At 69.2% G+C, this 114,141-nt stretch carries 94 protein-coding genes and 1 pseudogene (2 of these 95 only partly in view); 39 read left to right on the top strand and 56 right to left on the bottom strand.

Annotated features, from left to right (window positions below; genetic code table 11):
- Both AC1VNM_RS26455 and AC1VNM_RS26450 read right to left on the bottom strand, forming a co-directional pair.
- Window positions 1-276: the beginning of an SIS domain-containing protein gene (locus AC1VNM_RS26455; protein ID WP_483108891.1), read on the bottom strand. 294 nt of this gene lie to the left of the window's left edge; the window shows 276 of its 570 coding nt (coding positions 1-276); the start codon lies at window positions 274-276; the stop codon falls past the left edge of the window.
- A gap of 56 nt (window positions 277-332) precedes the next feature.
- The gene (locus AC1VNM_RS26450) at window positions 333-776 is read right to left on the bottom strand and encodes a YraN family protein (protein WP_483108890.1); all 444 of its coding nucleotides are present in this window, start codon (window positions 774-776) and stop codon (window positions 333-335) included.
- On the opposite strand from AC1VNM_RS26450, the gene rsmI reads away from it, so the two are divergent.
- The gene (gene rsmI / locus AC1VNM_RS26445) at window positions 775-1,734 is read left to right on the top strand and encodes a 16S rRNA (cytidine(1402)-2'-O)-methyltransferase (protein WP_483108889.1); all 960 of its coding nucleotides are present in this window, start codon (window positions 775-777) and stop codon (window positions 1,732-1,734) included. The two genes, AC1VNM_RS26450 and rsmI, sit on opposite strands and share 2 nt — an antisense overlap.
- 155 nt (window positions 1,735-1,889) lie before the next feature.
- On the opposite strand, the gene AC1VNM_RS26440 is transcribed toward rsmI, so the two are convergent.
- Window positions 1,890-2,231, bottom strand: a complete 342-nt coding sequence (locus tag AC1VNM_RS26440) for a hypothetical protein (RefSeq protein WP_431101721.1) — start codon at window positions 2,229-2,231, stop codon at window positions 1,890-1,892.
- A gap of 192 nt (window positions 2,232-2,423) precedes the next feature.
- On the opposite strand from AC1VNM_RS26440, the gene tldD reads away from it, so the two are divergent.
- Both tldD and AC1VNM_RS26430 read left to right on the top strand, forming a co-directional pair.
- On the top strand, window positions 2,424-3,887 hold the full coding sequence (gene tldD, locus AC1VNM_RS26435) for a metalloprotease TldD (RefSeq protein ID WP_431101720.1): 1,464 nt from the start codon (window positions 2,424-2,426) through the stop codon (window positions 3,885-3,887).
- Window positions 3,888-4,207: 320 nt separating this feature from the next.
- Complete coding sequence (locus AC1VNM_RS26430; RefSeq protein WP_483108888.1) at window positions 4,208-5,359, top strand: 3-deoxy-7-phosphoheptulonate synthase; 1,152 nt, start codon at window positions 4,208-4,210, stop codon at window positions 5,357-5,359.
- Here AC1VNM_RS26430 and AC1VNM_RS26425 read toward each other — a convergent pair whose 3' ends face one another.
- Window positions 5,360-6,193 (bottom strand): lectin, encoded by an 834-nt coding sequence (locus tag AC1VNM_RS26425; RefSeq protein ID WP_483108887.1) that lies wholly within the window; start codon window positions 6,191-6,193, stop codon window positions 5,360-5,362. It lies immediately after the preceding gene.
- 68 nt (window positions 6,194-6,261) lie between these two features.
- Window positions 6,262-6,648, bottom strand: coding sequence for a hypothetical protein (locus AC1VNM_RS26420; protein ID WP_483108886.1), 387 nt, complete (start codon window positions 6,646-6,648; stop codon window positions 6,262-6,264).
- 348 nt (window positions 6,649-6,996) lie between these two features.
- On the opposite strand from AC1VNM_RS26420, the gene AC1VNM_RS26415 reads away from it, so the two are divergent.
- On the top strand, window positions 6,997-7,815 hold the full coding sequence (locus AC1VNM_RS26415) for a M90 family metallopeptidase (RefSeq protein ID WP_483108885.1): 819 nt from the start codon (window positions 6,997-6,999) through the stop codon (window positions 7,813-7,815).
- 49 nt (window positions 7,816-7,864) lie between these two features.
- Here the strand turns inward: AC1VNM_RS26415 and AC1VNM_RS26410 are convergent, their stop codons facing one another.
- Complete coding sequence (locus AC1VNM_RS26410; protein ID WP_377157611.1) at window positions 7,865-8,416, bottom strand: protein phosphatase CheZ; 552 nt, start codon at window positions 8,414-8,416, stop codon at window positions 7,865-7,867.
- Window positions 8,417-8,705: 289 nt separating this feature from the next.
- On the opposite strand from AC1VNM_RS26410, the gene AC1VNM_RS26405 reads away from it, so the two are divergent.
- Window positions 8,706-9,158: a hypothetical protein gene (locus tag AC1VNM_RS26405; RefSeq protein ID WP_377157612.1), complete on the top strand. Its 453-nt coding sequence runs from the start codon at window positions 8,706-8,708 to the stop codon at window positions 9,156-9,158.
- A 19-nt stretch (window positions 9,159-9,177) separates the two neighbouring features.
- On the opposite strand, the gene AC1VNM_RS26400 is transcribed toward AC1VNM_RS26405, so the two are convergent.
- Window positions 9,178-9,873 (bottom strand): CBS domain-containing protein, encoded by a 696-nt coding sequence (locus AC1VNM_RS26400; RefSeq protein WP_377157613.1) that lies wholly within the window; start codon window positions 9,871-9,873, stop codon window positions 9,178-9,180.
- Window positions 9,874-10,070: 197 nt separating this feature from the next.
- Window positions 10,071-10,541 carry an Lrp/AsnC family transcriptional regulator gene (locus AC1VNM_RS26395; protein WP_377157615.1) on the bottom strand — a complete coding sequence of 157 codons (471 nt, stop codon included), beginning with the start codon at window positions 10,539-10,541 and terminating at the stop codon, window positions 10,071-10,073.
- A gap of 164 nt (window positions 10,542-10,705) precedes the next feature.
- On the opposite strand from AC1VNM_RS26395, the gene AC1VNM_RS26390 reads away from it, so the two are divergent.
- The 7 genes from AC1VNM_RS26390 (at window position 10,706) to AC1VNM_RS26360 (ending at window position 21,259) form a co-directional block, all read left to right on the top strand.
- Window positions 10,706-14,293 (top strand): indolepyruvate ferredoxin oxidoreductase family protein, encoded by a 3,588-nt coding sequence (locus AC1VNM_RS26390; RefSeq protein WP_483108884.1) that lies wholly within the window; start codon window positions 10,706-10,708, stop codon window positions 14,291-14,293.
- A 76-nt stretch (window positions 14,294-14,369) separates the two neighbouring features.
- Window positions 14,370-15,914, top strand: coding sequence for a DUF1800 domain-containing protein (locus AC1VNM_RS26385; protein ID WP_483108883.1), 1,545 nt, complete (start codon window positions 14,370-14,372; stop codon window positions 15,912-15,914).
- A gap of 2 nt (window positions 15,915-15,916) precedes the next feature.
- The gene (locus AC1VNM_RS26380) at window positions 15,917-17,248 is read left to right on the top strand and encodes a DUF1501 domain-containing protein (RefSeq protein WP_483108882.1); all 1,332 of its coding nucleotides are present in this window, start codon (window positions 15,917-15,919) and stop codon (window positions 17,246-17,248) included.
- Between the two features lie 314 nt (window positions 17,249-17,562).
- Window positions 17,563-18,036: a hypothetical protein gene (locus AC1VNM_RS26375; protein WP_483108881.1), complete on the top strand. Its 474-nt coding sequence runs from the start codon at window positions 17,563-17,565 to the stop codon at window positions 18,034-18,036.
- 19 nt (window positions 18,037-18,055) lie between these two features.
- Entirely contained in the window at window positions 18,056-19,456 is a 1,401-nt protein-coding gene (locus AC1VNM_RS26370; protein ID WP_377157624.1) for a class II fumarate hydratase, read from the top strand.
- The gene (locus AC1VNM_RS26365) at window positions 19,443-20,369 is read left to right on the top strand and encodes a ZIP family metal transporter (RefSeq protein ID WP_483108880.1); all 927 of its coding nucleotides are present in this window, start codon (window positions 19,443-19,445) and stop codon (window positions 20,367-20,369) included. The genes AC1VNM_RS26370 and AC1VNM_RS26365 overlap by 14 nt, the downstream gene beginning before the upstream one ends.
- 182 nt (window positions 20,370-20,551) lie before the next feature.
- A complete protein-coding gene (locus tag AC1VNM_RS26360; protein ID WP_483108879.1) occupies window positions 20,552-21,259 on the top strand; it encodes a hypothetical protein in 708 nt (235 codons plus the stop codon).
- Between the two features lie 45 nt (window positions 21,260-21,304).
- Here the strand turns inward: AC1VNM_RS26360 and AC1VNM_RS26355 are convergent, their stop codons facing one another.
- Window positions 21,305-22,990, bottom strand: a complete 1,686-nt coding sequence (locus tag AC1VNM_RS26355; RefSeq protein ID WP_483108878.1) for a PQQ-binding-like beta-propeller repeat protein — start codon at window positions 22,988-22,990, stop codon at window positions 21,305-21,307.
- Window positions 22,991-23,292: 302 nt separating this feature from the next.
- Here AC1VNM_RS26355 and AC1VNM_RS26350 point away from each other — a divergent pair, with 302 nt between their 5' ends.
- On the top strand, window positions 23,293-24,042 hold the full coding sequence (locus tag AC1VNM_RS26350) for a carbonic anhydrase (RefSeq protein WP_483108877.1): 750 nt from the start codon (window positions 23,293-23,295) through the stop codon (window positions 24,040-24,042).
- 49 nt (window positions 24,043-24,091) lie between these two features.
- Here the strand turns inward: AC1VNM_RS26350 and AC1VNM_RS26345 are convergent, their stop codons facing one another.
- The 9 genes from AC1VNM_RS26345 to AC1VNM_RS26305 form a co-directional block, all read right to left on the bottom strand.
- A complete protein-coding gene (locus tag AC1VNM_RS26345; RefSeq protein WP_483108876.1) occupies window positions 24,092-25,222 on the bottom strand; it encodes an acyl-CoA dehydrogenase family protein in 1,131 nt (376 codons plus the stop codon).
- A 2-nt stretch (window positions 25,223-25,224) separates the two neighbouring features.
- Window positions 25,225-26,649, bottom strand: coding sequence for a hypothetical protein (locus AC1VNM_RS26340; RefSeq protein ID WP_483108875.1), 1,425 nt, complete (start codon window positions 26,647-26,649; stop codon window positions 25,225-25,227).
- A gap of 100 nt (window positions 26,650-26,749) precedes the next feature.
- Complete coding sequence (locus tag AC1VNM_RS26335; RefSeq protein ID WP_377157635.1) at window positions 26,750-27,418, bottom strand: SDR family oxidoreductase; 669 nt, start codon at window positions 27,416-27,418, stop codon at window positions 26,750-26,752.
- An 11-nt stretch (window positions 27,419-27,429) separates the two neighbouring features.
- On the bottom strand, window positions 27,430-28,608 hold the full coding sequence (locus tag AC1VNM_RS26330) for an acetyl-CoA C-acyltransferase (RefSeq protein WP_377157637.1): 1,179 nt from the start codon (window positions 28,606-28,608) through the stop codon (window positions 27,430-27,432).
- Between the two features lie 67 nt (window positions 28,609-28,675).
- The gene (gene aceK, locus AC1VNM_RS26325; protein ID WP_483108874.1) at window positions 28,676-30,511 is read right to left on the bottom strand and encodes a bifunctional isocitrate dehydrogenase kinase/phosphatase; all 1,836 of its coding nucleotides are present in this window, start codon (window positions 30,509-30,511) and stop codon (window positions 28,676-28,678) included.
- 56 nt (window positions 30,512-30,567) lie between these two features.
- Complete coding sequence (gene can / locus AC1VNM_RS26320) at window positions 30,568-31,242, bottom strand: carbonate dehydratase (RefSeq protein WP_377157639.1); 675 nt, start codon at window positions 31,240-31,242, stop codon at window positions 30,568-30,570.
- 133 nt (window positions 31,243-31,375) lie between these two features.
- Window positions 31,376-32,554, bottom strand: a complete 1,179-nt coding sequence (locus AC1VNM_RS26315) for an isovaleryl-CoA dehydrogenase (protein ID WP_483108873.1) — start codon at window positions 32,552-32,554, stop codon at window positions 31,376-31,378.
- Between the two features lie 264 nt (window positions 32,555-32,818).
- Complete coding sequence (locus AC1VNM_RS26310; RefSeq protein WP_377157641.1) at window positions 32,819-33,286, bottom strand: cyanophycin metabolism-associated DUF1854 family protein; 468 nt, start codon at window positions 33,284-33,286, stop codon at window positions 32,819-32,821.
- 18 nt (window positions 33,287-33,304) lie between these two features.
- On the bottom strand, window positions 33,305-35,611 hold the full coding sequence (locus AC1VNM_RS26305) for a cyanophycin metabolism-associated ABC transporter (RefSeq protein ID WP_483108872.1): 2,307 nt from the start codon (window positions 35,609-35,611) through the stop codon (window positions 33,305-33,307).
- Between the two features lie 204 nt (window positions 35,612-35,815).
- Here AC1VNM_RS26305 and AC1VNM_RS26300 point away from each other — a divergent pair, with 204 nt between their 5' ends.
- The 3 genes from AC1VNM_RS26300 (at window position 35,816) to AC1VNM_RS26290 (ending at window position 42,770) form a co-directional block, all read left to right on the top strand.
- Window positions 35,816-37,993, top strand: coding sequence for a cyanophycin synthetase (locus tag AC1VNM_RS26300; RefSeq protein WP_483108871.1), 2,178 nt, complete (start codon window positions 35,816-35,818; stop codon window positions 37,991-37,993).
- 71 nt (window positions 37,994-38,064) lie between these two features.
- Window positions 38,065-40,650, top strand: coding sequence for a cyanophycin synthetase (cphA, locus tag AC1VNM_RS26295; protein ID WP_483108870.1), 2,586 nt, complete (start codon window positions 38,065-38,067; stop codon window positions 40,648-40,650).
- Window positions 40,650-42,770 carry an FUSC family protein gene (locus tag AC1VNM_RS26290; protein ID WP_483108869.1) on the top strand — a complete coding sequence of 707 codons (2,121 nt, stop codon included), beginning with the start codon at window positions 40,650-40,652 and terminating at the stop codon, window positions 42,768-42,770. The genes cphA and AC1VNM_RS26290 overlap by 1 nt, the downstream gene beginning before the upstream one ends.
- 95 nt (window positions 42,771-42,865) lie before the next feature.
- On the opposite strand, the gene AC1VNM_RS26285 is transcribed toward AC1VNM_RS26290, so the two are convergent.
- The 5 genes from AC1VNM_RS26285 to AC1VNM_RS26265 form a co-directional block, all read right to left on the bottom strand.
- Window positions 42,866-43,291, bottom strand: coding sequence for an Hsp20/alpha crystallin family protein (locus tag AC1VNM_RS26285; protein ID WP_431101688.1), 426 nt, complete (start codon window positions 43,289-43,291; stop codon window positions 42,866-42,868).
- A 61-nt stretch (window positions 43,292-43,352) separates the two neighbouring features.
- Complete coding sequence (locus tag AC1VNM_RS26280; RefSeq protein WP_483108868.1) at window positions 43,353-43,856, bottom strand: Hsp20/alpha crystallin family protein; 504 nt, start codon at window positions 43,854-43,856, stop codon at window positions 43,353-43,355.
- Between the two features lie 151 nt (window positions 43,857-44,007).
- A complete protein-coding gene (locus tag AC1VNM_RS26275; RefSeq protein ID WP_483108867.1) occupies window positions 44,008-45,363 on the bottom strand; it encodes a c-type cytochrome in 1,356 nt (451 codons plus the stop codon).
- Window positions 45,364-45,371: 8 nt separating this feature from the next.
- Window positions 45,372-46,142, bottom strand: a complete 771-nt coding sequence (locus AC1VNM_RS26270) for a c-type cytochrome (protein ID WP_483108866.1) — start codon at window positions 46,140-46,142, stop codon at window positions 45,372-45,374.
- A gap of 73 nt (window positions 46,143-46,215) precedes the next feature.
- The gene (locus tag AC1VNM_RS26265) at window positions 46,216-48,132 is read right to left on the bottom strand and encodes a diguanylate cyclase domain-containing protein (protein WP_483108865.1); all 1,917 of its coding nucleotides are present in this window, start codon (window positions 48,130-48,132) and stop codon (window positions 46,216-46,218) included.
- Between the two features lie 237 nt (window positions 48,133-48,369).
- On the opposite strand from AC1VNM_RS26265, the gene AC1VNM_RS26260 reads away from it, so the two are divergent.
- From AC1VNM_RS26260 to AC1VNM_RS26250, 3 genes are all read left to right on the top strand, one after another.
- Entirely contained in the window at window positions 48,370-49,590 is a 1,221-nt protein-coding gene (locus AC1VNM_RS26260; RefSeq protein ID WP_377157656.1) for a low temperature requirement protein A, read from the top strand.
- On the top strand, window positions 49,587-50,564 hold the full coding sequence (locus tag AC1VNM_RS26255; RefSeq protein WP_483108864.1) for an alpha/beta fold hydrolase: 978 nt from the start codon (window positions 49,587-49,589) through the stop codon (window positions 50,562-50,564). Before AC1VNM_RS26260 ends, AC1VNM_RS26255 begins: the two co-directional genes overlap by 4 nt.
- 66 nt (window positions 50,565-50,630) lie before the next feature.
- The gene (locus AC1VNM_RS26250) at window positions 50,631-50,864 is read left to right on the top strand and encodes a hypothetical protein (RefSeq protein ID WP_483108863.1); all 234 of its coding nucleotides are present in this window, start codon (window positions 50,631-50,633) and stop codon (window positions 50,862-50,864) included.
- 42 nt (window positions 50,865-50,906) lie between these two features.
- Here AC1VNM_RS26250 and AC1VNM_RS26245 read toward each other — a convergent pair whose 3' ends face one another.
- Entirely contained in the window at window positions 50,907-52,898 is a 1,992-nt protein-coding gene (locus tag AC1VNM_RS26245) for an ATP-binding protein (protein WP_483108862.1), read from the bottom strand.
- Window positions 52,899-53,214: 316 nt separating this feature from the next.
- Window positions 53,215-53,520 (bottom strand): HigA family addiction module antitoxin, encoded by a 306-nt coding sequence (locus AC1VNM_RS26240; RefSeq protein ID WP_483108861.1) that lies wholly within the window; start codon window positions 53,518-53,520, stop codon window positions 53,215-53,217.
- A 262-nt stretch (window positions 53,521-53,782) separates the two neighbouring features.
- Here AC1VNM_RS26240 and AC1VNM_RS26235 point away from each other — a divergent pair.
- From AC1VNM_RS26235 to tnpC, 4 genes and pseudogenes are all read left to right on the top strand, one after another.
- Window positions 53,783-53,878, top strand: a pseudogene (locus AC1VNM_RS26235) (hypothetical protein); the annotation flags it as partial.
- Between the two features lie 59 nt (window positions 53,879-53,937).
- Window positions 53,938-54,147, top strand: a complete 210-nt coding sequence (locus AC1VNM_RS26230) for a hypothetical protein (protein ID WP_483109357.1) — start codon at window positions 53,938-53,940, stop codon at window positions 54,145-54,147.
- Entirely contained in the window at window positions 54,144-54,479 is a 336-nt protein-coding gene (tnpB, locus tag AC1VNM_RS26225) for an IS66 family insertion sequence element accessory protein TnpB (protein ID WP_483108860.1), read from the top strand. The genes AC1VNM_RS26230 and tnpB overlap by 4 nt, the downstream gene beginning before the upstream one ends.
- A gap of 55 nt (window positions 54,480-54,534) precedes the next feature.
- Window positions 54,535-56,118 carry an IS66 family transposase gene (gene tnpC, locus AC1VNM_RS26220; RefSeq protein ID WP_483108859.1) on the top strand — a complete coding sequence of 528 codons (1,584 nt, stop codon included), beginning with the start codon at window positions 54,535-54,537 and terminating at the stop codon, window positions 56,116-56,118.
- 102 nt (window positions 56,119-56,220) lie between these two features.
- Here the strand turns inward: tnpC and AC1VNM_RS26215 are convergent, their stop codons facing one another.
- From AC1VNM_RS26215 to AC1VNM_RS26190, 6 genes are all read right to left on the bottom strand, one after another.
- Window positions 56,221-56,958 (bottom strand): peptide chain release factor family protein, encoded by a 738-nt coding sequence (locus AC1VNM_RS26215; protein WP_483108858.1) that lies wholly within the window; start codon window positions 56,956-56,958, stop codon window positions 56,221-56,223.
- A 338-nt stretch (window positions 56,959-57,296) separates the two neighbouring features.
- Window positions 57,297-57,830, bottom strand: coding sequence for an NYN domain-containing protein (locus tag AC1VNM_RS26210; protein WP_483108857.1), 534 nt, complete (start codon window positions 57,828-57,830; stop codon window positions 57,297-57,299).
- 163 nt (window positions 57,831-57,993) lie between these two features.
- Complete coding sequence (locus AC1VNM_RS26205; protein ID WP_483108856.1) at window positions 57,994-59,409, bottom strand: efflux transporter outer membrane subunit; 1,416 nt, start codon at window positions 59,407-59,409, stop codon at window positions 57,994-57,996.
- 14 nt (window positions 59,410-59,423) lie between these two features.
- The gene (locus tag AC1VNM_RS26200) at window positions 59,424-62,687 is read right to left on the bottom strand and encodes an efflux RND transporter permease subunit (protein ID WP_431101676.1); all 3,264 of its coding nucleotides are present in this window, start codon (window positions 62,685-62,687) and stop codon (window positions 59,424-59,426) included.
- Between the two features lie 122 nt (window positions 62,688-62,809).
- Entirely contained in the window at window positions 62,810-64,021 is a 1,212-nt protein-coding gene (locus AC1VNM_RS26195; protein WP_431101675.1) for an efflux RND transporter periplasmic adaptor subunit, read from the bottom strand.
- Between the two features lie 56 nt (window positions 64,022-64,077).
- Window positions 64,078-64,926, bottom strand: a complete 849-nt coding sequence (locus AC1VNM_RS26190; protein WP_377157670.1) for an alpha/beta hydrolase fold domain-containing protein — start codon at window positions 64,924-64,926, stop codon at window positions 64,078-64,080.
- A gap of 230 nt (window positions 64,927-65,156) precedes the next feature.
- On the opposite strand from AC1VNM_RS26190, the gene AC1VNM_RS26185 reads away from it, so the two are divergent.
- Window positions 65,157-66,170 (top strand): LysR family transcriptional regulator, encoded by a 1,014-nt coding sequence (locus AC1VNM_RS26185; protein WP_483108855.1) that lies wholly within the window; start codon window positions 65,157-65,159, stop codon window positions 66,168-66,170.
- Window positions 66,171-66,469: 299 nt separating this feature from the next.
- Window positions 66,470-67,855, top strand: coding sequence for a reverse transcriptase family protein (locus AC1VNM_RS26180; RefSeq protein ID WP_483108854.1), 1,386 nt, complete (start codon window positions 66,470-66,472; stop codon window positions 67,853-67,855).
- A 2-nt stretch (window positions 67,856-67,857) separates the two neighbouring features.
- On the opposite strand, the gene AC1VNM_RS26175 is transcribed toward AC1VNM_RS26180, so the two are convergent.
- The 4 genes from AC1VNM_RS26175 to AC1VNM_RS26160 form a co-directional block, all read right to left on the bottom strand.
- Window positions 67,858-68,253: a DUF488 domain-containing protein gene (locus AC1VNM_RS26175; RefSeq protein ID WP_483108853.1), complete on the bottom strand. Its 396-nt coding sequence runs from the start codon at window positions 68,251-68,253 to the stop codon at window positions 67,858-67,860.
- A gap of 246 nt (window positions 68,254-68,499) precedes the next feature.
- Window positions 68,500-70,146, bottom strand: coding sequence for a CehA/McbA family metallohydrolase domain-containing protein (locus tag AC1VNM_RS26170; protein WP_483108852.1), 1,647 nt, complete (start codon window positions 70,144-70,146; stop codon window positions 68,500-68,502).
- A 146-nt stretch (window positions 70,147-70,292) separates the two neighbouring features.
- Entirely contained in the window at window positions 70,293-71,735 is a 1,443-nt protein-coding gene (locus AC1VNM_RS26165) for a sensor histidine kinase (protein WP_483108851.1), read from the bottom strand.
- Window positions 71,736-71,745: 10 nt separating this feature from the next.
- Window positions 71,746-72,435 (bottom strand): response regulator, encoded by a 690-nt coding sequence (locus tag AC1VNM_RS26160; protein ID WP_431101668.1) that lies wholly within the window; start codon window positions 72,433-72,435, stop codon window positions 71,746-71,748.
- 135 nt (window positions 72,436-72,570) lie between these two features.
- Here AC1VNM_RS26160 and AC1VNM_RS26155 point away from each other — a divergent pair, with 135 nt between their 5' ends.
- The 3 genes from AC1VNM_RS26155 to AC1VNM_RS26145 are packed head-to-tail and all read left to right on the top strand — an operon-like array spanning window position 72,571 to window position 74,970.
- A complete protein-coding gene (locus tag AC1VNM_RS26155; RefSeq protein WP_483108850.1) occupies window positions 72,571-73,476 on the top strand; it encodes an alpha/beta hydrolase in 906 nt (301 codons plus the stop codon).
- The gene (locus AC1VNM_RS26150; RefSeq protein ID WP_377157679.1) at window positions 73,460-73,729 is read left to right on the top strand and encodes an acyl carrier protein; all 270 of its coding nucleotides are present in this window, start codon (window positions 73,460-73,462) and stop codon (window positions 73,727-73,729) included. The genes AC1VNM_RS26155 and AC1VNM_RS26150 overlap by 17 nt, the downstream gene beginning before the upstream one ends.
- 14 nt (window positions 73,730-73,743) lie before the next feature.
- Entirely contained in the window at window positions 73,744-74,970 is a 1,227-nt protein-coding gene (locus AC1VNM_RS26145) for a beta-ketoacyl-[acyl-carrier-protein] synthase family protein (RefSeq protein ID WP_483108849.1), read from the top strand.
- Here the strand turns inward: AC1VNM_RS26145 and AC1VNM_RS26140 are convergent.
- On the bottom strand, window positions 74,947-75,594 hold the full coding sequence (locus AC1VNM_RS26140; RefSeq protein ID WP_421037530.1) for a response regulator transcription factor: 648 nt from the start codon (window positions 75,592-75,594) through the stop codon (window positions 74,947-74,949). The two genes, AC1VNM_RS26145 and AC1VNM_RS26140, sit on opposite strands and share 24 nt — an antisense overlap.
- Entirely contained in the window at window positions 75,591-77,588 is a 1,998-nt protein-coding gene (locus AC1VNM_RS26135) for a PAS domain S-box protein (protein ID WP_483108848.1), read from the bottom strand. Before AC1VNM_RS26135 ends, AC1VNM_RS26140 begins: the two co-directional genes overlap by 4 nt.
- 189 nt (window positions 77,589-77,777) lie before the next feature.
- Between AC1VNM_RS26135 and AC1VNM_RS26130 the strand changes: the two genes are divergently transcribed.
- From AC1VNM_RS26130 to AC1VNM_RS26115, 4 genes are all read left to right on the top strand, one after another.
- On the top strand, window positions 77,778-78,812 hold the full coding sequence (locus AC1VNM_RS26130) for a TRAP transporter substrate-binding protein (RefSeq protein WP_483108847.1): 1,035 nt from the start codon (window positions 77,778-77,780) through the stop codon (window positions 78,810-78,812).
- A 175-nt stretch (window positions 78,813-78,987) separates the two neighbouring features.
- Entirely contained in the window at window positions 78,988-79,629 is a 642-nt protein-coding gene (locus tag AC1VNM_RS26125) for a TRAP transporter small permease (protein ID WP_483109335.1), read from the top strand.
- On the top strand, window positions 79,626-80,954 hold the full coding sequence (locus AC1VNM_RS26120; RefSeq protein WP_088404913.1) for a TRAP transporter large permease: 1,329 nt from the start codon (window positions 79,626-79,628) through the stop codon (window positions 80,952-80,954). The genes AC1VNM_RS26125 and AC1VNM_RS26120 overlap by 4 nt, the downstream gene beginning before the upstream one ends.
- A 276-nt stretch (window positions 80,955-81,230) precedes the next feature.
- Window positions 81,231-84,095: a hypothetical protein gene (locus AC1VNM_RS26115; protein WP_483108846.1), complete on the top strand. Its 2,865-nt coding sequence runs from the start codon at window positions 81,231-81,233 to the stop codon at window positions 84,093-84,095.
- A 51-nt stretch (window positions 84,096-84,146) separates the two neighbouring features.
- On the opposite strand, the gene AC1VNM_RS26110 is transcribed toward AC1VNM_RS26115, so the two are convergent.
- Entirely contained in the window at window positions 84,147-84,848 is a 702-nt protein-coding gene (locus AC1VNM_RS26110; RefSeq protein ID WP_483108845.1) for an SDR family oxidoreductase, read from the bottom strand.
- A 73-nt stretch (window positions 84,849-84,921) separates the two neighbouring features.
- The gene (locus tag AC1VNM_RS26105) at window positions 84,922-86,055 is read right to left on the bottom strand and encodes a thiolase family protein (RefSeq protein WP_483108844.1); all 1,134 of its coding nucleotides are present in this window, start codon (window positions 86,053-86,055) and stop codon (window positions 84,922-84,924) included.
- Window positions 86,056-86,282: 227 nt separating this feature from the next.
- Between AC1VNM_RS26105 and AC1VNM_RS26100 the strand changes: the two genes are divergently transcribed.
- Window positions 86,283-86,813 (top strand): hypothetical protein, encoded by a 531-nt coding sequence (locus tag AC1VNM_RS26100; RefSeq protein WP_483108843.1) that lies wholly within the window; start codon window positions 86,283-86,285, stop codon window positions 86,811-86,813.
- Window positions 86,814-86,975: 162 nt separating this feature from the next.
- On the opposite strand, the gene fdhD is transcribed toward AC1VNM_RS26100, so the two are convergent.
- The 4 genes from fdhD to AC1VNM_RS26080 all read right to left on the bottom strand — a co-directional run bounded on the left by fdhD (window position 86,976) and on the right by AC1VNM_RS26080 (window position 92,441).
- On the bottom strand, window positions 86,976-87,887 hold the full coding sequence (gene fdhD / locus AC1VNM_RS26095; protein ID WP_483108842.1) for a formate dehydrogenase accessory sulfurtransferase FdhD: 912 nt from the start codon (window positions 87,885-87,887) through the stop codon (window positions 86,976-86,978).
- Window positions 87,884-88,246, bottom strand: coding sequence for a hypothetical protein (locus AC1VNM_RS26090; RefSeq protein ID WP_483108841.1), 363 nt, complete (start codon window positions 88,244-88,246; stop codon window positions 87,884-87,886). The genes fdhD and AC1VNM_RS26090 overlap by 4 nt, the downstream gene beginning before the upstream one ends.
- Before the next feature lie 10 nt (window positions 88,247-88,256).
- A complete protein-coding gene (locus AC1VNM_RS26085; RefSeq protein WP_483108840.1) occupies window positions 88,257-90,614 on the bottom strand; it encodes an FdhF/YdeP family oxidoreductase in 2,358 nt (785 codons plus the stop codon).
- A 156-nt stretch (window positions 90,615-90,770) separates the two neighbouring features.
- Entirely contained in the window at window positions 90,771-92,441 is a 1,671-nt protein-coding gene (locus tag AC1VNM_RS26080) for an OFA family MFS transporter (protein ID WP_483108839.1), read from the bottom strand.
- Window positions 92,442-93,173: 732 nt separating this feature from the next.
- Here AC1VNM_RS26080 and AC1VNM_RS26075 point away from each other — a divergent pair.
- Genes AC1VNM_RS26075 through AC1VNM_RS26065 form a run of 3 tightly spaced genes read left to right on the top strand, consistent with a single transcriptional unit; the run spans window position 93,174 to window position 97,459 of the window.
- The gene (locus AC1VNM_RS26075; protein WP_377157700.1) at window positions 93,174-93,536 is read left to right on the top strand and encodes a RodZ family helix-turn-helix domain-containing protein; all 363 of its coding nucleotides are present in this window, start codon (window positions 93,174-93,176) and stop codon (window positions 93,534-93,536) included.
- Between the two features lie 55 nt (window positions 93,537-93,591).
- Window positions 93,592-94,449 carry a hypothetical protein gene (locus tag AC1VNM_RS26070; RefSeq protein ID WP_483108838.1) on the top strand — a complete coding sequence of 286 codons (858 nt, stop codon included), beginning with the start codon at window positions 93,592-93,594 and terminating at the stop codon, window positions 94,447-94,449.
- A 10-nt stretch (window positions 94,450-94,459) separates the two neighbouring features.
- The gene (locus AC1VNM_RS26065; RefSeq protein ID WP_483108837.1) at window positions 94,460-97,459 is read left to right on the top strand and encodes a TonB-dependent receptor; all 3,000 of its coding nucleotides are present in this window, start codon (window positions 94,460-94,462) and stop codon (window positions 97,457-97,459) included.
- A 14-nt stretch (window positions 97,460-97,473) separates the two neighbouring features.
- Here AC1VNM_RS26065 and AC1VNM_RS26060 read toward each other — a convergent pair whose 3' ends face one another.
- Window positions 97,474-98,799 (bottom strand): epoxide hydrolase family protein, encoded by a 1,326-nt coding sequence (locus tag AC1VNM_RS26060; RefSeq protein WP_377157704.1) that lies wholly within the window; start codon window positions 98,797-98,799, stop codon window positions 97,474-97,476.
- Between the two features lie 264 nt (window positions 98,800-99,063).
- On the opposite strand from AC1VNM_RS26060, the gene AC1VNM_RS26055 reads away from it, so the two are divergent.
- The gene (locus AC1VNM_RS26055) at window positions 99,064-99,618 is read left to right on the top strand and encodes a cysteine hydrolase family protein (protein ID WP_483108836.1); all 555 of its coding nucleotides are present in this window, start codon (window positions 99,064-99,066) and stop codon (window positions 99,616-99,618) included.
- Here AC1VNM_RS26055 and AC1VNM_RS26050 read toward each other — a convergent pair.
- The 9 genes from AC1VNM_RS26050 to dmeF all read right to left on the bottom strand — a co-directional run bounded on the left by AC1VNM_RS26050 (window position 99,615) and on the right by dmeF (window position 105,079).
- Window positions 99,615-100,040, bottom strand: a complete 426-nt coding sequence (locus tag AC1VNM_RS26050) for a type II toxin-antitoxin system HicB family antitoxin (RefSeq protein ID WP_483109334.1) — start codon at window positions 100,038-100,040, stop codon at window positions 99,615-99,617. The genes AC1VNM_RS26055 and AC1VNM_RS26050 overlap by 4 nt on opposite strands.
- Window positions 100,041-100,238: 198 nt before the next feature.
- Complete coding sequence (locus tag AC1VNM_RS26045) at window positions 100,239-101,009, bottom strand: Crp/Fnr family transcriptional regulator (protein ID WP_377157708.1); 771 nt, start codon at window positions 101,007-101,009, stop codon at window positions 100,239-100,241.
- 202 nt (window positions 101,010-101,211) lie between these two features.
- Complete coding sequence (locus tag AC1VNM_RS26040) at window positions 101,212-101,985, bottom strand: flagellar basal body L-ring protein FlgH (RefSeq protein ID WP_483108835.1); 774 nt, start codon at window positions 101,983-101,985, stop codon at window positions 101,212-101,214.
- A gap of 14 nt (window positions 101,986-101,999) precedes the next feature.
- Window positions 102,000-102,575, bottom strand: coding sequence for a cell division protein FtsI (locus tag AC1VNM_RS26035; RefSeq protein ID WP_483108834.1), 576 nt, complete (start codon window positions 102,573-102,575; stop codon window positions 102,000-102,002).
- A 10-nt stretch (window positions 102,576-102,585) separates the two neighbouring features.
- Window positions 102,586-102,933 (bottom strand): hypothetical protein, encoded by a 348-nt coding sequence (locus AC1VNM_RS26030; protein WP_483108833.1) that lies wholly within the window; start codon window positions 102,931-102,933, stop codon window positions 102,586-102,588.
- A 19-nt stretch (window positions 102,934-102,952) separates the two neighbouring features.
- On the bottom strand, window positions 102,953-103,201 hold the full coding sequence (locus AC1VNM_RS26025; protein WP_483108832.1) for a hypothetical protein: 249 nt from the start codon (window positions 103,199-103,201) through the stop codon (window positions 102,953-102,955).
- 224 nt (window positions 103,202-103,425) lie between these two features.
- Window positions 103,426-103,650: a hypothetical protein gene (locus AC1VNM_RS26020; RefSeq protein WP_377157715.1), complete on the bottom strand. Its 225-nt coding sequence runs from the start codon at window positions 103,648-103,650 to the stop codon at window positions 103,426-103,428.
- 234 nt (window positions 103,651-103,884) lie between these two features.
- Window positions 103,885-104,025, bottom strand: coding sequence for a hypothetical protein (locus AC1VNM_RS26015; RefSeq protein ID WP_157522617.1), 141 nt, complete (start codon window positions 104,023-104,025; stop codon window positions 103,885-103,887).
- A gap of 55 nt (window positions 104,026-104,080) precedes the next feature.
- Window positions 104,081-105,079, bottom strand: coding sequence for a CDF family Co(II)/Ni(II) efflux transporter DmeF (gene dmeF / locus AC1VNM_RS26010; RefSeq protein WP_483108831.1), 999 nt, complete (start codon window positions 105,077-105,079; stop codon window positions 104,081-104,083).
- Window positions 105,080-105,245: 166 nt separating this feature from the next.
- Here dmeF and AC1VNM_RS26005 point away from each other — a divergent pair, with 166 nt between their 5' ends.
- Entirely contained in the window at window positions 105,246-108,953 is a 3,708-nt protein-coding gene (locus AC1VNM_RS26005; RefSeq protein ID WP_483108830.1) for a CheR family methyltransferase, read from the top strand.
- A 30-nt stretch (window positions 108,954-108,983) separates the two neighbouring features.
- On the opposite strand, the gene AC1VNM_RS26000 is transcribed toward AC1VNM_RS26005, so the two are convergent.
- Window positions 108,984-110,060 carry a GGDEF domain-containing protein gene (locus AC1VNM_RS26000; RefSeq protein WP_483108829.1) on the bottom strand — a complete coding sequence of 359 codons (1,077 nt, stop codon included), beginning with the start codon at window positions 110,058-110,060 and terminating at the stop codon, window positions 108,984-108,986.
- A gap of 193 nt (window positions 110,061-110,253) precedes the next feature.
- Here AC1VNM_RS26000 and AC1VNM_RS25995 point away from each other — a divergent pair, with 193 nt between their 5' ends.
- Window positions 110,254-110,658, top strand: coding sequence for a hypothetical protein (locus tag AC1VNM_RS25995; protein WP_483108828.1), 405 nt, complete (start codon window positions 110,254-110,256; stop codon window positions 110,656-110,658).
- A 146-nt stretch (window positions 110,659-110,804) separates the two neighbouring features.
- On the opposite strand, the gene AC1VNM_RS25990 is transcribed toward AC1VNM_RS25995, so the two are convergent.
- Window positions 110,805-113,522: a thiamine pyrophosphate-dependent enzyme gene (locus AC1VNM_RS25990; protein ID WP_483108827.1), complete on the bottom strand. Its 2,718-nt coding sequence runs from the start codon at window positions 113,520-113,522 to the stop codon at window positions 110,805-110,807.
- 123 nt (window positions 113,523-113,645) lie between these two features.
- Window positions 113,646-114,141, bottom strand: partial view of a methyl-accepting chemotaxis protein gene (locus AC1VNM_RS25985; protein ID WP_431101638.1) — the end only. It continues 1,049 nt past the right edge of the window; the window shows 496 of its 1,545 coding nt (coding positions 1,050-1,545); its start codon lies beyond the right edge, outside the window — the gene reads right to left on this strand; its stop codon occupies window positions 113,646-113,648.

Raw genomic sequence — 114,141 nt, 5'->3', positions numbered from 1 at the left:
CGACGCCGGATCGGCATACCCCTGCGCCTGCGCGTCCAGCGCCATCGCGGCCAGGCCGGGCCGTTCCTGCTCGAAGCGGCCGGACAGCAGCGAGGCCATGTAGGTCGCGTCCGCGGCCGAGATGCCCAGGCCCGCGCTCAGCACGCGGCCGCCACCCGTCAGCGCGTCCACCATCATCTGCGCCGCGACCGCCAGCGGGCGCGACAGGCCCTCGGCGATCTGGTACAGCAGGTCCGCGCTTTCGAAGAATTGTTGTTGTATGCGTTGTTCCAACATAGGTGCGGGGATGATAAAGGCGGACGGCGGTGCCACCGGCGCCAGCGCGACCGTCATCAATCGGGCGCCCAGCCGTCCCGCGACCACGGCGATGCCGCGTCGAACGCGCCGCGCAGCCACTCGATGCGGTCGCCATCGATCGCGACGACATCGAACCGGCACGGCGGCACGACGCGCTGCGTGCGAAGGAAACATTCCGCCGCGAAGATCACACGCCGTTGCTTGACCCGGGTCACGCTGGCCGCCGCGCCGCCGTGCGCATCGCTCTCGCGGGCGCGGACCTCGACGAACACCAGCGTGCCGTCGCGGTCGCGCAGGATCAGGTCGACCTCGCCGCCGCGCGCGGACGGTCCGCGCGCCACCCGATAATTGCGCGCCACCAGCCGCAGACCCTGCCGCCGCAGATGGTCGAGGGCGCGCTGCTCGGCCTCGGCACCGCGCGCCTGCTTGTCCACGGCGTCCGTGGCGCCCGTGCTTCCCCTGGAGAATTTCTTGAACATGTCGACGTCCCCGTCCGCTTCGCTGATCGCCGCCGCTTCCGCCGCGGCCGGTCATCAGCAACACCCGGGCGGCACGCTCTACGTCGTCGCGACCCCGATCGGCAACCTCGCCGACCTGAGCCTGCGCGCGATCCACGTGCTGGGCCTGGTCGACGCGGTCGCCTGCGAGGACACGCGCGTCAGCGCTCAGTTGCTGCGCTGGCTCGGTTTGCACAAGCCGCTGGTGGCCCTGCACCAGCACAACGAGCAGCAGGCGGCCGAAGGCCTCGTCGCGCGGCTGCTGGCCGGCGAGCGCATCGCCTACGTCAGCGACGCGGGCACGCCGGCGATCTCGGACCCGGGCGCGGTGCTGGTCGCCGCGGCGGCGAAGGCCGGCGTGCGCGTCATGCCGCTGCCCGGCGCCAGCAGCGCCGCGGCGGCGCTCAGCGTCGCCGGGGACGCGCGGGCGCAAGGCTTCCGCTTTGTGGGTTTCCTGCCGACCAAGGCCGCCGAGCGCCGCACCGCGCTGCAGGCGTTGACCGGCGCGCCGCACAGCCAGGTGCTGTTCGAGGCGCCGCATCGCATCCAGGAGCTGATCGCGCTGCTGGCCGAGCTCGCGCCCGAGCAGACGCTGACGGTGTGCCGCGAGGTCACCAAGCAGTTCGAAACCATCCATACCGCGCCGTGCGCGACGCTGCCCGCGTGGCTGGCCGAGGACAAGCAGCGCGAGCGCGGCGAGTTCGTGCTGGTGCTGCATGCGGCGCCGGCGGCGTCCGCCACCGAGGGTCTGCCCGACGAGGCGCTGCGCACGCTGCGCGTGCTCGTGCGCGACCTGCCGCTGAAGCAGGCCGCGGCGCTGGCCGCCGAGCTGACGGGAGAATCGCGCAAGGCGCTTTACCAGCAGGCGCTCGAATGGAAGCAGGACGCCGAAGGCGACGAGGATCAGGACGTCGAGACTGACCACGACGCGGACCGCTGATCGCTTCAGCGCCGGCATCGCGCCGGCATGGCACGCCGGCATCGCGTCAGCACCGCAAGACAGACCCGACGCCCACAAGCACCGAACGCCCCGAGGGGCGTTCTTGCTTTCCGGCGCCCAGTCGGGGGTGGCGCGCTCGGACACTCAGCCGGCGATCACTTCCCGGCAGTCCGGTTGTTGTGCTTCGCGCGGCGGATGTCGGCACTGGCGACGTCCTGCTTGCGCTGCAGCTGGCGGCGTTCCTTGGCGGTGACCACGCCGTCGGACTTGGCCTTCGCCTCGGCGTTGTTCACGCGGGCCTGTTCCTTCTCCAGATGCTGGGTTTCCTTGGCGGTCAGCTGACCGGAAGCGGCGCCGTTGGCGATGCGCTGCTGCTGGTTCGCTTCGCGCTGGTCGACGCGCGGCGTCGCGGTCGCGGCGGGGGCGGCGGTCTGGGCGAACGCCGAAGCGGCGATCAGGCTGGAGACGAGGGCGATCGACAGGGACATGCGCTTCATCGAGGTTCTCCTTGGGAGGTTGGCTGCGGTTTTCGTTGCCGCTGCGGAGACAACGAGGGTCCTGTCGGAAACGGTGACCGGGTCACCGTAAAGATCGGTGAAGCGATTGCTACCGGCGGTCACCATCCCTCCGGGAGGGTCGGCTGCGCCCGCCCCCGGGCGGGCGTCACGGGCGATGCCTACAATCAGCCGATGATTTCGCGCGAACCCACCCTCGCCCGCCTGGTCACCGCCCGTGCCCAGCTGCTCGAACCCTTCGGCCTGACCGATGCGTCGCTCTCGCAGGCCCTGCGCCTGATCACGGAGCACCGCGTCGACGACGCCGACCTCTACTTCCAGACCACCCGCGCGGAGGGCTGGAGCCTGGAGGAAGGCATCGTCAAGAGCGGCAGCTTCTCGATCGACCAGGGCGTGGGCGTGCGCGCCGTCGCCGGCGAGAAGACGGCGTTCGCGTACTCCGACGACATCTCCGAGGCCGCGCTGCTCGACGCCGCGCGCACCGTGCGCGCGATCGCCTCGGCCGGCCAGAGCCGCCGCGTCAAGGTGCCGAGCGAGCCGATCGTCTCCGGCAGCCGCGCGCTCTATGGCGACGCCGACCCGATCGCCAGCCTGGACAGCGCGCAGAAGGTCGCCCTGCTGGAGCGCACCGAGCGCCTGGCCCGCGCCAAGGACCCGCGCATCGCGCAGGTGATGGCCGGCCTCGCCGCCGAACACGAGGTCGTCCTGATCGCCCGCGCCGACGGCACGCTGGCCGCCGACGTGCGGCCGCTTGTGCGCCTGTCCGTCACCGTCATCGCCGAGAGCAATGGCCGCCGCGAGGTGGGTTCCGGCGGCGGCGGCGGGCGTTTCGGCCTGGCCTACTTCACCGACGAGATGATCGCGTCCTACGTCGAGCAGGCGGTGAGCGCGGCGCTGACCAACCTCGAATCGCGTCCGGCCCCGGCCGGCGAGATGACCGTCGTCCTCGGCCCGGGCTGGCCCGGCGTGCTGCTGCACGAGGCCGTCGGCCACGGCCTGGAAGGCGACTTCAACCGCAAGGGCTCGTCCACCTTCTCCGGCCGCATCGGCGAACGCGTCGCCGCCAAGGGCGTGACGGTGCTGGACGACGGCACCATCCCCGACCGCCGCGGCTCGCTCAACGTCGACGACGAGGGCTGCGCCTCGCAGCGCAACGTGCTGATCGAGGACGGCATCCTCAAGGGCTACATCCAGGACGCGATGAACGCCCGCCTGATGAAGGTCGCCCCGACCGGCAACGGCCGCCGCGAGAGCTACGCCCACATGCCGATGCCGCGCATGACCAACACCTACATGCTGGGTGGCGACAAGGATCCGAAGGAGATCATCGCCAGCATCGACAAGGGCCTGTACGCGACCAACTTCGGCGGCGGCCAGGTGGACATCACCTCGGGCAAGTTCGTGTTCTCCGCCAGCGAGGCCTTCTGGGTCGAGAACGGCAAGATCCAGTACCCGGTCAAGGGCGCGACCATCATCGGCAACGGCCCGGACGCGCTGACGCGCGTGAGCATGATCGGCAACGACATGCAGCTGGACACCGGCGTCGGCGTCTGCGGCAAGGAAGGCCAGAGCGTGCCGGTGGGCGTCGGCCAGCCGACGCTGCGCATCGACGGCCTGACCGTCGGCGGCACGGCCTGACCCCGCTGACCCCGTTGACCCAGGAATTCACGAAGGGTGGCTTGCCCGATGTCGTCGTGCGACACGGGCGGCTGTCACCCCGCGGCGCTTGACGCGCCGCATTGAGCACAGGCACTATTGGCCCCATGCGTTCCGCACCCAAGTTTTACTTTGCTTATTTTTGGTTCTCGCACCGCCCCGGCGGAGGAGAGGCGAACGCATAAGCAGAGCGCCAAAGAATCCTCAAGAAACCGCCGGGCCCACAGCCCGGCGGTTTTTTTTCGGCCGGGCGAAGTGACTACCCAGCAGCAGCCCGTCCACCACGAGAAAGCGTGATTCCCATGAATGCCAAGTCGACCAGTCCTTATCCCAGCGCCACCCAGGCGGAGCGCTGGTATTCGCCGCAGGACAAGACCTCCCAGACCGACGACGAACGCATCCTGGACATCACGCCCTTGCCGCCTCCTGAACACCTCATCCGCTTCTTCCCGATCCGTGGCACGGCCATGGAGCAGCTCGTCGTCGGCACGCGCCAGCGCATCCGCGACATCATGCAGCGCCGGGACGACCGCCTGCTCGTGATCATCGGACCGTGCTCGATCCACGACCCGGCCGCGGCGCTCGACTACGCCAAGCGCCTGGTGACGCTGCGCGAGCAGCACGCCGACACGCTGGAAATCGTGATGCGCGTCTACTTCGAGAAGCCGCGCACGACGGTGGGCTGGAAGGGCCTGATCAACGATCCCTACCTCGACGAGAGCTACCGCATCGACGAGGGCCTGCGCATCGCGCGCCAGCTGCTGCTGGAGATCAACCGGCTGGGCATGCCGGCGGGTTCGGAGTTCCTGGACGTGATCTCGCCGCAGTACATCGGCGACCTGATCAGCTGGGGCGCGATCGGCGCGCGCACCACCGAGAGCCAGGTGCACCGCGAGCTGGCTTCGGGACTGTCGGCGCCGATCGGCTTCAAGAACGGCACCGACGGCAACATCAAGATCGCCACCGATGCGATCCAGGCGGCGGCGCGGCCGCACCACTTCCTGTCGGTCCACAAGAACGGCCAGGTCGCGATCGTCGAGACCAAGGGCAATCGCGATTGCCACGTGATCCTGCGCGGCGGCAAGGCGCCGAACTACGACGCCCAGAGCGTCGCGGCGGCCTGCGCGGACCTGGCGACCTCGAAGCTCGACACGCGGCTGATGGTCGACTGCTCGCATGCCAACAGCAGCAAGAACCATGAGCGGCAGCTGGACGTCGCGCGCGACATCGCCGCGCAGATCCGCGCCGGCGGCACCAGCATCTTCGGCGTGATGGTCGAGAGCCACCTGAAAGGCGGCGCGCAGAAGTTCAGCCCCGGCAAGGACGATCCGTCCAAGCTGGAGTACGGCAAGAGCATCACCGACGCCTGCCTGGCGTGGGACGACTCGACCGAAGTGCTGGACGTGCTCAGCGCGGCGGTCCGTGCCGCGCGCACGGAGACCGTCGCACGCTGATCACCACGACCAGCGCTGGTTCTCGCCGCCGTTGCAGCGGTACATGATGACGGCCGTGCCCGGGCGGGCGCGGCCGTTCTCGATGTCGAGGCACTTGCCGGAGTCCGCGCTGCGGATCTCGCTGCCGCGCGTGCGCCAGCGCTGGTTGGCGCCGCCGTTGCACTCGTAGGCCATGACCCGGGCGCCGTCCGAGGTGTTGCCGTTGGCGACGTCCAGGCACAGGCCCGACACGCGCAGTTCGCCGTTGCGGTTCCACTCGAAGCGCTGGTTCCCGCCGCCGTTGCAGTCGTAGACGATGAGGTTGTGGCCGGGACGCGCGCCGCCCTCGATGTCGAGACAGAGCCCGCCCTTGCCGCGGATCTGGCGGCTGTTCCATCCGGAATCGCCGTGCCAGTCGTCGTCGCGGTCCTTGTCCTTGTCCTTGCTGGCCAGCAGCGCGATGCCGGCGATCACCGCCGCGGCGGCCACGGCCGCGCCGACATTGCTCGAATTGTCCGAGCTGCCCGTGCTGCCGCTGTCGCCCGTGCCGCCCGCCGCCACCGTGACCTTGAACCGGCCACCGCAGCCGCCGTCGACCCACATTTCCTTGCTGGTCAGGTCGAAGCCCCAGGTCCGGCCGAACCGGCAACCACCGGCGGTCTGCTGCAGGAGCTCCACATCGGTCGCGCCGTCCGGCAGCCGGTGGCTTTGATAGCCGCCCCGCGAGTTCAGCTCGATCGTCTGTTCAGCGGCACGTGCCGGCGCACCGCCCAGCACCAGTCCCGCCGCGACCGGCGCCGCGATGACTCGTCGCATCCAGCGCACGCGCTGATCCTGCCGACCTGGTTGACCCATCTTGTCCTCCCCCACGTTGCTCGATCCGCGCGCCAATCGCACACGGCTTCAGGCGATGCTAAAGCGGGTCAGGCGGTGACGTCCAGCACGCGCGGCGTTCCGCCGGCGCGGTCGACGTGGCTGACGAGCATCGGTCCGAGCTCGACCTGCACCCGCAAGTCGGGGAAGTTGGCGGCCGTGTAGGTGCCGTGGGAGTACGGCGGCGTCTCGACACGGCTGACCGGCGGCGCCTCCTGGCCGAGCGGATGCCGACCGTAGGTGACGTCGGCGCTGTTCTGCGCGTACATCTCCTTGAGCGGCCCTTCCGTCCCGATGAACGGGGACAGGCGCAGCACCACGGACGGCGGCGGGCCGTCCAGCATCTCCTGCTGGACTTTCGCGCGGTACTGCTGCAGCGGACTGACGTCGAACGGCGACGTCCTGAGCGACATCGCCTGCACTTCCGAAAACTTCAAATCACCTCGACGGCCACCGCGCCTTCCAGCCGGTTGCCGCCCTCCCTCATGCTCATCGGTTCGTATCAAGGCGACCGTCCGGGGGTGGCGCTTCAATCAGCGCTCAAGTCCGCGGTCGTCCAGGCCGAAATTGTCCGGGCCGCGCGTGACCGGAACGGGCCTCTCCGCCCTCGTGCCGACCGTCAATCGCCCGGGGCGCCGGACTTCGTCGCGCCGATGCCGCAGTCCTGTTCGGTCAGCGGTTTCCGACACGATCACCTGGCCGCAAGACCTGACCCGCACTTGAAAAGCGTTCGATGCGCGCGCATCTTGGAAGTCTTGCAGCGAAGCGCCGATGCGCTCACCGCCATGACCCTGCTGTTGCTCGCGCTGATCGCGGCGCTGATCTGCTTCTGGCTGATGAGCCATTCCTGGCGGCAGGCGCGCCGCCGCGCCGCGCTGCGCGCGAAGGCCTTCCCCGCCGTGTGGCGCGCCATCCTGCGCCGCAACGTGCCGCAGGTCGCGCGGCTGCCGGCCGACCTGCAACTGAAGCTCAAGCGCCAGATGCAGGTCTTCCTCGCGGAGAAGTCCTTCATCGGCTGCGCCGGCCAGGTCATCACCGACGAGGTCCGCGTGACCATCGCCGCGCTGGCCACGCTGCCGCTGCTCGGCCGCAGCCGCGGCTACTACCCGAAGCTGCATACGGTGCTGGTCTATCCCGGCGCATTCATCGTCGACCGGGTGCGGCATCAAGGCCCGCTGCAGATGCAGGACCGCCAGGTGCTGAGCGGCGAATCCTGGGGCGAGGGTCAGGTCGTGCTGTCCTGGGACGACGTGCTGCGGGACGCCGCGCAACCGGAGCGCGGCCACAACGTCGCGGTGCACGAATTCGCGCACCAGCTCGATCAGGTCAAGGGCCTGGCCAACGGCGCGCCGTGGCTGGGGAACCGGGCGCGGCAGGCGCGCTGGGCAGTGGTCATGCAGCAGAGCTTCGACCTGCTGCGGGCGCGGCTCGCCGCGGGCGAGCCCGATCCGCTGGGCGACTACGCGGCCACCGAACCGGCGGAGTTCTTCGCCGTCGCGAGCGAGCGCTTCTTCGGGCAGCCGTGGGCGCTGGCCCAGGCGCATCCGGCGCTGTATGCGGAGCTGCGCCGGTATTACGAGGTGGATCCTATGCTCTGGTCCTGAGCGAGGATCGCGGAGATCGTCGAAGGGCCGGGGACGGCTTCAGAAGCCCTCAGAAGCCCATCTCCGCCAGCAGCGCGTCGACGTCGTCCTGCTGCAGCGCCTTGTCGGGCGTCTGCACGCCGGCGAGCTGCTCTTCCACGGCCGCCTGCGGGGCCGCCTGTTCCTGCGCGGCAAGCAGCTGTTGCAGCGGCTCCTCGGCGGGGCGCAGCATGTTCAGCACCTTGTTGATCACTTGGCCGGACAGATCCTGGAAGTCCTGGGCCATCATGATCTCGGTCTGCAGGCCCTTCACGCGGTCCGCGAACCCGGCGGCGCCGGCCGCATAGGCCGCGCACAGCCGCATCATCGCGCGGGCACGTTCGACGCTCAGGTCCGGCGCGGCGGCCAAACGCTGCAGCGACTCCGACAACTCGTGACCCTGTCGCGCCACCGCCTGCGCGTCCTCCTGCGCCGACTCGACGATCCCCAGCACCTTGTTGGCCGCCTGGTCGGTCATGCGCTTGACGTAGTCCAGGCGCTCGCAGGCATCCGGCAACTCGTGCGACAACTTCTGCAGCGCCTGGTGCGCGGCGGCCGTGAGAGGGGTAGCGGATTGGGACATGGTGATCGAGCTCGCGAAGGTGGTCGCAGGGTCGGCGGGTGGGTTTGCGCGATGTGCGCACAGCGCTGTTTGCGGCGCTTCAGAAGCGCTCGGACGGCGCTCTTTTCAAGTGCGGAAATCTTAGTTCTGCAACTGCTGTAACCAACGGAAAGGGTCGCGGGCGCCCGTGCATTTTTGGTGGGGAGCCCCGCATTTAAGCGGTTGACCCACGCCGTCGCCTGTAGCCTTCATCCCGTCCGTCTTCGGTCCGCCCTTGCTGGTGTCTGTCTTTGGCAAAGCGATCCGTTTCATGAACATGGCCACCACCCGTCCTTCGCCCGGCTTGAATCGCACCAACGCGCGGTCTGGTTCGACGTCCACGTCGCGTTCGCCCTCGAGCGCCTCGCGCGACGACGGACGCAGCTTCGCTGCGGCGCCTCGTGCGCAGGCCGCGCAGCCGGCGCCGCCGTCCGCCTTGCGCGACGTCAGCGACATCGTCGTCGGCGTGGCGCTGATGCTGGGCGTGCTGTTCGCGTTGCTGATGCTGACGCTGTACACCCGGGATTCGATGGTCGTCGGCAAGGCGCTGCAGGAGCAGGGTCAGGCGCGCGGCACCATGATCTGCAAGGACGGGAAGGTCGCCCGCGGCGACGGCTCGCTGCCGGACCGCATCGTCGAGGACGGCGTCTTCGTCTGCACCGACTGGCGCACGCTGCAGGCGATCGAGCAGGAAGAGGCCGAGCGCGGGATGCGCAAGTACTGACCCCCAGGGGGCACAGTCGTCAGGACCAGAGGTCCAGCGGCGGCTCGTGCGTCATGCCGCGCAGCAGGTCGCTGCGCGAGAGGAAGCCGATCAGGTGGCCGTTGTCGTCGCCCACCGGCAGGCCGGGCAGGCCCAGGTCGAGCATCAATTGCGCCGCCTCGCGCAAGGGCGTGTCGGATTGGGCGACCGGCACCGGCGTCCACATCACGTCGTCCACCGGCGCGGCCAACCGCCGCGCGATGACCATGATCTCGGCCATCTCCTCGAGATCCTCCGCCAGACCGCGCGTCAGATCGCCGCGCGACACCAGGCCGCGCACCTCCCCCTGGTCCCCGAGCACCGGCGCCTGCGCGACGCCAGCGCGCGACATCGCCCGCATCGCCTGACGCAGCGACGAGCCCGACATCACGCTGATCAACTTGCGGCTCATCAGCTGATGCACCTGCGTCAACGGCACCCGCGTGGTGTCGCCGGCGTAGGCGGCCAACGCCTCGTGCGCCATGTAGGCCGAGGGGCCGAAGCCCGGCGTACCGCCGACACCGCCGCCGCCCTGCCCGACGCCGGCCAGCACCACCGTCGACGGCGTCAGGTCGCCCTGGCGAGCAATCGGCGCCACCGCGCGCGTGCGCGCCACCGCCTGCACCGGAGCCAGGTCGCGAACCTGCTCCAGGCCGCCGGTGAGGATCTTTCCGGAGGTGCCGTAGACGGAGAACATGGCGTCAGGATCTCACGTCGAAAACGCGATGCCCATTGAGGAGAACGCGCACTGCGGTGGTCGCCCTCCTGCGAGACGCCAGGCGCGGGCACTCCACGACGCAGGGGGCATCCCTCCGGGAACCCCCAGCGTCATTCCGGCCCCACTGCCAGTCTTTGACTGCACGTTGAACGGTCGATGGTGATCGGCGGCGACGCTCACGGGACCGGGTAGGCGGTCTCGTACTTCACCTCGCGCAGCACCACGTTGCTGCGCACGCTCGCGACGCCCGGAACGCGGAAGACCTTGCTCTGCAGGAACTGGTCGTAGGCCTTCATGTCCGGCGCGACGATCTTGATCACGTAGTCCGCCTCGCCGGTGATCGCCTGGCATTCGACGATCTCCGGGCTGCCCGCCACCATCGCCTCGAACGCATCCACCGCGCCTTCCGTGTGCCGCACCAGGCTGACATTCGCCAGGACGCAGATCGACAGGCCCAGTTGCTCCCGGTCCACGAGCGCCACGTGGCGCCGGATCACGCCCCGCTCCTCGAGCTCCTTGACGCGGCGCCACACCGGCGTCGCCGAGAGGCCGACCTTCTCCGCCAGCTGCTGTGTGCTCTGGCGCGCGTCGGCCTGCAGCGCCTCGAGGATCAAGCGCGTCGCTCGATCGAAACGTTCGTTCTCCATATCGGCACTTTCTGAGAATGATCTGGTCGATCCGTGCCACCGCTCTAGTAAACGGAGCAAGAAAGTGCGCATTGTCTGGGAAAGAATCCCTCCATTCATTCTTCTGACCATCCGAGCCGACCGGCGCCCCGCCCGGCCGGCTCGCCCCATTGGGGAGACAAGCCATGACCGAAGCCAGTCTTGCCGCCGCGCCGGCCCTGCGCCCCTACCAGCTGTCCGACAACCTGGCCGCCAGCGCCGGGCCGGTGTTCCTGACCGGCACGCAGGCGCTCGTGCGCCTGCTGCTGATGCAGAAGGCCCAGGACGAACGCCAGGGCCTGAAGACCGCCGGCTTTGTCAGCGGCTACCGCGGCAGCCCGCTGGGCATGGTCGACCAGCAGCTGTGGAAGGCGAAGAAGTTCCTCGACAAGGCCGCCGTCAACTTCCTGCCCGCGATCAACGAGGACCTCGCCGCCACCGCCTGCCTGGGCGTGCAGCGCGTGGCGCTCGATCCGAAGCGCACCGTCGATGGCGTCTTCGCGATGTGGTACGGGAAGGGGCCCGGCGTGGACCGCTCCGGCGACGCGCTCAAGCACGGCAACGTCTACGGCACCGCGCAGCAGGGCGGCGTGCTCGTCGTCTGCGGCGACGACCACGGCTGCGTGTCCTCGTCGACGCCGCATCAGAGCGACCTCGCGCTGCAGGCCTGGTCGATGCCGCTGGTGCATCCGGGCAACGTCGCCGAGTACCTCGAGTTCGGCCTCTACGGCTGGGCGCTGTCGCGCTTCTCCGGCGCCTGGGTCGGCTTCAAGGCGATCTCGGAAGTCGTCGAGTCGGGGATGACGGTCGACCTCGACGCGGTGCCGATGGACTTCGAGCTGCCCGTCGACCACACGCCGCCGACGAACCTGCACATCCGTTCCGTCGACCTGCCGTCACTGGAGCTGGAATCGCGCCTCGCGCACAAGATCGATGCGGTGCTGGCCTTCGCCAAGGTCAACTCGATCGACAAGCACATCGTCGTCAGCCCACGCGCCTCGCTGGGCATCGTCACCGTCGGCAAGGCGCATTACGACTTCATGGAAGTGCTGCGCCGCCTGGACCTCGACCCCAACGCGCTGGCCGCCGCCGGTGTGCGGGTCTACAAGATCGGCCTCGTGTACCCGCTGGAGCCGACGCGCATCCGCGAGTTCGCGCAGGGCCTGACCGACATGCTGGTCATCGAGGAGAAGGCGCCCGTCGTCGAGCGCCAGATCAAGGAACTGCTGTACCACCTGCCCGACGCGCAGCGTCCGCGCGTGGTCGGCAAGTCCGATGAACACGGGGCCGCCGTGCTGAGCGCGCTCGGCGAGCTGCGGCCGTCGCGCATCATGCCGACGGTGGCCGACTGGCTCGCGCGACTGAACCCGGCGTTGGACCGGCGCCATCTGGTCGTCGACTTCCTGACGCCCTGCCTGCTGTCCAACAGCGCCGACGCGGTGCGCCGCCAGCCCTACTTCTGCTCGGGCTGCCCGCACAACACGTCGACCAAGCTGCCGGAAGGGTCGCGCGCGCTGGCCGGCATCGGCTGCCACTTCATGGCGAGCTGGATGGAGCGCGGCACCTCGGGCCTGATCCAGATGGGCGCCGAGGGCGTCGACTGGGCCGCGCATTCGCGCTTCACGACCGAGAAGCATGTCTTCCAGAACCTGGGCGACGGCACCTACTACCACTCGGGCTACCTGGCGATCCGGCAGGCCATCGCGGCCAAGGCCAACATCACCTACAAGATCCTCTACAACGACGCGGTCGCGATGACCGGCGGCCAGCCGGTCGACGGCCAGACCTCGGTCCCGCAGATCGCGCGCCAGGTCGAGGCCGAGGGCGTCAAGCGCCTGGTCGTGGTCTCCGACGACATCGACAAGTACGAGGGCCACCACGGCCTCTTCCCCGCGGGCACGACCTTCCATGACCGGTCCGAGCTCGACGCCGTGCAGCGCGAGTTGCGCGAGATCGCCGGCGTCACCGTGCTGATCTACGACCAGACCTGCGCCGCCGAGAAGCGCCGCCGCCGCAAGAAGGGCGAGTTCCCCGACCCGGACAAGCGCATCTTCATCAACGAGTCCGTCTGCGAGGGCTGCGGGGATTGCGGGCAGGCGAGCAACTGCCTGTCGGTCGTGCCGGTCGAGACCGACTTCGGCCGCAAGCGCGTGATCGAACAGAGCAGCTGCAACAAGGACTTCAGCTGCGTGAACGGCTTCTGCCCGAGCTTCGTGTCGGTGCACGGTGCCAAGCTGAAGAAGCGCGCCGGCGCGGCCTTCGGGCCAGCGGACCTGGCACGCGAGATCGCCGCGATCCAGCCGCCCGCGCCCTGGGCGTGGACAGGCCCCTTCGACATGCTGGTCACCGGCGTCGGCGGCACCGGCGTCGTGACGGTGGGCGCGCTGGTCACGATGGCCGCGCACCTGGAAGGCAAGCAGAGCTCGGTGCTGGACTTCATGGGCTTCGCGCAGAAGGGCGGCGCGGTGCTGTCCTTCGTGCGCGTCGCGCCGACGCAGGACCTGCTCAACCAGGTCCGCATCGACACGCAGCAGGCCGACGTGCTGCTGGCCTGCGACATGGTCGTCGGCGCAAGCGCCGACGCGCTGGCCACGATCAAGGCCGGCCGCACGGTGATCCTGGCCAACACGCATGAACTGCCGACCGCCGCCTTCGTCCGCAACCCGGACGCGAGCCTGCAGGCGGACGCGCTGATCGCCAAGATGCGCCACGCCGTCGGCGAGGGCCAGGACCTGCTCGCCAGCATCGACGCGCAGGACATCGCCAAGCGCCTGATGGGCGACACGATGCCCAGCAACATCATCATGCTGGGCGCCTGCTGGCAGCGTGGCCTGGTGCCGGTGTCCTTCGAGGCGCTGATGCGCGCGATCGAGCTCAACGGCGTCGCGGTCGAGAACAACAAGACCGCCTTCGCGCTGGGCCGCCTCGCGATCGCCGCGCCGGAGGCGCTGCGCCGCCTGGCCGGCGAGCAGAGCGGCTCCGCCGTGCAGTGGTTCAACTTCGACCAGCTCGACGACAAGGACGGCCAGCCGGGTCTGGTCTCGCGCCGCAAGGCCTTCCTGACCGACTACCAGGACGCCGCCTACGCGTCGCGCTACGAGGCGCTGGTGCAGCGCGTGCGCGCCGCCGAGTCCGCGCTCGGCGACGCCGGCAAGGGCCTGCGCCTGACCAAGGCCGTCGCGCGCTACTACGCCAAGCTGCTCGCCATCAAGGACGAGTACGAGGTCGCGCGCCTGTACACCGACGGCAAGTTCGAGGCCGCGCTGAAGGCGCAGTTCGAGGACTGGGACCACCTCAGCTTCCACATGGCACCGCCGCTGCTGTCCAAGCCGGGCGCCGACGGCCGCGCGAAGAAGATCGAGCTCGGCTCATGGACCTTCAAGGCGCTGAAGACGCTGGCGAAGTTCAAGGGCCTGCGCGGCGGCATGCTCGATCTCTTCGGCAAGACCGAGGAGCGCCGCATCGAGCGCCAGCTGGTGCGCGACTACGAAGCGCTCGTCGACGACCTGCTCGCGCACCTGACCGCCGCGAAGCTCGACGTCGCCATCAAGCTCGCGCGCCTGCCCGAAGGCATCCGCGGCTACGGCCACGTGAAGCTGGCGAACGTCGTCACCGTGCGCGCGCAATGGAAGGATCTGCTCGACCGCTTCCATGGTCGCGCGGTGGAGGCGCCCATTGCCGTCGTACCGCTGACGAAGACCCCCGAACGTGTGAAGGGCGTGGCCGAACTCTGAGGACGGACAAGCTACAACTGTGAAGTAGCGCAAAGGCCACTGGACACGGCCGACACGGCGGCGGCATGCTTGCCGCATGTCACGCTCGAACTCCGCGCTCCGTCGTCGCTCGCTGCTGCTGGGCGCAACGGCCTCCGCCGCGCTCGCCGCGTGCGGCGGCCTGCCCTCCACGCCCGACATGCCGATGGACGCGTCGCAGCGCCTGCGCGCGGCCAACCGCGTCGGCTGGGGCGCGACGCAATCGCAGCTGGGCGAGATCGAACGTCTCGGCTGGGGTCGTTATGTCGAACGCCAGCTCAAGGCTGATCCGAAGGCGCCGATGCCCGGGGCTGTCCAGGCCCGCATCGACGCGATGGGCATCAGCCAGGGCGATCTGCCGTCGCGCGTGTGGGCGGCCGAATCCTTCCGGCGCAACGGCGACAACAAGGTCGCGACGGAAGAGGAACGCGTCGCCGCGCGCAAGGCCTACCAGGACGCGCAAGGCCTGGCCGCGCGCGAGACCGGCGAACGCCAGCTGCTGCGCGAGCTCTACGCGGAACAGCAACTGCTCGAACAGCTGTCGTGGTTCTGGTTCAACCACTTCAACGTGCACCAGGGCAAGCGCGACATCCGGCTGCTGCTCGCCGATTACCAGGACCGTGCGCTGCGACCGCACGCGCTGGGATCATTCCGGACGATGCTGGGCGCGGTCGCGCGGCATCCGGCAATGCTGCGCTACCTGGACAACGACCAGAACGCCGTGCGCGCGATCAACGAAAACTACGCGCGCGAGCTGCTGGAGCTCCACACCCTGGGCGTCGACGGCGGCTACACGCAGCGCGACGTGCAGGAGCTGGCGCGCGTGCTGACCGGTTTCGGCGTGCGGGTCGATCCCGAGCCGGCCAAGGTCGCTCCACGTTTCGAAGCGCTCTACCAACGCAACGGACTCTTCGAATTCCACCCGGGCCGGCACGACTTCGGCGACAAGCAGCTGCTGGGCCGCACCATCAAGGGCCGCGGCGCCGATGAACTCGACGAAGTCCTCGACCTGCTGGTGGCACAGCCGGCGACGGCGCGTTTCGTCTGCGGCAAGCTGTCGGTGTTCTTCCTCGGCGAGCAGCCGCCGCGCGAGGTGGTCGACGCGATGTCCGCGGCCTTCCTGAGAACGAAGGGCAACCTGCCCGCCACACTGCGCCCGATGCTCTACGCGCCGCAGTTCGCCTCGGCGGACGCACCGCGTTTCAAGGACCCGCACGTGTATTTGCTCTCGAGCCTGCGCGCCGGCTTCGAGCAGCGTGAGCTGCAGAACGCGCAGCCGCTGCAGAACTGGCTGCGGCGATTGGGCCAGGGCCTCTACGACAAGCAGACGCCGGACGGTTATCCGCTGACGGCGGATGCCTGGAACAGCCCGGGGCAGATGACGCTGCGGTTCGAAGTCGCGCGCCAGATCGGCGGCGGTGCGGCCGCGCTGTATCGACCCGAGGGTACGAACACGCCGGTGCCGCTGCCCGACCTGCAGCCGCTGCGCGCGCGCATCGAGCCGACGCTCGCGCCGGCGACGCGCACCGCGCTGGCGCAGACCACCTCCCCGCAGCAATGGCTGACGCTGTTGCTCTCCAGTCCCGACTTCATGTATCGCTGACCATGGACCGACGACACCTGCTCCGAACGCTTGCGGCCGGATCCCTGACGATCTCGCACGCCCGCCTCTTCGCCACGGGCGCCACCAGCACCGCAGGCCAGGGTCTGGAGAAGCCGGTGACGCCGGTGCCCCTCGGAGCGAATGCCGAGCGTGAGGAGGCGATTGAGCGGAGAGGGGCACCGGCGTCACCGGCTTCGGGCGGTGTCGGACGGCCCCGCTTCCTGCTCGTCTTCCTGCGCGGCGGCTACGACGCCACCCACCTGCTGATCCCCACGAGCAGCAGCTTCTACTACGAGCAAAGACCGCGCATCGCCATCGCCAGACCCTCGCCGACCGACGCTGCCTCCGCGCTGCCGCTCGACGCCGACTGGGGGCTGCACCCTGCCCTGCGCGCGAGCCTGTTCCCGCTGGTGCAGGCGGGCCAGGCGCGCTTCCTCCCGTTCGCCGGCACGGAGGATCTGTCGCGCAGCCATTTCGAGACGCAGGACAGCATCGAGCTGGGCCAGCCGGTGGGCGGTTCGCGCGACTACAACTCGGGCTTCCTGAACCGCCTGGCGGCGGAGCTCGACGCGCAGCAGGCGCTGTCGTTCACGGACCAGTTGCCGATCGCGTTCCGCGGCCCGGTGCGCATCGCCAACGCCGGCCTCCGTGAGACCGCGCGTCCCGCCGTCGACGCGAAGAACCGCGCGCTGATCGCCAGCATGTACCAGGGCCAGAGCCTGGGCGCGTCCGTGGAGGAAGGGCTCGCGCTGCGCGAGGAACTCGCGCGCGACCTGTCGCCGGACCGGATGAAGACGATGACCGATGCCGCCGGTCGCAATGCGATTCCCGCCAAGGGCTTCGAGCTGGAGGCGCGCCGCATCGCGACGCTGATGCGCGGACGCTTCAGCCTGGGTTTCATCGATGTCGGCGGCTGGGACACGCACGTCAACCAGGGCGGCGCGACCGGGCAACTGGCCAATCGTTTCGAGGAGCTCGGCCGCGGCCTCGCGGCCATCGCGGATGAACTGGGACCGGATCTCTGGCGGCAGACCACGGTCATGGTGATCAGCGAATTCGGCCGCACCTTCCGCGAGAACGGCAACCGCGGCACCGACCACGGTCACGGCAGCGTGTATTGGCTGCTGGGCGGCGGCCTCGCGACCGGTGGTCCGGTGGCCGGCGACCAGATCGCGCTGACGGCGACCTCGCTGTTCCAGAACCGCGACTACCCCGTGCTCAACGACTACCGCGCCGTGCTGGGCGGGCTGTGGCAACGCCAGTTCGGGCTGTCCAGCGAGGCCCTGGCCCGTGTCTTCCCAGGTGTCCGCCCCAAGGACCTTCGCCTGATCTGACACGGCTTCGCCCAAAGCCCCCAGGCCTTGCAAGCGCTTGCAGGCGAAGGCTTGCAGATGAGATCAATTCTCATCTAGGATCATCCTCAAACGAGAAGACTCCTGCGGGTTCCGACCCCGCGCGACCAATGCAACTTGCAGAGAGGTTGCGCCGCGATGCGATCGGCATCGTTTCGCGGCTCGACCTCTCTTTTCTTTTTGCGTCGGGAGCCGGCCTTGCCGGACTTCGCTTCCCGTTCCCGCCACAGCAAGCGTTCCTGCCAGCCCGTGTCCGCCGGCCCGACCGGTTCACGCCTTGATCGTCAGGAGTCGCCATGCCCTTGCTTCCCTCCCGCATGCCCGCACCCGAAGGCGCTTCCCTGCCCGCTTCCGGCCCCGGCCTCCCTCCCGCGGGGGAGTCGCGGGCCGCCCCGATGGCGGTCGACGGGGGATGCGCCGCCGCCGATCATCCGGGCGTGGAGTGCCTGCGCTGGATGGCGCTGAAGATCACCTGCGGCCTCGCCCCCGACGAGCCGGCCCTGCTGCGGCAGCACCAGCTGGCGCTGGAGCAACTGGTCGACGCTGGCGTCCTCGCGCCGATCCCCGCTCACGAACAGGCCCTCCGGCTGCTGTACGGCGCCGCTCACAACTCGCTGCTACCCTGGCATTGGCGATGTGCCTGCCTGGATCAGCTCAACCGTCCGCTCGCGGCGTTGCACCGGTTGGCCGACGCCCAGGGCGACGCCGCCCTCGTCGCGCGCCTGCAGCGCTTCCATTGGCGCCTGAGCCGCAGCCCCCTTCAGGAATGACCAGGAAAGAAAAATTCCCATGAGCAAGGCCACCCGCATCGAACGCGATTCCATGGGCGAAGTCGCCGTGCCCGTCGACGCGCTGTACGGCGCGCAGACGCAGCGCGCGATCGAGAACTTCGCCATCAGCCGCCAGCCCATGCCCGAGCGCTTCGTGCGCGCGCTGGTGCTGCAGAAGGCGGCCGCGGCGCGCGCCAACATCGCGCTCGAGCAGGTGCCGGCCGACATCGGCCAGGCGATCGATCGCGCCGCGACGCAGCTGCTGCAGGATCCGGCGCTGATGAGCCACTTCCCGGTGGAGATCTTCCAGACCGGGTCGGGCACCAGCTCGAACATGAATGCCAACGAAGTGATCGCCACCGTGGCCACGCGCCTGATCGGCAGCGGCGCGGCGAATCCGGTGACGGTCAATCCGAACGACCACGTCAACGCGGGCCAGAGCAGCAACGACTCGATCCCGACGGTGCTGCACATCAGCGCCGCGCAGGCGCTCCAGGGCGAGCTGCTGCCGGCGCTGGACCTGCTGGTGCAGACGCTGCAGGAGAAGATCCAGAGCGTCGGCCATCACGTGAAGACCGGCCGCACCCACCTGATGGACGCGATGCCGCTGCGCCTGGGCCAGGAGCTCGGCGGCTGGTGCGCGCAGATCGAGGCGCGCCGCGCGCAGCTGCGCGCGCTGCTGCCGTCGGTGTGCGAGCTCGCGCAGGGCGGCACCGCGGTGGGCACGGGCATCAACGCGCATCCGGACTTCGCGCAGCGCTTTGCCGAGGAGCTGTCCACGCTGACCGGCCTGAGCTTCCGCCCGGCGCCGGACTTCTTCGCCGCGCTGTCGGCGCAGGACACGGCGGTGGCGCTGTCGGGCGCGCTGAAGGGCCTGGCGGTCTCGCTCATGAAGATCGCCAACGACCTGCGCTGGATGAACTCCGGCCCGCTCGCCGGCCTGGCGGAGATCGAGCTGCACGCGCTGCAGCCGGGCTCGTCGATCATGCCGGGCAAGGTCAATCCGGTGATCCCGGAAGCGGTGACGATGGTCTGCGCGCAGGTCATCGGCCATGACGCGGCGATCACGATCGCGGGTCAGTCGGGCAACTTCCAGCTCAACGTGATGCTGCCGCTGATCGCGACCAACCTGCTGGACAGCCTGGCGCTGCTTTCGGCGGCCACCAAGGCGCTGGCGGAACAGGCGATCCGCGACTTCAAGGTCAACACCGACGGGCTGCAGCACGCGCTGGCGCGCAACCCGATCCTGGTCACCGCGCTGAACCGCGAGATCGGCTACCTGAAGGCCGCCGCGATCGCCAAGCGCGCGTATGCGGAGAAGCGGCCCATCCTCGACGTCGCCGAGGAGATGACCGACTTCGACCGCGCCACGCTCCAGCAGATGCTGGATCCCGCAAAGCTGACCGATGGCGGACTCTGACGCGATCCCCCGCGACGACCGCGCGCTGGCGCGCCGGCATCGGCTGCGCCAGGGCTTCGGCTTCGCGATCCTGCTGATCGGGGCGGTCCTGCTGCTGCAGCAGGGCTGGACCTGGATCAGACCGGGCGGCGGCATCGGCCACGGCTCGGTGATCACGATGGCGCTGCAGGCGGGCCTGCTGGCCGCCGCGGCAACGGCCTTCGGCACGCTGCCCGCGCTGGGCACGCGCAGCCTGTCCGCGCGCGGGCAGGACGCCCTGATGGGATTCGGCGCCGGCGTGATGCTGGCGGCCTGTTCGTTCTCCCTGATCATTCCCGGCCTCGAGGCCGCGCGCGCGCATTCGACGCCGACCGGCGCCGCCACGCAGGTCGCGCTGGCGGTGCTGCTGGGTGCGTGGGCGCTGATGGCGCTGGACCGCTGGCTGCCGCACGAGCACTTCATCAAGGGCCGCGAGGGCATGGACCCGACGCGGCTGCGGCGCACGACGCTGTTCGTGATCGCGGTCACGCTGCACAACCTGCCGGAGGGCCTCGCGATCGGCGTGGCCTTCGCGGCCAACGATCCGGTCGCGGCCGCCAGCCTGAGCCTGGCCATCGCGATCCAGGACCTGCCGGAGGGCTTCGTCATCGCGGTGGCGCTGATGACGGTGGGTTACTCGCGGCGCAAGGCGCTGCTGCTGGGCGCGGCGTCGGGGCTGGTCGAACCGGTCGGCGCGGTGCTGGGTGCCTGGATCGTGTCCGCCTGGCCGCTGTTGCTGCCATGGGGACTGGGCTTCGCGGCGGGCGCGATGCTCTTCGTCATCAGCCACGAGATCATTCCCGAGTCGCACCGCAAAGGCCACGAGCGCTGGGCGACGCAGGGGCTGATGCTTGGCTTCGCGCTGATGATGGTGCTGGACACGGCGCTGGGCTGAGCGTCCGGCGCCTGGCCTCCGGCATCCGTAACGCGCCCCTTCCGCCTGGTTTACAACTCGCCGCGTTCAATCGGCAGCCTTTCACGCGGCCCCCGCTCGCGCACGGGACCGGGCGCCCACAAGCCCCGCACGTCCCTTCACCATCGGTGTTCTGCTTTCTTGCCTGCAGGACCCGAGCCGTGATGAAGAAGTTTTTCGCCGCGCTTGCCGCGCTCGCCGCCGCCCTCCCCGTCTTCTCGACGACTGCGCACGCCGCCGGCCTGACGCCGCTGGAACAGCGCTGGATCGCGGGCATGTCGCCGGTCCTGCAACACGCGAAGACCTCGGGCATGCCGGTCGACATCGTCGTGCAGCCGCAGGACGCGCCGGAGGCGGCGCCGCTCGCACTGGGCTTCAAGGATGGCCGCTGCAAGCTGGTGCTCAGCCTGCGCGGCAACCCCGAGGGCGAAGCGACGACGCAGCGCCTGCCGGCGGGCCTGGAGGACAGCGCCCTCGAACTGATGGCGGCGCATGAACTCGGCCATTGCCGCCGCTACCTGGATGGCGCGTGGTTCAACCTGCCGGTGGGTTTCTCGGCCACGCCGGTGCCCGACGGCCTGAGTCCGGACCTGCAGCGCGCCTACCTGTCGATGAAATCCGTGCGCCGCGAGGAAGGCTACGGCGACCTCGTCGCACTGGGCTGGACCGCGCAGCGTCACCCCGACCAGTACGCCGCGTTGCACGCCTGGCTGATGCAGGAACGCAGCCGCGACCTGCTGCCGGGCAGCCACCACGACACGCTCGCGTGGCTCAAGCTGGCCCGTGATGCGAAGGCGCTGGGAAGCGCGCCATCGATGTTCGACGCGGCGCTGCCGGTCTGGCAGTCCGGGCTGAGCATCGATGAGGACTGAATCGCGTGAATGACCCGGCCCGGCGGGCCCGGGTCTACAAGGCGCTCAGCGCAGGTTGAAGGTCTTCAAGGTCGTCAGCGGCTGCGCGCTGGCGGACTGCGCCAGCACCACCAGCACCCCCTCGCGGGTCAGGCCGAGCCAGCCCCCGTTCGGCGTGCGCCAGGCCACCTGACGCGTCGCGAGGTCCAGCGCCAGCGTCTGCTTGTCGGTGGACACGAACAGATGGCTGTCGGTCAGCACCATCTGGCGCTGCCAGTAGCCGTCCGTCGCTTCCATCGGCCAGGACCACAGCAGGGCGCCGTCGCTCAGCTGGCGGGCCTCCACCGACTTCGTCTGCTGGTTGGACGCATAGACGATGCCGTGTGCCGTCACCGGGTGATCCATGAACTGGCCGGCGACATCCCAGCGCTGCGCGCCGGTGGCGCGGTCCACCACGGTCAGATGGTTGTCGACGACCTCGCCCGGTGCCATCTCGCGATGGCTCAGCAGCACGGCGCTCACGCCGTCGTCAGGCAGCACCGGCGCCTGGAAGGTGGCGAACTGGGTGAACTTCTGGTCTTCGCGCGTGGGGACGGGCTGCTCGGCGAGGATGCCGCCGTCGCTCAGCCGGAGCACGCGGTACATGCCGCCCGCATTGATGTACACGAGGCCCGCCGTCGCGTCGACCGTCGGTCCCCATCCGATGTAGTTGACGTTGGCCACCCGGTCGGAGAGCACCGTGCGCCAGACCTGGCTCAGGTCCGCCGTGTTGAACGCGGTCACGTGGTTGACCTCGGGATCGACCGGCAGCAGCAGGCGATCGCCCGACACGGTCCAGCCCGGATCGATCGTGGCGTAGGCCTGGCTGGTGTGATCGCCCAGGAGGTCGCCGCTGGTGGTCGACGTCATCATCACCCGGCTGCGCCGCGTGCTCCAGAACAGCCGGTCGCCCGCGACCATCGCCTGCGTCGGCGCCATCGGCAGCGTCGCCGACCACAGGTCCTTGCCGTCCTGCAGGCCGATCACGGACGCGTTCGTCGTGGCCGCGCTGTCGGCCCGCAGCGTGGGCACCGCAATGCGACCCTGTCCCAGGCCCAGCGCCTCGCCCGGGATCGTCCCGCCGTACAACCACCGTGCCCAGCGCGCGCTGAACTTCGCCGGATCGAGCGTCAGCGGCGCGTAGCCCGTGCGGGATGACGTCCCGCCGTAGCCGGCCCAATCCGACTGGCCCGGGATCGCCGCCGGCAGCGTCGTCAGCGTGGGGGCGCCGCCGGTGCCGATCTCCAGCCGGTAACGCACCTTGTTCGGCACGTAGTTGGTGAGGATCTCGAAGAGCACGACGTTGATCTCGATCGTGCCGGTGTAGACGCCCGGCTGCAGCTGCGTCACGAAACCGACGCTGAGCTGCACGTCGCCGCTGGGCAGCACGTCGCGGTACACATGGTCCACGACACGGAGCGTCGCGTTGTTGTCCGGCACCTCGTTCCAGAGCGGTCGGACCGTGTTGATCCCGTCATGCCGCTTGGAGGCATAGATCTTGACGTCCGGGCACGAGGCGCCCGGCTCCGCGGGCTTGCAATCGGCCGTGTTCTGGCTGAGCGAATACGGGACTTTGGTCTCGTCCAGCAGGTTCCCGATCGCTTTCTCGACCGCGCCGCCGCAGCCGGACAGCATCACCGAGACCATCAGCGCCACGATTGGCGCGCACAGGTTTCCCAGGGCGGGCAGGCGCCGCCGCATCGTCGACAACATGAATCTCTCCCTGATCGAAGGCGGCGCCCGATGCCCTCGTCGAGGGTCAGGTCTTGTCGCCAGCGCGCCGGAATCTACGTCCCCCGTCGCTCCCAGGCAAGCCAGTCCGAAGGGGGATCGGGAAAACGCCAAGGTCCCTGCGGGCGAAACCGCCCCCTCCAAGAAGTTCGGCGATATGAACAGGCGTTCGCAGGCAAGTCGCCACATTCAACGCTTTCATAACGTTTTGCTCACAGGTCGAACGCTACGCTGGCAACTTTTCCACTGAGTGCTGCCGTTCCAGCCCTGCCCCGAGAGTCCTCATGTCCCTACACACCCGCGTCCTGCTCGCCGCCCTGTCGGCCAGTCTCCTGTCGTCCACCTTGCCCGCCACCGCGGCGTCGCACTGGGAATACACCGGCGACAAGGGCGCCGCGCATTGGGGCGAAATCGATCCGTCATTCGCCGCCTGCGCCTTGGGCCATGAGCAGAGTCCGATCAACATCGTCAAGACGGTGAAGGCGGCGCTGCCCGCCCTCGCCTTCCATTACGGCAACGCCGCGCCGACGATCTGGAACAACGGCCACACGGTGCAGGTGAACCTGCCGGCCGGCAACACGCTGGAGGTCGGCGGGCAGAGCTACGAACTGCTGCAGTTCCACTTCCACACGCCCAGCGAGGAGCACATCCAGGGCAAGTCCCTGCCGATGGTGGCGCACTTCGTGCACAGGAACGCGGCGGGCGAACTCGGCGTGGTGGCGGTGCTGATCCGCGCGGGACGTTCGAATGCGGCGTGGGACTCGGTGTTCCAGCACCTGCCGCGCGTGGGCGAGAAGATCACCGTGGATGAGTGGTCGCTGGACCTGGGCGCCCTGCTGCCGAAGTCGCTGGGTTACTACGACTTCGCCGGCTCGCTCACGACGCCGCCCTGTTCGGAGGGGGTGCACTGGATGGTGCTGAAGGAACCGGTGACGTTGTCGTCGCGCCAGATCGCCGCGTTCCGCCAGTTGGTCGGCCGGAATGCGCGGCCGGTGCAGGCGCTGAACGCGCGGGTGGTCCAGGAAAGCGAGTGAGCCGGCGCGCGGCGCCGCACGCACGACGAGGGCGCGAGCGCCGGCCGGCTCAGCCGAGCGCGCGTCCGATCAGGATCTTCTGCACCTCGGACGTGCCTTCGTAGATCTGCGTCACGCGGACGTCGCGGTAGATCCGCTCGACCGGGAAGTCGCTGACGTAGCCGTAGCCGCCGTGGACCTGGATCGCGGCGGAGCAGACGCGTTCCGCCATCTCGCTGGCGAAGAGCTTGGCCATCGCAGCCTCCTTCAGGCAAGGCTGGCCGGCGTCCTTCAGCGCGGCGGCGTGCCAGATCAGCTGGCGCGCGGCCTCGATCTGCGTGGCCATGTCGGCAAGCTTGTGCTGCATGGCCTGGTGCTCGAAGATCGGCACGCCGAAGGCGACGCGCTCCTTGCTGTAGCGCAGCGCCGCCTCGAAGGCCGCGCGCGCCATGCCCACCGACTGCGACGCGATGCCGATGCGGCCGCCTTCCAGCCCCGACAGCGCGATCTTCAGCCCCTGCCCTTCCTCGCCGATCCGGTTGGCGGCGGGCACGCGGCAGTTCTCGAACAGGATCTGCGCCGTGTCGCTGGCGTGCTGGCCCATCTTGTCCTCGATGCGCGCCACGATGTAGCCGGGCGTGCTCGTCGGAACCAGGAAGGCCGAGATGCCCTTCTTCCCCGCGGCCTTGTCGGTCACCGCCATGACGATGGCAACGTCGCCGTTCTTGCCGCTGGTGATGAACTGCTTGACGCCGTTGAGGACGTACTCGCCGCCATCCAGCACGGCGGTCGTCTTCAGGCCGCCGGCTTCGGAGCCCACATGCGGCTCGGTCAGGCAGAACGCGCCCAGCATGTCGCCGCGCGCCAGCGGCTTGAGGAAGCGCTGCTTCTGGTCCTCGTTGCCGAAGGCCATCAGGATGCTGCACACCGGGCAGTTGTTGACGCTCACCACGGTGGAGGTCGCGCCGTCCCCGGCGCCGATCTCTTCCAGGATGATCGCCAGCGCCAGGTAGTCCAGGCCCGCGCCGTCGTACTCGGTCGGCACGGCCACGCCGTAGCAGCCCAGCGCGGCCAGGCCCTTGAGCTCCTCGGCGGGGAACTGGTGGGACTTATCCCACGCGGCCGCCTTCGGTGCGATCTGGTCTTGCACGTAGGCGCGGACAGCGTCCTGCACGGCGCGGTGGTCTTCGGAAAGCAGCATGGTCAGCTCTTGGTCGGAGAGGGATCGAGGGTGGATCCCGTGACGGTGGCGGCGCTCGTGGCGCCGGGGGGAATGCGGTAGCGGAGCGTGTCCTGGTTCGACACCGTCGACCAGGGGCGCGCGACGATGTGGTCGCCGTCGACGGCGAGGCGCTCGCGCAGGCGGGCGTCCATGGGTTGCCGGGCCAGCCAGGCGGGGCGCTTCGCGGGTTCGACAGCTCCAGCCGACAGCGCGAGACGGGCGGCTTCGTTGAGCAGCATCAGGGAGGCCTGCTTGCGGGCGTAGTGCGGATAGCTCGACGCGCTGACCGAGACCAGCATCCCGCCGATCGAGTTGCGCCACGGCACGCCGAGCACCCACTGCGAGGCCAGATCCGGCTGCCAGTCAAGCAGCGTCAGCGGGCCTTCACCGGCTTTCCGCCGCGCTTCTTCCCACTGCGCATCCATCAGGTGCTGCGTCGCGTGGGGCATCGTCCAGAACTGGGGCTCGCAGCGCAAGGTCGTGGTCGACGGCGCGGCATGGGGATTCACGCCCTCGTCGATGCAGGCGATCTCACGGATGGACTCCCGACCGAACTGGGACTCGCTCCGGATCCAGATGGACGCGTCGAGCGCCTGCGCCGGAAGCGGCCGCAGCACCGCGTGCAGATCGGAGCCTGCCTTTGGATAACGTGCGGCCAGATCGGTGATGACGCGCCAGTGGATCCGCGCCATCGCGCCGGAGACACCGATGCCGATCAACGTGCGCGTGCCCGCGAGCATCGCGCCGGACAAGGCCTCGGCCTGCCTGGCGAAGCCCAGCATCGCGGCGGTGTCGCCCGACTCACCCGCGAGAGCGGCGCGCACCTCGAGCCAGCGCAGGCAATTCACCGTCGAGTGCCACTGCAGCCCGGTCGCGCGACGCGAGTAACTGTCGCCGGCCGTCTTGAGTTCCGCGCGCGGCGTGATCATCGGTTCTTCGAGGGTCACGCCCGCACGGGCCACGCCTTCGCAGCGACGGCCGATGTCGGCGTGAGCGTCGATCAGCGCACGCAACCCCGTGGCTTCGCGCGTCCAGACGGCCACGCAATCCTGTGTCTGCGCGTCGCATTGCCACGCGTCGGTGGCCGGACTGCGCTCCGCGGTCGAGGGCCACTGCCGCGGCGCAGGTGGCTCGCGCAGATCGATCTCGCCAGCGTCGATCACGGCCCAGCGCTTGACGCCTTCCGCGTGCGGATCGTCGCCCGCGGCAGTCAGGCCGATCAACGCAAAGAACGCGTTGCGTTCCGGCGGCAGCGTCGGCGCCGGCACGCGCAGCGCCTCCGGCACCGGACGCGGCGCGTCGTCGACCAGCCGGTTGTTGAACGCCGCCCAGGCCGCCGCGAGCGTGACCACGCCCAGCAGGCAGCCGCCCAGGATCTTCAGCGTCACGCGAGCCCACCGCTTCATCGTTCTCTCCCTGAGTCTTGCTCTGTGGTCAGCGAGTATCGGACGACCGCAGCCCTCGCCCCTGCCCTCCCCCGCAAGCGGGAGAGGGAGGACGAGCGCGTCACCAGGGCAGCGGGCTGCCGTCGTAGTTGAAGAACGCGCCGTTGTCGCCCGGCTTCAGTCCGTCGAGCACGCCGCGCAGGCTGGATGCGCTGGTGGCGACGTCGATGTCGGCCTCCTGCCCGCCCATGTCGGTCTTGACCCAGCCCGGGTGCAGGCTGACGCAGATCGCGCGGCCGTCGAGCGTCAGCGCGACGTCCTTCATCACCGAGTTCACCGCCGCCTTCGATGCGCGGTAGACCCAGCCCGCCGAGTTCGCGCGCAGCGTCAGCGATCCCATCCGCGAGGACAGGATGCCGATGCGCGCGTCCGGCGCCAGCGCGTCCAGCAGCTGCGGCAGCACGCGCATCGGGCCCAGCACGTTGGTGTGCATGACGGCGTCGAAGTCCGCCTGGCTCGGCGGCTGCAGGCCGATGGTCTTCGGGCCGTAGAGGCCGGCCACGTACATGACGCGGTTGAACTGGTAGCCGTCGAGCTGCCAGGCCAGGCCGGCGATGCTGACCACGTCGGACACCTCGAGCTTGATCGCCGTCGCGCCGAGCGCGCGCAGCTTCTCCAGGCTGGCGTCGTCTCGCGCCGTCGCGACGACGGTGTCGCCGCGCTCGCGATGCTGCTTCACGAGCTCGAGGCCGATGCCCCGCGAGGCGCCGATGATGAGGACTTGCGTCATCCGGTCCGTCCTCAGATCAGCTCGACGCCGACGGCGGTCGCTTCACCGCCGCCGATGCACAGCGCCGCGACGCCGCGCTTCAGGCCGCGATGCTTCAGCGCGCCCAGCAGCGTCACCAGGATGCGGGCGCCCGACGCGCCGATCGGATGACCCAGCGCCACGGCGCCGCCGTTGACGTTGACGATCTCGTGCGGCAGCTTGAACTCGGCCATCGCGGCCATCGTCACCGCGGCGAAGGCCTCGTTGACTTCCCACAGGTCGACGCTCTTCGCGTCCCACTGGTTCTTGGCCAGCAGCTTCTGGATCGCGCCGACCGGCGCGGTCGTGAACCACTCCGGCGCGTTCGCGTGCACCGCGGTGCCGACGATGCGTGCCACCGGCTTGACGCCCAGCTTGTTGGCGGTGGACTCGCGCATCAGCACCATCGCGGCGGCGCCGTCGGAGATCGACGACGAGGTGGCGGCCGTGATCGAGCCGTCCTTCTTGAACGCCGGCTTCAGCGTCGGGATCTTGTCGAGCTTGGCCTTGAAGGGCTGCTCGTCGCGCGAGATCACCGTGTCGCCGCCCTTGCCGGCGATCGTCACCGGCGCGATCTCCCACGCGAAGCTGCCGTCCTCGTTGGCGCGCTTGGAGCGCTCCGTCGACGCGATGGCGAACTGGTCCTGCGCCTCGCGCGTGAAGGCGTACTTGTCGACGCACTGCTCGGCGAAGACGCCCATGGCCTTGCCGCGCTCGTACGCATCTTCCAGGCCGTCCAGCGCCATGTGGTCGTACATCTGCGCGGCGCCGTACTTCACGCCCTTGCGCGCGAACATCAGGTGCGGCGCGTTGGTCATGGATTCCATGCCGCCGGCGATCAGGATGTCAGCGCTTTCGGCCTTCAGCGTGTCGTGCGCGAACATGGTCGCGCGCATGCCGGCGCCGCACATCTTGGACAGCGTCACCGCGCCGACCGACTGCGGCAGGCCCGCCTTCAGCACGGCCTGGCGCGCCGGGGCCTGGCCCTGGCCGGCCATCAGGCAGTTGCCGAGGAAGGCTTCCTCGATCGAATCGGTCGGGATGCCGGCGCGCTCGACGGCCGCCTTGATGGCGACGGCGCCCAGCTCCCACGCGGCCAGGCCGGCGAAGTCGCCCAGCAGGCCGCCGATCGGCGTGCGGGCGGCGGAAACGATGACGATGGAATCGGACATGGGGGTCTCCTTCAAAGAAATCAGGGAATGCGCCGGCAACGATGGAGGCGAGGTGCGCGGTCGGTGATCAGTGGATCGGAAGCTCGCGGTCCTGCGACTCCGGCACCCTCAGGGCCGGGGCGACGTCGCGGACGTGGAAGCGCTTGTGCGGGTCGTACGGGAACACGTCCTCGACGTGCCCCGCCAGGATGCGTTCCTTGTGGGTCTGCCAGAACGCGGGATCGAGCAGGTCGGCGTGGTGCGCCATGAAGACGTCGCGCACGCCCGGATGGCCGAGCAGGAAAGGCCCGAAGGTCTCCGGGAACACGTCGTGCTTGTTCACCGTGTACCAGACCTCGCCCGACATTTCGTCTTCCTCGTTGCGGGCCTCGGGCACCTTGCGGAAGTTGCAGTCGGTCAGGTATTCGATCTCGTCGTAGTCGTAGAACACGACCTTGCCGTGGCGCGTCACGCCGAAGTTCTTCCACAGCATGTCGCCCGGGAAGATGTTGGCCGCCACCAGGTCCTTGATCGCGTTGCCGTACTCGACCACCGCATGCGCCAGCTGCGCCGGCGACGCCTCCTGCAGGTAGATGTTGAGCGGCACCATGCGGCGCTCGATGTAGAGGTGCTTGAGGACCAGGTCGTCGCCGGTCTCCTCCAGCAGCGAGGGGCAGAAGTGCTTCAGCTCCGCGACCAGCTCGTCCTCGAAGCGGTTGCGCGGGAAGGCGACGCGCGTGTACTCCAGCGTGTCGGCCATGCGCCCGACGCGGTCGTGCTGCTTCACCAGCAGGTACTTGGACTGGATCTGCTCGCGCGTCGTGTCCTTCTGCGGCGGGTAGAAGTCCTTGATGACCTTGAAGACGAAGGGATACGACGGCAGGTCGAAGACCAGCATCACCATGCCCTTGATGCCGGGCGCGATGCGGAACTTGTCGCTGCTGTGGCGCAGGTGGTTGAGGAAGTCCCGGTAGAAGAGGTTCTTGCCCTGCTTCTGCAAACCGAGCGTCGCGTAGATCTCCGAGCGCGGCTTGCGCGGCATCAGCGAGCGCAGGAACTGCACGTAGGCGCTGGGCACTTCCATGTCGACGAGGAAGTAGGCCCGCGCGAAGCTGAACAGCATCTGCAGTTCGTCCTCGCCGAACAGCGCGGCGTCGATGTAGAGCTGACGCTCGCCCGAGGGATCGGTCGTGCCGTCGGCCGACTCCTTGTGCAGGATGGGCAGCGCGAACGGCGTCTCGGTGAAGCCGTTGATGATCTTGCCGACGATGTAGGCGCCCTTGTTGCGGAAGAACAGCGAGGACAGCACCTGCACCTGGAAGTTGGTCCGCCAGCGGAAGGCACCGAGCTCCTGGCCGGCGGCCTTCAGCACCAGGTCGATGTCGCGGCCGAGGTCCTCGAACTCCAGCGCCAGCTGGAAGTTGAAGACGATGCGCATGAAGGTGTCGCGCAGCGTGTCCTGCGAGGGGTAGTAGCAGCGGTAGGTCGGCTGCGCGGCCGGTTCCTCGTTCTCGATGAACTCGGTGGAGATCGCCGGCCGGACGAAGATGAACTCGTTGTGGAAGTAGCTGTGGTGGAGGATGCGCGTCGTGACCGAGTTGAAGAAGGTCTCGGCGAGCTCCGGCCGCAGGTGCTTGGTCAGCAGGCCGATGTAGTGCAGCTTGACCTGCTGCCAGACCTCGCTGGGCAGCTCGCTGGTGCGGAAGCGTTGTTCCAGCTCGATGACGGCCTCGTCGACACGCAGGTCGTAGAACTCGATGCGCTCGCGCTGCGCGCGCTGCTGGCCGTGCCAGTCGGCCTGCTCGAAGCGCTGCTTGGCGGTCGCGGACGCGGCGCGGAACAGGCGGTAGTGCTTGTCGAAGCCCGCGAGCATCGCCTGGGCGATCTCGAACGCGCGCGGATCGTTGAGCTCGTGGGGGAACATGGCGTCTTGCTCCGTCCCGATCGTGTCCGTTGTATCCGCGCGGAGGCCGTCCGGGCTCAGCGGCCCATGGCCGCCTCGTAGCGGCGGTGCAATGCCTCGAGGGCGCTGCGGTAGGCGGGACCGACGTCCTCGGCCTTCCCGACGGTGATGCTCAGGTCCTTCAGCAGGCCGTTGTGCAGGCCGTAGACCCAGCCATGCACGGCGACCGACTGCCCGCGCGCCCAGGCGTCCTGGACCACGGTGGTCTGGCAGGCGTTGCGGGCCTGCTCCAGCACATTGAGCTCGCACAGCGCATTGGCGCGCTGGTCGGCGGCCACCTGGTCCAGCCATTCCTGGTGGTGGTTGCGCACGTCCTGGACGTGACGCAGCCAGTTGTCCACCAGACCGACCCGCAGGTCTTCCAGCGCGGCGCGCACGCCGCCGCAGTTGCTGTGGCCCACGATGATGATGTGCTGGACCTTCAGCTGGTCCACGGCGAACTGCATGACCGACAGGCAGTTCAGGTCCGAATGGACCACGACGTTCGCGACGTTGCGGTGGACGAAGAGCTCGCCCGGCAGCAGGTCCACCAGCTCATTGGCCGGGACCCGGCTGTCCGCGCAGCCGATCCACAGGTATTGCGGCGTCTGCTGCTTCAGCAAGCGCGAGAAGAAGCCGGGCGACTGTTCTTCAGTCGCGGTGGCCCAGCGCTTGTTGTTGTCCAGCAGGTCTTGCAGTTCGTTCGTACTCATGACCAGCATTGTCGCGTCACATGGCGTGACAGTAGCGAATGCGGCTTTCCAACCAAGCGGCACCCATGGAACTGGCTCTGCCAGGCCATCGGGTGCGCCCCCTCGGGGGGCCGGCGAAGCCGGTAGGGGGGGGTCACATTGTCTCGGCGAAGAGCTCGCGACCGATCAGCATGCGCCGGATCTCGGACGTGCCCGCGCCGATTTCGTAGAGCTTCGCGTCACGCCAGAGGCGGCCCAGCGGGTACTCGTTGATGTAGCCGTTGCCGCCGAAGATCTGGATGCCTTCGCCGGCCATCCAGGTGGCCTTCTCGGCGCACCAGAGGATGACGGACGCGCAGTCCTTGCGCACCTGGCGGACATGGGCGCCATCGAGGGCGTCCAGGTTCTTGCCCACGGTGTAGCAGAACGCGCGGGCGGCCTGCAGCACGGTGTACATGTCGGCGACCTTGCCCTGGATCAGCTGGAACTCGCCGATCGACTGGCCGAACTGCTTGCGGTCGTGGATGTAGGGGACGACGTTGTCCATCACCGCCTGCATGATGCCGATCGGACCGGCGGCCAGCACGGCGCGTTCGTAGTCCAGGCCCGACATCAGCACCTTGGTGCCGCCGCCGACCTGGCCCAGCACGTTCTCGGCCGGGACCTCGACGTCCTGGAACACCAGCTCGCCGGTGTGGCTGCCGCGCATGCCGAGCTTGTCCAGCTTCTGCGCGATCGAGAAGCCCTTCATGCCCTTCTCGATCAGGAAAGCGGTCATGCCGCGGGCGCCGAGCTCCGGCTCGGTCTTGGCATAGACGACCAGCGTGTCCGCGTCGGGACCGTTGGTGATCCACATCTTGTTGCCGTTGAGGACGTAGTAGCCGCCCTTGTCCTCCGCGCGGAGCTTCATCGACACGACGTCGGAGCCGGCGCCGGGTTCGCTCATCGCCAACGCGCCGACGTGTTCGCCGGAGATCAGCTTGGGCAGGTACTTCTGCTTCTGGGCCTCGGTGCCGTTGCGCTTGATCTGGTTGACGCACAGGTTGGAGTGGGCGCCGTAGCTCAGGCCGACCGAGGCGCTGGCGCGGCTGATCTCCTCCATCGCCACCATGTGGGCGAGGTAGCCCATCGCGGCGCCGCCGTACTCCTCGGGCACGGTGATGCCCAGGACGCCGACGTCGCCCATCTTGCGCCACAGGTCCATCGGGAACTGGTCGCTGCGATCGATCTCCGCGGCGCGGGGGGCGATCTCGGCTTGCGCGAACTCGCGCACTGCGTCGCGCAGGGCGTCGATGTCCTCGCCGAGGTGGAAGTTCAGACCGGGCAGGCTCATGGGTTTGTCTCCTCGACCGCCTCCGCGGACGCCTCTCCGGGCGGCCGCTGGGCTGTTCGTCTTACGTTTACGTAAACGTCAATTGTAGGGCAGGACTCCCCGCCGGCAAGCTTCGCAGAAATGCGTAAGTAGCGTCCCGCCCTCCGCAGTCGGGCTCGGTGGATCGGGCCTCGGGAAGCCGGGCCGCCCCCGGCGATTTAGCGGAGCCTGCCGAGCGTATGAGCCGGGGGCGGCCCGGCTTCCCGAGGCTGCGCTCGGTAGACGTCAGAGGAAGCGTTCGAGCAACTTGCGCGAATGCCGATCCAGCGCAAACCGGTCCGGCACCAGGAAGTGCAGCCCGTGGGAGCTGGCGATCAGCAGCCGCCCTTCCCCGATGCGCCGGATGTCTTCCTCGCTCTTGAGGATGAACCCGGTCGTGCCGCGGTCGGTCTCGACGGTCCATTGGGACGGCGTCGAGAAGGTGGAGACGTCCAGCAGCTTCAGCACCGTCGGCGTCATCTCGCGATGGGCGAGTTCATCCTGGAGCAGTTCGCGCTGGACCTGCGGCAGATCGGCGATCCGGTCGATCCAGGCGATCTCATGCCCGTCGGTGCCGACCAGCGACAGGCCCTCATCGGGCGCGCTCAGCGGGTGGGCCCGCACGGGCGTGACGTTGTCGTGGGTCTGGCCGGCGGCGTCGACCAGCATCAGCCGGCCGTAGGCATTGCGCGCCAGGGTCTGGATGTTGTTCATGAAGGCACCTCGGCGCGATCAGGCCTGCGTGGCCGTGTGGACGTTGACGTTGGGCGCGACGACAACCACGTTGTCCTGCTCCTCCGCATCGACGCGGCGGGCCTGCGCTTCCCACAGGCGCCAGTAGGCGCCCTGCTTGGCGATCAGCTCGTCGTGCGGCCCGACCTCGACGATCTCGCCGCGGTCCATGACCACCAGCCGGTCGGCCTTGCGCAGCGTCGACAGCCGGTGGGCGATCGCGATCGTCGTGCGGCCGCGCACCAGGTTGTCCAGCGCCTTCTGGATCTCCTTCTCCGTCTCCGTGTCCACGGCCGAGGTGGCCTCGTCCATGATCAGGATGCGCGGGTCGATCAGCAGCGCGCGGGCGATCGAGATCCGCTGGCGCTCGCCGCCGGACAAGCCCTGACCCCGCTCACCGACCAGCGAGTCGTAGCCCTGCGGCAGCCGCAGGATGAATTCATGCGCATGCGCGGCGCGGGCCGCGGCGACGATCTCGTCGCGCGTCGCCTCCGGCTTGCCGTAGGCGATGTTCTCCGCGATCGTGCCGAAGAACAGGAAGGGTTCCTGCAGCACCAGCCCGATGTGACGGCGGAAGTCCGACAGCCTGAAGCGCCGCAGGTCGACGCCGTCGAGCTTGATCGCCCCCTCGGTCACGTCGTAGAAGCGGCAGATCAGGTTGACCATCGTGCTCTTGCCCGAGCCGCTGTGCCCGACCAGACCGATCATCTCGCCCGGCTTGATCACCAGGTTGAGGTCGCGGATCACCGTCCGGTTGCCGTAGCGGAAGCCGATGTCCTGCAGCGACAGCTCGCCCTCGACCTTGTCCAGCACCACCGGCTGCGTCGGCTCCGGCACGTTGGAATGGTGGTCGAGGATGTCGAAGATCCGCTTCGCGCCCGAGGCCGCCTTCTGCGTCACCGACACGATCCGGCTCATCGAATCCAGCCGCCCGTAGAAGCGCCCGATGTAGGCCAGGAAGGCGGTCAAGGTCCCGACGGTGATCTGCGCGTGCGCGATCAGCCAGATGCCGAAGGCCCAGACGACCAGCAGGCCGATCTCGGTCAGCAGCGAGACGCTGGGCGTGAACAGGCTCCAGGTCTTGTTCAGCCGGTCGTTGACGACCAGGTTGTGCTTGTTGGCGTTGCGGAAGCGCTCGGCCTCGCGGCGTTCCTGGGCGAAGGCCTTGACCACGCGGATGCCGGGGATGGTGTCCGCCAGCACCGAGGTCACCTCGCCCCAGACGCGGTCGATCTTCTCGAAACCGGTGCGCAGCTTGTCCCGCACCAGGTGGATCAGCCACGCGATGAAGGGCAGCGGCACCAGCGTGGCCAGCGCCAGCCACGGGTTCGTGTGGAACAGGATCACCGTGATCATCGCCAGCATCAGGCAGTCGGTGATGAAGTCCAGCGCGTGCAGCGACAGGAACACGCTGATCCGGTCCGTCTCCGAGCCGATGCGGCTCATCAGGTCGCCGGTGCGCTTGGAGCCGAAGTACTCCAGCGACAGGCCCAGCAGGTGGTCGAAGGTCGCCGTGCGCAGATCCGCGGCGATGCGCTCGGACACCAGCGCCAGGATGTAGGTCTTGGCCCAGCCCAGGATCCAGGACACGATCGCCGCCCCGAACAGCCCGCCCAGGTACATGACCACCAGGCTGGTGTCGATCTGCTTGCCTTGCTGGAACGGGATCAGGACGTCGTCCATCAGCGGCATCGCCAGGTAGGGCGCCACCAGCGTCGCCCCGGTCGCGCCCAGCATCAGCAGGAAGCCCAGCAACAGCTGACCCCGGTAAGGACCGGCGAAGCGCCACAGCCGCAGCAGCACCCAGGTCGACGGCGGCGTGTGCAGCTCGCGGGCGCAGGAGGGGCACTCCTCGCTGTCCTCCGGCAGGACGGCCTGGCAGCTCGGGCAGAGCTCGGGCTCCTCGTCCAGGCGGGCCTCGACCTCGTCGCGGCGGTTGAACGCGTCCTGGAAGCGCTGGGCCTGCAGGTTGGCCTTCATCGTGAAGCGCCACTGCGCCAGCCGGCCGTCGGTGTCGACCAGCTCCAGCGTGCCCAGCCCGGCGTGGTCGGACAGCACCAGCCGCAGGTCCGGCGTCAGCGGCCACTCCCGCAAGACCGGGGCGCCGGGGTCATCCTCGGACGCGTCCAGGGACAGCAGCCGTTGATCCGTGAGTCGCAGACCGCCCGCCGAGAAGCGCAAACGCCCGTCCAGGTCAACCTCGAGCGAGGCCCGGACGTTCTCGCCACGCCGCAGGCGTGTTTCGAAAGCCTCGGCGGCCGGAACGCCGCCGGCACCGGCCGACGCGACAGGATGTGAATGCTGCATTTGTGATTCTTCTGGCGATCCGCGAAACAGGAGATTCTCGGGAGATTTCCCCGGGACATTTCTGCCACCGCCCCCCAACGGGGCAAGACCCGGACCAGCCGGGTCGTGGCATGTTTCGCACAATTTTCGCTTAAGCGCACAATTGTGCTTCGCATCATTGTCCGGTGGTCCGCCGGACAGCCCCCTTCCACGTTTCCACCCCTCATGAGCCGACACGACGACATCAAGCTCCTGCGCATCAACTACCTGCGCGGCCCCAACATGTGGACCTACCGCCCGGTGCTGGAAACCTGGCTGGACCTGGGTGGCCTGGAAGAACACCCCTCCCACCTGATCCCCGGCTTCACCGAACGCCTGTGCAAGCGCCTGCCGGCGCTGGAAGAGCACCACTGCGGCGTCGGCGAGCGCGGCGGCTTCCTGCAGCGCCTGACCGAGGGCACCTGGATGGGCCATGTGCTGGAGCACATCGTCATCGAGCTGCTCAACCTGGCCGGCATGCCGACCGGTTTCGGCCAGACGCGCTCCACCTCGCGCCACGGCGTGTACCGCATGGTGTTCCGCGCCCGCGACGAGCAGGTCGCCCGCTGCGCGCTGGAGCAGGGCCACGCGCTGCTGATGGCGACGATCAACGGCGACGACTTCAACGTCGACGCCGCCGTCGTGGCGATCCGCGACAAGCTCGACGACTGCTACCTCGGCCCGTCGACCGCCGCCATCGTGGCCGCGGCGACCGACCGCCGCATCCCCCACATCCGCCTGAACGACGGCAACCTGGTGCAGCTCGGCTACGGCGCGCGCCAGCGCCGCATCTGGACGGCCGAGACCGACATGACCAGCGCGATCGCCGAGGGCATCGCGCGCGACAAGGACCTGACCAAGGAACTGCTGAAGTCGGTCGGCGTGCCGGTGCCCGCGGGCCAGGCCGTCAAGACCGCCGCCGAGGCCTGGGACGTCGCCCAGGACCTGGGCCTGCCGGTCGTCGTGAAGCCGTCGGACGGCAACCACGGCCGCGGCGTCACGTTGGACCTGCGCCACGAGGCCGACGTCGAGGCCGCCTTCCACGTCGCCGACAAGGAAGGCTCGGAAGTGCTGGTCGAGCGCTACATCCCCGGGATGGAGCACCGCCTGCTGGTCGTCGGCGGCCAGGTCGTCGCGGCCGCCCGCGGCGAGGAAGCCTGGGTCACCGGCGACGGCACGCACACCGTCATCGAGCTGATCGACCTGCAGATCAACACCGACCCGCGCCGCGGGACGACCGAGGACTTCCCGCTCAACCGCATCGACATCACCGGCGACCCGGTCGTGCTGCTGGACCTGCAGCGCCAGGGCCTGACCGGCGACGGCGTGCCCGAAGCCGGCCAGCGCGTGCTGATCCAGCGCAACGGCAACGTCGCGATCGACTGCACCGCGCAGATCCATCCGGAGGTGGCGCACGCGGTGTCGCTGGCCGTGCGCACCGTCGGCCTGGACATCGCTGGCGTCGACCTGGTCTGCAGCGACATCTCGAAGCCGCTGTCCGAGACCGGCGGCGCCATCGTCGAGGTCAACGCCGGCCCCGGCCTGCTGATGCACCTGAAGCCGGCCGAGGGCATGCCCCAGCCGGTGGGCCAGGCCATCATCGACCACCTGTTCGCCGAGGACGAGAGCGGCCGCATCCCCATCGTGGGCGTGGCCGGTTCGCGCGGCACGGCGCAGATCGCGCGCCTGGTCGGCTGGCTGCTGCACCTGAACGGCCGCCACGTCGGCCTGGCCTGCGGCGCCGGCCTGTTCCTGGGCACCCGCCGCGTCGAGCGCAAGCCCAGCGCGACCTGGGCCGCCAGCCACCGCCTGCTGATGAACCGCGCCGTCGACGCCATCGTGGTCGAGAACGGCGCCGGCACCATCCTCGGTGATGGCCTGGCCTACGACCGCTGCCAGGTCGGTGTCGTGACCGACATGGGCCGCGTGCCGCAGCTCGACGACCATGACATCCAGACCGAGGACCAGCTCTTCAAGGTGTTGCGCACGCAGGTCGACGTCGTGCTGTCCGACGGCGTCGCCGTGCTGAACGCCGACGAGCCCAAAGTGGCCGAGATGGCCGAGCTCTCCGACGGCGAGGTGATCCTCTACGCGCTGAACGCCGGCAATGCCGCGCTGACCGAGCACCGCGGCAAGGAAGGCCGCGGCGTGTTCCTGCGCGGCGGCGCCGCGATGCTGGCGCAGGGCACGTCGGAGACCTCCGGCGCCAACGTCGAATCGCTGCAGGCCCGCTTCCGCGCGGTCGGCCAGGAGATCGCGACCGACGCGGTGCTGGCCGCCGTGGCGACCGGCTGGGCCATGGGCATCTCGCCCGAGTTGATCTCGGCCGGCCTGGACACCTTCGTGCCGGACCTGCCGCAGTAATCACGGCCCGGCGCGAACCACCGCCCCAGTCCCGCCCCTTTCAAAGAACAGTCGAACCCGAAAGACGACAGATGGAAGTCTCCCGCACCCGCGCCCTCCGCGGCCCCAACATGTGGAGCCGCCACACCGCCATCGAGGCGGTCGTGCATTGCAGCGATTCGGAACGCACCATCGCCGACATGGCCGGCTTCGAGGCCCGCCTGCGCGAACGCTTCCCCGGCATCGGCCCGCTGCGGCCGGCCAGCGCCGCCAAGACGCCGATCACCCTGGCCCACGTGCTGGAACAGGCCGCCCTGGCGCTGCAGGCGCAGGCCGGCTGCCCGGTGACCTACAGCCACACGCACACCACGTCGGAAGCCGGCACCTACCAGGTCGTCGTCGAGTACAGCGAGGAAGACGTCGGCCGCGCCGCCTTCGAGAAGGCCGTCGAGCTGATCAACGCCGCGCAGTCGGGCGCCGCCTTCGACGCCGACGCCGCCGTCAAGGCGCTGCGCGAGACGGACGAGGACATCCGCCTCGGCCCCTCGACCGGCTCCATCGTCGACGCCGCCTGCAAGCGCGGCATCCCGTTCCGCCGCCTGACGCAGGGCTCGCTGGTGCAGCTGGGCTGGGGCGTGAAGCAGCGCCGCATCTGGGCCGCCGAAGTCGACGCGACCAGCGCCGTCTCTGAATCGATCGCGCAGGACAAGGACCTGTCCAAGCGCCTGCTGCAGTCGGCCGGCGTGCCGGTGCCCATCGGCGCGCCGGTGGAGACCGTCGATGAGGCCTGGGAACTGGCGCTCGAGATCGGCCTGCCGGTCGTGGTCAAGCCGCTGGACGGCAACCAGGGCAAGGGCGTGACGGTCAACGTCGCCTCGCGCGAGCACATGGAGATCGCCTACAAGGCCGCGGACGAGATCGGCACGGTGATGGTCGAGAAGTTCCTGCCCGGCAGCGACTACCGGCTGCTGGTCGTCGGCGACAAGCTGGTGGCGGCGGCCCGCCGCGATCCGCCCAACGTCATCGGCGACGGCGTGCACACGGTGCGCCAACTGGTCGACAAGGTCAACGAGGATCCGCGCCGCAGCGACGGCCACGCGACCTCCCTGACCAAGATCCGCCTGGACGACATCGCGATCGCGCGCCTGGACCTGCAAGGCCTGACCCCGGAGTCCGTGCCGGACAAGGGTCGCCGCGTGATCCTGCGCAACAACGCCAACCTGTCCACCGGCGGCACCGCGACCGACGTGACCGACGACGTGCATCCGGAAGTCGCGGCCCGCGCGATCGCGGCGGCGACGGTCGTCGGCCTGCACGTCTGCGGCGTCGACGTCGTGGCCGAGAGCGTGCTCAAGCCGCTCGAGGAACAGAGCGGCGGCATCGTCGAGGTCAACGCCGCGCCGGGCCTGCGCATGCACCTGAGCCCGTCCTACGGCAAGGGCCGCGACGTCGGCGAGGCCATCATCTCCAGCATCTACGGCGGCAACCGCGGCGCCGCGAGCGAGGACGGCCGCATCCCCATCGTCGCGGTGACCGGCACCAACGGCAAGACGACGACGTCGCGCCTGGTGGCGCACATGTTCGCGACGCAGGGCTTGCGCGTGGGCATGACCAACACCGACGGCGTCTACGTCGACGGCCGCCAGACCGACAGCGGCGACTGCTCCGGCCCGAAGAGCGCGCGCAACGTGCTGATGCATCCGGACGTCGAGGCCGCGGTCTTCGAGACCGCGCGCGGCGGCGTGCTGCGCGAGGGCCTGGGCTTCGACCGCTGCCAGGTGGCGGTGGTGACCAACCTCGGCGAGGGCGACCACCTCGGCATGAACTTCCTCAACACCGTCGAGGAACTCGCGCTGGTCAAGCGCGTGATCGTGCAGAACGTGGCGCCCAACGGCTACGCGGTGCTCAACGCCGCCGACCCTGTCGTGGCGAAGATGGCCGACGTCTGCCCGGGCCAGGTGATCTTCTTCGCGAGCGACCGCCATCACCCGCTGATGGCGACGCACCGCGCGCAGGGCAAACGCTGCGTCTACATCGACGGCGACGCGCTGGTCGCGGCGCAGGGCGCGTGGCGCGAGTCGATCCCGCTGCGCGACATCCCCTTCACCCGCGGCGGCGCGATCCCGTTCCAGAACGAGAACGCGATGGCCTCGGTCGCGGCGGCCTGGGGCGTGGGCCTGGACTGGGACACGATCCGGCGCGGGCTGGCGAGCTTCATGAGCGACCCGGACAGCGTGCCGGGCCGCTTCAACGTGATGGACTATCGCGGCGCGACGGTCATCGCCGACTACGGCCACAACGGCGACGCGATGCGCGCGCTGGTGCAGGCGGTGCAGGCGCTGCCGGCCAACAAGCGCTCGGTGGTGATCTCCGGCGCCGGCGACCGCCGCGACGAGGACATCCGCATCCAGACGCAGATCCTGGGCGAGGCCTTCGACGAGGCCATCCTGTTCCAGGACGCCTGCCAGCGCGGCCGCGAGGACGGTGAAGTCCTGGCGCTGCTGCAGCAGGGCCTGAAGGGCGCGACGCGGACCAAGCACATCGAGGAGATCCGCGGCGAGTTCGTCGCGATCGACCGCGCGCTGGCGCGCCTGCAGCCGGGCGACCTGTGCCTCGTGCTGGTCGACCAGGTCGAAGAGGCCCTGGCCCATCTGAACCAGCGCGTCCGGGAAGCCTGATGGCGGCCGGTCGCTGGCGTCACTGGCCGGCGCACTGGTGGAACGGCCTCAGCGTCGCCCTCGGGGTGATGCTGGTGCAGGTGATCGTGTCGCACGCGGCTCCGGCCGAGCTGTCGCACATCGCCTCGCAGCTGGCGATGGCCTGCGCCATCTGCGCCAGCCTGGCCGATCTGCCGGGCAGCGTCCGGCGCAACCGCAACCGCGTGCTCACCGCCGGCGGCATGACGCTGCTGGCCGTGGGACTGGTCGCGGTGCTCCATCCGTATCACGCCGCGATGGGCGCGCTCGTCGCGGTGCTCGCGTTCGGCAGCGCCATGCTGCTGAGCTGGGGACCGCGCGCGGGTCCCGTGTCCTTCGCGCCCATCCTGGCGATGGTGTTCGCGCTCGCGTGGCCGCCGCAGCCGCTGCCCATCGTGCTGGCGAGCGGCGCGGCGGGCATTGCGCTCTACCTCGTGTGGAGCGTGATCTCCAGCGCGGTGTTGCATTGGCGTTTCCACCGGCTCGCGCTGGCCGAGGCGCTGCACGGCCTGGCGCAGCTGCTGAGCGCGCGCGCCGAGCTGCTCGGCAGCGGCGGCGCGGCGCACGCGATGCGCGACTGGCTCGGCAACGAAGCCCAACTCGCGGAACTGCTGCAGACGGCGCGCGACCAGGTCTTCCCACGCGCGAAGACCGATCCGCGCAGCGCGGCGGTGCTGCTGCACATCGTCGAGCTGCGCGATCTGATGCTGGCGAGCCGGCTGGATCTGGAGCTCCTGGGCGAGGATCCTGTCGGACAGCAGATGCGCACCGCGCTGGTCAGCCGGCTGCGGGCGCTGGCCGTGCTGCTGGACGAGTACCGCGACGCGCTGCTCGACGAGCGGGCGCCGGCGATGAACACCGTGCGTCCGACGCGCTGGCCCGATCTGCCGCCGCAGGATCCGCGCAGACGGCTACAGCTCGTGCTGCAGGACCGGCTGTCCCACCTGGACGGCGAGGTGCTGGCGATGGGCCGCGCGCTCGACGCCTCCCTGCCCTTGCCGCCGCTGCCGCTGGACGCCGGCGAATTGCGGAACTTCGTGACGCCGGTCGGCTGGCCGATGGGCTTGCTGAAGGCGCAGCTGCACCTCGACTCGCCGGTGATGCGCCACGCGCTGCGCAGCACGCTGGCGCTGTCGGCCGCCTACTTCATCGCCCTGGCGCTGCCCTGGGCCTCGCACCCGCACTGGCTGGTGCTGTCGGTCGCGGTGGTGCTGCGCGGCAGCCTCGACCAGACGCTGGAGCGGCGCAACATGCGGGTGCTCGGCACGGCGATCGGCTGCGGGCTGATGCTGGCGCTGTCGCTGATCCCCAACCAGACGCTGTGGATCGTCGTGCTGCAGATCGCCGTCGGCATCGCGCATGCGTTCGTCACCCGCCGCTACCTGATCACGGCGATCGCGGCCACGATGATGGCGCTGCTGCAATCGCACCTGGCGGATCCGACGCATGGGATCGCGATCTCGGAGCGGCTCGCGGACACAGTGCTCGGCGCGATCCTGGCCTGGGCCTTCAGCTATGTGCTGCCGGCCTGGGAGCGGCGCAACCTGCCGCGCGCGCTCAAGCGGGCGCGCGGCGCGCTGCAGCAGTACGCCATGCAGGCGATGACCGCGGCGATGACGCCGGCCGGCGCGCTCACGCAGCGGATGGCGCGGCGTCAGGCCTACGACGCGCTCGCGGCGCTGTCGGCGGCCCTGACGCGCAGCGCCGCCGAACCGCGCCGCGTGCGCCCGCCGCTGCAGGAGTTGAACATGGTGCTCGACCACGGCTACCGGCTGATGGCCCACCTGTCGATGATGCGGCAGAGCCTGATGCGGCGCGCGAAGGATCTGGACGCCGATTTCCTGGCGGAGATGCCGGAGGCGGCCAAGCGCCTGCAGCGGGCGCTTGCCGGCCAGGAGCCGGTGCCGCATGCGGTGCAGGCCTTGCAGGACTGGAGCCTGCTGCCCGACGTCGGGCCGCTGGAAGACCTGCGGCCATGGATGCGGCGCCGCTTGCAGGTGAGCCTGGACGACGCTGCCCGGGCGGGCGAGGCCGCCGATGCGGCCTTCGCCGCGATGGCCGCGCCGCCGGAGCCGGACGTGACGCTATCGCGTCTGCAGTGATATCGCTCCCCTTCTTACCCCCTCTCCCGCTTGCGGGAGAGGGTAGGGGTGAGGGCCAGCGGCGGTGGAAGTACTGACGCCTTGTCGGTCTTCGCTCAGCCCAGCTTGATCTCGATCTTGCGCGGTTGCGCATGCGCGGCCTTGGGGATGCGCACGCGCAGCACGCCGTTGCTCAGCTCGGCGCCGATCTGCTCGGCGTCCAGCTCCTTGCTCAGCGTGAACGCACGGCGATAGAACTGGCGCGACACCTCGACGTGGCCGGCCTTCAGGCCATCCGGCAGATCGAGTTGCATCTCCGCTTCGATGATCAGGCGGTCCTTGTCGACGCGCAGCTGGAGCTGCTCGCGGGGCACGCCCGGCAGGTCGGCGAAGAGGGTCAGGCCTTGCGCGTCCTCGATCACATCGACGGCGGGCTGGATCGCATAGTCATCGCGACGGCGCGCGCTCTGCGCGGTGGTCGACGCGTTGGTCTTCACTTGCTCGGCCGCGTCGGCGGCGGGGGTCTGGACGGCAGTGGTCATGGTGTTCTTTCGTCTCGCGTTCGGTTCGTATCGGGTGTCGGTGGACGGCGGGGTCCGGAACTCAGTGGATGTCGATGCGGCGCGGCTGCGGCGCGGGGCGGCGCTTGACGCTGACGCGCAGCACGCCGTCCTTGTAGGAGGCCGAGACCTGTTCCGGATCGATGTCGTCCGGCAGGCTGACCACGCGGCGGAACTTGCCGGCGAAGCGCTCGCGCTGATGGACGACGGTCTTGTCGGCGGCCTTGGCGGGCGCGGCGGTCCCGCCTTCGGCGACGGCGGCAGCGGCAGTCGCGGCGGTGCCTTCGGTCGTCGCGGTCAGCGAGACGGCGCGCTCGCCGGACAGGCTCAGCACGCCGCGATCCAGGTCGACGCCGATGGTGGCCGGATCCAGGCCCGGGGCGAAGGCGTAGACCTCCACCGCTTCCGGCGACAGCCCGACATTCAGCGCGGGATAGCCGCCGCGCGGGGTGCCGCGGCCGGCGGTGGATTCGAGCAGGCCGCTCATCTCGCGCTGGAAGCGGTCGAGGTCGTTGAACAGCTCACGGGCAAACAGTTGACGGTACATGCGGGGCTCCTTGGCTTCCTGCGGGTGGATCGCGGCGGAACGTGTCCGCCATGACTCCCAAGCTAGGTGCGCCAAGCCGCGCTTCAAGATCTTGAAATTGGGGGTGGCCCGTCCCCATATGCCGCGCCCGTTGCGCGAGCCGAGTCCACGTTCACCGGATCCGCAGCACTTCCTGCTCCGTCACCGCCGACGCCTTGTTCCCCCAGCTCTGCCGGATCACCGTCGCGACGGCGGCCATCTCGGCCTCGGTGAGCACCTGCCGCAGCGGCGGCATGCCGTACGGACGCGGATGCCCCGGCGTCGTCGGCGCGTAGCCGCCGTCGGCCAGCATCTGCAGCACGTTCTGCGGCGCACCCAGCGTCACCGCGCGGTTGCCGGCGAGCGGCGGATAGGCCGGCTCGTCGGCGATCCGCCGCCCCTGCCCCTGGTCGCCGTGGCAGTCGGCGCAATGCTTGGCGTACACCTGACGACCGAGGTCCATCTGTGCCGGCGGCGCCGGCTTGAACTCGGCGGCCGGCGACCCCTCGCGCGGCAAGCCTCGCAGGTAGACGGTCATCGCCTGCACATCGGCATCGGTCAGATGCTGGAGGCTCTCCGCGACCACGTCCGCCATCGGCCCGAGCGCCGCGCCCTTCGGCGACCAGCCGGATCGCAGCCAGGAGCGCAGCTCGGCCTCGGACCAGTCCTGCACCCCCGCCGCCTGCGGATCGGCCAGCGAGGGCGCGATCCAGCCCTGCACGCCCACCCAGCCGCCGCGCAGCCCCGCGGCGTCGCGCAGCGCGCCAAGACGATTGCGCGGCGCGTGGCACTCGGCGCAATGGCCCACCGCCTGGACGAGGTAGCGGCCTCGTTCCAGCGCCGCCTGACCGGCGACCTCCTGCGCCACCGCGCGATTGACGCGCGGGTCGTCGTGCGAGGGCGCATCACCGGGCGTGAAGTACATCAGCCGCCACACCGCCAACGCGGACTGCCAGCGGTACGGCCACCCGAGTTGATGTGTCGGCGCCGTCTGCGTCACCGCCGGCTGCTGACGCAGCCACGCGAAGATCGCATCGGCGTCCTCGCGCGTCATCGCCGTGTAGCTGGTGTACGGGAAGGCCGGATAGAGCAGCCGCCCATCGCGGCTGCGGCCATGGTGCATCGCGCGCCAGAAGTCGTCGGCGGTCCAGCGGCCGAGGCCCGTCTCGGGATCGGGCGTCAGGTTGCTGCTGAACAGCGTCCCGAACGGCGTGCCGAGCGGCAGCCCGCCGGCCAGCGGCGCGCCGCCGCGCGGGCTGTGGCAGCCGGCGCAGTTGGCGATGCGGGCCAGGTAGGCGCCTCGGGCGATCAGCGCGGGATTGGTGTCCTCGGCGCCGGACTGGACGGGCCGGCCTGAGAGCCAGAGCTCCCGGCCCCACGCGCCGGCGAGCAGCAACAGCGCCATCAGCGGCACCGCGATCACGACGCCGATCAGCAGTCGGACGAAGGTCCTCATCGGCGCCGAGCCGGAGGCGTCCGTGGCGTTCATGTCCGCGCTCATGGCGCGAGCCCTCCGCACGGGACCGGCAAGGGCGTCGTCGACGACGGCTCCGGATGCGCCCCCGCGGGCTTCGCGGCGAGCCAGCTCGCGACGACGGCGATGTCGTCGGTCGACAGCGCCTTGGCCACATCGGCCATGCAGTCGGGCGCATGCGCGCGGCGCAGCCCGCTGCGCCACGCGCCGAGTTGCCCGACCAGGTAGTCGCGCGGCAGTCCGAGCAGCCCCGGGACCGCCGGCTCGCGGCCCGCCATCGACGGTCCGTGACACGCCGTGCAGGCCGGCACCTTGCGCGCGGGATCGCCCTGCGTGATCAGCCGCTCCGCGCGCGCCTGCTGTTCCGGGCCCAGGCCCGAGGGCCCCGGCGCCGGATACGGCACGTCGAGCGCGGCGAAGTAGCCGGCGATCTCGCGCAGGTAGTCGTCGCTCATGTTGCGCAGCAGGCCGGCCATCAGCGCGTGATGGCGGCGGCCGTCGCGGAAGCTCTGCAGCTGGTTGTAGAGGTAGCCGGACGGCTTGCCCGCGAGCCGCGGGAAGTAGCCCTGCGTCGTCGCCCGACCCTGCGCGCCGTGGCACAAGGTGCAGGCCTGGACGCGCTCGGCGATGTCGTTGGTCAGCGGGCGCAGCGGTCGCGCGCCGGGATCGGACGGCGGCGAGGAAACCCCTTGCGCGAACGCCGCGGACATGTCGGAGACGAGAGAGACGGCGGAGAGTCCCAGGCCCAGCACAGCGGCGATGAGGAGACCCGGGGGGCATCGGGAGATCTTCATCCGGCCATCATCGCCGATCCCCGCCCTGAACGCCGCCGTGCGCGTCGCGGGATCGACGCCGTCAGCGCCGCCGTCAGCGCCGCAGATCGGGGCCGGGCCATCGCAAGGCCGCCCAGCCGTCCCGACCCTGGTGCTTGGCCTGGTACAGCGCGCGATCCGCGAGCGCGATCAGGTCCGCCGCCGGCACCTCGCCGTCGGCGACGCTGGCGATGCCGATGCTGGCGGTGATCGCGATGCCCGCCGGCCGCGCGGCCCGCACCGCCTCGACGATCTTGGCGGCGACCTGCTCGGCCTCCTCGGGCCGGTTCAGGCCCTCGAGCACGGCGACGAACTCGTCGCCCGCGATCCGCGCCACCTGGTCGCTGCCCCGCACGGCGCGCCGCAGCACAGTGGCGAAGTCGCGCAGCACCGTGTCGCCGACGCCGTGGCCGTGGGTGTCGTTGATCGACTTGAAGCGGTCGACGTCGAGGAACAGCAGCGCCAGCACCCGATCCTCGCGCATGTGACGCCGCTGCCGCGCCAGCGCGCCCTCCAGCGCCTGGTCGAATTCGCGCCGGTTCGGCAAGCCCGTGAGCGCGTCCGAACTGGCCAGCCGCGCGAGCTGCGCCTCCGCCTGCTTCATCACGGTGATGTCGATGGACAGCGTGAAGATGCCCGACACGCGCCCGTCGGGCCCGACGTCCGGCACGTAGATCGAGCGCAGGTGCCGCTGCTTGCCGAGCATCGTCGCCGTGATCTCGAACTCCACGCGCTCGCCGCCCAGCGCCAGCGCGAGTTGGGCGCTGCGCTGGCCGGTGCTCTCGAGGCCGAAGACCTCATCGATGTGCAGGCCCGTCACGGCCTGGGGATCGAGGCCGAACCAGCTCCGCATCGTCTCATTGGTGTAGCGCAGCCGACGCTCCGCGTCGATGTAGGTGATGAAGACCGGCAGGTTGTCGGTGATCGCCTTCATCCGGCGCTCGCTGGCGGCGACCCTGGCCTCGGCGCGCTTGCGCTCGGTGATGTCCATCGAGCACGCATAGAAGCCCTCGATGCGGCCGCCGGCCAGCTCGGGCACGAAGCTCTGGTGGAAGTGCAGCGTCTCGCCGTCGATGACCTGCTCGGCGTCGAAGGCCACGGACTCCCCCTGCAGCACGCGGTCGACGAAGGGCCGCATCTGCGCGGCGTTCTCGATGCCGCGCACCTCTTCCAGCGTCTTGCCGACAAGGCTGTCGGGGTCACTGTGGAAGACGCGGCCGACCTCCGCGTTGGCGAAGCGCAGATGACCCGTCCCGTCGTAGTGGCTGATCAGCGCGGGCACGTTGTCCGCGATGCCGCGCAGGCGCTGCTGGGTGCGCAGCAGGTCGCGCGACCGCAGCAGGACCTGCGAGGTCGCCATCACCGAGAACAGCGCCAGCATCGCCAGGCCGGCCAGCATCAGCAGCTCGGTCTGGCCGGCCTCGCGCGACAGGCGCTCGCTGATCGTGGCGCGTTCGGCGCGCAGTGACGAGGTCAGCTCGCCCAGTAGATCGCGCAACTCGTCCATGTGGTGGAGGCCCTGGTCGCCAAGCACCAGCTCCAGCGCCTCCTCGGGACGACCGGAATCGTGCAGACGGATCGTCTGGTTCATCTCGCTCATCTTGAGCTGGACCAGTTCCCGGATGCGGGCGAGCCGGGGCGCGTGGGCGGGGTCGTCGTCGCGCGCGAACAGGTCGTCCACGCGGCGGTCGAGGCTGCGGATCGCATCGCGGTAGGGCTGCAGATAGCCGGCGCGCTGGGTCAGCAGGTAGCCGCGCTGGCCGGTCTCGGCGTTGAGCAGATCCTCCATCAGCAGCGTCATCGCCGGCACGACGGTGTTGATGCGGTCGGCGCGGCGCAGGTCGCCGAGCGTCGCGCGGGCGCGCCAGGCCAGCAGCGCCACGATCACCGCCATCGCGAGCAGCGCCAGCATCAGCAGGCCCACGCCGCGACCGAGGCTGGTGCGGTGGGTCGGCTCGGCGGAAGAACGCATGCAACGGCTCGGGCGGTTCGGTCTCGAGGACCGGAAGGATGACGCGAAGGCAACGCGCCGGCAGCGGTGACGCGCGACAGTGCGCGATCCAACGCGAACTCGACGCGCATTCGACCGGTCGTGGCGGCGGCGAGGGCCGGTGGGCCATTCGGGCGATTATGGGGATGGCCGTGCGATTGCCGTCAAGCTGGCATCGGCCCCGGTGGTCCGGCGGCGCACGCATGCGACAGTCCGGGGATGTCCGCCATCCCACTCCTGCGCCGGCCCGAGCCGCACGGCCACGCGAAGGTCAGCTTCGTCGAGCTGTTTTTCGACCTCGTCTTCGTCTTCGCCGTCACACAGTTGTCGCACACGCTGATCGGCCACTTCGCGCACGACGGCGTCACGCTGCGCGGGGCGCTGCAGACCGGTTTCCTGATGGCGGCGGTGTGGTGGGTGTGGATCTTCACCTCGTGGGTCACCAACTGGCTGGACCCGGAACGCCTGCCGGTCCGGATCTGCCTGTTCGCGATGATGCTGGGCGGGCTGCTGATGTCGGTCTCGCTGCCGCAGGCTTTCGGTGAACGTGCGTTGATGTTCGCGGCCTCGTTCACCGCGATCCAGGTCGGGCGGACGCTGTTCTTCCTCTGGGCGGCGCGCGGGGCGGATGCGGTCCTCGTGCGCAATTTCCAGCGCATCGGCGCGTGGCTGCTCGTGTCGGCCGTGCTGTGGATCGCCGGTGCGCTGGACGCCACGCTGCGGGTGCCGCTGTGGGTGGCGGCGCTGGCGATCGAGGTCGTCGGTCCCTCGGCCGGTTTCTTCGTGCCGGGCCTGGGGCGCTCGACGACGGCGGACTGGACGATCTCCGGCGGTCACCTGGCCGAGCGCTGCGCGCTCTTCGTGATCATCGCGCTGGGCGAGTCGCTGCTGGTCACGGGCGCGACCTTCGCGGCGGAGCCGCTGACGACGATGAGCCTGCTGGCCTTCCTGGTGTCCTTTGCCGGCAGCATCGCGCTGTGGTGGCTGTACTTCGACACCACCAACGACTTCGCGACCGGCCGCATCGCCCACAGCGACGATCCGGGGCGGCTGGCGCGGCTGGCCTACACCTACATCCACCTGCCGATCGTGGCGGGGATCATCGTCAACGCGGCGGCGGACGAGTTCGTCCTGGCGCATCCGGACGGCCACACCGATCTGAAGACGGCGCTGTGCCTGCTCGGCGGCGTGGCGATCTACGTGATCGGCGTGGGGCTGTTCAAGCGCGCGGTGGTCGGCCGCTGGCCGTGGTCGCACGGCGTGGCGGTGATCGTGCTGGCGGCGGCGGGGCCGTTCGTGCCCGCCTGGCCGCCGGTGGCGACCAGCGCCTTCGCCTGCGCGGTGCTGGTGGCGCTCGCGGCGTGGGAGCGGCACTCGCGAGCGCAGTGTCTCGTTCCCGACAGCGGGAATGCGGACGACGCGCCTAGCATCGGCGAATGAGCGCGCCCTCCTCCACCGCCCCTTCCGAAGCCTCCGCCGACTTTGCGGCGGAGTTCACCGTCGAGCCGCATCCGGCGGATGCCCTGTTTCCGGCGGCGACGCGACGGCTGACCGTCGAGACCGAGCCCGGCGTGCGCATCCATGCGCGCGTCTGCGGCGAAGGCCCGCCGCTGCTGCTGATTCACGGACATCCGCAGACGCTGGTGATCTGGCACCGCGTGCTGCCGGTGCTGGCGGCGCGCTTCACCGTCGTCATGCCGGATCTGCGCGGGTACGGCGATTCCTCAAAGCCCACTGGCGATGCGGACCATGGCAACTACAGCAAGCGCCGCATGGCGCAGGACCTGGTCGCCGTGATGTCGGCGCTGGGCCATGCGCGCTTCCGGGTGCTGGCCCATGACCGGGGCGCGCGCGTCGCGCACCGCATGGCGGCGGATCATCCGGCGGCGGTCGAGCGACTCGCGCTGCTGGACATCGCGCCGACCTTGGCGATGTACGAGCAGACGACCGAGGCGTTCGCGCGAGCGTACTGGCACTGGTTCTTCCTGATCCAGCCGGCGCCGATGCCGGAGCGGCTCATCGAGGCCGATCCGGCCGCCTACGCGCTCGACGTGATGGGCCGGCGGCACGCGGGCCTGTCGGCTTTCGACCCGCGCGCGTTCGCCGAGTACCAGCGCGCGCTGGCGCTGCCGGGCGCCGCGCATGGCATGTGCGAGGACTACCGCGCCGCGGCGGGCATCGACCTCGACCACGACCGCGCGGACCGCGACGCCGGCGCGAAGCTGTCGATGCCGCTGCGCATCTACTGGGGCGCGCAGGGCGTGGTCGCGAAGTGCTTCGACCCGCTGAAGGAATGGCGACGCGTCGCGGCGGATGTCGACGGCGGTCCGCTGCCGTGCGGTCACTACATCCCGGAGGAGGCGCCGGAGGAGTTGCTCGCGGTGGTGATGCCGTTCCTCACCGAGGGGCTTTGACGGACGACAGCGACCGGCCCGTTAGGCTGCAAGCATTGCAGTTTCCGAAGTGGACGGAGTGACGGGATGAACAAGCTGGTCGCCCTCGGGCAGTTTCTGGGCGGAGCGGTCCTGTGGATCGCGGCGGTGGTGGCGGGCTACAACGCGCTCAAGCCGTTGATCGGCGCCGAGGAAGGCGCAGGCGCGCCGGCCGGTGCCGGCGGTGCGTTCATGATCGTGCTGCTGCTCGCGGGCGTGGGAACGTGGCTCATGCGCGCCGGCTGGCGCCGCTTGCGGGCGCGGGCGGGTGGGCATTGCTGAACGTCTCACGACTCTCTCCGGGCCGGCGTTGCTCATGCGCAGCTAGGCGGCCTGCTTCTGCATGTCAGCGATGAGTTCCGGTCGCGACGCGTGTGAGAACGACTCGCGCTTCAAAGTCAGCGCGTCGATCATGGCTTGATTGGTCAGCAGGAAGTTGTCCAGCAATGTGTACCAGTTCAGCACGAAACGCTTCATGCGTCGTTCGTCGCTGACCAGGCCGGGCAATCCCTTCGCAACCTGCCCTTCCATCCGGCTCCGAATCTCCGTATCCGCCTCGGAGATCTTGCGCCCGATCAGGATGAGTTCGAAGTGCATCGCTTCGCTGCCGAATTCCGCGTGCTTCTTGATCAGCTGTGCGTAGCCATCCAGTTGCTGGAGGTGCTTGTAGTTGAGCGCGATGCCCGGACGCTTGATCTCCACCACGATGCAACGATAGATCTTCCGGCCCATCGAGTCGTGGTGTGGGACTTTGCGGGCGAGAAACAAGTCCGCCTGCTTCCTCGCGCCATCGATGGCTGAGGGATCAGTCGCATCCAGGTCGTCCAATCCAACGTCGTCGATCCCCCTCACCGCATCGCGCAGCGATTTGGCGATCTTGGTGAACGAGTCCTCCTCGGCGCCAAGCGTCTCGTAGGAACTGCCGAACAACCAGGTGTTGGCTTCGATGATGCCCTGCAAGTCCGGCGTCTCGAGCGTCTCCAGGTAATGGTCGTTCATCAGCGTCCGCAGCTTGTCGGCCACCTCGTGCCTGCGGCGGAGGACTTCGATCGCTGACACGACGCTTTGCAGCGACACGCTCTTGAGCTGCTTGGCGAGCAGCTTCGTCGAGACGTCGTCAAGCTCCAGCACGCTGTTGAGCACCTCGAAGATCGCATCGTTCTCGTTGGAGACCGCCAGTTTGTCGAGGAGACGAACGATGATCTTCTTCTGGTTCCTCTTGAGCGATGTCAACGCCGTCGGATCGGCCGTGTAGATGGCGCGCAAGATGCCCTTGGTGTTTTCGAGCCGCCAATGCTTGTAGTCCTCGTGCAGCCCTTCGTACGCCGGGAAGACACCGTCGGCAACGTAGCTCTCGATCTCGCGATCGAACCGCTCACGCAGGAACTTTTCATAGACGGACTTGGTGATCCTGTTGAGTTCACGCGCCACCTTGCGCCATGTCTCCGATTCGTAGCCCGCCGCGTCTGGGTTCGCCAGATCACCTCCGCTCGGCTTGAAGTCGTCAGCCCACTTTGAGCCGATGTAGATGCTGGTGTGAAAGTTCCCCTTGTGGTTGAAGGGGCTCAACCTCTTGTCCACCGTCTTGCCTGAGGAGTTCAAGAGGTAGACGAAGGACTTCTCGGAGCCTGGTTTCTGGTCCCAGCGAAGGACAGACACGTCGAAGTCGTGGCCGTCGATGGAGAACTTGCGCTGCGTGAGGTCATGCGACGGCACGGCCACCTCCGTCCCATTGAGTCGGAGCCTCTTCGCTGGGTGGAGAGCAAGGAACCAACCGAACTCGATGGAAAGCAGCTTGTGAAATTCATCGGTGGTCGGTAGCGAGGCATGCAGGTTGAACAGTTCCGCGACGGTGCCGGTCTTGTCCACGTCCATCCCTGCGGGCAAAGCGGTCTGCTCTACTGGCTGGCCTTCATAGTTCGTGAGCGTCGCGCCGTGCACCTCGATCCGCGCAGGCCCAGACCCTGCGGCATTCGTCCACCAGACAGCTCGTTCGGCGAGCCTGTGGAAGGACAGTCGGCCGCGGCCATGCAAGCCATGGGTCGTCACGTCCTCCTTCTTGCTGGAGTCGTTGAAACGGCCAAACGTCTCGGCATGCGACGCAAGCTCGATGCCTTCCCCGTCATCGGACACCTCCACTCGCGTCGCACCGCCCATCGGCCCCTCGTCGACCAGAACGCCGACATTGGTCGCCTTGGCGTCGAAGCCATTCCAAGCCAGCTCGGCGATCGCGCGCCACGGATCGATCGTCCGAAAGTGCTTCTTGATCCCCTCCCCGTTGATCTCCGTCTTTCCTGAGATTTGTCGAGTCGTCATGGCCACGGCCGTCTTTGGTGTTTGGTCCCAAATGGTGGCAGTGGCGCTGACGCCGGGCCATGGCCTCTAGTGACGGAGAAGCTATCCCGACCTACGGCAAAAGGCCATGGCAGTGACAGGAACTGCTGTGAGTCATGGGAGATGGGCGCGCATCCCTGCTCGCCCAAAGGGACACGGGCAACGTCCGTAACCGGCGGGAGCCGGCGGAGCGTTCTTGATCGCGCTGCTGCTCGCGGATATCGGGACGTAGCTCATGCGCGCCGGCTGGCGACGGCTGCGGGCGCGGGCGGGCGGGCATTGCTGATCGGCTGTCGGCTCATACCGCCACAGCCATGGGGCGGATCTCGCGTTTGATGATTCGACCCGCTGCCTTCTCGGCGAGTCGCAGGTCGTATGCGGATTGGAGATTCAACCAGCCCTGCGCATCGCTGCCGAAGTAGCGTTCCAGCCGCAACGCCGTGTCGGGAGACACCGAGCGATGCCCGCCGACGATCTCGCGCAGCCGCGAGTACGGCACGTGCAGGGCCTTCGACAACGCGTGGACGTTGATGCCCATGGGCTTGATGTAGTCCTCGAGGAGGATTTCGCCGGGGTGGATCGGGCGCATTCCGTTCTTCGGCATTGATTGCCTCGTTCGTCTTTTGGTCGAGGTGATCACTGTCGCTGTAGATCCCGGGTTGGTTCGACATCGCTTAGTGGGGATGCTCCAGCCGCCGCGGCATCAAGGCAGGCCGGGTCCGATCTGGGGCAGTCCAAGGATAGGGACAGGATGTCTACCCGACCAGGGGCAGTCCATCGTAAGCGTCCAGGCAAGTCATGTTGATCCGCTGAGGCAGCCCTAGCATGCTCGTATCCATCAACGACTTGATGGGTACGTACGCACTATGGAACAAGCAGCGCCAGGCCGCCGGCGGCGAATTCACAGCGCCGAGTTCAAGGCGCAGGCAGTGCAAGCTTCGCAGCAGCCGGGCGTCTCGACGGCAGCTGTGGCAATGGCTCACGGCATCAACGCCAACCTGCTGCGGCGCTGGCCCATGAGATGGCTCAGCCACCTGTCGACGCAGTGGCCGTCAGCGACAAGCCCGTCGGCTTCATCGCGCTGCCGATGCCAGCACCGTCCGCGCAGCCTGCGCCGAGCGATGAGCCCATCCGCATAGAGATTCGCCGCGGCGCGACGACCATCGCGCCGACGTGGCCAGCCGGCGCTGCCGATGCGTGTGCGGCCTGGATGCGAGAGCTGCTGCGTTGATCCGCATCGACGCCGTGTGGCTCGCGACCACGCCGTTGGACATGCGCGCCGGCACTGAGACCGCCCTGGCCCGCGTCGTACAGGTCTTCGGCGGCGCGAAGCCGCACCATGCCTACCTCTTTGCCAACCGGCGTGCCACGCGCATGAAGGTACTCGTGCATGACGGCATCGGTGTGTGGCTGGCAGCGAGGCGTCTGCACCAAGGCCGTTTCATTTGGCCTCGGGATGTCACGCTGGAGCACATACCGCTGACCCAGCCCCAGTTGCAGGCCCTGGTGCTGGGCCTGCCGTGGCAGCGCGTGGAAGACGACGGAGCGATCCGCCTGCTGTGACGCAATCGGTGCTCGCGCCGATGCGCGTGGCCCGCGCTCGCCCCACACTGCCGTCATGGCAGTCGCCGCGCCCCTCAGTGCCGAAGACATCGCCTCGCTCGAAGCCGCGGGGCTCGGACACATCGGCGCCAAGGTGCGAGCGCTCTTGGACCGCCATGCCCATGACCGTCACGAGATTGAGTGGCGCGACGCCAAGATCGAGAAGCTGACCTTCGAGATGGCGCAACTCCGCCGCGTGAAGTTCGGCAAGAAGAGCGAGCAGCTCGACGCCGAGCAGAAGGCGCTCTTCGACGAGGCCGTCGACGCTGACCTCGCCGCCCTGGAAGCCCAGTTGGCCGAGCTGATGGCAGCCAAGCGCAAGGACGCCGAGCCTGCGCCCGAGCGGCCCAAGCGCGCCGCGCTCCCGGCCCATCTGCCGCGCGTGGAGCGGCACCACGAACCCAACGACACGACGTGCCCGTGCGGCTGCCAGATGACGCGCATCGGCGAGGACGTCCGCGAGAAGCTGGACTACACGCCCGGAAGCTTCACCGTGGAGCGCCATGTGCGCGGCAAGTGGGCCCGCGCGAAGTGCCGCACCTTGACCCAGGCGCCGGTGCCGGCAGAGATCATCGACAAGGGCTTGCCCACGTCGGGCCTGCTCGCCCATGTGCTGGTCGCCAAGCACTCGGACCACCTGCCGCTGTACCGCCAGGAAGCCATCTTCGAGCGCGCCGGCCTGGCCATCCGGCGCTCGACGCTGGCCGCCTGGGTGGGCATGTGCGGCGTGCGCCTGCAGCCGTTGGTGGACGCCATGAAGACTGACCTGTTGCACCTGCCGGTGCTGCACGCCGACGAGACGCCGGTGGCCATGCTGGCACCCGGCACGGGCAAGACGCATCGCGCCTATCTGTGGGCCTACGCCAGCGGCGCCTTCGAGGCCATGCGCGCGGTGGTCTACGACTTCACGGAGAGCCGCTCTGGCCAGCATCCACGTTCCTTCCTTGGTCACGGCACCGCGCGCGCCTGGAAGGGCAGCCTCGTATGCGATGACTACGCCGGCTACAAGGCGCTGTTCCTCGACGGCGGCATCAAGGAGGCGGGCTGCATGGCCCACGCGCGCCGCAAGTTCGTGGAGCTGCACCTGACCAACAAGAGCACCTTGGCGGCCACCGCCATCGAGTTCATCGGGCAGCTCTACGGCATCGAGCGGGAAGTGAGGGACCTGGCAGCAGAGGATCGCTTGCGAGAACGACGAACGCGCGCGGCACCGGTCGCGCAGGCCCTGCACAAGTGGTTGCTGGAGTTCCGGCCGAGGGTGCCCGATGGCTCAGCCACCGCAAAGGCCATGGACTACAGCCTCAACCGCTGGGCGGCGCTCACTCGCTATCTTGATGACCCCGCCTTGCCCATCGACAACAATTTCGACGAGCAGCAGATCAGGCCATGGGCCACGGGACGCAAGAACTGGCTCTTCGCAGGGACGTTGCTGGCCGGACAGCGCGCCGCGGCCATCATGAGCCTCATCCAGACGGCGAAGCTCAACGGCCATGACCCCTACGCATACCTTCATGACGTGCTGACGCGTCTCCCTACCCAACGGGCACGCGACCTTGCTGAACTGCTGCCCCATCGTTGGCTACCCTCAATCGAACAATGACCGCATCCTGGGCTGAGCGTTGCCCGGAAGGCTGGGTGCCACTGGCTGCGTCGCCGCGGAAGAAGACCTTCCGATGCCTGCCCAGCACTTCGTCACGCACAGCTAGTCCATGGCGTGCCCGCTGTCCTTCAGCAGAGAGTCAAGGATGTAGATTGCCTCTTCGTAGTTGATGAGCTTCTGGCGGTGTGCTGTGGCCCTGGCTACCAAACCAGATGGATGGTGTGTGAGTCTCACGCAGCTCACCGTAGGCCACACGTGACTTCCCTGCGCGTGCTCACGAAGGAAGTATTCGACCTTAAGGTCCTTCGGTCCAATTGCAAGTTCTTCAGCCTTGCTTCCTCGCACCACTCTCCAACTAGTCGTCGGCGAGCAAATGCGTTCAAGCTGCTCCATGAGACCACTCACCTCGCGTCCGGATATAGGCTCCATCAGCTTGACGGTCATGCCTACCGTATCCCAGACAGTGGGGCCGTACTCCTCATCGACCAGTTCGACGCAGTCCTGGCTGACCATCGAGTCCAGGCACGCCCGGAGAACTCGCGGAAACGGATGTTCTTCAGCTGCGTTTGCACGGCGCACCACGACGTAGTACGCAGGCGGACGAATCCGATTGGGCAATGCCTCCAGCGGGATCGGATCACCTGATTCCAGGGACGTCGCCAGCAACGAATCGCGATACTGCTCGAACGTCTTTCGAGCGGATGTGGGGCTCTGAATGGCCGACTGCGTCTGACGCAGCGCAAGAGGATGCTCTGGATGGCGCTCTAAATAAGCATCGACGATCTGCTTTGCCTCGTACAACCCGACGCCATGATTCTCCCGAAGGGTTCTGATGGCCACCACCGCACTGATACTCAGGGCGCTGGACACATCGGGTGGGAGCCAAGCCCCGCTGCGCAATCTCGTCGCGTCGTCCGAATCTGTCATGGGCGCAAAGGCGAGGCCTAGTCAACGAGGTGAAGCGGTCCATCTTACGGTTCAACATTGGACCCGTGATTGATCGACAAGAGAAGGCGCCGTAAGACTGGTCGAAGTCAACATGACATGACTGCGCGCTTACGCAGGATCAGCCGATCTTGGTCAGGACGCCGCTGGCGCGCCAGAGGGCCGTGAGGCCACGCTTACGATCAACATGACATGCCAGGACGCTTACTGTTCACGCGCGTCGTCGTCACACCTCACCTGGCGATCATCGGATACAGATTGTCCATCCACACCACCTCGTCCGCATAAGACTGGAGGTCGGTCGACAGATTGGCCTGCAAGCCACTGACCCAGACCTCCTTCTTGAGATCGGACTTGACGTACGAGATCGCCTCTTCGAAATCGCCGTCGCCCGCCGACAGGATCAGCCGGTCATAGACGTTCTGCACCGCGAGCTTGATCAGCAGCGTGGCGATGGCAACGTCCACGCCCTTCTGCACTTCACGGTCGAACTGCACGCCGCAATCCGGGCATTGAAGGTGCAGGCTCTTCATCTCGTACAGCTGGACCCGAATCTTCGGACCGCGCGGCGGCGCCGCCTTGAGCCACGTGTGGAACGCGTTCTGCTGGTCCGTCGCCAGGTCGCGCGTGGAGTTCAGGTAGTAGCTCTCGTAGATCGGACCACCGTTGCGCTGGACGAGCTCGTTCTTGAGCTTGAGGTAATCGAACGGACGGCCGCGACCCACGTTGAAAAGGTAGGCGCCGTCGATGATCCAGACCGTTTTCATGCTTCCTTTCGGTTGCGGAGATTCTAGGCAGGGTCACGCGCCGCATCGCTTCAAGCCTGAGCAGGCCACGAACGAAAAAGGGCGTGCACTCCTGCACGCCCAAAGGGGCACCGGTAAAGGTCCGGTCGCATTTGAGAGGGGCCGGGTCTTGCCCGGCCGGGGCTCAGGCTGGCGTCGTCCAGCCGCCGCCCAGGGCGCGGACAAGTCCGACCGTCGCCTGGTACTGCGCGGCCTGCACCTGCAGCGCCGCGCGGCGGTTGCGCAGCTCGCTGCGGCGCGCGTCGAGCAGGTCGAGCTGGCTGACCAGCCCGTTGCGGTAGCGCGAGTCCGACAGCGCCGTCGCGCGCGTCGACGACTGCACCGCCTGGCCCTGCACTTCCGCCTGCTGCGACAAGGTCTGCAGACCGACCAGCGAGTCCTCGACCTCGCGCAGCGCCTGCAGCAGCTGCTGGCGGTAGCTGGCCATCGCCAGGTCCAGGCCCGCCTTCGCCGACTCCACGCCCGCCTTGCGGCGGCCGCCGTCGAAGATCGGCAGCGACAGCAGCGCATCGACCGACCACGCGCGCGCCGACCAGCGGAAGACGTCGCTCAGCTCCGGCGACGCGTAGCCGCCATTGGCCGTCAGCGACAGGCTCGGGAACCACGCGGCCTGCGCCGCGCCCACCCGCGACTGTGCCGCCAGCAGGCTGCGCTGCGACGCGGCCACGTCAGGGCGACGCGCCAGCACCGTGCTCGGCAGACCCGAGGGGATCGACGGCAGCGGGGCGAGCGCCGTGTCTTCCGCCACCTTGAAGCCCGAAGCTGGCTCGCCCAGCAGCACCGACAGCGCGTTCTCCAGCTCGGCACGGCGGCGGTCGAGGCTGATCGCCTCGGCCTCGGTCGCGGCGACTTCCGTCTGCACGCGCGCCAGGTCCAGTTCGGCGACGTCGCCCGCTTGATAGCGACGTTGCGTCAGCGCCAGGGTCTCGCGGTAAGCCGCGACCGTGTCGCGCACCAGGCGACGTTCCTGGTCGGCGAAGCGCAGTGCCAGGTAGGTCTGCGCCACGTCCGCCTGCACCATCAGCCGCGTGGACTGCAGCAGCGCTTCACGCGATTGCGCGTCCAACGAAGCCGCGCGGGTGGCTTCCGAGAGACGACCGGACAGGTCGACTTCCCAGCTCGCCGCCAGACCGGCGTTGTAGACCGTCGTGGCGGCCGGGCCCTGGCCCGCCACCGTGCCGCGCGTGGCGCCGGCGCTGGCGCCGACTTGCGGCAGGCGATCCGCATTCGTGCTGCGCAGCAGGGCGCGTGCTTGCGCCAGTCGCGCCGCAGCGCCTTGCAGATCGTTGTTGTTGACCAGCGAGCGGCGGATCAGATCGTTCAGCGTCGCATCGCCGAACGCGAGCCACCAGTCGCCGCGCGGCTCGGCATCGGCCGGCGGGGCCACCGCCCAGCGTGCCTCGCCGACGGTCGCGGTCGCCTGCGACTTGAAGGCCGTCGGCGTGGCCGGCAGGCGCGATTCGTCGATCGGCGGCGGTGTCGCGCAACCGGCCAGCACCAGGGCCGCCAGCAGCGTCGTCATCATCAGTTTGGTTTTCATGGCATCGAATCCTTTTACTCGTGCTCGTGGCGCGGCGCGGCGGGATGCGGACGGGCATTGCCGCCCGGACCGAAGTCGTGACCCGCGCCCTGCTCGGGCTGCACGAAGGCCTCGACGTCATGCGGCACCTCGCCGTGCTGCTTGAGCGGCTTGTTGCCGGTCAGGCGACGCACCACCACATAGAACACCGGCGTCAGGAACAGGCCGAAGGCCGTCACGCCGATCATCCCGGCGAACACCGCCACGCCCATCGCGTTGCGCATCTCGGCGCCAGCGCCCGTGGCCAGCACCAGCGGCAGCACGCCCATCACGAACGCCATCGACGTCATCAGGATCGGACGCAGACGCAGCCGGCTCGCCTCGATGGCCGCCTGCAGCGGCGTCCTGCCGGCGAATTCAAGCTCGCGGGCGAACTCCACGATCAGGATCGCGTTCTTCGCCGACAAGCCCACCAGCACGATCAACCCGATCTGCGTGAAGACGTTGTTGTCCCCGTGGCTGAGCCACACGCCGGTCATCGCGGCCATCAGCCCCATCGGCACGATCAGGATGATCGCCACCGGCAGCGACAGGCTCTCGTACTGCGCGGCCAGCACCAGGAACACCAGCAGGATGGCCAGCGGGAAGACCCACACGCCGGAGTTGCCGGCCAGGATCTCCTGGTAGGTCAGCTCGGTCCACTCGTAGCTGATGCCCGGGGGCAGCGTCTCCGCGGCGATGCGCTCGACCGCGTCCTGCGCCTGGCCGGTCGAATAACCGGGTGCGGCGCCGCCGTTGATGTCGGCCGACAGGAAACCGTTGTAGCGCATCGCGCGTTCCGGACCGAAGCTCGGCTGGACCTTCATCAGCGCCGACAGCGGCACCATCTCGCCCGAGGCCGAACGCACCTTCAGCAGGCCCACGTCCTCGGCACGGGCGCGGTAGGCGGCGTCCGCCTGCACGCGGACCGTGTAGGTGCGGCCGAACTTGTTGAAGTCGTTGACGTACAGCGAGCCCAGGTAGATCTGCATCGTGTCGAACACGTCCGTCACCGCCACGCCCAGCTGGCGCGCCTTGGTGCGGTCGAGGTCGGCGTACAGCTGCGGCACGTTCACCTGGTAGCTGCTGAACAGACCCGCCAGTTCCGGCGCCTTCTGGGCCTTGGCCATGAAGGCCTTGACCGCCTGGTCGAGCGCCTCGTAGCCGAGGCCGCCTCGGTCTTCCAGCTGGAACTTGAAGCCGCCGGTCGTGCCCAGGCCTTGCACCGGCGGGGGCGGGAACATCACGACGAAGGCGTCCTGGAGCTGACCGAAGTCGGCGTTCATCTTGGCCGCGATCTCGCCGGCCGACAGGCCCTTGCCGGTGCGCTCGTCGAAGGACTTCAAGGACGCGAACACGATGCCCGAGTTCGAGCTGTTGGTGAAGCCGTTGATCGACAGGCCCGGGAACGAGATGGCGTGCTCGACGCCGGGGGTCTTCATCGCGATCTCGCTCATGCGGCGGATCACGTCTTCGGTGCGGTCCAGCGTCGCGCCGTCGGGCAGCTGCGCGAAGCCGATCAGGTACTGCTTGTCCTGCCCCGGCACGAAGCCGCTCGGCACCGCCTTGAACAGACCCACGGTCAGGCCCAGCAGGCCGGCGTAGATGAGCAGCATGATCACCTTGCGGGAGATCGCCTTGGTCACGCCGCCGCTGTAGGCCTTGGCGCCGCGGTTGAACAGCTTGTTGAAACCGCCGAAGAAGCGGCCCAGCACCTTGTCCATCGCGCGGGTCAGCCAGTCCTTGGGCGCATCGTGGCCCTTGAGCAGCATCGCGGCCAGCGCGGGCGACAGCGTCAGCGAGTTGACCGCCGAGATCACCGTCGACATCGCGATCGTCAGCGCGAACTGCTTGTAGAACTGGCCCGTCAGGCCGGTGATGAAGGCCAGCGGCACGAACACCGCGACCAGCACCAGCGCGATCGCGATGATGGGGCCGGACACTTCGCGCATCGCGCGGTAGGTCGCTTCACGCGGACTCAGGCCCGCCTCGATGTTGCGCTCGACGTTCTCGACGACCACGATCGCATCGTCCACCACGATGCCGATCGCCAGCACGAGGCCGAACAGCGACAGCGCGTTGATCGAGAAACCGAAGAGATGCATCACCGCGAAGGTGCCGATGATGGACACCGGCACCGCCAGCAGCGGGATGATGGACGCGCGCCAGGTCTGCAGGAACAGGATCACGACCAGCACGACCAACGCCACCGCTTCGAGCAGCGTGTGGACCACGGACTCGATGGACGCCCGCACGAACTGCGTCGGGTCGTAGACGATGGAGTAGTCCACGCCTTCGGGCATGGCCTTCTTCAGCTCGGCCATCGTGGCGCGGACGTTGTTCGAGATCTCGATCGCATTCGAGCCCGGGGCCTGGAAGATCGGGATCGCCACCGCGGACTTGTTGTCCAGCAGCGAGCGCAGCGCGTATTCCGCGGCGCCCAGTTCGATGCGGCCCAGGTCGCGCAGACGCGTCACCTGGCCGTTGGCGCCGGACTTGACGATGATGTCGCCGAATTCCTGCTCGCTGTTCAGACGGCCTTGCGCGTTGATCGGCAGCTGCAGGTCGATGCCCTGCAGGCCCGGCGAAGCGCCGACGACACCGGCGGCCGCCTGCACGTTCTGCTCGCGGATCGCCTGGACGACGTCGCTGGCCGACAGGCCATGTTCGGCGACCTTCTGCGGGTCCAGCCAGATGCGCATCGAGTAGTCCCCCGAGCCGAACAGCTGCACCTGACCCACGCCCTGGATCCGCGCCAGGCGGTCCTTGACGTTCAGCACCGCGTAGTTGCGGAGGTAGGTCATGTCGTAGCGGTCGTTGGGCGACAGCAAGTGCACGACCATGGTCAGGTCGGGGCTGCTCTTGACCGTCGTCAGGCCGAGTCGGCGGACCTCCTCGGGCAGGCGCGGCTCGGCTTGCGAGACGCGGTTCTGCACCAGCTGCTGGGCCTTGTCCGGGTCGGTGCCCAGCTTGAAGGTGACCGTCAGCGTCATGAGGCCGTCGGTGGTCGCCTGGCTGCCCATGTAGAGCATGCCTTCGACGCCGTTGATCGATTCCTCGAGCGGCGTGGCCACGGCTTCCGCGATGACCTTGGGGTTCGCGCCGGGGTACTGCGCGCGCACCACCACTTGCGGCGGCACGACTTCGGGGTATTCCGAGATCGGCAGCACGCGCACGGCGAGCAGCCCGGAGACGAAGATCAGCACCGACAGCACGCCCGCGAAGATCGGGCGGTCGATGAAGAATTTGGAGAGATTCATGTCAGTCTTTCAAGTCGACTGGATAAAACGGCAAAGGGTCCCCCGCGGGACGGCGTCGCGCCGCCCCGAAGGCTGTCCGGAGCCCCAGGGGGACGGGTCTTGCCCGTCCCTTCGGGTTCAGGTCAGGTCTTGTCCGCCTTGGGGGCGCCGTCCTTGGCTTGGATTTCTGCCTTGGCGTTCATCGGGACGATGGTCGGAGCGACCAGCGCGCCGGGACGCACGCGTTGCAGGCCGTTGACGACCACGCGCTCGTTGGCCTTCAGGCCCGACGTCACGACACGCAGGCCGTCGACGTTGGCGCCCAGCAGCACCTCGCGGTAGCTCAGCGTGTTGTCCGCGCCGACCACCATCACGAAGCGCTTGTTCTGGTCGGTGCCGACCGCGCGCTCGTTGACGAGCACGGCCGCGCTCTTCTTGGCCTGGCCCAGGCGGATGCGGGCGAACTGGCCCGGGATCAGCGCGCCGTCCTTGTTGTCCAGCACCGCGCGCACGCGCACCGTGCCGCTGCGGGCGTCGACCTGGTTGTCGATCAGCTGCAGCTTGCCGTTGAAGGGCGTGTCGGCGGTGGCCGCGGTGCCGATCTGCACGGGGATGCTCGACAGGTCGCCGGCGGCGATCTTGGCGTTGCCGTGCAGCTCGTTCAGCGCGCGGGCGACGGTGCCCTCGTCGGCGTCGAAGCTCGCGTAGATCGGGCTGACCGAGACCAGCGTCGTCAGCACCGGCGCGCCGGGACCGGCGGCCACCAGGTTGCCCTGCGTGACTTCCAGCTTGCCGACACGGCCGGCCACCGGCGCGCGAACCTGCGTGTAGCCGAGGTTCAGCTTGGCCGACTGCAGCGCGGCCTGCGCGGCGCGCAGGTTGGCGTTGGCTTCATTGGAGGCGTTGCTGCGCTCGTCGAGCTCGCGCTGCGCGATGGCGCGCTCGCTCCACAGGCGGGTGGAACGCTCCAGCTCGCTCTTCGAGTACGTCACGCGGGCCTGCGCGGCCAGCACCTGCGCCTCGGCGCGATCGACCTCGGCCTGGTAGGGCGCGGGATCGATGGTGATCAGCAGGTCACCGGATTTCACCAGCGCCCCTTCCCGGAAATGCACCGACTGCACGGCACCGGAGACGCGGGCGCGGACATCCACGCGCTCGACAGCCTCCAGGCGGCCCGAGAACTCGTCCCACGCGGCCACTTCCTGGCTCGCGACGGTGGCGACGGAGACGGGAATCGCCTGCGGCGCGCCCGACGGTTGATTCGCGACCGCCTGCTGGCTGTGCAGGCCGACGACGAGGGCCCCGACGACCGCGGCGACGGCGGTGAGCGAGGTGGCAAAGATCTTCTTGTTCATGGTGGGTGCTCCGGTGACGGGGGTAGACGTTGGGAGTTCTTTGAGGGCTCTTGGGGTCAGGCGGGTTGCAGCCGGGGTTTGCCGGCCGGTGGGATCAGGGACAGGAAATCGGCCAGCTTCTGGCGCAGGGCGCTCGCCCACGGCAGCTGGAGGGCGGACAGCGAGGGCAGCTTCATCAGGCTGCAGGGCCAGCCGCTGGGGCCGGCGATCAGCGCCTGCTGCACGTCGACGCCGGCGCGCTTCATCGCGCGGGCATAGGCCAGCGCCTCGTCGCGCATCGGGTCGTCGTCGGCGCTGACGACCAGCGCCGGCACCAGGCCCGCGAGGCGGCCGGTGTTGGCCGGCGCGGCGTAGGGATGGTCGCCGTCCTCGCATTCGCCGAGGTAGGCGCGCCAGCCGTGCATCCATCGGCATTCGCCGTAACCGGCGTCGGCCTGGCGCAGCGAGGCGGTGCCCATGCACGGGTTGAGCATCGGCCCGATCAGGATCTGGCCGGAGAGCTTGCGGTGGCCCTGGTCGCGCGCCATCAGCGCCAGCGCGGCGGCGAGGTTGCCGCCCGCCTCTTCACCGGCGACGACCAGCGGCGCGCCTTTGCCGGAGAGCCGGGTCCGCGCCTTGTGCAGGCCCGCCAGCAACGCATCCAGCGTCTTCAGCGCGGTCGGGAACACATATTCCTGGCCGGTCGGGTAGTCCACGTCGACGACCACGGCGCCCGCGTCCGCCAGCAGCCGCGAGACCAGTTCGCCGCTGTCCAGGCCCCCCTCGGTGAAGGCGCCGCCGTGCAGGTGCATGACGACCGGCGCATCCTTGCGGCGAGCCGCGCCCTTGTACACGCGCACCGGCACCACGCCGTCGCCGGCGGGCAGGAGGTCGTCGTGGCAGGAGGTCAGCGGCAGCGCATCCATGGCAGGGCCAAAGGCCTGCTCCGCGTGGGGGCAGGCCGGTTCATGTTGCAATGCAGCGAAATTTAGACAATGGACGCCGTCCGATAAACAGCCCGGGACGCGCATCAGCGTTTCATCGACGAAACAATCGATCGGGCACGATGGCGACCTCGCGCGCGCGCAGACGCGCCGTGGTGTCGATAGCAGTGGCGGCGAGCAGCCGCAGCAGTCAGGGTGAGAAGGGGTCACGGATGGACAAGCTCAATGCCATGCAAGCTTTCGCGCGCGTCGTGGAAGCCGGGACGTTCACGCGGGCGGCGGAATCGCTGGACCTGCCCAAGACCGCGGTGACGCGGTTGATCCAGTCGCTGGAGGACCACCTCAAGGTCAAGCTGCTGAACCGCACGACGCGGCGCGTCAGCGTGACGCCGGACGGCGCCGCGTATTACGAGCGGGTGACGCGGCTGCTGTCCGACATCGAAGAGCTCGAGGGCTCCGTGTCGCATGCGCGCGCGGCGCCGAAGGGGCGGATCCGTGTGGACGTGGCCTCGTCCGTGGCGCGCCTGCTGCTGATTCCCGCACTTCCGGAGTTCTATGCAAGACATCCGGACATTCAGATCGACCTCGGCGTGTCGGACCGGCCGGTGGACCTGATCGGCGACAACGTCGACTGCGTCGTGCGCGGCGGCGAGATCACCGACCAGTCACTCGTCGCGCGCCGCATCGGCGACTGGGGCTACGGCTGCTGCGCGTCGCCGGCCTACATCCAGCAGCATGGGCTGCCGCAGCATCCGCTGGACCTGGAGTCGGACCAGCATCACGTGGTCAGCTATTTCTCGACGCGCACCGGCAAGCGTTTCCCGTTCGACTACAGCAAGAACGGCCAGCGCTACGAGATCTATGGCCACTACAAGGTCTCGGTCAACGACGGCAACGCGTACATGACGGCGGGCCTGACGGGGCTGGGCGTGATCCAGGCGCCGTACTTCATGATCAAGCCGCACATCGACTCGGGCGAGCTGGTGCCCTTCCTCTGCGACTGGGAATCGGATCCGCTGCCGCTGTACGTCGTGTACCCGCCGAACCGGCACCTGAGCACCAAGCTGCGGGTGTTCGTCGACTGGATCGCGGAGCTGTTCGAGCGCCATTCGCAATGGCAGAAGCAGCTGGTCGCGAGCTGCGAGGCCAAGCGCACCGAATCGGACGCGGAATACATCCCGCTGCAGGCGAATGCGTCGAAGCAGGCGGTGCTGAGCGCGGCTTGAGGGTCGCGGTCGAGGCGTGAGTCTTCACGCCGGCCCGACGCCGCTTGAGCGGCGTCACGGCTCGCGCCCATAATCGCCGCCGACCTCCGGTCGCCGCCAAGCCTTCGGAAGCGTTCGCGCCTCCGGCTGCGGGGATTCCCCGCGGCGCTTTCCACAGTCAGTCATCCGGCGCCGATACTCAGCCGCGCTGCCGCGCGGAGCTGTATCGGTCGAGACCGGCCAGTTGGCGGCGCCTCCGGGGGTCACCTGTTGCCCCCGTCGCCGCGATCGCGGCGGCGACAAGGACCGCCTCGCCACCGATGACCGCTGCCGCGCCGTTGACCTATCCCCGCTGGATCGCGCTGGCGCTCGCCCGCGCGCTGCAGGCGGACGACGAGTCGCCGCGCGCCCGCGAGGCCGACGCGCTGCAGGCGCGCGCCGAGCAATGCCTGGGCGCTGAAGCGCGGCCCTGGTTGAAACCGCTGTGCGTCGCGCTCGCGCGATGGACGACGCCGGTGTGGCGGTCGCACTCGGTCGGCAGCCTCGCCGACGCGCTGCTGGAGATCGGGGCCTTCCATGAAGGCTTCGATCTCGAACGTTTCCCTCGACCGATCGTGCGCCGCCTGCTGCTGCGACCCTCGCGGATGCGGCCGCTGCCCTTCGCGCTGGAACACCTCGTCCTGCCGCACTGGCCGACCGAGGCCGACCTGGCGACGTGGCTCGGCCTGACGCTGGACGAGCTCGATCACTTCGCCGGACCCGCGCGTCACTACCGCGAGGCGGTCGCCACGCCTCAGCGACCGCATGTCGCGCCGACTCCGCACTACCGCTGCCTGCTCGTTCCGAAGCGCCGCGGCGGCCTGCGCCTGATCGAAGCACCGCTGCCGCGCCTGAAGGCCGTCCAACGCCGTCTGCTCGACGGCCTGTTGAACACGCTGCCGTGTCACGAGGCCGCCCACGGATTCGTGCCGGGCCGCAATGTCGCGACGAATGCGGCGGTCCACGTCGGCCAGGACTTCGTCATCCGCTTCGACCTGCGCGACTTCTTTCCCAGCATCGGACGCGCGCGCATTGCGGCCACGTTCCGGACGCTGGGGTTCTCCGACGCCGTCGTCGAGCGGCTGACGACGCTCTGCACCGCGCGCACGCCGGCGCCGGTTCGAGAGCGCCTGCGCGAGGACGGATCGATCGACTTCGACGGCGCGAAGCGGCTCGCCTCGCAGCATCTGCCGCAGGGGGCGCCGACGTCGCCCGCCCTCGCGAATCTGTGCGCGTTCCCGCTCGACCTGCGGCTGGACGGACTCGCCCATCGCTTCGGCGCGCGTTACTCGCGGTACGCGGACGACCTGGTGTTCTCGGGCCCTGCCGCGCTGTGCCGCGACCAGCGCGAGTTCCGCGCCTGGGTCCAGGCGATCGTCGAAGACGAGGGCTTCCGACTGCGCCGCGACAAGACGCGTGCGATGCCCTCGGGCGGCCGGCAGCAGGTGACCGGCGTCGTCGTCAATGCGAAGCCGAACCTCGCGCGCGAGGACTTCGATCGCTTGAAGGCCGAGCTGCATCGGCTGGGCGCGCTTGCCGCCGTCGACCCGGCGCTCCGCTCGCCGTTGATGGGGCGACTCGCGTGGGCCAGACAGTTCCTCGCGCCGACACGCGTCGACAAGCTGCAGCGGATGTTCGACGCGATCGCGTTCGAGTCAGCCCGCTGACCTCACTCGCTGCTCAATGCGGCGCCGCGTTCCGTCAGCAACTGCGTGAGCAGGCTGCGATGGCAGCGCAGCGGGTTGTCGCAATAGCAGCCCATCGACAGATTGGACGAGTGCGACAGCGCCGCCAGCGTGTCCAGCATCTGCGACGGCGCGGATTCGCTCATCTCCTTGCGATACGCACGGGCGAAGGCGTTCCACTGCTTGTCGTCCTCGGCGGCCCGACCTTGGGCCATCAGCTCCGCACTGGGCGACAGCAGCGGCAGCCAGCTGTCGTAGTAGTCCAGACGCCCGTAGTCCTCCTTGCGGACCCCGCGCGGAGGGCGGCGAACGGTGCCAAGACGAGGGCCTTCATCAGGCAGGCGCGGTGTGACGCCGAGTTGGACGATGCGGATGGTCATGGCGATGCGAATCCAGGCTGGCGAGGGACGGCCAGGTCCACGGGAGGATATGCCAGCGGCGACACCCACCCCGCCGTGGTGAACGCGGTGTCGCTTGAGTACCTGGGGCAGCCGTGCTGCCTGATCATCACCCCGGAGCTGGACGCCGCGACGGGACCGTCGATGGGCTGAGGCGGCGTCGGCGGGACAAACGGCCAGGCAAGCGGCAAGGCAAGCGGCGCGGGCGGCTCGCCCGCGCCGGCACGCTCACTTCACGCTGACGAAGATCGGGTTCGAGTAGAACCACAGGTTGCCGTAGTTGCGGTCGTTGATCTGGTCGTGGCGCGTGGCGTTGTCGGTCGTGTTCACCGGCTGGTCGGCGAGCGGCTCGCCGCCGGCGCTCAGGCCGGGCACGTCCTCGGCCAGATTGGTGCCGCGCAGTCGGAGGTACTGGTTCCTGCCGGCCACCAGCGTGGTCGTGATGCTGTAGTAGCCGTCGGCGCCCAAGGTCCAGTCGGCGCTGGTGAAGCGCTTCAGGACACGGGTCGAGGCGTTCGTCGCCACGTCGTAGGCCGGCGTTCCGGGCGTGGCCTTGCCACCGACGTCACCGACGATCAGGTCGACGTGATGCACCTTCGGCACCATGTTGCCGAGGTTGCCGCTGTTGACCGGCCGTTGATAGTTGTTCACCGGCGGGCTCTTGAAGCGGATCGTGACCGTGACGGTCTGTCCCGCGCCGGCGACGAGTTCCTGCCCCATGGCCGCCTTGCCCCCACCGGCAGCGGCGGTGAAGTCCAGCGCCTGGATCAGGTCGCCGAACACGCCGAAGCTGCGTCCCGCGCGCAGGCTGCTCAGCAGACCGGCAACGCCGGTGCTGCCCTCGGGCTGCCACACATGGTTCTTCGCGTACTCGCCCGGGTAGTACCCGCTGCTGTTGCCGGCGGCGTCGATCTCGAAATGAGAGTCGGAGTCCGCGACGTTCCAGATGCGCCGGCCCTCGCCGAGCAGCGCATCCCACACACCGCCGAGCTGCGCGACGACATAGTCGGTGCCGCCGTACGTGCGGTTGGGCTTGTTCGCGTCCACGTAAGCCGAGGTGTATCCCCCGCGGTTGGGCTCCATCTGGTTGCCCACCATGCCTTCGATCGCGAAGACGATCTTCGGCGCCAGGTCATTCATCTGCCGGAAGTCGGCGATCGTGTACTTGCCGGGATTGCGCGACGGGTGGTTGATGACGGCGTAGCTCGTGTCGGGGTAGTTGTCCTTCAGCCAGGCGATGCCCTTGAGCGCGTCGGCGGCGGTGGTGTTGGCGCGCTGGCTGTACTTGGCTTTCCAGCGGGTCACGTCTTCCGCCTTGAACAGCGACTCGTCGCCGGTGGTGAAGACGTACTGGAACTCCTTCGTGGCGCTGACCGAGGTGCCCAACGTCGAACCGCCTTCGAAGATGCCGACACCGATGTGGTCATGGGTGGGCGTGTCCCACTCGAAACCGGAGAAGATCAGCTTCTTGTCGTAGCTGCCGGAGGCCTGCAGCGCCTTGATGCGAGGCATCTCGTACGACTCCATGCCGTAGGCGAAGGCCACGGGGGCCGGCAGGAGCTTGGCGTCGTTGTCGTACTTGGAGGAGCGCAGATGATTGCTGACCGCCATCCAGTCCAGCCCGTAGGTGGTGAAGGCCTTGCCCAGCACGAAGTCCAGCGTCTGCGTCGTCCGCGAGTCGTCCGATTGAACGGTGTGCACATGCAGGTCACCGGTCGTCCAGGCGCCGGGCTCAGGCTCGCTGCCGCTGTCGCTGCCGCCGCAGGCGGTCAGGGTCAAGGTCAAGGTCAAGCCGAGGGTCAGGAAGCCCGCCCAGGGTGCAGCAGAGAAATGACGGCCATGAGCGGCCTGGAAGTCGATGCGATCAGTGTTCACGGGGAAGCGCGGCCAAGGGCAGGCAGAGTGATGGAGGACACCTGCGAGTGTGTCGACGCGCGGTGACGACCCCATGACCGGCGTCTGAAGATTTCCCTTGTTGCGGTTGCCCGTGCCCGGTAAACCGCACGTGCCCCGGCGGGAGGTCAGGACGCCGGCATCGACCTCGGCACGCTGAGCCGCACCCGCAGCCCCTGCCCCGTCGTCGCGTCGAGCAGCTCCAGCATCCCGCGGTGCCGCTGCGCGATGTCCACCGCGATCGCCAGGCCCAGGCCGCTGCCCGTCCCCTTGGACTCGCTGCCGCGCTCGAAGCGGCGCAGTGCGCGGTCGCGGTCCTGCGGCGGGATGCCGGGACCGTTGTCCTCGACCTCCATGCGGGCCCAGTCGCCGTCGCTGCCGGTCCGCACCGTGATGCGCGGATTCGGCCCGGCGTAGTTCAGGCTGTTGTGCAGCACGTTGGCCAGCAGCTCCCGCAGCAGGAAGCTCTGGCCCAGCGTCGGCGCGCTCTCGAGCTCGAACTCGAGGTCCGCGCCCGCCTGCAACGCGCGCGGCACCCAGTCCTCCGCCACCTGCGCGGCGATGTCGCGCAGATCCAGCGGCTGCTCGCGGCCGCCAGGCTCGGCCTCGGCGCGCGCGATCGACAGCATCTGCGTCGCCAGGCGCGCGCTGCGGTCCACCGAGCCCTGCAGCCGCTTCAGCACCGGCTCCATCTGCGGGTCGTGCGGCTCCAGCAGCGCCAGGTCGATCTCGGTCCGCAGCGACGTCAGCGGCGTGCGCAGCTGATGCGCCGCATTCGCCAGGAAGTCCTGCTGCGCCGACGACGCCCGCCGCAGCCGCTCGAAGAGCCGGTTGAACGCCGCGATCAGCGGCTTCAGCTCGCCGGGCACGTCGTGCTGCAGCGGCTCCAGGCGCGCGAGGTCGCGCTGCTCCAGCTCCGCGCTCAGCTGCGACAGCGGTCTGAGGCCCCGGTAGGTCGCCCACCAGCCGGCGCCCGCCAGCAACACCGCCATGCCGCCGATCAAAAGACCCACGACCACCAGCAGCTGCTGCTGCAGCGCGTCGCGCTTGTTCAGCGTCTCGGCGACCAGGATCTGGCAGACATGCCGGTCGCCGCAGGTGGCGCCGAGCGCCGCCGCGCGCAGCGATTCGCCGTCCAGCGTCGCCAGCGTGAAGAACCATTCGTTGGGCTGGCGCTTGGGCAGCTTCAGCCGCGCGAGCTGCGCGTCGCCGAGCAGCACCTCGCCCGACGGATCAAGCACCAGGTAGTAGACGCGGTCGGTCCGGTCGAAGCGCAGCGCGCGATCGGTCGGGCCCGAGACGTCGACGACGACCTGCCCGTCCCGCTCCCTCAGCAGGCTGGCCACGGCGAGCGCGGTGTCGCCCAGCGCCTGGTCGAGCCAGGAGATCGCCGTGTCGTGCATGACGCGGTACAGCATGAAGCCGGCCGCGGGCACCGCGACCAGCACGGGGAACATCAGCCAGATCAGCAGCCGCTGCTTGAGGCTGAAGGTGCGGCCGCCGCCGGATCGGGGACTCCCCGAGGGCCGGCTTCCGGTGGGGGCGCCACCTGGCGGGGACGACTCGGTCATGCCGCGGGGGTCAGGCCTTGGCCGCCGGCGCGGGCGGCATCTCTTCCAGCAGATAACCCAGGCCGCGCACGGTGCGCAGCTGCAGGCCGGCAGGCTCGATCTTGGCGCGCAGGCGCGAGACGCAGACCTCGATCGCGTTGTCGCTGACGCCCTGCTCCCAGCCGTTGCTGGCCGAGGCGATCTGCTCCTTCGCCACCACCTTGCCGGCGCGCGCCAGCAGGAAACCCAGCACGTCCCACTCGCGGGCGGAGAGCGCGAGCGGCTCCTCGGCGATGTAGGCGCGGCGCGCCTCGAGGTCCATCCGCAGCGACGAGAGCCGCAGCTCGTTGCCGGTGCGGGCCTGGCTGCGGCGCACCAGCGCACGGGCCCGGGCGATCAGCTCGCTCAGCGCGAAGGGCTTGACCAGGTAGTCGTCGGCGCCGCCCTCCAGGCCGCGCACGCGGTCCTCGACGGCGTCGCGCGCCGTCAGCAGCAGCACCGGCGTCGTGCTGCCCTGGGCGCGCACGCGCCGCAGCGTCTCGAAACCGTCGATGCCGGCCAGGCCGATGTCCAGGATGAGCAGGTCGTAACGGTCTTCGCGCAGCGACAGCGGCACGGGCTCGCCGCGGGCGCTCACGTCCACGACCCAGGACTGCGAGCGCAGGGCCCGGGCGGTGGACTCCGCCAGGAACTCATCGTCTTCGACCAGGAGGATTCGCATGGAGCGGCAGCATAAGCCTAGAGCCTTGCGGCGGCCAATCGACCACCTGTCAGAAACCTGAGGGCAACGGCACTGACAGCTTGCGGACAGGTTGGCGTCAAGTCCGCAACAGCGAGCTTGGACAGACTGCCGCTCATGCCGAACACCGCCCCCCTCGACGGTCCTTCCCGACCGGATCCGCGCCCCGCCGTGCTGCTCCTGCACGGCCTGTGCGCCAACCCGCTGGAGATGATGCCGCTGGCCCGCGCCCTGCGCGACGCCGGCTACGTCGTGGAAGCGCCCGCGCTGGACGGCTACGGCGTCGTGCCCCCGGCCGCCGGCGCGCCGGCGGTCGACCAACCCACCCGCCGTCCGGTCCCGCCCTTCGAGGCGTGGGTCGACCTGGCCGCCGCGCACTTCGACGCGCTCGCCGCGAAGCACAGCCGCGTGGCCGTCGGCGGCCTGTCGATGGGCGCCGTGCTGGCGCTGGCCCTCGCGCTGAAGCGACCGGCGGCCGCCTTGATGCTGCTGTCCACCAGCCTGCACTTCGACGGCTGGAACGTCTCGCCGTGGCGCCGCCTGCTGCCGCTGGCCTACGTGCCGCCGCTGCGCCAGTGGCTGTCCTTCCGCGAGACGCCGCCCTACGGCATCAAGAACGAGCGGCTGCGCGAGTGGGTCGCCCAGGCGATGACTTCGAGCCACGTCTCCGCGGCCGGCGCGGACCGGCTGCCGGCCGCGTCCCTGTACCAGGCTTCGCGAATGATCCGCCTCGTGCGCCGCCGGCTGGGCGAGATCTACGCGCCCGCCGTCGTCCTGCATGCGAGCGAGGACGACGTCAGCGGGCCCCGCTCGGTGCTGGACCTGCAGCGCCACCTGGGCACGACGCCCGAGGTGCATTGGTTCCATCACAGCTATCACATGTTGACATTGGACAACGAACGCGGTGCCGTCACCCAGGCGGCGCGCCAGTTCCTGCAGCGGATGGTGCCGGTCGAGGCACTACCCGAACACCCTGCTTCTTTGACCACGACCGAGGACCACCGCCATGAGCAACACGCTTGATCAACTTCGTCAATTGGCCTGCCACGAGCTGGGCATGACCGACGACGGACTGAAGGACGACGTCACCTTCGCCGAACTGGGGCTGGACTCGCTGATGCTGGTCGACTTCATGTTCGCGGTGGAAGACAAGTTCCACATCGAGATCGACCACGACACCGCGATGAAGCAGCCGACGATCGTCGGCCTGGCCGCGATCGTGGACGCGCAGCTGGCCGCCAAGGCCGCCGGCACGCCCGCGGCCGTCGCGGCCTGAGCGCCGGTGCCGGCATGAGCCCGGAAGCGGTATGGATCACCGGCATCGGCGCCTGCAGCGCGCTCGGCCCGGACGCGGACTCGCTGGCGGAGGCACTGGCGCAGGGGCGGTCGGGGATCACGCTGCAGCCGGGAGAACCGACGCGCGGCGTGGCGCCGTTCGCGGCGGCGGCGGTGACGCAGCCGCTGGGGCAGGACATGCCGCCGGCGCAGCGCAACCTGCACGACCGGCACAGCCTGATGGCGCTGCACGCGGCGCGAGAGGCCTGGACGCAGTCCGGCCTGCCGGCGACGTCGGCGACGCCGGAGCGGGCGGCGGTGGCCTGGGGCACGGGCCTGGGCGGATCGAACGCGCTGCAGCAGTCGTACGCCGAGCATCTGACGAAGGAGACGCCGCGCATCCATCCGTACACGGTGGTGCGGGTGATGAGCAACTCGGCCGCGTCGCACCTGGCGATGAAGTACGGGCTGAAGGCGGCGATGCTGACGATCTCCAACGCCTGCGCCTCGTCGGCGCAGGCGATCGGCGAGGCGCTGATGCTGCTGCGCCAGGGCCGCGCGGATGTGGCGCTGGTGGGGGGCTCGGAGGCGATGCTGAACCCGGGCTCGGTGGCCGCGTGGCAGGCGATGGGCGTGATGGCGCCGGCGGATCCGGAGGATCCGTCGCGCAGTTGCCGGCCGTTCGACGATGCGCGCAAGGGCCTGGTGCTGGGCGAGGGCGCGGCGGCGCTGGTGCTGGAGACGGCGAGCCACGCCCGCGCACGCGGCGCGTCGGCGCTTGCCGTGCTGGCCGGCTACGGGCATAGCGTCGACGCGGTCCACCTGTCGCGGCCCGACGCCGACGGCCAGGAGCGCGCGCTGCGCGCCGCGCTGGCCGATGCGGGGATCGAGGCCTCGCAGGTCGGTTACGTGAATGCGCACGGCACGGCGACGGACGTCGGCGACACGGTCGAGGCCGAGTCGCTGTCGCGCGTCTTCGGCGTGCGCGGCGTGCCGGTCAGCGCGACCAAGGCGCTGCACGGCCACCTGATCGGCGCCGGCGGTGCGCTGGAACTGGTCGCCTGCGTCCAGGCGATGCGTCGCGGTCAGCTCCCGCCGAGCGCGCACGTCAGCACGAGCGTGCTCGAGGAAGTCGCCGACGTGATCCGCGAACCGCGAGCCTTCGATCCGTCGAAGGCCATGGTCAGCAACTCGTTCGCGTTCGGTGGCAGCAACGTGTCACTGGTGATCCGGGCGGCCTGAACCGCCTTTCACCTCAAACCGCTCCAGCATCGTCGCCAGCTCCGCCGCGGAGCGCAGGCCGAGCTTCGTGAATGCTCTCGCGCGGTGGACCTCCACCGTGCGGATCGCGATGCCCAGTTCGTCGGCGACCTGCTTGTTGAGCTTGCCGGCCGCCACCAGCACCGCGACCTCGCGTTCGCGGTCGGTCAGGCTGGCGAGCTTGCCGGCCACGTCCGCGTGGACGCGGGACTCGCGCCAGCGGTGGATGTCCGTCGCGATCGCGCGCTGCACCTTGTTGACCAGCGCCTGGTCGTTGAACGGCTTCTCGACGAAGTCGAGCGCGCCCTTCTGCATCGCGTCCACCGCCATCGGAATGTCGCCGTGACCGCTCAGGAAGATCACCGGCAGCGGCACGCCGCGCGCGATCAGCTCATCGTGCACCTGAAGGCCGGACAGCGGCTCCATCCGCACGTCCAGCACGATGCAGCCGTGCGGCTCGATCGCGCGATCGAGCGCCTCGAACAGCGCCGGACCGCTCGCGTGCGGCTCCACCCGCAACCCGTGCGTGCGCATCAGGAAGGCCAGCGCGTCGCGCACCGCCGCCTCGTCGTCCACCAGGTGGACCGTCGCCTGTGGGTCGCTCATCGCGCGCCCTCCTTGTGTTGTCCGATGCCGCGGTCAATGTCAGCCCCAACACCCATGCCGGCGCCGGCGCCGCTGCCGCCGGCGATCTCGCTGCCGTCGCACGCGCCCTGCCCCGGGCACAGCGGCAGCGTGAAGCTGATCCTCGCGCCGCCGAGCGCGCTCGCGCCGGCTTCCATGCCGCCGTGGTGCGCCTCGATCACCGAACGGCAGATCGCCAGCCCCATACCCATGCCCTCGGACTTCGTCGAATAGAACGCGGTCGTCAGTTGATCGATGCCGCGCCCCTGGAGGCCGGGGCCGTTGTCGTCGACATCGACCCGCACGAAGCGCTCGCCGACGCGCTGCGCGGCGATGCGCACCTGCGCGCCCGGCCGGCCGTGCAACTCGTCGAGCGCATTGCGGACCAGGTTGATCAGCACCTGCTCGATCAGCACCGCGTCGGCCTGCACGTCCGGCAGACCGGGCGGCATCGTCACATCGATGAGCACGCCGCGCAGGTCGCGCTTGAGCAGCGCCAGCACCCGCGCCGCGAGGTCCGGCACCGCGCAGCGCTCCGGCTGCGGCGCGCGCCGCGTCACGAAGGCACGGATGCGCTGCACGATGCGCCCCGCCTCCTGCGCCTGCTCGCCGAGTCGTCGCAGCGCCTCCAGCACGATCTCGTCGGCCTGGCCGGCGCGCTCCAGCGAGCGCAAGGCGCCGGCGTTGTAGCCGGCGATCGCCGCGAGCGGCTGGTTCAGCTGATGCGCCAGCGCCGACGCCACCTCGCCCAGCGTGCTCAGCCGCGCCTGATGCGCGAGCGCCTCGGTGCGACGCCGGTCGCGCTCTTCCGTCTGCTTGCGCGCGCTGATGTCGACGATGGACCCCATCCAGCCGATCTGCACGCCGTTCGCGTCGACCAGCGGCGCCTCGAAGATCATCACGTCCAGCACGTGGCCCTCGCGGTGCATCCAGCGCGCCTCGTAACCCTCGCGCGGCGCGCCGCCGGCCATGTTGCGCTGGTGGCGGCGCAGGCTGTCTTCCATCTCGTCGGGCAGCCAGTAGGGCATCGGCGGCAGGCTGCCGAGCAGCTCCTCGGCGCTGTAGCCCACCAGATCGCAGAACGCGCGGTTCAGATGCGTCACCCGGCCATCCAGATCGCGACCGCGCAGGCCCACCGTCAACGAATCCTCGACCGCGCGGCGCCACGCCGCCTCGGTGCGTGCCTCGCCTTCGGCGCGCCGCACCTCGCGCATCTGCCGGCGCAGCATCCCGCTGGCCAGCGCCGACAGCAGCAGGAACACGCCCATCAACCCCGCCGCCAGCGTGTACCACCACGGGCGATGCGGCACGCGGGTGTTGAGCTCGAGCCAGGTCTCGCGCATCGCCGGATCGACGCTGACGCGGTAGCTCTGCGTGTCGGGCAGCGCGAGCGCGTCGCCCGTCTGCGCGAGCCGCTGCCCGAGTCCATCGACCAGCCGCACGTCGTATTTCTGCGAGAGCCACCACGGCAGCGTCTGCCGCAGCAGCGCGCTCGGCGCGAAGCGCACGACCAGCCGGCCGCCCTGCGGCCGCGGCGAGCTCCAGTGCGCGGTCAGGCCGCCTTCGTCCAGGCTCACGCCACTGCGCTCCCTCGACGGCGCCACCGCCTGCGGCATCTGCTGCGGCACATGCGCGATGACGCGGTTGTTGCCGTCCAGCACCGTGACGCTGACCCACAGCCGCCTCAGGCCTTCGGCGACCGCGCGATGGTTCAGCAGCATGTGGTCGTCGACGTTCCCCGGCAGCTGCTGCGCGAGCCGGTCCACCGCGGCATGCTCCGCATTGAGCCAGTCGGAGATGCGCGCCTCCAGCGACAGCGAATCGGCGATCAGCGTGAGCCGCTCCTCCTCCAGGTCGCGCATGTCGCTCAGCCGCAGCCACACGCCGACCGACGCGGCGAAGGCCACCGCCAGCAGCAGCGGCAGGGCCCAGCTCGCGCGTTTGAACAGCTGGAGGAGACGTCGGGACACGGCCATGGCGGCAGTCTAGGCGCTTCGCAGAGCGCACGCCGGGCCCTGTGCGCTGCGTGTTTCCCCAATGTGGAAGTCCACAACTGGCGGCGCGGGGACCGGATTTCCACAATCCGCCACATTCCGCGACAGGTCGTCACTGCGCCTTCGTCACTGCACCTGGTCGGCGGATTCCGAAGAACACCAGGAGACCGCATGTCCGCCAATTTCCCCCGCCGCCTGCTGCTGTCGGCCGCCCTCGCCACCGTCGGCCTGTGTGCCGGCCTCGGCACCGCCGCGACCGCCTTCGCCCAGGCGCCGATCGTGATCAAGCTGAGCCACGTCGTCGCCCCCGACACCCCCAAGGGCAAGGGCGCGCAGCGCTTCAAGGAACTCGCCGAGGAACGCAGCAAGGCCCGGCTGAAGGTCGAGGTCTACCCCAACAGCCAGCTCTACAAGGACAAGGAAGAGCTCGAGGCGCTGCAGCTGGGCTCGGTCCAGATGCTGGCCCCGTCGCTGGCCAAGTTCGGCCCGCTGGGCGTCAAGGAGTTCGAGGTCTTCGACCTGCCCTTCCTGTTCAAGGACGACGCCTCGTTCCGCAACACGACCAACACGCTGGGCATGGAGCTGTTCAAGAAGCTCGAACCCAAGGGCATCAAGGGCCTGGCCTTCTGGGACAACGGCTTCCACATCATGAGCGCCAACAAGCCGCTGCACCATGTGGCGGACTTCAAGGGCCTGAAGATGCGCATCCAGTCCTCCAAGGTGCTGGACGCGCAGATGCGCGCGCTGGGCGCGATCCCGCAGGTGATGGCCTTCTCCGAGCTGTACCAGGCGCTGCAGTCCGGCGTGGTCGACGGCACCGAAGGCGTGCCGTCCAACTTCTACACGCAGAAGACCTACGAGGTGCAGAAGCACACGACGATCAGCAACCACGGCCACCTGGCCTACGCGCTGATCATCAACAAGAAGTTCTACGACGGCCTGCCGGCCGACCTGAAGGCGGTGGTCGACAGCAGCGTCAAGGACGCGACCACCTACGCCAACGCGATCGCGCAGACCGAAAACCAGCAGGCCTTCGAGAAGATCAAGGCCAGCGGCAAGACGACCATCTACACGCTGACGCCGGCGGAAGTGAACGAGTGGAAGCTGGCGCTGATGCCGGTCCACAAGGAGATGGAGTCGCGCGTGGGCAAGGCCACCGTCGAGGCGGCCTACAAAGCCGCCGGTTTCGTCCCCCCGACGAAGTAAGGCCCACCCCCTACCGGCTCACGCCGGCCCCCTCAAGGGGGCGAGCCCAGGAGCCTGGCGGAGCCAGTTCTCCGGGCTCCGCTTGATCGGTCCGCCCGCCTGCGGCGGCGTCCAGTGCCGCGCCCCTGCCTAGGGCGGCGCGGCTTTTCTTTGTCTGAAGGAGATCGCCATGTCCCTGAGATGGTTGGATCGATTGGAGGAAACGCTGATCGCGTTCCTCATGGGCGCCGCGACGCTGGTGATCGCGATGGCCGTGCTGCACCGCTTCCTGGCCGGCGTGCCGGCGGTGCAGGACTTCGTCATCCGCATCGACGTGAGCTGGGCGCAGGAACTGTGCATCTACATGTTCGTGTGGATGGCCAAGTTCGGCGCCGCCTACGGCGTTCGCGCCGGGACGCACGTCGGGGTCGACGTGGTGGTGCGCAAGCTCAAGCCCGGGCATGCGAAGTACCTCGTGATCTTCAGCCTGCTGGCCGGCGCGCTCTTCACCGCGACAGTGGGCACGCTGGGCGCGACCTTCGTGTGGGAGAACGGCGCGCACTACGCCTTCACGCACGCGCTGGGCATCGAGAACCCCGACCTCTTCGAAGGCCCGACCTCGCCCGACCTGGAGATCCCGACCTGGATCGCCTACTCCTGCGTGCCGCTGGGGTCCTACCTGATGTGCTTCCGCTTCCTGCAGGTGTGCTGGACCTTCATCCGCACCGGTGAAGCGCCGCATGCGGACCACGGCCACGTCGAAGGCATCGAGGACGACGTCGCCGCGGTGGGCTCGGCCAAGACGGCCGAGGAAGCTTCGAAGGGAGACCGCGCATGAACACGCTGATCATCTTCTCGCTGCTGGTGGTGCTGATGCTCACCGGCATGCCGATCTCGATCTCGCTGGGCCTGACGGTCCTGACCTACCTCTTCACGATGACGAACGTGCCGATCGAATCGGTCGCGCTCAAGCTGTTCACCGGCATCGAGAAGTTCGAGATCATGGCCGTCCCGTTCTTCATCCTGGCGGGCAACTTCCTGACGCACGGCGGGGTGGCGCGGCGGATCATCCACTTCGCCACGACCATGATCGGCCACTGGTACGGCGGGCTCGGCCTGGCCGGCGTGCTGGCCTGCGCGATGTTCGCGGCGATCTCGGGCTCGTCGGTGGCGACGGTCGTCGCGGTCGGCTCCATCATCCTGCCGGCGATGACCAAGCAGGGCTACCCGAAGCAGTTCGGGGCCGGGGTGATCACGACCTCCGGCGCGCTGGGCATCCTGTTCCCGCCGTCGATCAACCTGGTGATGTTCTCGATCGCCACGGCCGGCATGTCGGCCACGGGCCCGCACGGCGAGGTCGTCGGCACCGCGTCCGTCGGCCAGTTGTTCATGGCCGGCGTCGTGCCGGGCGTGTGCCTGTCGATCCTGCTGGGCATCACGACCTGGTACCGCGCCAAGAAGTACGACTACCCGCGCATGGTCAAGGCCACCTGGGGCGAACGCTTCAAGGCCTTCCGCGACAGCTTCTGGGGCCTGATGCTGATCGTCGTCGTCATCGGCGGCATCTACAGCGGCAAGTTCACGCCGACCGAGGCCGCCGCCGTGGCCGCCGTCTACGCCTTCATCATCTCGGTCTTCGTCTACAAGGACATGGGCTTGAAGGACGTGCCCAAGGTGCTGCTGAAGGCCGCGGCGATGAGCTCGATGCTGCTCTACATCATCACCAACGCGGTGCTGTTCAGCTTCCTGATGGCGTCGGAGCAGATCCCGCAGACGATGGCCGCGTGGATGTCGGCGCAGGGCTTCGGTCTGTTCGTCTTCCTGCTGCTGGTCAACCTGATCCTGCTGGGCGCGGGCAACTTCATGGACCCCGCCGCGATCGTGCTGATCATGGCGCCCATCCTGTTCCCGGTGGCGGCCAAGCTGGGCGTCGATCCGGTGCACCTGGGCATCCTGATGGCGGTGAACATGGAGGTCGGCCTCTGCCACCCGCCGGTGGGCTTGAACCTCTACGTGGCCTCGGGGATCACGAAGATGGGGATCACCGAACTCACCGTCGCCGTGTGGCCATGGCTGCTCACGATGCTGGGCTTCCTGATGGTGGTCACCTACTGGCCGACGCTGTCGCTGGCGCTGCCGAGGGCCTTGGGTCTGGTCGGCTGACGGCGACGCCGTTCCCTCTCGAAGCCCCGCCGGCGCGCAAGCGCCGCGGGGCTTTTCTCATGGCGCGATACCTGCTCTCGAGGGCCCTCGCCTCCCCCGCAAGAGGTAGGCGTGTGGCGTGCCTTCCGCCGGATTCCGCAACACGGGTAACGGTCGATGTCAGAGGGGCGGGATCGATTGACGCGCCCAGTAGCGGACCACTTTAATGCGCTGCCCTGACGCACGACCTGCGCGTCGGGACCGAACACGCCGGCCTCAGCGCCGAGAGGATTCCGCATGGCGCTCGCTCCCCGTCCCACCACCGCTGAATGGCTCCGCCGGTCCGCCGTCAGATCGACCCGGGCCGCGTTGGCCGTTGCCCTGCTCGCGGCCTTGAGCGCCTGCGGCGGCGGAAACGGTGATGAAGCCAAACCGCAGACCAATCCACCGGTGTCCACGGAGCCGGGAACCGGCGGCGGCGCCGGCACTGGAACTGGCGGGACGGGCGCTGGCGGCGGCACGGGCGGAGACCCCACCGCCGAAATCCCGCCGCCCCCGTCCACGCCGATGTTGCCGACCACGCCGGTGGACCCTGAACCTGCGCCGCCCGCACCGCCGCCACAGACCACGCCGACCGCGCCAGCACCTTCTCCCGCTCCCGCGCCTTCGCCGGCCCCAGCGCCGGCGCCTGCGCCGCCGACCTCGGGGGGCCCGACCGCCACGACCCCGCTGAGCCTGCCGCTTGAACTGCTGGGCCCCGGCCTGCCCAGCGCGCCGACGGTGGCGACGGCGAACCTGACGCTCGACGTGAACGGCGTCGGCGCCGCCACCGAGCTGTGGCTGCGTTGCCATCGCTGCGGCTTCTTCGGTCCGCCCGAGTACGAGGCCACGACCGAGACGCCCGCCAAGGTCAAGGCAAGCCTGCGCATCCTCGGTGGCACCGCGGCAGCGAACGCGAGTGCGATCCCCTGGATCGACATCACCGACGCCACGATGACGCTCGCCGACGCCGAGCGCGTGCAGGGCGGCCTGCAGCGCGGCGGCGGCCTCTACACCGCCCGCATGAAGCTGACGCTGGACGCGGCCACCCGCGCGCGTCTGGTCAGCGGCGTGAACCTGGTGCAGTTCCGCTTCAACGGCAGCGACGGTGAGTCCAACGGCTACCGCGTCATCGACCTGCAGTTCCGCAATGCGCAGGGTCAGAGCCTGGCGACCAACGCGGTGGCGCGTGCCGACATCAACGCCGAGAAGGTGGCCGGCCGCACGCTGACGGCCGACGTCGCCGCCGGCGAGAAGCTGTGGAAGGCGGAGAACCGCCTGATGAAGTCGACGCTGGTGAACCACCAGCTCCGCGCGGCGTGCGCCTCCTGCCACGCGTCGGACGGCCGCGACCTGCAGTACTTCAACTACTCCAACAACGCGATCGTCCAGCGCTCGCGCTTCCACGGCCTGAGCGAAGCCGAAGGCGGCCAGATCGCCGCCTACCTGCGCTACGCGCTGCGCGAGATGCCGCATGTGGCGCAGGCCGCGCCGTGGAATCCGCCCTATCAGCCGGGGCCAGGTCTTGACAGCAGGCCGGTCACGGAGTGGTCCGCGGGCGCCGGCCTGGACGCGGTCCTCGACTCGCCGACGGACGCGGTCAAGGCGCTGTTCGGCAAGCCGCTCGACGGCTCGGCGCTTGCGCTGACGCAGGCCGACGTGGACAAGGTGATGGACGCCGACGCGACGCTCAACACCCGCGAGATCCCGCTGCCGATCCAGTTCCCGGACTGGAACTCCTACCTGCCGGCGATGCATCCGCTGGACATCTGGCCGACCGGCGCCAACGCGGTCGGGTCGTTCGAGAAGGGCGCGACCTTCACCGCCGACAACCGCCGCCTGGATCCGCTGGCCACCTCGAAGAAGATCGCCGCCTGGTTCGAGTCGCACCGCTCCGGCACCTTCGGCGACTGGAGCCACCTGACCCCGCAGCAGCGCAACGAGATCCAGTCGATGCTCCAGCCCTCCGGCTTCGAGCTCTATGCCTTCCTCGGCGGTGGCCGGGGCAACCACATCGCGACCACGGGTCAGTACGGCGCGCAGGTCGGCGCCGCGCAACTGCTGAAGTCCGCCTCGTCCGCCCGCATCGCCTCGGAGCCCGCCGCCTTCACGACCAACGCCTTCATCGAGCGGGTGGTCGGCAACGCGCTGCAGTGGAACCTCGTCCAGCAATGGGAATGGGCGCAGCGCTACGGGCTGGAAGGCGACCAGCGCTGGTTCATCGGCAACTACGACGCGACCGCCAAGACCTGGGCCGGCCGGGGCGAGACACGCGGTTGGCCGTTCAACACCGTCAGCGCCTTCTTCCTGGCGCCGCACATGGTCTATCAGCAGGACACCGACGCCACCGGCAAGATCACCCGCGAGTGGCTGCTGGCCTGGGAGACCGGCAACAAGCTCGGCTCCTACACGCGGACCAACGCCTGGTACCAGATGCAGGTCACGCTCAATCCCGGCGCGCAGAGCGACTGGGTGAACTTCTCGGTGGACTGGCCCTATCTGACCGGCTTCGACTCGCTGCTGTCGCAGACGCTCGGCGACGCGACGCCCGCGCAGTCCACGGCCGCGCTGATGAGCGACATCCGCCTGCTGCAGGCGCGCATCAAGTCGGCGCAGTTCGTCAACAACAGCATCCCGCTGTGGGTGCCGACGGACACGCGCTCGATCATCAACAACCGCGGACGCTTCAGCAAGGCGGCGGTGGTCAAGCACCTGAACCCGATCAACTTCATGGAGGCCGTCTCCACGCAGGCGACGCAGACCTCGCCGTTCCGCCGCCTCGACAAGCTGCAGGCCGGTCTCACACTGAAGCTGCTGAACGGCGCGTTCAAGCAGTTCAACCAGCTCTACACGGTCACCGATCCAGCGATCTGGCGCCGCTGCGACCCGAACAACATGGACCTCGGCGAAGCCGAACCCACGGCCGGCTTCGGCTTCTGCCTGGACCGGACGAAGCAGCCGCTGACGCTCAAGTCACCCGGCGTCTACGTCATGGCGTCCACGGACTACCGCAGCACGGCCGAGCAGAAGCTGCAGTACGCGGTCTGGAAGGCGGGCACGCTCGGCGCTGACCCGGACCGCGTCAAGACGCTGAACGACTGGCTGCTGCGCGCCTGGCCGTGAGGCCGGCGCCCGCGGCGGCGGGACGGCAACCGGACGGTTGCCGATCGATGTTCAGACGCCGCCGCGATAGCTGCCCTGGTCGGCCGAGAGGCCGGCCTTGACGCCGCGCGACAGTTCGTCGGCGTAGACCTCGTCGCGACCCGCGGCGATCGCGTCCAGCACCTGCTTCGCGACGTCGAGCGGATCGGCCTTCGGCGCGTCGAGGCGGGCGGTCATGTCCGTGTCCATGAACCCCACGTGCAGCGCGACGACCGACGTGCCCTGCTCCTTCAGCTCCAGGCGCAGGCCGTTGGTCACCGACCAGGTCGCCGCCTTCGACACGCTGTAGGTGGCGGCGCCCGTGAGGTTGAGCCAGCTCAGCACCGACAGCACATTCACCACCGCGCCGCCGCCCTGCGCCTTCAGCACGGGCGCGAAGGCGCGCGTCAGTTCCAGGGGACCGACGACGTTGGTCTCGAACTCGTCGCGCAGCGCCGCCAGCGCGTTGTCGCCCAGCAGCGGCGAGCCGCGCGAGATGCCCGCGTTGTTGATCAGCAGCGTGACGTCGCCGGCGGCTCGCACGGCGGCCTCGATCTGTTCCGGCTTCGTCACGTCCAGCTTCACCGGCACGACGCCGGGCAGATCGATCGACGACGGATCCCGCGCGGCGGCGTAGATCTTCTTCACGCCGGCGGCCTGCAGCGCCTTGACGAAGCTCTTGCCCAGACCGCGATTGGCGCCGGTGACGAAGGCGACGGTGTTCTTGAAGTCCATGATGAATCCTTGGCGAATGGGAAACGGGGAAACGAAGGGATGAGCGGCGTTGTCGCGTGGGAGGACGCCGGGATCAGACGCGCTCAAGCACTGTGGCAATGCCCTGCCCACCGCCGATGCACTGCGTGGCGACGGCGTAACGACCGCCGGTGCGCTGCAGCAGCGCGGCCGCCTTGCCGGTGATGCGCGCGCCGGTGGCGCCGAGCGGATGCCCGATGGCCAGGCCGCCGCCGTCGAGGTTCACGCGTTCCGGGTCCAGGCCCAGGTCGCGGATGCAGGCCAGCGCCTGCGAGGAGAAGGCCTCGTTGAGCTCGACGACATCGATCTGGTCGACGCTCAGCCCGGCGCGCTTGAGCGCCAGTTGCGTCGCGGGCACGGGACCGATCCCCATCACCGCCGGATCGACGCCGACGCTGGCGAAGCTGACGACGCGCGCCAGCGGCGCGATGCCATGGCGACGGGCGAAGTCCTCGGTGCAGACCAGCACGACCGATGCGCCATCGGTCAGCGGCGACGAGGTGCCCGCCGTGACCACGCCGTCCGGTCGGAACACCGGCTTCAACGAGGCGAGCGCCTCCAGCGTCGTGCCGGGACGGATGCAGCCATCCTCCTCGACCGTCTCGCCGGCGGCATTGACCACCGGCACGATCTCCTCGCGCAGCAGCCCGTCGGCGCGCGCCGCCGCAGCCTTGCGATGGGAGGCCAGCGCGAACGCCTCCTGATCCGCGCGGCTCACCTCCCAGCGCTGGGCGACGTTTTCGGCCGTATCGCCCATGGAGATATACGCGTCGGTGTCGGCCTGCAGCGCCGGATGCGGCGAGAAATTGAAGCCGCCCTGCGGCACGAAGGTCATCGACTCGACGCCGACGCAGAGGTAGGCCTCGCCGATGCCGGCCTCCAGGTTCGCGGCGGCGATGTGCACCGCCTGCATCGACGAGCCGCAGAAGCGGTTCACCGTCATGCCCGGCACGCTGTGCGGCAGGCCCGCCAGCAGGCCCACGATGCGCGCCAGGTTGTTGCCCTGCGCGGCCTCCGGATAGGCGCAGCCGAGGATCACGTCCTCGATCTCGCCGCCGGCCACGCCGGTGCGCGCCAGCAGCCCGCGCACGGCCTGCGCGGCCAGGTCGTCGGGCCGCGTCTGGGCCAGCGCCCCCTTCTTCGCGAAATGGAACGGCGTACGGGCGTAGGCGGCGATCAGCGCTTTCATTCACGTCTCCTTGAGCATTTCAATGTCGCTCGACATGAATAATGTAATGTCGACCGTCATCGAAACGCAGCGGGGTACTGGTCTTGCCCCTGGTGGCGAAGGGGATGTAGGCACGCGCCTCCCCGGATCCCCCATGTCCACGGGGGAAAGTCCCGACTCCGACTTCAGCCGTGCTTCAGCCCCGCCGCGCACTGTGAGGATTCGCGGGCTGGAGGTTGGAGGACGACATGGCGCACTCGTCGCGCAGGACTTGGCGGACCCTCGTCGGTGTGGCTGCTGCCGTTGGCATCGTGAGTGCCGCGGGCATCGCCACGGCGGCACCGGAAGCGGAGCCGGCGGCCTCGGCGCCGCCGCCGACTCCGGTATCGACATCGGCTTCCGACGCCGCCACCTCAGCCGAGCGCGCCCGTCAGCCGCTCGCGTTGCAGGCCTCGCTCGCGGCTCTGCGGACCCGGCTCCGAGCCAGCGCCACCGGTGCGCCCGAGGGCGCCAGGTCCAACGTGATGCTGAACCGGAGCCTCGACATCCAGGTCATTGAGCTCCCGCGCGAGGGCGCGCCCATCGGCCCGCCGCCCAAGCGCGCGCATCATGCGCTGAGCATCGGCATGGAGGGCCCGAAGCAGATGTTGCGGGGGCTTGGACTGGATGCCACCGAGTGCGCCGCGCGCTTCCGCATGCCGTCGAAGCTGAGCCGCAAGGGTGACGGATCAGCGCAGATCGACGTCACCGCCCAATTGGGCATGGGCTGCAAGTTCTGAAGTCCTCGGTATCCCCCCCCGGAAGTCCTCGGTAGCAAAACCGGGGAAGTACGGTGATGTCTGGGGACGGCATTGCTGGGGGTTCAGGCGCTTGCCGCCTGGGCCCCCTGCAATGGCGGCCAACGCCCCGGCAGCCGCAGGTGGGCGGTCACCCGAACGCCCCTACGCGTACAACGTCGCGCGACCTTCCCGGACGAAGCCTGCGAGCCGCAGCCCACAGGACTGCGCCGTCCTGATTGCCAGGTGCGTCGGCGCGCTCACGGCGGCCAGCATTGGCATGCCGGCGATGGCGGCCTTCTGGACCATCTCGAAGCTGGCTCGGCTGGTGACTGCGGCGAAGCCTTGCGACGCGTCGATGCTGGCTTTGGCCATCGCGCCGATCAGCTTGTCGAGCGCGTTGTGGCGGCCGACGTCTTCGCGCACGAGGACGACTTCGCCATCCGGGCGGCACCAGGCCGCCGCGTGGATGCCGCCGGTGCGTTGCTGCAGCGGCTGTGCCGCGGCCAGCTCGCGCATCGCGCGCGACAGCGCCGGCACGAGGGCTGCGGTGTCGCCGAGGGCGGCCGGCAGCGGCGGCACCGGCCGATCCGGCACGCGGAAGACCTGATCGAGGTTGTCGGTGCCGCAGAGCCCGCACCCGGTGCGGCCGGCCATGCTGCGGCGGCGTTCCTTGAGCAGCGCTTCGCAGCGCGCCGTGACGCGCAGCTGCAGCGCGACGCCGTTGGGCCGCGTCCGCACTTCCACGTCGAGCAGGTCGGCCGGCGAAGCCAGCAATCCTTCGGTCAGCGAGAAGCCGAGCGCGAAGTCCTCGAGATCCAGCGGCGTCGCCAGCATCACCGCGTGCGACAGGCCGTTGTACTCGAGCGCGATCGGGACTTCCTCGGCGACGAACTCCTCGTCCGCCGCGCGCGTGGCGCCAAGCCGCTCGGGCCGCACCGCGATCAATGCGGACGGCAGCGGCGCGTCGTCATCCGCGTCCGACAGGGCGCAGGCGTCGTTGGTCGGGTCGCTCGTCGCGTCGTTCGGCGCGTTATTCGTCGCGCCCTTCGGCGCATCGTTCACGGTGTCGCTCATGGCGCCGGCCTCGCTGCGTTGCCGGCATCGGCCTCTCCATCGCCCCGCCCGGCCGGCGTGATCCTCGCGATCCAGCGCCCGTCCTCATCGACGTGCAACCGGACCCAGCCCGGCCCCTGCTGGTCGCCGACGCGCGCATCGCTCATCAGCGTATAGAGCCGCAGCAGCACGCTGACACGCAGCCCCGTGCGCTTGGCCAGCCGCGGCAGCGAGACGCCGTTGCCGGCATCCAGCTCCGCCAGCGTCTCCAGCGCGAACCGCGCCTGCGCGGCCATGTCGCCGTCGTCCTCGCTCCCGTCCTCGACCTGGCGGTCCGGACCGTCGTGGACTTCAGCGGCGAGCGCGTCGGCGCGGTTCATCGCCACTGCCTCAGGCGTTCGCCCCGGCCACCGAGCGCGCCTGGTCCTGCGGCAGCGGCGCGTCCTGCTCGCGCAGCGTCAGCACCACCGGGATGGACTTCGACGTCGGCGTGCCCGCGCCGATGGACACGCTGCTCAGCGGCACCAGCGCGTTGGTCTCCGGGAAGTAGCTGGCCAGGCAGCCGCGCGGGATGTCGTACTCGATGAGCACGAACTTCTCCGCGCGACGCGTGTCGCCGTCGCTGTAGACGCTGGTGATGTCGACCCACTGGCCGGCCTTCATGCCGATCGCCTTCAAGTCTTCCCGGTTGATGAACACCACGCGACGATGGCCCCAGACACCGCGGTAGCGATCGTCCATGCCGTAGATCGTCGTGTTGTACTGGTCGTGCGAGCGCACCGTCGCCAGATTGAAGACTACCGTCTTCTCATCGCGCATCCGCGCGCGCGCCTGGTGCAGCGGCGTGTCCGTCGGCAACTGATAGGCGATGAAGTTGGCCTTGCCGGTCGGCGTGTTCCAGACGCGTTCCGACGCGGTGTTGCGCAGGCGGAAGCCGCCCGGCGTCTTGATCTTCTCGTTGAAGCCCTTGAAGTCGTCGAAGACCTCTTCGATCTTGTCGCGGATGCGCGAGTAGTCCTCCACCAGCCACATCCACGGCGTCTTCGAGCGACCCTTCAGCGTCGCTGCGGCCAGGCGCGCCACGATCATCGGCTCGGACAGCAGGTGCTCCGAGGCCGGCGCGTTCATGCCGCTGGAGATGTGGACCATGCTCATCGAGTCTTCCACCGTCACGCCCTGCGGGCCGGTGGCCTGCATGTCGATCTCGGTGCGGCCCAGGCAGGGCAGCACCAGCGCCTCCTTGCCGTGGATCGTGTGGCTGCGGTTGAACTTGGTCGTCACGTGGACGGTCAGGTCGGTGGCGCGCAGCGCCTTCCACGTCGCGATCGTGTCCGGCGTCGCCGCGGCGAAGTTGCCGCCCAGCGCGAAGAACACCTTGCCCTTGCCGTCGAGCATCGCCTGGATGGACTCGACGGTGCCGTAGCCGTTCTCGCGCGGCGGCTCGAAGCCGAAGACCTGGCCCAGGCGGTCCAGCAGCGCCTTGGGCGGCTTCTCGTAGATGCCCATCGTGCGGTCGCCCTGCACGTTGGAGTGGCCGCGCACCGGGCAGGCGCCCGCGCCTTCGCGGCCCAGGTTGCCGCGCAGCATCAGCAGCGCCGCGATGTGCTGGATCGTCGCGACCGAATGCTGGTGCTGCGTGATGCCCATGCCCCAGCAGATGATCACGCGCTTGGCCTGCGCGTAGAGGTCGCCGGCGGCGCAGAGCTGCTCCTGCGACAGCCCGGATTCGGCCTCCAGCGCTTCCCAGCTTTCGGCCCGGATGCTGGCCTCGAATTCCTCGATGCCGTTGGTGTGCTCGGCGATGAAGCCCAGGTCCAGCACGCGTTCGCCGCCGGCGGCCACCGCCGCGTCGTCGAGCTCGAAGACGCGCTTGCACAGCGCCTTCATGACGGCCATGTCGCCGCCGATGCGCAGCTGGAAGTAGTTGGTCGAGATGGGCGTGCTGCCCAGCGTCGCCATCTCCATCTTGTCCTGCGGATCGGCGAAGCGCTCCAGGCCGCGCTCGCGCAGCGGGTTGAAGCTGACGATCTTGCAGCCGCGCTTGGACGCCTCGCGCAGTTCGCCGAGCATGCGCGGGTGGTTCGTGCCGGGGTTCTGGCCGAAGATGAAGATCGCGTCCGCCTGCTCGAAGTCGTGCAGCGTCACCGTGCCCTTGCCGATGCCGATCGTCGGCTTCAGGCCCTGGCCGCTGGGCTCGTGGCACATGTTCGAGCAGTCGGGGAAATTGTTGGTGCCGAACTCGCGCACGAACAGCTGGTAGAGGAACGCGGCCTCGTTGCTGGCGCGGCCCGAGGTGTAGAACATCGCCTCGTTGGGGCTCTGCAGCGCGTTCAGGCGCGCGGCGATCAGCTCGAAGGCGTCGTCCCAGGCGATCGGCGTGTAGCGGTCCGTGGCGCGGTCGTAGACCAGCGGTTCGGTGATGCGGCCGAGGTTCTCGAGGTCGTAGTCGGACCACTCGGCCAGTTCGCTGACGGTGTGTCCGCCCAGCACGGTGGCCGTGGCGCGATGCGCGGTCGCCTCCGCGGCGATCGCCTTGGCGCCGTTCTCGCAGAACTCGAAGGTCGAGCGGTGGTCCCGGTCGGGCCACGCGCAGCCGGGGCAGTCGAAGCCGTCCGGCTGGTTGGCCGACAGCAGCGTCTTGGCGCCCTTCATCGCGACGCCCTGCTGCTGCAGGTGCTTGGCGACACTTCTCAGCGCGCCCCAGCCGCCCGCCGGGCCCTTGTAGAAGTGAATCTTCTGGTCGCTCATCGAGTCCTCCGGAATCGTTGTTCCCCTGTCCGCCCCTCGCCCAACGCGAGGTCTTGAAACAGAGTCGCCCCGTGGTCGTCGTGGACGGCCGCCGGGGCGAGGGTCATGCTAGCCGGTCAGGCGCTCGCGCGCCGCCGGCGGGGTTTGAGCGTCGGCTCAGCTGAAGAACTTCGACGCGCTCAGCAGCGTGCGATAGATGCCCCAGGCCAGCGGGATGCCCACGGCCAGCCAGGCCAGCGCGACCAGCGCGGTCGGCGTGGCGCGGCCGGCGCCCGGGCCGCTGCCCACTTCGGCGGCGGCGGCCTTCTCGTGCGCCAGCTTCTTCTCGACGGCCAGTTCGGCGTCGGTCATGAAGTGCTTGTCGGCGACCGGACGGATGGCCAGGTTGGCCAGCAGGCCGATGACCAGCATGCCCACCAGGATGTACATCGTCTGGTTGTAGACCTGCTCGCGCGGGATGCCCAGGCCCAGCTGGTAGTCGCGCATGTAGTTCACGACGATCGGGCCGAGGATGCCGGCGGTGGCCCACGCGGTCAGCAGGCGGCCGTGGATCGCGCCCACCATCTGCGTGCCGAAGAGGTCGCCCAGGTAGGCCGGCACGGTGGCGAAGCCGCCGCCGTACATCGACAGGATGATGCAGACCGCGCCCACGAAGGCCAGCTTGTGACCCGCGGCCGCGCTGCTCGGCAGGCTGGCGTACAGCAGGCCGCCCAGCACGAAGAACACGGTGTAGGTGAGCTTGCGGCCCAGCTTGTCCGACAGCGACGCCCACACGAAGCGGCCGCCGATGTTGAACAGGCTCAGCAGGGCGGTGAAGCCGCCGGCGATCGCGGCGATCGCGGCCAGCTGCGTCTTGTCGAGCTCGGCGAACTTGGCTTCCACGCCGATCAGCGAGCCGCCGAAGATCTCCTGCAGCATCGGGCTGGCCATGCCGATCACGCCGATGCCGGCGGACACGTTCATGCACAACACGATCCAGACCAGCCAGAACTGCGGGATGCCCCACACCTTCTTCACGTGCACGTGGCGCTGCGTGATCATGGTGTTGGCGGCCTGCGCCGCCGGCGGGGTCCAGCCCGCGGGCTTCCAGCCGGTGGGCGGCACGCGGTAACCCAGCGCGCCGGCGACCATGAACAGGAAGTACACCACGGCCATGATGACGAAGGTCTGCATCACGCCCGCGTCGGTCGGGGTGGCGAAGTTCTTCATCAGCTCGACGGCCAGCGGCGAACCGATCATCGCGCCGCCGCCGAAGCCCATGATGGCCATGCCGGTCGCCATGCCGCGGCGGTCCGGGAACCACTTGATCAGCGTCGACACGGGCGAGATGTAGCCCAGGCCCAGGCCGATGCCGCCGATCACGCCGGAGCCCAGGATCATCATCCAGAACTGGTGGGTGTGGATGCCGATCGCGGAGATCAGCATGCCGCCGCACCAGCACACGGCCGAGACCAGGCCGGCCTTGCGCGGACCGGCGCGTTCGAGCCAGCCGCCCCAGATCGCGGCGGCGCAGCCCAGGAACACGAAGAACAGCGTGTACATCCAGCCCAGCGTGGCGACGCTCCAGTCGCACTGGGTGGTGAACAGCTGGGCGAAGAAGCCCACGTCCTTGCCGCACGCGGCGCCGGTGCCGGCGGTCTGCAGCATCTTGGAGAGCGGCAGCCAGAACACCGAGAAGCCGTAGGCCATCCCGATGCACAGGTGGATGGCGAGCGCGCTCGGCGGCACCAGCCAGCGGTTGAAACCGGGAGCGGCGATGGTGCGCTCCTTGTCCAGCCAGCTCAAGCCGGCGGATCCGCCGCCCTGGTCGGTCAGCACAGTAGACATGGGTCCTCCTCAAACAATGAAAGGCGGCCGCGACGCGGCCCGCTGAACACGAACGGCGCCGAACCCTCAAACGGCGCCGATCGACCGCGTCCCGTGTTCCGACGTCCCCGTCCCTTTCGGCATCAAGAAACCGTTAGGGGAACAGTATCTGGTGACACGCTGAAAAAGTTGGGGCAGAACGCTCGCGGCGGGCGCGATCTTGACGCATGTCAGTGACATCCTTTGACAACCACACCTTGTAAGCGGACATCTATCGCACGAAACCGACAGCCGGCGCCTGTGAAACGCCCGGCGGTAACCGAATGTGCCCTGGGGAATTTGGGCGATTGACGCACAACACCCCCTGGAGCGGGTGTCCACCCCAGGAGGTCCGGGGGATGCCCGGCTCCAGGGGGGATTGTTGAGGTCCCCACAACGGTGCGTTGCGCTGCGCGTCATTTATGCGATCGGGGTGAATGCCTATTGTTCGGAGGTTTCCTGTCTCCGAAGGCGTCCATCAGCGCCTTCTTCACCGGACCGCCCTTCACGGGCCGTCCGGTTTTTCTTTGGGCGTCCGGCGGCGCGGGGATCGCCGTTTGCCCCGATGAACACGCGGATGTATCGGGGTGCAACTTGCCGTTTGTCCTACAAATCCTCGCGCCATCAGACGACGTCGGACGCCCCGACGACCGTCCAAAGTAGGTCCTAACCGATCTCCACCGATCGGCCCCTCAAGCCCAAAGGAGAGACCACATGAACGCGACCAAATCCCTCGTCACCGGTGCCGTTGCCCTGACCGCCTTCGCCAGCGTGCTGGGCCTGGCCTATGCGCAGGTCGAGAACTCGACCGAGTCCACCCCGACGCAAGCGACGCAGGAACAGTACCCCGCCACGCAGACCGAGCAGCAGGCGCCTGCCGACCAGAGCATGACGCCGGCCGACCAGTCGAACGCGGCCACCACGCAGCAGAACCAGACCACGCCTGAGGCGCAGTCGCAGCAGACCCAGCCCTCGTCCACGGACCAGTGGCAGAACCAGCAACCGGCCACGCAAGACCCGCTGCCGGCCGAGCCGACCAGCGCCGGCACGCCGGCTCCCCGCGCCGACCGCAACTGATCGGTGGGTTCGCACCGCCGCCACGCCCGGACCTGAGCTCTCCTGAAAGCCCCCCATGCTGCGCGCCTCCAGCGGGTACTTCTTCAGCGATCCGCCGCCACCGAAGCCGTTCCGGCCGGTTGCGGGCTGGATCCCGGAGCACCTGCGGGAACGCGCGGGATGGGCGGCACAGGGACTGGCGCTGGGCCTGGCCGGCGCGCTGCTGGCCTGGCCGGCGGCCACCTTCCTCATGAAGCAGCTGCGGCCGGCTCCGCCCGTCGTGGCCCGTCACACCACTTCCGCACCGGTCCAGCCGGTCGTCCACGCTCCCGCGCCAGTGTTGCGGACCGGCAAGGCCGACTTCGGCAAGACCAAGGTTTCCAAGCAGGCCCGCCAGCTCGCCCAATGGGTGATGGCGGGCTGGGATCACAACGGACGGCCGTTCGCGATCCTCGACAAGCGCCAGGCCCAGGTGCTGGTGTTCAACCCCGACGGCAAGCTCCAGGCGACCACGCCGGTGCTGCTGGGTTACGCCGCCGGTGACGACAGCGTCGCGGGCATCGGCCTGCGGCCCATCGCCGAGGTGCGTCCCGGCGAACGCACCACGCCGGCCGGACGCTTCGTCGCGCAACCCGGCAAGAACGCCGGGCACGAGGACGTGCTCTGGGTCGACTACGAGGCCGCCGTGTCCATGCACCGCGTGCGCCCGATCAATCCCGCGGAACGTCGCCTGGAGCGTCTGGCCTCGCCCACGCCCAAGGACAACCGCATCAGCTTCGGCTGCATCAACATGCCGGTGAAATTCTTCGAGCAGACGCTGTGGCCGACGTTCGGCAAGCAAGGGGGCATCGTGTACGTGCTGCCCGAGAAGAAGGCGATGGAACAGGTCTTCGCGGAACAGATGCGCCGCGCCAAGGCCGGACCGTCCACATGACGCGCGGTCGATGACCGCCCCGTCTTTGCGGTCGAGGACCGCTTCCTCCCACGCCTGCAGCCGATCAGCGCTCGCGCTGGCGGTCGCCATCGCGCTCGCCGCCGGCGTCGCCGCGCCCACGCAGGCCCAGGTGAGTCGCGCGACCGTGCGCGGCCTCGTGACCGCGCCGGCCGGCGTGCCGCCGGGCGGGCTGTCGATCACCGCCACCAACAGCGCCAACGGCGCCCGCTACCGGACCAGCACACGGGCCGACGGTCGTTATGCACTGATCGGGCTGGCGCCGGGCGAGTACGTCGTCAGCGTCGCCGCCGCCGACGGCGCGCCGATCAAGACCGAACGCATCACGCTGTCCGTCGGCGAGAGCGCGTCGCTCGACCTCGGCTCCGCGCCCGCGCCGAACACGCCGGACGCGATCCAGCTCGGCACGGTCACCGTCGAGGGCAACGCGAGCCGGCAGGGCGTCAAGGACTCCCAGCTCGGCACCGTCGTGTCGCAGCGCATGATCGAAGCGCTGCCGCAGAACACGCGCAACTTCCTCAGTGCGGCGGACCTCGCGCCGGGCGTCGCGTTCTCGACCGATTCCAGCGGCCTGAGCCGCGTGCAATCGGGCGCGCAGGACTTCGACCACCTGAACGTCTTCATCGACGGCGTGGGCCAGAAGAACAACATCCTGCGCGGGGGCGTCAGCGGCCAGTCGGACACGCGCGGCAATCCGTTCCCGCAATCGGCGATCGCCGAATACAAGGTGCTGACGCAGAACTACAAGGCCGAGTTCGACCAGGTCAGCAGCGCGGCGATCACGGCAGTGACGAAGTCCGGCACCAACGAATTCCACGGCGAGATCTACGGCGACCGCACCGGCACCAACTGGCGGGCGAAGAACTCGCTGGAGAAGGAGCGCGAGGCCCAGGGCATCGCGCGCCCGTCGTCCGAGAAGTACGAATACGGCGGCAGCGTCGGCGGTCCGATCGTCAAGGACAAGCTGCATTTCTTCGTCGCCTACGACGCCAAGCGGATCGAGGACTCGCGCCAGATCGCGGGCCAGAACTTCGAGAAGCTGCCCAATGCCGGCATCGTGCCGGAGCTGCTGGCGCGACGCGGCAGCCAGGTCGATCCGTTCCACGAGGACCTGTTCTTCGGCAAGCTCGACGCGCAGCTCAACGACGAGCATCGCCTGACCCTCAGCGCGCGGCTGCGGCGCGAGACCGACCGCATCGCCGAGGACCGCAACCTCTCCCTGCCCGGCAACGACAAGGAGCGCCGCAACGACGAGACGCGCATCGACCTGAAGCACGAGTGGTCCCGCGACGACTGGCTCAGCGAGGCACGCATCGGCTACGAGGACTACCTCTGGAATCCGAAGTCGGCGTCCGAGACGGCGCTGGTCCGCTACAAGGTGTCCACGGCATCGCCGCAAGTGCTGACGGCCTCGCAGGACGTGATCCTGGACGGCGGCTCGCCGGACGCGCAGCGGCGCAAGCAGCGCGGCACCTTCGTCTCCGAGGAGTTGACCTACACCGGCATCGACGGCCACGTGATCAAGGGCGGCGTGAAGCTCAAGGACATGCGCTACGACCTCAGCGGCACGGCCAACTCGGTCGACGGCGTCGACGTGCTGATCGACAACGTCACCGGACTGCCCTACTGGGACGGCACGAACTGCACCGGCACCAACGTCTCCAACAACGGCAGCACCAGCGACCAGTGCAACATCCGGCGCGCGGCGGCGCCGTCCGTGGCCAGCTTCAAGAACAAGCAGTGGGGGCTGTACCTGCAGGACGACTGGAGCCTCACGTCCAAGCTGGAGCTCAACCTCGGCGTCCGCTGGGACTACGAGGACAACATGCTCAACAACGCTTATGCGACACCGGCCGACCGCATCGCGGCGCTGATGGCGCCGGACGTGACGCGTTACGGCATCGTCCCGCCGACGGGCCAGACCTATGCGCAGTCGCTGGCCAAGGGCGGCATCGACGTGTCGCAGTACATCAGCAGCGGCAATTCCCGCAAGGCGTTCAAGAACGCGATCGCGCCACGCGTGGGGTTCTCCTACGACATCTTCGGCAACCGGAACACGGTGGTCTTCGGCGGCTACGGCCGCAGCTACGACCGCACGATGGCGAATCACGCGCTCGACGAGCTGCAGAAGAACCAGTCGCCCGGCGGCGAGATCTGGCTGATCCGCAACGATCTGAAGATGCCGTACGCGGACCAGTTCAGCATCGGGCTGCGACAGGCGCTCACGAAGACCTGGAACGGCGAGATCGCGCTCAGCCGCGTCGAGGCGAAGAACCAGTTCGTCTGGTTCAGCGGCAACCGCGACGCCAACGGCGGTTTCGCGCAGCAGTCGGCGATCGACCCGCTGTGGGGCGGGCCGGACGGCTACGGGCAGGTGGTGCTGGGCGACTCGATCGGCCGCACGCGCACCGACTCCGTGTTCGTGAAGGCGGAGAAGCCGTACTCAGAATCATCGGGTTGGACGGCGACGCTGGCCTACACCTACAGCGATGCGAAGACGACCAACCTCCAGTGGAGCAACGACACCTTCGATTGGACCTACGGCCGCGCGGGTCGCGGCTGGAATCCGAGCACGCTGGTGGACAGGCACCGCCTGGTCGGCGCGTTCATGACGGACAAGCTGCTGCCGTGGGGACTGACCTTCTCCGCCAAGGGCACGTATGCGAGCGGCTTCCCGCGCCGCATGACGAATTGCATCGGCGGCACGCCGCAGTGCTTCCTCGTCGAAGGCGACTCGCCGAGCTTCCGTCAGGTCGACATCAGCATTGGCAAGGCCTTCAAGTACGGCATCCATCAGGTCGCGCTGCGGCTGGACGTGCTGAACGTGCTCGGCGCCGACAACTACGGCGGCTTCGACGACTGGATTGGCAGTGCGCCGCAGCCGGGGGCGACGCCCAACCGGCTTGGCGGCGACAACCTCAACCTTGACAAGCCCAACAACATCCGCGGCGACAACCGCGCGATGCGGGTGGTGTTGAACTACAAGTTCTGAGGATTGCGTTCCGATCAGCGCAGCGGCCGGAACGCCGCGCGCAGTTCCTCGGCGAAGAGCTGCGGCTCTTCCCACGCCGCGAAGTGGCCGCCCTTCTTCACCTCGTTGAAGTAGCTCAGCTTCGGATACGCCTTCTGCGCCCAGGACTTCGGCGCCTGGTAGATCTCGCCGGGGAACACGGTCACCGCGACGGGCACCTTGATTTCCCGCGTGCGCTGCTCGACGACGTTGAAGTTGTTGTTGTTGTTCTCCCAGTAGAGCTGCGAGCCCGAGGTCCCGGTGTTGGTCAGCCAGTACAGCGTGATGTCGTCGAGCATCTCGTCCCTCGACAGCGAACGCTCCGGCACACCGCCGCTGAAGGTCCAGTCGGCGAACTTGTCGTAGATCCACGCGGCCTGACCGGACGGCGAGTCCGACAGGCTGTAGCCCAGCGTCTGAGGGCGCGTGACCATCATCCCGGCGTAGCCGCCGCCGCGCGTGTACAGGCGGTTCATCGACTCGTAGGCGGCCTTCTCCTTCGCGGAGAGGCTGGCCGGCGCGGGCTTGCCGCTCTTGATCGAGGCGGCGATGTCCGCGGGCACGGTGGCCGGCATGTTCACGTGGATGCCCAGCAGCCCTTGCGGCGCCAGACGGCCCTGCGCCTGCGCGACGACCGAGCCCCAGTCACCGCCCTGCGACACGTACTGCGTGTAGCCCAGGCGCTTCATCAGCACGTCCCACGCACGCGCCATGCGCTCGGGGCCCCAGCCGGTGCCGGTCGGCTTGCCGGAGAAGCCGTAGCCCGGCATCGACGGGATGACGATGTCGAAGGCGTCCGAGGCCTGGCCGCCGTGCGCGGTCGGGTCGGTCAGCGGATCGATGATCTTCAGCTGCTCGAAGACCGAGCCCGGCCAGCCATGCGTGACGATGAGCGGCAAGGCGCCGGGATGCTTCGAGCGGACGTGGATGAAGTGGATGTCCAGCCCGTCGATGCGGGTGACGAATTGCGGATAGGCATTCAGCTTGGCTTCGGCCTTGCGCCAGTCGTAGCCCGTGCCCCAGTAATGCACCAGGTCCTGGAAGCCTGCGAGCTGCACGCCTTGCGAGCGGTCGTCGACCGTCTCGCGATCCGGGAAGCGCGTCGCCGCGATGCGCTGGCGCAGGTCGGCCAGCGCCGCCTCCGGAATGGCGGCCTGGAAGGGGCGGATGGTGGTGTCTTCGGCGGCATCGCGCGGCGCGGAGACGGCGGTCGGCGCCTGGGTCTGCGCGCTGCTGGCGACGGGGAACAGGGCGAGGCTGAAGGCGCTCGCGATGGCGGCAGCGGTCGCGGTGACAGCCAGGAGGTGGTGCTTGGCGTTCATGGGACTCCGTGGAGAAGATTCGGCGAGCCGGGATTCGGCACGGGACGAATTTCAGCGGTCGCTGGTATCTCCGACGTGTCCTCGAGCAGGCCTTTTCGTCAGGTCGCGTATGCGGGTCGGCCGCAGATACACGCGCATACGATTCACTCGCATGCGACCAACATGAGACCAGCCGAAATGACGTTCCGATCGGGGCATGGCGAATGGATGACGCTCGTCGCGCGGCGTATGCTGGGCCGCTTCGCAACTCCGTGGTCCGGCGCCATGACGACTGCCCTGCTCATCATCGATCTGCAACGCGCGCTCTGCGTCGGCGAATACGCCTGCCACGACGTCGACGCCGTGATCGGTCGCATCAACGGCCTGATCGCACAGGCGCGTGACAGCGGCACGCCCGTGGTCTTCGTCCAGCACGAGGAAGAGGGTTACGAGCCGCTGCGCCACGGCAGCGAGGGCTGGCAGATCGATGATCGCCTGCACGTGATTCCGGAGGACCGGCGCGTGTTCAAGACCTCGCCGGACTCGTTCCACAAGACCGATCTGGACGCGGTGCTGAAGGGCTTGGGCGTGACGCACCTGGTCGTCTGTGGCGCGCAGAGCGACTTCTGCGTCGACACGTCGACGCGCCGGGCGCTGAGCTCGGGCTACGATGTCACGCTGGTCGAGGACGGCCACACGACGATCGCCTACGGAGACCTCACGGCGCCGCAGATCATCGACCACCACACGCTGATCCTGCGCAACCTCAACAGCTTCGGGCCGACGATGGAGGCGAAGAAGGCGGCGGAGATTTCCTTCTCGCCGGCATCCCGCGCCTAGCAGGCGTCGGCCAGGCTGAGTTCCAGCCGCTTTCCCAGTGCCCGCAGGGCCACCGCGATCGTGTCGATCTTCGTCGGGTGCTTGAGATCGGTCAGGCGATTCACCTCCTGCGGCCGAACGTTCATCAATCGCGCGAGGTCGACGCTCCGCGTGCCTTGCGAGAGCATCTCGTTCAGCAGAAGCACCTTGGCGCCAATGCTCGGCGGCAAGTCGATCAAGACCTGCCCCCGCTTCAACCTCGACGGCTGCGGCACCGGGCGCCTGTCCTCGAAGTAGAAGTCCATGGCAGTGGCCAACGCGTCCGCGCCCATGTCGAGCGCGTCCTCGTAAGTGTCCCCGCAGGTGATGGCTTCGGGGATGTCGGGGAAGGTGACCATGAAGCCGGGGCCGTCCGGCGTGATTCGGGCGGGGAAGCTCAACACCATCATTACCTCACTTGGTTTTCAAACCGAGCTGCCGAAGGATCGCCTGCATCGTTCCGGTCTGAAGATCAGAAGCGCGCTTGTGACGATTTCTCCCCCATCAGAACGACAACGCCCCCATCGTGGGGGCGTCCGTGAGATTCGCGGAGATCCGTCGGTGATCAGTCAAAGACGCTCGACGAGAGTAAACAAAAATGTTTATCTTCGCAATGACTTGGAGGCGGCGAGTTCCGACAAGGTCATGTCGCACTGATCCACCGTCCCGATGCAGTCGAGCCCGCGGGACTCGACTTCGTTCATCAGGCTCAGCCACGCGTTCAGGCCTTCGAGCGTGACCTTCGTGCGCGAGGTCCGGCTCCAGCCGCGCTCGGCCAGTTGACCCAGGTAGATCCACGTCTGCCGGCGCGACAGCCCCGACAGCTGCCCGATGCACGCCTGCGACACCGGCAGCGCCAGGCTGTTGCCCACCGTGCCCGCCCGCTGCGAACTGCTCAGCGCGGCCGCCAGGGTCGCCAGCACGCTGATCAGCCGCTGGAAGCCGTTGCCGGCCAGCCGCATCGTGATCTGGTCCTGCAACCGCGACGCGGTCGCCGCATACAGCTCGCCCGTCGCCGCGTCGCGCTCCGGCGCGTTCGCGTCCTTCATGCGCGGCATCGGGATGTGGATCGTCGTCACGTCGACCAGCGCCGTCACGTCGTAACGCGCCGCCAGCTTGCCCAGCGGCGAGTCCGCCCCGATCACGTCGCCCAGCCACAGCGCCGCCACGGCCACGCGCGTGTCCGCCGCGACCTTCGCCGCAAGGAACGCCGCCCCGCCGCTGATCGCGATCCACTCGGCCAGCGGCGTGCCGGCCTCGATGATCTTCTGGCCGCGCCGATACGTCCGGATCTGGCCGTCGGCCAGCCAGTCGTCGCTCGTCGTGTCCGGTGCGCCGTCGTGCGGCGGCGTCCGCGTCCCTCTCGTGCTCATGATGTGTTCTGCATAAGGTCCGCCGGACAAGGCTCCGCCCTCCGCTGCTCATGCGGAACTGTCGCGAAAGCCATTGCGGCGAATCGTGGGTTATAGAAGCGGACCGCGGACACCGATCGGTGGATAAGCCCCGTGGCGCCGGCCCGGTTTGCGGGTTGACCGCGCGGCGGTCAGCGCGGTTGACCGCGCAGCGGTCGGCGGATCACCAGATGGACAGACTCCTTGCCAGCACGCGCTGGAGCCAGCTGCGCGACGAGGCTTCCGACACGTCGCCCTGCGCGACGCTCTCCAGGCTCGCGTTCACCACGTCGCGCGACGACACGAGGTTGCCCGGGCGGATGTCGCGCGGATTCACGATCCCCGAGAAACGCAGCGTGTTCACGCCCTTGTTCAGGCCCACGTTGCGTTCGCCCGCGACCAGCAGGTTGCCGTTGGGCAGCACGTTGATGACGCTCACCGCCACCGTCGTGACGAAGCTGTTGTCCGTCTCCGTCGTGCCCGAGCCCTTGAACGAATCGCTGCCCGCGGCCGTCGCGTCGATGTTGAGCAGCCGCTCCACCGCGCCGATCTTGCTCTGGCCGCCCGGCCCGCGCACCGCCAGCTTGTTGTCGCGGTTCGTGTCGGTCGTCTGCTTCTGGCTGGCCTTCAGCGTCTCCTGGATGTCCACCTTCATCGTGTCGCCGATCGCGCTTGGGCGCTTGTCGCCCGAGAACAGCGAGGTCGGCGACATGCCCGGCTGGTAGATCGCGCCGTTGTTGGGCCGCTCGATGTACATCGGCGCCTGCGGCGGCGTGACCATCATCGGACCGGCCACCGTCGGCGACGTGCCGGCACACCCGCCCAGCGCGCCGAAGGCGGCGAACACGAGCATCGCCCGCGCCGGCGCCATGGCGGGAGCAACCGCCGGAGCAACCGCCGGAGCAATCGCCGGAACAATCGCCGGCGCGGTCGCGCGGCGGGATTCATTCGTCGACATCACATCCCTCTCCCTCAGCTCTGGAAGCCGGTGATCAGCGCCTTCACGACGGGCGCGATCTTGTTGCGCGTCCCGGCCCAACGGGCCAGGCCGAAGTTCTCCTCGGCGACGTAGCTGCTGCTCGACAGCAAGGTCCCGTCCGCCTGGTGCAGGCTCAGCGACGCGGCGCTGAGATTGGCGCGATAGCCGCTGGCCATCGGCGGCACGCCCCATTCGATCGTCGCGACGTAGCGCAGCCACACGCCGCATTGCTGCAGGCCGGTGCCGGGCTCGTACACGCGGCTGTCCACGCCCTGCCCCTTCAGTTCCGCCTGCATCGCCGGGACCAGGTCCTCCAGCGGCGCGTTGCGGTTGAACTCGATGCACAGCGTGCGCACCGGCGCGTCGCCGTGATGGACGGTATTGCTGGCCTTGGCCGGCGCGGCGGTCGCGAGGGCCGTCGAGGTCGCGGTGCCGGCGCCCTTGAGCAGTTCCCAGGCGGGCACCGGACTCAGCGCGCTGCAACCCCCGAGGCCCGTCAGCGCAATGAGCGCCAGGCCGGCAACGGGTCGGACGAAGCGGCGCGACGACGGTTCCGGTCGAATGCGCATGACCCGACCCTCACACCAGTTCATCGAGCACGGCGCCGCCGCCGAGCGCGGCCATCACGCCGTAGCCGACGACATTGCCAAGCACGTTGCCGACGCCGCCGGCGACATCGCCGACCGTGTCGGTGACGACATCGGCGACCGTCTCGACGGCATCCACCGCGTCGTTCGCCAGCGCCTGCAGGCCCTTGGCGCTGATGGTCGCCGTCACGCCGAGCACGGGCCCCAGCGTCACGCTGGGGCCGCCGCCTCGCGACGATCCCGACGAGCCGCCCGACGCGGCGGTGCGGCCGCTCTCGTGCGAGCCGTCGGAGGACGTCGCCAGGGCGACCAGGCTGGACAGGAGGGGCACGCTGCTCAAGGGAGGCTCCCGGCGACGATCAGCCGCGCGCGGCCAGCGAGGCCGTGTCGAGCGACAGCGTGGCGGGAGCGGCGGTCGACGTGGCGGCAGCAGCCGGTGCGGCCGCCATCGGTGCTGTCGCCGCGGAAGCCGGCGCACCCGCCTTCGCGTCATTCAGCATCTTGGTGAAATCGGGCGCGCCGGACTTGGCGCCCTTGGCCGGGCCTGCGGACGCCGGGGCGCCGACGTGGGCTGCGGGCGACGGGGAAGCGTTGGGCTTGACGTGCATGGCGAAGCGCTCTCGTTCGTTGGGGTGAACGGATTCTTCGCCGCGGCCACCTCCCGGCATGCCGCAATGAGCGCGACGAACTCAGCGGTCGTCGCGGACTCGGTGAACTGCGTCACCGAGGGAGATCAACTGGGAGGTGTCTTCGCCGCTTTGCCGGCTCAAGTCCGCGCGAGAGCGGCACCGACCTGGGCGATCAGCGCGCCGGGTGGGCGAAAAGGGTCAGGTCACGCGCCCCGGCTTTGATGCGCCATCGCCTCGGTCCATTCGTCCCAGGTGGACTCGGTGACCTCCAGGCCTTCCAGCGCAGGCGGTTCTTCGATGGGCCAGCCGGACGGGCTGAAGGGGATGCGCCGCTGCAGCAACACCTCAGTCTGCCGCAGGATGCGCTGCATGGCCGAAGTGAAGGGGTGGCCGGGTTCTCCGGCGGGTGGCGCGAAGCGTTGTCGCATGGTCCTCTCCTGACGAGTTCCCACTATCAGCGGGGGTCGGCCCAAGTGCCATCCCACCATAGGGTGGACTCGGGGGGATGCCGGAGGGGGTGTGACGAAAGGCAGTGGGGGACGGCCAGGCGGTCGGCCGGCCCGAGGAGCCCATCAACGGCGCGTGAAGCGGCTTCGCCACCTCATCAGATCGATCATTTCGATCTGATGGAACTGATCGGAATTGATCGTCAGCGCGGGCCGTCAGATCACCTGCCGGAGCAGCGCATACAGCGCGATCGCGCCGGAGACCACCGCACAGGCGGTCTTCATCGAACGGTTGGCCACGAAGGCGCCGATCAGGCTGCTGACCAGGATGGCGGCGAGGAGGTAGTTGGTTTTCATGGGCCGCGATTGTGGCGGCGCGCCGGCGGGTGTCCGGCGAGCGCCGCGGCGCGGATCAGACAGTCGCCCGATCGGGGCGGTTGATCTCGACGGTGACGTGAACAAGTTCCTCGTGGACGGACAGCATCCGGCGCACCTCGTCCGGCCGCGCGTCGGGGCTGTCGGTGACCAGCGAGACGATGCAGGCGTACTGCGCGCGACCGACGCGCCAGACGTGCAGGTCGGCGATCGCCGCCGGCCACGGCGCGGCGGCGATGACCTCGCGGATCTCGTCGACGACCGGCGCGTCCATCTCGGCGTCCAGCAGCACGCGGCCGGTGTCGCGCAGCAGCCCGCGCGCCCAGACCGCCACCAGCACCGCGCCCGCGATGCCCATCACCGGATCGAGCCAGTCCGCGCCCCACAGCCGGCCGCCCAGCAGGGCCACGATCGCCAGCACCGAGGTCGCCGCGTCGGCCAGCACATGCATGTAGGCGGCGCGGAGGTTGAGGTCGTCATGGCCCTGCCCCGGCGCGTGGTCGTGCGGGTCGCCGTGCCCATGGCCGTGTCCGTGTCCGTGCGCATGACCATGAGCGTGGTCATGCCCGTGGTCGTGCCCGTGATGGTGGTGCTCGCCGCGCAGCAGCCAGGCGCAGGCAAGGTTCACCGCCAGACCGACCGCCGCGACCGCGATCGCCTCGTCGTAGTGGATGGGCGTCGGCGCGATCAGCCGCTCGACCGATTGCCACAGCATCAACCCCGCGACGCCGACCAGCAGCAGCGCGCTGCTGTAGCCGCCGAGGATCTCGATCTTCCAGGTGCCGAAGGCGAAGCGCCCGTCCCTGGCCCAGCGCCGCGCGGCGCCGTAGGCCAGCAGCGACACGCCCAACGCCACCGCGTGCGAGCTCATGTGCCAGCCGTCGGCCAGCAGCGCCATCGAGTTGAAGACGTAGCCGCCGGCGATCTCCGCGACCATCATCAGGACCGTCAGCAGCACCGCCCAGCGCGTGTTGCGGGCGGCAAGCGGATTGCCCTCGTCGAAGACATGCGTGTGTTGCCAGGGCGTGGTGGACATCGACGGAGACATGATGGCGGCGGCGAAGTGGACGGCGGGTGGAGGCGCAAGCGCCGCAGTATCCCCTTCACACCGCGCCCCCGGCGCCAGAGTCCCCGCGCCGGGGCGGTCATCGGGCGGGGGTAGACTGCGCCGCAGCTTTTCAATCACGACAACGGGATCCTGGGTGGACACAGAGGAGCGACAACCCTTGCGGGTGGTGGTGCTCGGCGGATCGGCGGGCAGCATCGATGCGCTCGGCACCGTGCTCGGTGCGCTACCGAACGAACCGGGCTTCGCGGTGCTGGTCATCACGCACCTGGACCCCAACGAGGAGACCCGGCTGCCCGAGGTCCTGCGCGACCGCAGCACGCTCCCGGTGGAGCGCCTCGAGCACTTCACCAAGGTCGAGCACGGCCGCGTCTTCGTGATGCCGGAGAACGTCGGCGTCATGGCGCTGGACGGCCATTTCCGCCTCACCCGCCGCACGCCCGGGCTGCACCTGCCGATCGACGCCTTCCTGGCCTCGCTGGCGCAGGACCCCGACCTGGACGGCGCGGTCGTCATCCTGTCGGGCACCGGCCAGGACGGTGCGGCCGGCATCGTCGACCTGAAGGCCACCGGCGGCTTCGTGCTCGCGCAGGCGCCCAACACCGCGGCGCACGACGGCATGCCGGTCGCCGCGATCGACACCGGCCTGGTCGACGAGGTCCTGCCCCCGGAGGACATCCCCGCGGCGCTGATGCGCCGCTTCGGCCAGCCGCACCACGAGAGCGACCTGCCCGGCTCCGCCGGCGTCGCGCAGGACGTCGACGCGCTGGAGACCGCGCTGGCGATCGTCCAGCAGAAGGCCGGCGTCAACCTCGGCTACGTCAAGGACGTCAACCTGCGCCGCCGCTTCCTGCGGCGCGTGCTGCTGCAGAAGGACCGCGACGTCGGCGCCTACCTGCAGTTCCTGCGCACCGACCCCTACGAGGCCGCCGCGCTGCGCGACGACGTGCTGATCGGCGTGACCGCGTTCTTCCGCGACGCGGAGTTCGTCAACGTGCTGCGCCAGGTCGTGCTGCCCAAGCTGCTGGCGCTGCGTCACGACCCGATCCGCATCTGGGTGCCCGCCTGCTCGACCGGCGAGGAGGTCTACACGATCGCCATGCTGCTCAAGGAGGCGATGATCTCCGAGGGCATCCACCGCCGCGTGCAGATCTTCGGCACCGACCTGAACGAGGCCTCGATCGAGACCGCCCGCGGCGGCCGCTACACCGCCGCCGGGCTGGAGAACGTGCCGCAGCCGTTCCGAGACACCGCCTTCGTGCCGAGCTCCGGCGGCTACCTCGTGGCCAAGGACCTGCGCGAGATGTGCGTCTTCGCGCGGCACAACCTGCTCACGCATGCGCCGTTCTCCGGCATGGGCCTGATCAGCTGCCGCAACATGCTGATCTATTTGCGCAAGGAGGCGCAGCAGCATGTCTTCGAGGTGCTGCACTACGCCTGCCGCAACGACGGCTTCATGCTGCTGGGCCGGGCCGAGGCGGCCTCGGTCGCCGACGGTTTCGAGCACGCCGGCGCGCCGCACCTGTACCGCAAGCTGCCGAACTCGCGCCGCCACCGGCCGCTGTTCCCGATCGATGCGCTGCGCCCCTGGGCCAGCGACGGCAACGCGCCGCGCGTGCCGCAGGCGCCGCCGCCGGACTTGGTCAGCGAGGCCGCCAACCGTGTCGCCCTCGCGCGCTACGTGCCGCCGGGCTTCGTCGTCAGCCAGGGCGGCGACGTGGTGCAGTTCCGCGGCGACGTCTCCGCCTTCATCGCGCCGGCCAGCGGCGAGGCCACGCTCGCGCTGCCGCGCCTGCTGGACGCGTCGCTCAACGTGCCCGTGCGCACGGCGCTGGTCGAGGCCAAGCGCACCGGGCAGCCGGTCCGGCGCGAGCGCGTCGCCTTCAACGATCGCCGCTACGTGCTCGAGGTCCTGCCGCTCGAAGCGGGAGAGGCGTCGCAGCATTTCCTGGTCACCTTGGCGCCCCAGCCGGACGAACCCGCCGCCGAGACCACGTCGGCGCTGTCCACGCCGCCGTTCTCGCCCAGCGGCGCCCGCGCGCGCGTCGACGAGCTCGAGCGCACCGTGACGACGCTGTCCGACGAACTCGAGGCGACCCAGGCGCAGCTGCGCACGCTGGTCGTCGAATTCGAATCGGCCAACGAGGAACTGCGCACCGCCAACGAGGAGATGCTCAGCACCAACGAGGAATTGCAGAGCGCCAACGAGGAGCTGCAGAGCGCGAAGCAGGAGCTCGAATCGGCCAACCAGGAGCTGCTCTCGCTGAACGAGGAACTCAAGTCGCGCAACGACGAGCTGGATCTCGCCAACGACGATCTGAGCAACCTCGTCGAGGGCATCCCGCTGCCGGTCGTGGTGCTGGACCGCCAGCTGCGGCTGCGGCATGCCTCGCCGCAGGTGGCGCAGCTGTTCGGGCTCGATCCCGCGGCGCTGGGCCAGGCGATCGGGCAGCCGGTCGTCAACGTCACCTCGCGCTTCGCCGTCGGCCAGCTGGAGCAGCTGGTGCAGGCCGCCGTGCAAGGCCTGGCACCGGTCGAACACGAACACCAGGACACCGAGGGCCGCTGGTGGCTGATCAACGTGCGGGCCTACCGCACCGCCGACGAGCGCATCGACGGCGCGGTGATCGCCTTCCAGGACATCCACGAACTGCGCTGCGCGCTGGAATCGGCGCAGCATGCGCGCGACGACGCGGAGCGCGCCAACACGGCCAAGGACGACTTCCTCGGCATGGTCTCGCACGAACTGCGCGCGCCGCTGAACGTGATCTCCGGCTGGGCCTCGGTGCTGAAGCAGTCGCAGGAACGCGGCACGCTCGGCGAGGCGACCGCGACACGCGCGATCGCCACCATCCTCAAGCATTGCCAGGCGCAGGCGCAGCTGATCGACGACCTGCTCGACGTGTCGCGCATCGCGTCCGGCCACTTGACGCTGGAGATGCGCCCGCTCGACCTCTCGGCCTGCGTGCGCGCGGTCGTCGACGGGCTGCAGCCGGCCGCCGAGGTCAAGGGCCTGACGCTGAGCGGCACCGGCCTGCAGCAGCCGCATCGCATCCATGGCGACCAGCGCCGGATGCAGCAGATCGTGGCCAACCTCGTCGGCAACGCGTTGAAATTCACGCCGCGCGACGGACGGATCACCGTGTCGCTGAGCCGCATCGGGCCGACGATCGAGCTGGCCGTCGTCGACACGGGCATCGGCGTCGCGGTCGAATTGCTGCCCCGGCTGTTCGACCGCTTCACGCAGGCCGACATCAGCCGCACGCGCGAGTACGGCGGCCTCGGCCTGGGACTGTCCATCGTGCGCCACCTGGTGCTGGCGCACGGCGGCACGGTGACGGCGCACAGCGACGGCGAAGGCCGCGGCACGCGTCTGACGGTGCGCTTCCCGGCGGTGGAGCTGGTCTCGGACACGCCCGAGACGACGCCGCGCGAGAGCGTCGACGCCGATCTCGGCGGCCTGCGCGTGCTGCTGGTCGACGACGATCCGCATGCGCTGGACGCGCTGCGGCATCTGCTGGAGCTGGCCGGCGCCGAGGTGCGCGCGGCGGGCTCGGTCGAGCAGGGATGGGAGCAGGTCGCGGCGGCGTCCGAGCATCCGCCGCACGTGCTGATCAGCGACGTGGCCATGCCCGGCGCGGACGGGTATTCGCTGGTGCGCCGGCTGCGGGCGCGGGAGCGTGCGCTCGGCACCGCGTCGCCGCTGTTTGCCGTGGCGCTGACGGGACTGGCCACGCTGCAGGATCGCGACGCAGCCATCGCCGCGGGCTTCGACGACCACCTGGCCAAACCGGTGGACGTCGACCTGCTCATCGAGAAGGTGCTGCTCGCGCGCCCGCGCTGATCGGGGCCGTCGCGAAGGCGCCGCGGCGGATCAGTCCGCCGCCTGCATGACCGCCGGCAGGTCGATGGTCCGGCGGCGAGCCCGCTTGACGTCGTACATGCGCTGGTCGGCCAGGTGCAGCGCCTGCTCGACGCTGAGCCCCGCCGGATCGAGCGCGACGACGCCGACGCTGGCGCCCGCGTACTGCAGCGCGTGGCCGTCGAGGTCGAAGCGCCCCACGCTCGCGAGCGCGGCGCGCTGCTCCAGCGTGCGCGCGGCCTGCGCCGGCTCGCCGCGATCCACGAGCGGTCCTTGCGAACGCGGCAGGCCGCCCAGGCTCACGCCGGGACCGACGACGATGAATTCGTCCCCGCCCACCCGCGCCAGCATGTCGGAGCCGCGCAGCTCCAGCGACAGTCGCTGGGCGATCTCGCGCAGGAACAGGTCGCCGCGATGGTGGCCGAGCTGGTCGTTGACCGACTTGAAGCCGTCCAGGTCGATGCACCCCAGCAGCACGCAGGTGCCGTCGCGGGTGGCGCGCTGCAGCTCGCGCTGCAGTTCGTCGAACAGCGCGCGGCGGTTCGGCAGTCCGGTCAGCACATCGGTCAGGGCGTAGGTCGCCAGTTGCTCGTTGGCCGCGCGCAGGTCGGCCACCAGCCGCTCACGCTGCAGGAACTGGCTCACCAGCGACGAGAACAGCCGCAGCAGCGACTGCGCCTCGGGACCGATCGTGCGACGGTCCGCGCTGGCCGCGCACAGCGTGCCGAGCAGCTCGCCGCCGTCGTCACGGATCGGCGCGCTCACGTAAGTCTGGATGCCGAGCTGGCGCGCGGCGTCGGAGTCGCCCCAGCACGCCGCCACGTCGCTCGTGGCCATGCGGCCGGCGTCGAGCGCGCGCTTGCACAAGGTGTCCGACCAGGAGACGGTGAGCCCCTCCGGGATGGTCATCGTGCCGGCGTTGCGGGCCAGCAGCACATGCTGCTCCCCAGCACGCAGATCGATCGTGGTGAGGTAGGTCGACTCCAGGCCGGTGACCGTGCCCAGCATGTCCAGCAGCGGGCGGGTCAGCTGTTCCAGGTTGCGGGCGACGGGGACGGTCGACGTCAGGCGAGCGAGCAGGGCATCCAAGATCGGCGGTCGAAATCAGGACTGAAGTCATGGATGTTGTCACAACTGCGAAGCACCGCCGGACGCCGTCCGTCATGACACGGGTGCCGTCCGCCGGATCGCGGACGCGTCCTTCATGACCGCGACATAGTGCCGCTCCGCCGGGCGTGGGAATTGCCGCTTTCGCAACATCGCAGACCAGGGGAGAACCCGCATGCAACGCGACGGACAGTACCGCGGCGTCACCTACCGCGTCGAATCGACACCCGCACCCGGCGGGGCCTTCGTCGGCCACTACCAACTGCTGGATACCGGCCGGCGTCGGAGCGACGCGCCCGATCCCGGCCTGGCGGATCAAGGCCTGCCCAATGCCGCGGCAGCCAACGACGCCTTCGGAGACAGGCTCGAGACCCGGGACGATCAGACGACGTCCGCCGCCGGCGTGGACGACGTCGTCCACCCGGCGACCGACTCCGCCTGGGCGACCGAGAACGAGGCGCTCAACTACGCCACCGAGGCGGCCTGCCATGCGATCGAAATCATCCAGCTCGGGCGGCCGCAGGCTCAAGGACGAGGGAGCTCGTCGAGCCGGAGGCGGACGGACTCGTTGGGGCAGTAGGGGAGGCCGCTCGACGCCGGCAGGCCTGGCGCGGGCACTCCACGACGCAGGGGGCATCCCTCCGGGAACCCCCAGCGTCATTCCGGCCCCACCCGCACTCGCTGACCATGGGCCTTGGGACTTTCTGACTGCGAGAGATGGACCGGTCAGGCTTCACCCAGGGCGCGCGCGACCAGCTCCACCTGCTCCAGCTGGTGGATCGTGTGGGAAGAGGTGGCGCCAGAGCCGTTCGCACGGCGCGCCACGCAGCGCAGCTGCACATGCTGCGGCAAGACCGCATCCATCTGCTCGCGGATGAAGCTCCACGCGCCCTGCTGACGATGCTCCTCCTGCACCCAGGTGATCTCGACGAGGGCCGGATAACGCGCAAACAGCGCCGTCAGCTCGTCCGCCGGGAACGGATAGAACTGTTCGATGCGGGCCAGCGCCAGATCCGCGCGCGCCACCGACCGACGGCCACGATCCAGGTCGTAATGGACCTTGCCGCTGCACAGCAGGAGACGTTCGATCTGCTCCGCGCGCTCGACCGTCGCATCGTCGATGACCGGCTGGAAGCTGCCGCCCGTCAGGTCCGCGATCTCCGCGTGCGACGCCTTCTCGTGATACAGCGTGCCCTTGGGCGACATCACGACCAGCGGCTTGCGCAGCGTGTCGAACGCCTGCCGGCGCAGCAGGTGGAACCATTGCGCGGCCGTCGACGGACAGGCCACGCGCAGGTTGTCCTCGCCGCACAGTTGCAGGAAGCGGCTCAGGTAGCCGCTCGAGTGATCGGGCCCGATGCCCTCGTTGCCGTGCGGCAGCAGGATGGCCAGCGAGGAGGTGTCGCCCCACTTCTCCTCGCCCGAGCTGATGTACTGGTCGACGAAGACCTGCGCGCCGTTGACGAAGTCGCCGAACTGCGCCTCCCACACGGTCAGCGTGCGCGTCGCCCCGACGCTGTAGCCGTACTCGAAACCGAGCACCGCCTCCTCGGACAGCGGTGAGTTGAAGATGTCGAAGCGCCCCCGCGACGGGTCGCCAGGACCCGCGCCTGGCCGTTCGCCATGCCCCGCGCCGTGTGCGCCGCCATGACCGTTGCCGTGACCGTTGTTGGCACCGATCTGTCTCAGCGGCACGAACTCTGTCGGAGCGCCCTCACCCACTGCCCCCGTCAGCATGGTCGTCTGCGAGGTCCACACCGCCTGTCGATGCAGGAAGGTGCCGCGCCGCACGTCCATGCCGGAGATGCGCACGTTGAGGCCGCCTTGCAGGATCGTCGCGTAGGCGAGGTTCTCGGCGAAGCACCAGTCCGCGCGCAGCGGCGGCTCGGTGAGCCCCGCCATCCGGCGCCAGTGGTCCGTGAGCGTGCGCACCATCGCGTGCGGCTCGAAGCCGTCGGGCAGCCGCGTCATCGGATCGACCAGCGCCTGCAGCCCGGCCAGGTCCAAGCGGGGCACCTCGCCCGGGCGGCGCAGCGGGGACGGCGATTCGTCCTGCGCCGGGATCACCGGATCGGAGAACGCCTGGTGCGCGCGCACGCGGCTGTGCGTGACGTGCGAGGCCATGTCGGTGTCCGGCGGCAGGACGCGGTCGGCGCGCAGCGCGGCGGCGTAGCGCTCGACGATCGTCGGATGCGTCTGCGTCAGCGCGTGGATGCGCGGCCGCGTCAGCGACGGGACGTCGCTCTCCGAGTGGCCGAGGCGGCGGTAGCCGATCAGGTCGATGACGATGTCGGAGCCGAAACGCGCCCGCCAGGCCAGCGCGATCGCCGCGGCACGCAGGGCCTGCTCGGGCTCGTCGGCGTTCACGCGCAGGACCGGCGCGTCGACCATGCGCGTGACGTCGGTGCAGTACTGCGCCGGCCAGGCGCTCATCGGGTTGGGCTCGGTGAAGCCGACCTGGTTGTTGATGATCACGTGCACCGTGCCGCCGACGGTGTAGCCCGGCTTGCCGCCCAGCATCAGCGTCTCCATCACGACGCCCTGCCCCGCGAAGGCCGCGTCGCCGTGCAGCATCAGCGGCAGCACGAGCCGGCGGCCGTCCTGGTCCGCGCGCTCGCGGCCGAGCGCGTCCTGGCACGCACGGGCCAGGCCCGTGAGCACCGGATGCACGCTCTGCAGATGCGACGGGTTGTGCGCGAGCGTCAGCGTCAGCCGGCCCTGCGGCGTGTCGAGCTCGCGTTCGCCGCCGAGGTGGTAGATGAGATCGGTGTGCAGCTCGGGATGCGGCGACTTCGGGTCGAAGAAGTCCAGCACGCGCGCCGGCGGGAAGCCCATCAGGTTGACCAGCACGTTGACGCGGCCCCGATGCGGCATGCCGAGGAAGATGCGCCGCACGCCGTGGCCCGCGGCCTCCTCGCAGAGCGCGTCCAGCAACGGGATCAGCGTCTCGTTGCCTTCCAGGGAGAAACGCTTCGCGTGCGGGAAGGCCTGCGCGACGTGCTCTTCCCAGCCCTGCGCGCGGATCAGCCGGTCCAGCAGCGCCAGCCGCTCCGCGGCGCCGCCCGCCCCCGGGGGCGCGGACTCCATCGCGTGATGGAGCCAGTCGCGCCGCGACGCGTCGCGCACCGCGCTGGCATCGAGCGCCAGTCCGCCGCAGTAGATCGCCTTCAGCGTGCGGTCGAGATCGCCGACGGTGCGGGCGTTCCACAGCGGCGTGCCGGCCGGCGACAGCCAGTCGCCGGGCTGCAGCCCGAAGCGCTGCGGGTCGAGCAGCGACGGATCGGCGGGGCGCGAAACGCCCAGCGGATCCAGTCGCGCACTGCGATGACCGTCACGGCGATGCGCGTCGATGAAGGCGAGCACCTCGGGCCGCCAGCGCGCGCCGGAGGGGTCGGGCGAAGCGGACGTCGGCGCTGCCGCGCCCGGTTGGATCCTGTCGTTCATGAGTCGCTCCCTGGTGATGCGACGGATACAAACGCGGCGATGACAGTGCCGCGGACGAAAACGGCGATGTGGGCGATGACGGCGTCGCAGGCGGTTCTGCGCCGCCTGTCGACCTGGGCCGCGCTACAACACGAAAGCCCGCACCGCGTTGTTCAGATGCGTGGCCTCGTCCTGCAGCGCCTTGGCCGAGGCGGTGCTCTGCTCGACCATCGCGGCGTTCTTCTGCGTGGTGTCGTCCATCTGCATGATGGCCGCATTGACCTGCTCGATGCCCATGCTCTGCTCGCGACTGGAGGCGCTGATCTCGGCGACGACGCCGCTGACCTGCCGGATGCCCGAGACGACCTGGGTCATCGTTTCGCCGGCCTGTTCGACCAGCCGGCCGCCGGCCCCGACCTGCTCGGTCGATTCGACGATCAGCGACTTGATCTCCTTGGCCGCGCTGGCCGAGCGCTGCGCCAGCGCCCGCACCTCCGAGGCCACCACGGCGAAACCGCGGCCGTGCTCGCCGGCACGCGCCGCCTCGACGGCCGCGTTCAGCGCCAGGATGTTGGTCTGGAAGGCGATGCCGTCGATCGTGCCGATGATCTCGCCGATGCGATGCGAGGACGCGGAGATG

Source organism: Mitsuaria sp. MSU3D, assembly GCF_056867975.1.
The sequence above is the reverse complement of the archived record's forward strand: the minus strand, read 5'-3'. Positions and strand labels throughout refer to the sequence as shown.

Excerpts from the sequence above, each read along its gene's own strand:
- AC1VNM_RS26155 (WP_483108850.1), top strand. The coding sequence starts at position 72,571 with ATGCCGAACACCGCCCCCCTCGACGGTCCTTCCCGACCGGATCCGCGC.
- can (WP_377157639.1), bottom strand. The coding sequence starts at position 31,242 with ATGAGTACGAACGAACTGCAAGACCTGCTGGACAACAACAAGCGCTGG.
- AC1VNM_RS26055 (WP_483108836.1), top strand. The coding sequence starts at position 99,064 with ATGACGACTGCCCTGCTCATCATCGATCTGCAACGCGCGCTCTGCGTC.
- AC1VNM_RS25990 (WP_483108827.1), bottom strand. The coding sequence starts at position 113,522 with ATGAACGACAGGATCCAACCGGGCGCGGCAGCGCCGACGTCCGCTTCG.
- AC1VNM_RS26090 (WP_483108841.1), bottom strand. The coding sequence starts at position 88,246 with ATGAACCGCGCCGACGCGCTCGCCGCTGAAGTCCACGACGGTCCGGAC.
- AC1VNM_RS26165 (WP_483108851.1), bottom strand. The coding sequence starts at position 71,735 with ATGACCGAGTCGTCCCCGCCAGGTGGCGCCCCCACCGGAAGCCGGCCC.
- AC1VNM_RS26330 (WP_377157637.1), bottom strand. The coding sequence starts at position 28,608 with ATGTCCGATTCCATCGTCATCGTTTCCGCCGCCCGCACGCCGATCGGC.
- AC1VNM_RS26245 (WP_483108862.1), bottom strand. The coding sequence starts at position 52,898 with ATGACGACTCGACAAATCTCAGGAAAGACGGAGATCAACGGGGAGGGG.
- AC1VNM_RS26450 (WP_483108890.1), bottom strand. The coding sequence starts at position 776 with ATGTTCAAGAAATTCTCCAGGGGAAGCACGGGCGCCACGGACGCCGTG.
- AC1VNM_RS26185 (WP_483108855.1), top strand. The coding sequence starts at position 65,157 with ATGGACAAGCTCAATGCCATGCAAGCTTTCGCGCGCGTCGTGGAAGCC.
- AC1VNM_RS26255 (WP_483108864.1), top strand. The coding sequence starts at position 49,587 with ATGAGCGCGCCCTCCTCCACCGCCCCTTCCGAAGCCTCCGCCGACTTT.
- AC1VNM_RS26265 (WP_483108865.1), bottom strand. The coding sequence starts at position 48,132 with ATGCGTTCTTCCGCCGAGCCGACCCACCGCACCAGCCTCGGTCGCGGC.
- AC1VNM_RS26360 (WP_483108879.1), top strand. The coding sequence starts at position 20,552 with ATGAAGAAGTTTTTCGCCGCGCTTGCCGCGCTCGCCGCCGCCCTCCCC.
- fdhD (WP_483108842.1), bottom strand. The coding sequence starts at position 87,887 with ATGAGCGACACCGTGAACGATGCGCCGAAGGGCGCGACGAATAACGCG.
- AC1VNM_RS26240 (WP_483108861.1), bottom strand. The coding sequence starts at position 53,520 with ATGCCGAAGAACGGAATGCGCCCGATCCACCCCGGCGAAATCCTCCTC.
- AC1VNM_RS26280 (WP_483108868.1), bottom strand. The coding sequence starts at position 43,856 with ATGTACCGTCAACTGTTTGCCCGTGAGCTGTTCAACGACCTCGACCGC.
- AC1VNM_RS26105 (WP_483108844.1), bottom strand. The coding sequence starts at position 86,055 with ATGAAAGCGCTGATCGCCGCCTACGCCCGTACGCCGTTCCATTTCGCG.
- AC1VNM_RS26335 (WP_377157635.1), bottom strand. The coding sequence starts at position 27,418 with ATGACGCAAGTCCTCATCATCGGCGCCTCGCGGGGCATCGGCCTCGAG.
- AC1VNM_RS26300 (WP_483108871.1), top strand. The coding sequence starts at position 35,816 with ATGAGCCGACACGACGACATCAAGCTCCTGCGCATCAACTACCTGCGC.
- AC1VNM_RS26380 (WP_483108882.1), top strand. The coding sequence starts at position 15,917 with ATGGACCGACGACACCTGCTCCGAACGCTTGCGGCCGGATCCCTGACG.
- AC1VNM_RS26230 (WP_483109357.1), top strand. The coding sequence starts at position 53,938 with ATGGCTCAGCCACCTGTCGACGCAGTGGCCGTCAGCGACAAGCCCGTC.
- AC1VNM_RS26205 (WP_483108856.1), bottom strand. The coding sequence starts at position 59,409 with ATGAAAACCAAACTGATGATGACGACGCTGCTGGCGGCCCTGGTGCTG.
- AC1VNM_RS26065 (WP_483108837.1), top strand. The coding sequence starts at position 94,460 with ATGACCGCCCCGTCTTTGCGGTCGAGGACCGCTTCCTCCCACGCCTGC.
- AC1VNM_RS26290 (WP_483108869.1), top strand. The coding sequence starts at position 40,650 with ATGGCGGCCGGTCGCTGGCGTCACTGGCCGGCGCACTGGTGGAACGGC.
- AC1VNM_RS26275 (WP_483108867.1), bottom strand. The coding sequence starts at position 45,363 with ATGAACGCCACGGACGCCTCCGGCTCGGCGCCGATGAGGACCTTCGTC.
- rsmI (WP_483108889.1), top strand. The coding sequence starts at position 775 with ATGTCGACGTCCCCGTCCGCTTCGCTGATCGCCGCCGCTTCCGCCGCG.
- AC1VNM_RS26425 (WP_483108887.1), bottom strand. The coding sequence starts at position 6,193 with ATGGGTCAACCAGGTCGGCAGGATCAGCGCGTGCGCTGGATGCGACGA.
- AC1VNM_RS26190 (WP_377157670.1), bottom strand. The coding sequence starts at position 64,926 with ATGGATGCGCTGCCGCTGACCTCCTGCCACGACGACCTCCTGCCCGCC.
- AC1VNM_RS26405 (WP_377157612.1), top strand. The coding sequence starts at position 8,706 with ATGAACATGGCCACCACCCGTCCTTCGCCCGGCTTGAATCGCACCAAC.
- aceK (WP_483108874.1), bottom strand. The coding sequence starts at position 30,511 with ATGTTCCCCCACGAGCTCAACGATCCGCGCGCGTTCGAGATCGCCCAG.
- AC1VNM_RS26080 (WP_483108839.1), bottom strand. The coding sequence starts at position 92,441 with ATGTCTACTGTGCTGACCGACCAGGGCGGCGGATCCGCCGGCTTGAGC.
- AC1VNM_RS26305 (WP_483108872.1), bottom strand. The coding sequence starts at position 35,611 with ATGCAGCATTCACATCCTGTCGCGTCGGCCGGTGCCGGCGGCGTTCCG.
- AC1VNM_RS26175 (WP_483108853.1), bottom strand. The coding sequence starts at position 68,253 with ATGACCATCCGCATCGTCCAACTCGGCGTCACACCGCGCCTGCCTGAT.
- AC1VNM_RS26085 (WP_483108840.1), bottom strand. The coding sequence starts at position 90,614 with ATGAGCGACCAGAAGATTCACTTCTACAAGGGCCCGGCGGGCGGCTGG.
- AC1VNM_RS26060 (WP_377157704.1), bottom strand. The coding sequence starts at position 98,799 with ATGAACGCCAAGCACCACCTCCTGGCTGTCACCGCGACCGCTGCCGCC.
- AC1VNM_RS26160 (WP_431101668.1), bottom strand. The coding sequence starts at position 72,435 with ATGCGAATCCTCCTGGTCGAAGACGATGAGTTCCTGGCGGAGTCCACC.
- dmeF (WP_483108831.1), bottom strand. The coding sequence starts at position 105,079 with ATGTCCACCACGCCCTGGCAACACACGCATGTCTTCGACGAGGGCAAT.
- AC1VNM_RS26310 (WP_377157641.1), bottom strand. The coding sequence starts at position 33,286 with ATGAACAACATCCAGACCCTGGCGCGCAATGCCTACGGCCGGCTGATG.
- AC1VNM_RS26315 (WP_483108873.1), bottom strand. The coding sequence starts at position 32,554 with ATGAGCCTGCCCGGTCTGAACTTCCACCTCGGCGAGGACATCGACGCC.
- AC1VNM_RS26345 (WP_483108876.1), bottom strand. The coding sequence starts at position 25,222 with ATGCTGCTTTCCGAAGACCACCGCGCCGTGCAGGACGCTGTCCGCGCC.
- AC1VNM_RS26260 (WP_377157656.1), top strand. The coding sequence starts at position 48,370 with ATGTCCGCCATCCCACTCCTGCGCCGGCCCGAGCCGCACGGCCACGCG.
- AC1VNM_RS26370 (WP_377157624.1), top strand. The coding sequence starts at position 18,056 with ATGAGCAAGGCCACCCGCATCGAACGCGATTCCATGGGCGAAGTCGCC.
- cphA (WP_483108870.1), top strand. The coding sequence starts at position 38,065 with ATGGAAGTCTCCCGCACCCGCGCCCTCCGCGGCCCCAACATGTGGAGC.
- AC1VNM_RS26400 (WP_377157613.1), bottom strand. The coding sequence starts at position 9,873 with ATGTTCTCCGTCTACGGCACCTCCGGAAAGATCCTCACCGGCGGCCTG.
- AC1VNM_RS26025 (WP_483108832.1), bottom strand. The coding sequence starts at position 103,201 with ATGCACGTCAAGCCCAACGCTTCCCCGTCGCCCGCAGCCCACGTCGGC.
- AC1VNM_RS26020 (WP_377157715.1), bottom strand. The coding sequence starts at position 103,650 with ATGCGACAACGCTTCGCGCCACCCGCCGGAGAACCCGGCCACCCCTTC.
- AC1VNM_RS26375 (WP_483108881.1), top strand. The coding sequence starts at position 17,563 with ATGCCCTTGCTTCCCTCCCGCATGCCCGCACCCGAAGGCGCTTCCCTG.
- AC1VNM_RS26195 (WP_431101675.1), bottom strand. The coding sequence starts at position 64,021 with ATGAACAAGAAGATCTTTGCCACCTCGCTCACCGCCGTCGCCGCGGTC.
- AC1VNM_RS26285 (WP_431101688.1), bottom strand. The coding sequence starts at position 43,291 with ATGACCACTGCCGTCCAGACCCCCGCCGCCGACGCGGCCGAGCAAGTG.
- AC1VNM_RS26390 (WP_483108884.1), top strand. The coding sequence starts at position 10,706 with ATGACCGAAGCCAGTCTTGCCGCCGCGCCGGCCCTGCGCCCCTACCAG.
- AC1VNM_RS26410 (WP_377157611.1), bottom strand. The coding sequence starts at position 8,416 with ATGTCCCAATCCGCTACCCCTCTCACGGCCGCCGCGCACCAGGCGCTG.
- AC1VNM_RS25995 (WP_483108828.1), top strand. The coding sequence starts at position 110,254 with ATGCAACGCGACGGACAGTACCGCGGCGTCACCTACCGCGTCGAATCG.
- AC1VNM_RS26365 (WP_483108880.1), top strand. The coding sequence starts at position 19,443 with ATGGCGGACTCTGACGCGATCCCCCGCGACGACCGCGCGCTGGCGCGC.
- tnpC (WP_483108859.1), top strand. The coding sequence starts at position 54,535 with ATGGCAGTCGCCGCGCCCCTCAGTGCCGAAGACATCGCCTCGCTCGAA.
- AC1VNM_RS26145 (WP_483108849.1), top strand. The coding sequence starts at position 73,744 with ATGAGCCCGGAAGCGGTATGGATCACCGGCATCGGCGCCTGCAGCGCG.
- AC1VNM_RS26100 (WP_483108843.1), top strand. The coding sequence starts at position 86,283 with ATGGCGCACTCGTCGCGCAGGACTTGGCGGACCCTCGTCGGTGTGGCT.
- AC1VNM_RS26430 (WP_483108888.1), top strand. The coding sequence starts at position 4,208 with ATGAATGCCAAGTCGACCAGTCCTTATCCCAGCGCCACCCAGGCGGAG.
- AC1VNM_RS26035 (WP_483108834.1), bottom strand. The coding sequence starts at position 102,575 with ATGCGCATTCGACCGGAACCGTCGTCGCGCCGCTTCGTCCGACCCGTT.
- AC1VNM_RS26070 (WP_483108838.1), top strand. The coding sequence starts at position 93,592 with ATGCTGCGCGCCTCCAGCGGGTACTTCTTCAGCGATCCGCCGCCACCG.
- AC1VNM_RS26015 (WP_157522617.1), bottom strand. The coding sequence starts at position 104,025 with ATGAAAACCAACTACCTCCTCGCCGCCATCCTGGTCAGCAGCCTGATC.
- AC1VNM_RS26250 (WP_483108863.1), top strand. The coding sequence starts at position 50,631 with ATGAACAAGCTGGTCGCCCTCGGGCAGTTTCTGGGCGGAGCGGTCCTG.
- AC1VNM_RS26120 (WP_088404913.1), top strand. The coding sequence starts at position 79,626 with ATGAACACGCTGATCATCTTCTCGCTGCTGGTGGTGCTGATGCTCACC.
- AC1VNM_RS26210 (WP_483108857.1), bottom strand. The coding sequence starts at position 57,830 with ATGAAAACGGTCTGGATCATCGACGGCGCCTACCTTTTCAACGTGGGT.
- AC1VNM_RS26200 (WP_431101676.1), bottom strand. The coding sequence starts at position 62,687 with ATGAATCTCTCCAAATTCTTCATCGACCGCCCGATCTTCGCGGGCGTG.
- AC1VNM_RS26180 (WP_483108854.1), top strand. The coding sequence starts at position 66,470 with ATGACCGCTGCCGCGCCGTTGACCTATCCCCGCTGGATCGCGCTGGCG.
- AC1VNM_RS26340 (WP_483108875.1), bottom strand. The coding sequence starts at position 26,649 with ATGAAGCGGTGGGCTCGCGTGACGCTGAAGATCCTGGGCGGCTGCCTG.
- AC1VNM_RS26385 (WP_483108883.1), top strand. The coding sequence starts at position 14,370 with ATGTCACGCTCGAACTCCGCGCTCCGTCGTCGCTCGCTGCTGCTGGGC.
- AC1VNM_RS26045 (WP_377157708.1), bottom strand. The coding sequence starts at position 101,009 with ATGAGCACGAGAGGGACGCGGACGCCGCCGCACGACGGCGCACCGGAC.
- AC1VNM_RS26270 (WP_483108866.1), bottom strand. The coding sequence starts at position 46,142 with ATGAAGATCTCCCGATGCCCCCCGGGTCTCCTCATCGCCGCTGTGCTG.
- AC1VNM_RS26040 (WP_483108835.1), bottom strand. The coding sequence starts at position 101,985 with ATGTCGACGAATGAATCCCGCCGCGCGACCGCGCCGGCGATTGTTCCG.
- AC1VNM_RS26130 (WP_483108847.1), top strand. The coding sequence starts at position 77,778 with ATGTCCGCCAATTTCCCCCGCCGCCTGCTGCTGTCGGCCGCCCTCGCC.
- AC1VNM_RS26115 (WP_483108846.1), top strand. The coding sequence starts at position 81,231 with ATGGCGCTCGCTCCCCGTCCCACCACCGCTGAATGGCTCCGCCGGTCC.
- AC1VNM_RS26110 (WP_483108845.1), bottom strand. The coding sequence starts at position 84,848 with ATGGACTTCAAGAACACCGTCGCCTTCGTCACCGGCGCCAATCGCGGT.
- AC1VNM_RS26355 (WP_483108878.1), bottom strand. The coding sequence starts at position 22,990 with ATGTTGTCGACGATGCGGCGGCGCCTGCCCGCCCTGGGAAACCTGTGC.
- AC1VNM_RS26075 (WP_377157700.1), top strand. The coding sequence starts at position 93,174 with ATGAACGCGACCAAATCCCTCGTCACCGGTGCCGTTGCCCTGACCGCC.
- AC1VNM_RS26350 (WP_483108877.1), top strand. The coding sequence starts at position 23,293 with ATGTCCCTACACACCCGCGTCCTGCTCGCCGCCCTGTCGGCCAGTCTC.
- AC1VNM_RS26395 (WP_377157615.1), bottom strand. The coding sequence starts at position 10,541 with ATGGAGAACGAACGTTTCGATCGAGCGACGCGCTTGATCCTCGAGGCG.
- AC1VNM_RS26140 (WP_421037530.1), bottom strand. The coding sequence starts at position 75,594 with ATGAGCGACCCACAGGCGACGGTCCACCTGGTGGACGACGAGGCGGCG.
- AC1VNM_RS26415 (WP_483108885.1), top strand. The coding sequence starts at position 6,997 with ATGACCCTGCTGTTGCTCGCGCTGATCGCGGCGCTGATCTGCTTCTGG.
- AC1VNM_RS26150 (WP_377157679.1), top strand. The coding sequence starts at position 73,460 with ATGAGCAACACGCTTGATCAACTTCGTCAATTGGCCTGCCACGAGCTG.
- AC1VNM_RS26135 (WP_483108848.1), bottom strand. The coding sequence starts at position 77,588 with ATGGCCGTGTCCCGACGTCTCCTCCAGCTGTTCAAACGCGCGAGCTGG.
- AC1VNM_RS26440 (WP_431101721.1), bottom strand. The coding sequence starts at position 2,231 with ATGAAGCGCATGTCCCTGTCGATCGCCCTCGTCTCCAGCCTGATCGCC.
- tldD (WP_431101720.1), top strand. The coding sequence starts at position 2,424 with ATGATTTCGCGCGAACCCACCCTCGCCCGCCTGGTCACCGCCCGTGCC.